Origin of the sequence: Mucilaginibacter straminoryzae (assembly GCF_022953055.1) — a bacterium.
GTDB classification, from domain to species: Bacteria; Bacteroidota; Bacteroidia; order Sphingobacteriales; family Sphingobacteriaceae; genus Mucilaginibacter; species Mucilaginibacter straminoryzae.
Genome location: NZ_JALJEJ010000005.1, coordinates 57,513 through 172,142, shown reverse-complemented (window position 1 = coordinate 172,142; position 114,630 = coordinate 57,513). Strand labels below are relative to the sequence as shown.

The window sequence follows — 114,630 nt, the reverse complement described above, 5'->3', positions numbered from 1 at the left end:
CTGAAAGAGGCGCACAAACGCGGTTTGAAGGTAATTACCGAGTTGGTGATCAACCACACTTCAGACCAGCACCCGTGGTTTCAGCGTGCGCGTAAGTCGCCTAAAGGTTCAGATAAACGCAATTACTATGTCTGGACAGATGATCCGAAGCAATTCAAAGACGCGCGCATTATCTTCCAGGATTTTGAAACTTCAAACTGGACGTGGGACGCCGTAGCGCAGCAATATTACTGGCACCGCTTTTTCCATCATCAGCCCGATCTGAATTATGATAGTCCGCTGGTACAGCAGGAGGTTTTCCGGATCATGGATTACTGGTGCAAAATGGGGGTAGATGGTTTCCGTCTGGATGCTGTACCTTACCTGTTTGAGCGGGAGGGAACCAACTGCGAAAACCTGCCCGAAACCCACGCCTTCCTGAAGAAACTGCGCGCTTATGTAGACGGGAAATATCCCGGCACACTATTGCTTGCCGAAGCAAATATGTGGCCCGAAGATTCTGCCGCTTACTTTGGCGATGGTGACGAGTGCCAGATGAATTACCACTTCCCGGTGATGCCGCGTATGTTTATGGCCTTACAGATGGAAGACCGGTATCCTATCACTGATATTTTTGCGCAAACGCCGGATATCCCTGAAACCTGCCAGTGGGCGATCTTCCTGCGTAATCATGACGAGCTGACGCTTGAGATGGTGACCGATGAAGAGCGCGATTACATGTACCGTGTATACGTGAAAGACCCAAAGGCCAGGATCAACCTGGGTATCCGCCACCGGTTGGCACCGCTGTTGGAGAATAACCGCAAAAAGATAGAATTGCTGAACGTACTGCTGTTCTCGCTTCCAGGTACACCGGTATTGTATTACGGCGATGAAATTGGTATGGGCGATAACTTTTACCTGGGCGACCGTGATGGCGTACGTACGCCGATGCAGTGGCATTCTGACCGTAACGCCGGGTTTTCTGAAGCAAACCCGCAACGTTTGTACCTGCCGCTAATCCTCGATCCGCAATATCATTACGAATCAGTGAATGTGGAGCTGCAATCGCGGAATACATCATCGTTGCTATGGTGGATGAAAAGGGTGATCAGCACACGCAAGAAATACAAAGCTTTCAGTCGCGGCGATCTGAAATTCATCCATACTGAAAACGCTAAAGTATTGGCATTCACCCGCACCTATGGCGACGAGGTAATGCTGGTCATCGCCAATCTTTCGCGCTTTACGCAGGCGGCAGAAATAGATATGCAGGATTATAAGGGCTACATCCCGGTTGAGGTAATGAGCCGGAATAAATTTCCGTCTATCCGCGAAGACGTACCTTATTTCTTCACCCTCGGTGCCTATGCTACACAGGCCTTCCTGCTGGAAAAAGTTCATCCCGAAATGGAGAACGACAACCGTTTACGTACCATCGTGATTGATAAGTGGCACGACCTGTTCGAGCGTAAAAACCAGGAACTGCTGGAAAACTATATCCTGCCAAACTACATGATGCGTTTGCGCTGGTTTGGCGGCAAAGCGCGCGGTCTGGAAAGCGTGCGGTTGGTAGACCACGCTACCGTTCCCATGCAGGAAGGGACAGGGCATTTTCTGTTGATCGAGGCCTCCTACCGCGAAGGACTGCCGGATCTGTATCAATTACCGGTAGCTTTTGGCAAAGGCCAGTTCCACTACAAGCTCCAGGATAATTGTCCTCAATCGGTAATTGCATTGATGAATTTAGGAGGCGAAGAAGGCGTATTGTACGATGCCATCTACGGGCTTGACCTGCAGCAGGCGATTATTACCAATATGGGCACGCACCACATTGTAGGTAATGGCAACAACAGCGAAATAGAGTTTCACGGTAACCGTAAGCTGAAACACCATATCGAAGAATATCCGCGTACACGGCCAAGGGTGTTATCTGCAGAGCAAAGCAATACGTCGATCACTTACGATAACAAGTATTACCTGAAGATATACCGTAAGGTAGACCGCGCCATTAACCCGGATCTGGAGATCACCGAATTCCTTACAAAGGTCGGCTTTAAACACGTGCCGGAATATGTGGGTTCTATCCAATGGCATTTCGGTAGCGATACCATGGTGCTGGGGATGATGCAGGAGATGGTGAAAAGTAACAGCGATGGCTGGGCCTATATGCTGGACAGGCTGGACGACTTTAACGAAAAACTGCTGACCCATACCGATACCTCGTCCATCTGCCTGGATAAGTTGGGTACGCTGATCGCTCCGGTATCTTTCGACCAAACGCCCGATGATTTGAAAGAACTACTGGAAGCATCCGTTGCAGAGCTGATCCGCTTGTTGGGCATCCGTACGGGAGAAATGCACCTGGCGCTGGCATCCGGGGTTGAACTGCCTGCTTTCCGCCCCGAGGAGTTTTCGCTGCATTACCAGCGTTCGTTATTCTCGTCACTTACCTCGCTGGTTAGGGTGGCATTTTCTAACCTCAGCAAGAACATTAAAAACCTACCGGAGAACGTTCGCAAAGAAGCAGAAGAAGTGCTGGCGATGCGCGATGAAGTGCTGAACGTGATGAAGAAGGTGTACAGCAAGAAGATCAACACAGTGAAGATCCGCATTCATGGCGATTACCACCTGGGGCAGGTGCTGTTTACCGGTAAAGACTTCCTGATCCTTGATTTCGAGGGCGAACCCGCACGCAGCTACAGCGAAAGAAGATTGAAGTTCTCTGCACTACGGGATGTGGCCGGTATGGTGCGTTCGTTTCACTACGCCGCCTATGGAAGCCTGTTCCTGGATAACCAGATCCGCGAGGAAGACATTACCCAACTGCTGCCATACGTAGAACAATGGTACCATTACATGAGCGGGTATTTCATGCGGGCTTATTTAAACACGGTAAGCGGTTCAAACATTGTTCCGCAAGAGCAGGAAGATCTGCAGATTTTAATGCAAACCTACCTGTTGCAAAAGGCAGTGTATGAACTGAACTACGAACTAAACAATCGCCCAACCTGGGTAATTGTACCGCTTCGGGGTATTAAAGCAATTATAAAAAGTAACCAGCCGACAACAGTTGAAGCATAAGTTATGGCAGAGCACCAGACAGATCATCCATCGACAGATACCACCGCACAACCACTGTTCTCGCTGTTCAGTGATTTTGATATCGGGCTTTTTAAGGCTGGAAAACACTATCACTTATATAACAAGCTGGGGTCGCACCAGGTAGAACACCTGGGGCAAAAGGGTACCTACTTTGCCGTGTGGGCACCTAATGCACGTTATGTTTCTGTTATCGGCAACTTTAACGGCTGGGATAAAGGCAAAACGCCGATGAACGTCCGCTGGGATTCGTCCGGCATTTGGGAAGTTTTTGTACCAGAAGTTGGCAGCGGCGAGTATTATAAATATTTTATAGAAGCGCATAACGGCTACCAGGTAGAAAAGGGCGACCCGTATGCTTTCCACTGGGAAACACCGCCTGCTACTTCTACCGTTACGTGGGACATTAGCGGCTATGAATGGGGCGACAAAGAATGGCTCGGCCAGCGCTCTGCTGCCACAGCTTTAGATAAGCCTTTATCTATCTATGAAGTACATTTGGGTTCGTGGCGGCGCAACCATGACGACGGCGGAAAGTTTCTGACCTATCGTGAAATGGCAGATCAGCTGCCGGAGTACTGTAAGTACATGGGCTTTACCCATGTGGAGTTTATGCCGGTGATGGAACACCCTTTCTACGGCTCCTGGGGTTACCAGCTCACAGGATATTACGCGCCCACCAGCAGATTTGGTACGCCACAGGATTTTATGTACCTCATCGATCAGCTGCACCAGGCAGGCATCGGCGTCATCTTAGATTGGGTGCCTTCCCATTTCCCGGAAGACCAACACGGCCTGGGCTACTTCGACGGCACGCATCTGTACGAATATGCCGACCCGCGCAAAGGCTACCACCCGGATTGGAAAAGTTTGATCTTTAATTATTGCCGCAATGAAGTTCGGGCTTTCCTGATCTCGAACGCCTTATTCTGGCTGGATAAATACCATATCGATGGCCTTCGCGTAGATGCGGTAGCCAGTATGCTTTACCTGGATTATTCACGTAAGGATGACGAGTGGATCCCCAATGAGCACGGCGGGCGTGAGAATTTGGAGGCCATCAGCTTTTTGAAGGAATTTAACGATGCGGTACACGATCATCATAGCGATGTAATTACCATTGCCGAAGAATCAACTGCATGGCCGGGCGTAACACATCCTATTACTACAGGCGGTTTAGGCTTCGACCTGAAGTGGATGATGGGATGGATGCATGATACCCTCGACTATTTCCACACACCGCCGGTGTACCGCAGCTATCACCAGGGGCAAATTACCTTTAGCCTGGTGTATGCCTTTACCGAAAAGTTTGTGCTGCCGCTCTCGCATGACGAGGTGGTTTATGGCAAAGGCGCTTTGCTCGATAAAATGCCAGGTGACCACTGGCAGCAGTTTGCCAATCTACGCTTACTTTACGGATACATGTTCGGCCATCCCGGTGCGAAGCTGATATTTATGGGCGGTGAATTCGGTCAGCGGCATGAGTGGCAACACGATTTTAGCCTGGACTGGCACGAGAACCACAACCCACTAAATAACGGTGTACAAAAATTACTGGCCGACCTTAACCGTTTGTACACCAGCGAACCGGCACTATATGATTATAACTATTCGTGGGAAGGTTTTGAATGGATAGATATAAGTGATGTAACAAACAGTGTGATCAGCTGGATACGTAAGGGCAAGCGGGAAGAAGATAAGCTGATCTTTGTCGCGAACATGACACCCGTTCCGCGCGCTAATTATCGTATCGGCGTGCCTAAACGTGGCTATTACACAGAAGTACTGAATACAGATAACCTGAAGTATGGCGGCAGCGATGTATTAAACGCAGGCGAGTTGGACGCTTACCCCGTACCTATCCATGGCAAAACACATTCGCTATCGCTTACCTTACCGCCGTTGGGCATAATCGTACTGCGATATAACAAACCCGGCGATTGGTGGTGGGATGATGTTAAAACTAATATAAAAAAGATTTAACGGTATAAATGGTGCATGGTGGCTGGCAAAAGCCAGTTCGCCACGTCTGCCGCATTTACCGGATTTACCACATCCGCCGCATTCGCCGGGCCGACCATAGGTTTTCTAACTTTTAAGTCAGGATTTGGTGCCGCGATAGCGCCAGTGATTTTGATGGATAGCATTACAACCTGTCCGGGTAATCAGAGATAATTCCGTCGACGCCCCAAGCTTTCAGTTTTTGAATTTCTTCAGGGTTATTCACCGTCCAGGGGATAATCTGTATACCTTTTTGGTGGCACAATTGCACATCTGCCTCTTTTACGCTTTTGTAGTTGGGACTCCAGATGGTAGGCTTAAAGGTAAGCGTCGCCAGGTTTTGTTTTACGCCGAGGTTACTGGTTAAAAGCGCCGTTTTCATGTCCGGGTATTGCTGATGGATGATTTCCAAAGTACGCGGATCGAACGACTGGATGATGGTGCGCGATGCGATATGTTTTTCCCTGATCACCTTCATCAGCAACCGGACAAATTCTTCTGGGGCAGGGTGTAAAATATTGTCACCTTCCGGCGAGGTTTTGGTTTCGATATTGTATCGCGGCTGGCGTAAATGATGTTGTTTGGCGTAGGTTTCTGCTGAATCGATCAGTTCTTCCAGCTTCGGCACGTAGGTATCTACTTTTTGCTGCTGCGGAAATGCCGGATAAGGCTTCCTGCCATAAATATATTCCCGGATAGCGTGGTAAGGCATCTGGTAAAGCATTAACTGCTTTTCTTCTGCCTTTGAAAGGGTATCGGCGTTGGGCTTCAAGGCAATGGAAGAAAGGATGTATTGATCATGCGAGACAATAGCGATCTTTTCTTTCGAGAAAGAAATATCCATCTCGAGCGTCGCGCCTAAGTCCAGCGCTTTCTTCATGGCGGGGATGCTGTTCTCGGGCATCAGGCCACGGCAACCACGATGGCCCTGCTTATCAAACTGAGCGTCCTGCGCCCGGAGCATCACAACTTGTACCATAGCGACCAGCAATAGAAATAGATTTTTCATAGATGGAAATAAAAAGGCAAAGTAAGGCGAAGCATTTAAACTGAATGTTAAATGCCCGTATTTTTCATAGAATTATCTCATCTCCGATTACCGCTTCAACGCTCTTTGGTATTCATTACCCAATTTTGTCATCTCGAACATCGTGAGAGATCTTCTCAACTCGGAAGATTTCTTTACAGCAGTCGCTTGGCTAAGTATAAAAGTGCTTCCCGAAACTAGTTCGGGACAGGTCGACAGCATGGTAAAGTATTTGCAAATCAGTTCTTGTCACCCTGAGCTTGTCGAAGGGTTATTTCGAGAACCACCTCCCTTACCCTCCCCAAGGGAAGGGAACCTCTAACTATCGCGCGCATTTGCAATGCGTGCGTAACTATTTGCGACGATTTAATCGTCAATTAATCCGCGAACGCGTTACAAACTCGCCCGATTAGGTTTGCAAGTATAAAATGCTTCCTGAAACTAGTTCGGGACAGATCGACAGCATGACAAAATGTTTTCAAATCAGTTCTTGTCACCCTGAGCCTGTCGAAGGGTTGTTTAGGGAGCCCCTCCCTTGCCTCCCCAAGGGAAGGGAACCTCTAACTATCGCGCGCATTTGCAATGCGTGCGTAACCATTTGCGACGATTAAATCGTCAATTAATCCGCGAACGCGTTACAAACGCGCTCGATTGGGATAGGGGGAAATCTTCTCAACTCGGACGATTTCTCCCCGTTCCTCATCCATGACAGTATTACGCCCTTAATACCTTTTAATACTTCTGGTACACGTTGTACAGAATGTTCAAATCCAATTGTGTCATCTGCGGACTGATATCAGTCTGCACGAAGTGGCGTTTAAAAGCGTCGATGACGTTAGGTACGTTCCGGGTATCATAACCAATCAGTCGAAGCGCGGTAAGGTAGTCGAAGTTTGCAGGGGCGGGCACCAGGATATCGTCGCTCCAGTAGCCGAATCCCTTCTCTGCTAACCGCTTCCACGGGAAATACTGGCCCGGATCGGGTTTACGACCAGGGGCAATATCAGCATGACCTAAAAAATTGCCTTGCGGTATGTTGTACTGCCTTTTCAACTGCGCCAGCAAGGTCAACAGACTCTTAATCTGTGGTTCTGTAAATGGTTCGTTACCGTTATTGTCAATCTCTATACCGATAGAACAGCTGTTCATATCCGTAACGCTTCCCCAGCGGCTTACCCCGGCATGCCAGGATCGCAGGTAGTCGTTCAGCATATGGATGATCGAGCCGTCTTTACCCACCACATAATGCGCACTTACCTGCGTGCGTACCAGACTAAACGTGCGTACCGTTTGTTGTAGCGAATCCTGCGCGGTATAATGCAGAATAACATAGTTTGGCTTGCGTAAATTAAAGTTAACCGTACCGATAAACTGCGAAGGGATGGGCGCACCTGCACTATCTGTCAGCATAGTGGGGTCCATCGTGCGGGCAATATCCAGCAGGCTGTCCGTTTGCGATTTGTATACTTTCTTACTGTCTGCAACCGGGGGAGTAACTATTGCTTTTTTGGTTTTACACGAGGGCATCACCATAGCCGCCAGTAGCAGTAGTAAAGAATATTTTTTCATTTAACATGTTAACAATTTGGTTTGATTAATACAGCTAAGCGGCACGCATGTTTTTGCCGTTTCAAACAATGGCGTTGCTGGCCTTAGTACTTCTGGTAAACGTTATACAAAATATTCAGGTCAAGCTGTGTCATTTGTGGCGTCACGTCCGACTGTACAAAATGACGTTTAAACGCCACGATAGCTGCTTTGGGGTTACTTACATCGTACCCGATGAGGCGAAGGGCCGTCAGATAGTCGAAATTATCGGGAGCCGGAACTAAAATATCGTCACTCCAATAGCTGAAGCCGTGCTGCGCCATTAGCTTCCACGGAAACAGCTTTCCGGGATCCGGCTTACGCTTGGGAGCCCAGTCGCCGTGGCCGATGAAGTTTGCCGTAGGGATACTGTATGTTGTCTTAAGGTAACCCAGCAGGGCAATCAGGTTTTTGATCTGCGCGTCTGTATAGGGTTCGAAGCCGTTATTGTCAATTTCGATACCGATTGAACAGCTGTTCATATCGGTAATGCTGCCCCACTTGCCAATACCTGCCTGGTTGGCCTTCAGGTAATCGTTCACCATGTGGTAGATCTTGCCATCTTTCGCCACTACGTAATGGGCACTCACTGCCGTCTTTTTGATGGTGAAAGTCTTTAACGTCTGCTGAACGGAATCCTGCGCGGTATAATGGATGATGACATAATTAGGCTTACGCATCCCAAAGTTGACGGTACCTACCCACTCGCCCGGAACAGGCGTACCTGTGCTATCGATCAGCGCCGGTGGTGCCGTCTGCCCGATGGTTTTTAAAAAATCCTTGGTTTGTTGGTTGTATACCTTGTCGGTAACGGCATAAGGCCCTTTGGGCGAACAGGCAGACAAAACAAGCGCAACGGCCAGCAGCAGGTATAAAGTTTTCATTGCAGGGTTAAGATTAACACTGCTAAGTTAAAAAATGCAGGTTAATGCGGTACTTTACAGTAATGTTGTTACAAACGCGCTACAACCCCAACTCCCTAAACGTATTGCCCTGCCGCAAGTCGCCGGTTTGGAAGCCTTTTTTAAACCAGTACATGCGCTGTTCAGAGGTGCCGTGCGTAAAGCTGTCGGGTTCCACGCTCTGGCCTGCCTGTTTCTGCAAATGATCATCGCCGATCTGCTTCGCAGCATTCAATGCCGATTCAATATCGCCGCTTTCCAGCACCAGCCCGTTCTGATGGTATTTGTTCTCGTAATAAGCCCACACACCCGCGTAAAAGTCGGCCTGTAGTTCCAGGGCTACGGAATAACGGTTACGCTCAGCGTCGCTGCCTGCCTGCTGCTCAGCCTTCTGTACTTTATCAGAGGTACCCAACAAGTTTTGCACATGGTGGCCTACTTCGTGCGCAATTACATAGGCCTGGGCAAACTCGCCCGGTGCGCCAAAACGGTCACTTAGTTCCTTAAAGAAGGCAAGATCTATGTACACTTTACGGTCTAGCGGGCAGTAGAACGGGCCGGTTGCCGAAGTGGCAAAACCGCAGCCTGCATCTACGCCATCGGTAAAAAAGTGCAGCGTCGGGCTCTCGTAACTACTGTTATTCGCCCTGAAAAGGCTGTCCCACACCAGCTCTGTCCCGCGGAAAACCATACTGGCCGTCTTTTCCTCGGCGGTACGGGCATGGGTTACTTTGGTATTCTGCTGATCGCTGGCGCCGCCGCCACCATTAATCAGTTGCGCCGGGTTGATGCCGGTAAACATATAAATAATAGCGCCGATCAGGCCTACAATGCCGCCACCTACGGCCAGCCCGCGGCCACCACTGCTGCTGCCTTCTTCTACGTTATCGCTTTCGCGTCCGCCGAACCATTTCATCGTATCATCAAAGTTTTAAGTTCCAAATTCTGTAACATGAAAAAGCAGGCGGTTGTTTTTGTAGTGTTAAGACGATGGTCCATAGACCATGGACAATAGCTAAACCCAAGTTGAAACAAGCTTTAACAACCTTGCAGAGAAATCTTTCTATGGACTATCGTCCATCGACTATTAACTTCCCGCTAAAATTCCTAAATTCACGCATACTACACTAACTCAACTGATATGAAGAAAATAGTTACCCTTGCTTTCCTGGGCCTGGCTGCTGCATCGCTGGCACAGCAGAAAACCATCAGCGGTTTCTCGTCGGCTTCAGCTGCGCGCGAATACGAGCACGAGCAGCAGTTCGACCAGTCTTTAAGCGCCAAACGCGTGGGCGAGAACATCAAACAACTTTCTGCCGTACCACATCATCTGGGCTCGCCCGGTGGCAAAGCCGTTGCCGAAGCCATCCTGGCAAAGTTCAAAAGCTACGGACTGGATGCCAGCATTGAAACCTACCAGGTGCTGTTCCCTACCCCTAAAACCCGCATGCTGGAAATGACTGGGCCTACCAAATATACCGCCGTATTAAAAGAAATGCCCGTGCCGGAAGATGCAACTTCAGACCAGCCGGGGCAACTGCCCACCTACAACGCCTGGAGCGCCGACGGCGATGTTACCGGCGAACTGGTTTTTGTAAACTATGGTTTACCGGATGATTACGACCAGTTGAAAAAGATGGGGGTTGACGTAAAAGGCAAAATTGTGATTGCCAAGTACGGCCGCTCGTGGCGGGGGATTAAGCCAAAGGTAGCGTATGAACACGGCGCTATTGGTTGCATTATTTACTCTGACCCGAAAGACGATGGCTACGTACAGGGCGATGTATACCCCAAAGGCGCTTACAAGAACGAATACGGTGTGCAGCGTGGTTCGGTAATGGATATGGTGATCTACCCCGGCGATCCGCTTACCCCAGGCGAAGGTGCCACTAAAAACGCCAAACGATTAGACCGCCTTTCGGCGCCAACCATATTAAAGATCCCCGTATTGCCTATCAGTTACCACGATGCCCAACCGCTGCTTGCCGCACTGGACGGCCAGGTTGCCCCGGCAGACTGGCGTGGTGGCCTGCCAATTACCTATCACATAGGGCCGGGTAAGTCTACCGTGCACCTGAAGCTGGAGTTTAACTGGGATATGGTGCCCTGCTATGATGTGATCGCGAAGATCAAAGGATCGAAATACCCAGACCAGTGGGTGATCCGTGGTAACCACCACGATGCCTGGGTGAACGGTGCGAGCGACCCGATCAGCGGGCAATCTGCCATGCTGGAAGAAGCCAAAGCTATGGGCGACCTGCTGAAAAACGGCTGGAAACCTAAACGTACCATTATGTATTGCGCCTGGGATGGCGAGGAGCCCAGCCTGATCGGCTCTACAGAATTTGCCGAAGCGCATGCCAAAGAACTGCAGCAAAAAGCGGTGGTTTATATCAATTCAGACGGAAATGGCCGGGGCTTTCTGGGTGCAGGTGGTTCTCATGCACTGGAAAACTTCGTGACCGAAATTGAAAAAGATGTCACTGATCCAGAAACGCAGGTAAGTTTGTTCGAGCGGAATAAATCGCGGCAGGCGGTAAACGCAGCATCGGCCAAGTCACGTAAAGAAGCCATTGATCAGCAGCATATCCGCCTCGGTGCGTTAGGTTCAGGGTCTGACTATACAGCTTTCCTGCAACACTTAGGCATCCCGACGTTAGACATGGAGTTTGGGGGAGAAGATGGCGGCGGCGATTACCACTCGATATTTGACTCTTATGACGATTATGTTCGGTTTAAAGATGGCACGTTTGTTTACGGCAGAACCCTTGCCTCGGTAATGGGCAAAGCCACCCTACGCATGGCCGACGCAGATGTTTTACCATTCGATTTCCGTTCTCTTTACAGCACTTTAGACCGTTACAGTAAAGAACTGACCGACCTGTCTAATCAGATGCGTGAGTCGACCGCGATAGAAAACCAGCTGATCAAGAGCAACAGGTTTGCCCAGGCTTATGATCCGCAGGATAAACTGCCGCAGCCCGAAGCAAAATCTGAAGTGCCGAACATTGATTTCGCCCCATTAAAAGCTGCGCTGGATTCGTTAAAGAAAAGCACCGATAAATTAAGCATTGCCTGGGAGCAGGCCGCGCAAAACGGTAAGGACCAGGATAAACTGAACAAAATGCTTTACCGCGCCGAGCAGCAGCTGTTATCTGAACAGGGCTTGCCGCGCCGCCCCTGGTTTAAGCACAGCATATACGCACCGGGTTTCTATACAGGCTATGGCGTAAAGACTTTGCCCGGCATCCGCGAAGCTATTGAAGAGCGTAATTGGAACGAAGCCCAGCAACAGATTACTTTAGCCTCGCAAAGCATTACTAAGTTGGCGGGTTACCTGAGCGCTTATTAGAGATTCGAGCCGAGAGCTATTTATAGAACGTCATTGCGATACGCCATCTGGCGGAGAAGCAATCCCAAGTGTACAAAGCCTATTGGTGATTGCTTCGTGCCTCGCAATGACGTTACTGTAAACTAGTTGCTCACTAAATGGCAGGGTGGAGAGAACAGCACAAGATCAAGGCTGCGTTAGGCTGAGCTCAGTGACCTGTCCCGAACTTATTTCGGGAAGAATCTTCTTCCCCTTGAAAAGCGAAGAAGATTCCTCGTTACTCTTTGAAGACAACTAACATTAAAAGTGTACTCTGACGCGCGTTTGTAACGCGTGTCGATAAAGCTGGAGCGATTTAATCGCAAAAAAGTATGAAGCGCCTGTTTGCAAAGCGATCAGTTAAGCTGAAACATGCCTTGTAGTTTACACGCGGCGCCATCCGCAGTGGTTAAAGTTGCGGTAACTTTCAGTAGGTTGTCTTCCGGAATATATTTAATCAACATACCCACTTCGGCGTTCTTTTCAGGGTCGATCATGTTTAGAAACTTAATTTGCCCTGCCTTGATCAATTGCAGTTGCCGGTCTAAAGCCTGCTCCAATACCTCTTTTATCATCTGCAACATACACGCGCCCGGTAGCACGGGCTGGGTCGGGTAATGGCCTTTGAAAATAGCATGCCCGGGATGAAGTACCAACATGGCTTCGATCTGCTGATCGGCATGCTTCAACGCGTTTACGGTATATAAGCTGTCTTTTAACATTGGCTAAGCAACATTAGCGACCAGTATTTATCCTGGTAATTATTAGCGATCAGAATCCGCTTTGGAGAAACGTTGGCCTGTATAGCTAACGCCGGGAATACCTGCCCCTGACTAACTATCTGCGCAGCCAGCCATAAAGCAAAAGAGCTGGCTACAGGGTATTCGCCGCAAAGGTGCTTGTAGTTAGCAACAGGCAGGTTTGCAAACAGGCCACTACTCAGCAAGTCGTAAGGCGCATCGGTTCTCGGGTCGCCATTCCTGCCGGTCAGAACAAGGTCTACCTCTTTTAAAGGGCAACCGGCTTCATCCAGAAATTTCAAAATGTCCTGCTTGATATCAATCGGCTTGTAGATGGTTCGGAACGCATCGAGCCGCGCCAGATCATTTGCCGCAGGTTCTTTTCCTAACACAAAAAAAGCAGCGCCTTCCCCGGCAATGGTGCCGCTTGTGTTGCTGTTATAAAGATCCGTATTTTTGAAATCGCCTTTTTTAAAGATGTTGAAGCGATTGAAAATTGCGTAATTAATATCCGTGATCTCGTCCACGCCACCCGTTAAAACCTCTTTTGCTTCGCCCTCGGCAAGCAGCATTGCGGCATCCATTAAAGCGCTTTCGAACGAAAAGCTTTTGTGAACAAACGTATTGTTATAAGCGTGGCATTTAATGGCGAGGGCAATCTGCGCAGCAACGGTATTGTGGGTCGACTGGATGAACGCCGTCGGCGAAAGCATCTCCTCTTCCATCTCGATCAGCCGGGTTAAAAAGTTACCGCTATCCTCTACACAACCGTAGGCGGTACCGGTAACGATAGCATCCGGCAAGGTGATATTGGCCTGTTGCAGGGCTTCTTTTGCGGCGGCAATACCCATGCGGATCACCCGGCTCATGCGCCTGCTTTGCTTGGGATCAATAAAGGGTTTGTAATCAGGTTCGATCACCGGCAGCCTTGGCTGATCATAGATCACCACATCCTTAAGATATGGCCCTTCGCCGAAAGTGTGCTGCGGAGAGATACAGGTTGCCGATCTAATAAATAGTTTCATCAGGATACTTTAGAAAAAATAAGTGACGAACAATTACCGCCAAAACCGAAAGAATTGGATAGCACATGGTTCAGGCCGGGCGTTTCTTTCAGGTGAGACTCCGGTACGAAGGGTAGTTCTTTCATGGGTGTCACAAACCTCAGATTAGGAAAAATAAGGCCATGCTGTAAAGCTAAAACAGCGAACACCGCTTCAATTCCGCCGCTGGCACCCAGTGTATGGCCGGTATATGATTTAGTAGAACTCATTGGCGGTACTTGCTCGCCAAAAACACGCGATATGGCCGTGCCTTCCGAAACATCGTTATTGGGCGTACCGGTGCCGTGCAGGTTGATATAACCGATATCTTCCGGCTGCAGATCAGCCATTTTTAATGCCCCTTTCATCGCCAGGAAGGGGCCTGTACCCTCTGGCGAAGATGCTGTCTGGTGATAGGCATCATTACTATTATTATATCCACTTAAAACAGCATAAGGCTCCTTTTTAAGCTGCTGTTTCACCTTTTCAGAAACCAGCACCACATACCCCGCGCCTTCGCCCAGGTTTAACCCTTTACGGTTTTCGTCAAATGGCTTGCAAAATTCACGGTCCAGGATCATTAGTGTATTGAAGCCATTTAAGGTAAACCTAGTCATTGAATCTACACCACCCGCGACTACAATATCCAGGAAACCGTTTTTTATCAGCCGGGCACCATAGAAAATAGCATTGGCCGATGAGGAACAAGCCGTACTGATGGTTGTCACATAATCACGAATGCCTAGATGCTCAGCCACCACTTCGGTCACATTGCCGCAGGCGTGATTAACCACATCAGATAACTCGCCTGATTGTTCATCCTTCAAAAAATCTTCAAAGAACTGCTCGGTTTTGTCCATCCCCCCTACAGTGTTGGCAGAGATGAATCCTACCCGAAAGCCATCCATAACCCCCATACCCGCATCATCAATCGCTTCTTTAGCGGCAACCGCACTTAGTAAAGCAGTGCGCGTGATATTTGCCGGCAAGCCCGTCTTTTCCGCAAGCTGCTCATTGGTAAGCTTTACCTCGGCTACAGGTATTTCGCCACGGTGTCTGGTAGCCAAGCGTTCAATATCGCCGATGCCTGCCTGCTCTTTTTTGAGCGAATCCAGGCATGACGGCACGTTATTCCCGATTGCCGAAATTACCCCTAAACCTGCTATGTAGACCTTTGAAGTCATAAATCTTTTTATTCGCCCCTTTTTGTCTTAAATAATTAAACGGACCGATATATCTTATTCAACGTTATTTCATTAAACGGCATTCCTGCTTCGTTTCGCTCCAGAAGATATAAAACAGCCTGGTATTCCTGCCCTATCAATTCTACCCAACCACAAATACAAGCGTTTAAGATGCTATTGTCGAACAAGTAACCGGCTTGCTGCAATAATAGCTCCACATCAAATTGCGGGGAGATATAAAAGGCATGCTCCCCCTTAAAATTATTCCGGATGCAGATCTCGCCGATCACGATGTTCGGAAGCGTGTAAACAAATAACTTGGGGCTGGCAATATCCTGCGCCGACTCCCAATATTTCAGATCGGCATCCAGGCTCGAACTGGCATTCATCAGCAACAAGCCCACTTCTTCTGGTTGGTACTCATCGTGTTGAAAATTGTCTTTCAGCAATACTTCGGCAGCTAAAAAGCCCAGCTTGCTCAGGTTATCCATTTTGTAAAATTTAGGATAATTTATGCCCAGTTGCTGGTACATGGCCAGCAAAGTTTCGTCAATACCAGCGGCCGGTAATGTAAAAAGGGCTTCCCCGTTTTTGCTTACCCTGCTCTGGCTGATACTACAGCTTGCCGTTATAGAAATTCTGCCTGCCAATTTGTTATTTACTTAAAATCATTGCCGCGTTGCAACCGCCGAAGCCGGAAGCTGTTTTAAGGCAATGGTTAATTTTTACTTCTTCCAACTTTGTGGTTACCTGCAAAGGTTTTGTACCGGCATTAGTGAAACCAAGCGTTGGTAAAACAAGGCTATCCTCCATACACTTTAAAGAGATAACTGCCTCTATTAAGCCTGCAGCGCCTAGCGTATGCCCGTAATAACCTTTAATACCGGTCACCCTGCTATGTTGCAACCCTGCTAAAGTTAAGGCATTTGCCTCCATTTCGTCGTTGTAAGGCGTCGCTGTTCCATGGACGGATACCATGTCAATCTCTGAAGCCTGCACGCCTGCTGTTTTAAGCGCGCTGGCAATGGCATCGGCCAGTTCCTGCCCGGTTCTCGACGGGCCTGAAATATGGTTGGCATCATTGGTAATTCCGCCTCCGCTTACCCTGATCCGTCCTTTATACTGCTCGCTTTCCGAAAGGATTACCGTAGCCGCGCCTTCGCCTAAATTTAATCCGTTTCTGTCTTTATCGAAGGGTTTACAAACTTCACTGCTCAAGGCCTGGAACGATTGAAAGCCCGATACCACAAATTTAGAAACCACATCTGCCCCGGCTACCACTACGTTTTCAAACCTGCCTGATTCGATCATTCTTGCCGCGGTCAAAATAGCCATCACGCCAGAAACACACGCATTGCAAATTACAATGGGCTGTGAGGTAAAACCGAATCTTTGGGCGATCAAAGCAGCAGAAGCGCCCAGGTCAACCCGCTTTTTTAGCGCTGAATCATACGGATGATTTTCAATCAGGCTGATGTTGCCCTTCGTAGAGGAGATCACCAGGCCCGTACGTGGATTTCGGGGATCGACGGCTGTGTTCTTTAGCGCGTCTTCAATCGAGGCGATCAATAATTGCTCAAATTTGGTGTATTCGCCCTGTGGAAAATCATCCGGTGCAAAAACAGCGGCAGCGACAGGCATATCCGACAGCCTCTTATCTGTATGAATTTTCACCGCACTTGTTCCGTGTTTTAAACGGTCAAAGTTCTGCGCAGTGGTTGCTCCCAATGGCGAATAAATGTTATCAGCAATAATATAAACCTGTTTAGCCATCGGCACTTTAATCGTTATCTGCAGGGATAAATATCTTCATTTCACAAGTGGCCAGCACCTGGTTATCCTGGTAAACCTTACCTGTAATTACGGTAACATCAAAAATTTGGTTTTCAATACGGATCTCGGTCGTTAAAACAGAGCCTTGCTGCGGCAGCGCAAAAACTTCAAAATCTTTAACAGCACCGATAAAGCCTGGCCGCACCGGCTGACCACTTGCCCGGGCAATATAACCCGCGTGAGCAGCTGATGTTTGTGCGATATTTTCTAAAAGTCCACCAGCAGAAAGGTACCCGCCTTCTAATAATACATGATCTTCCGGTATCGTGAAACTTGACCGGGCAGAGGTATCATCTGCAAAAACAAGCTCGTCAACCAACACAAAAGGTGCTTTTTGCGGGATAAGCGGAGTGGCATCAACCGGGAACATAGTTTTAAGTGTACAGCCCTCCGTTTATAGAAAGCACCTGCCCTGTAATATAACCCGAATCCGGCGAAGCTAAAAAAGCTACTGCATGGGCCACTTCTTCCGGTGTGCCGAAACGCCTTACCGGGATCATCGCCTTTAATTCTTTCTCGTCCAGGCCCTCAGTCATATCTGTTCTGATAAAACCTGGCGCTACAGCGTTAACCGTTATATTTTGCCTGCCAACTTCCTGCGCCAGCGCTTTGGTAGCTCCGATTACACCCGCTTTTGCAGCTGAGTAATTGGTTTGCCCCGCATGGCCTTTAATGCCAGAAAGTGAAACCACGTTGATAATCCGACCATGCTTACGGTATAACATGCTGTTTAGTACCAGGCGCGTGGTATAAAAAAAACTATCGAGGTTAGTCTGAAGTACGTTGCTCCATTGCTCGTCCGTCATCCAGGCGAATAAACTATCCTCGCGGATACCGGCATTATTCACCAGCACTTCAATATATTTTTCGGTGTTCGAATCAATCCATTTTCCTAATACGTCCTGCACCTGTTCTTTCGAAGAAACATCAAAAGGCAATAGTTCGCCCTCGCCGTTAATCTGCCGGATAAGTTCCAGCGTGCGGGTAGCTTCTTCTGCATTGCTCTTGTAGTTGACCAGCACATAATAGCCTTGCTCTGCCAGTTTAAGGCAGGTAGCGCGGCCAATGCCTCGTGATCCCCCGGTTACCAGTGCGCACTTCATATCAATTCTGTTGTATAGAAGTTAAAGCGTCGGTTTGTTCTAAATAAGCCCGCACCTGTTTTAAGTCTTTATATTTTGGCTGGTCTTCCACAAATTTTGGAAATATAGCCCGTACCTGCTGGTAAACATCTGCCGAGACTGACGATAGCTTTTCCTGGCAACCCAGGTAATCGATCGCTTGCAGGATGGTCATTAACTGAATAGTTAACACCTCGAAAGTATTGTCGATCACCTTTTTTGTCATCAAAGCCGCGTTGCAACCCATGCTCACAATATCCTGGTTGTCGTTATTATTCGGGATGCTATGTACATACATCGGAAAGGAGAGCGACTGGTTTTCGGCCACGGTAGATACTGCGGTGAATTGCACGCCCTGCATCCCAAAATTCAAGCCAAGCACACCCAGATTAACAAACGGAGGAAACTTTTGGTTAAGCTTGTTATTCAGCAGGTAATTCAGCTGGCGCTCAGATAGCATGGAAAGTTTGGTAATGGCAATCTTCAGCTTGTCCATTTCCAGCGAAACATAATCACCATGGAAGTTACCGCCGTGGAATACGTTCTGGTTATCATGATCAATCACCGGATTATCATTCACCGAATTTAACTCGTTTACCAGCACTTCTTCTGCCTGGCGGATGGTATCATAGATAGGGCCCAGCACCTGGGTAACACAACGCAGCGAGTAGTATTCCTGTACTTTGTCTTCAAACACTTCCTGGTCCAGGTTATCCGGGTTGTATAAATGTTCAGTCCGGTTCCTGATCAGCTTACTGTCTTTTAAAACTTCGCGCAGCTGCGCACCGATCTCGTTCTGCCCGCGGTGCAGTTTTACGATGTTCAACTCGTAAGAGAAATGATCGTCATAAGCTTCTACCACTTCGTTTACCATCGCCGAAAGCAATACCGACCATTGCAGCAGCTTTTCTGCCCGGATGATATTCGTCATACCGATACCTGTCATGGCGGATGTACCATTCAGCACGGCCAGACCTTCACGGGCATGTATGGTAAGCGGTTTAATACCAAGTGAAGCATATAGCTCTGCAGCCTCATGGATCTTGCCTTCGTGATGCACCTCGCCCTCGCCGATTAACGCCAGCCCTAAATGAGCCAGTTGAACCAGGTCGCCGCTTGCGCCTACACCGCCATGCTCATAAATGCAAGGTGTAATATTTTTATTGATCAGCGTAGCCAATAGTTCTACCAGCTCTGGATGCACGCCCGAACGCGCCTGCATAAAACTGTTGAGCCGGGCCACCATTAAAGCCCTTACCAGGTGAGGCGGTATCAGGTTACCGCTGCCTGATGAATGGCTGCGAATGAGGTTGTACTGTAACTGTAACAAATTTTCGTCGCTCACCTTGTATTGTGCCATTGGGCCAAAACCGGTATTAATGCCGTAAATGAGCTTATTTGCAGCAAATTGCTTTAAAAATTTATAATTAGCGCTAACCTGTCCTAAAGCGGCTTCGTTAAGCGATAGCTCTTCCTGAGCATATATAATACGAGCAAAGTCTTCTGTACGAAGCTGACTTTGACCAATGTTCACCATGGGCAAATGATTACAGATAATAAATGAGGGCTAAGTTAGGAAATTATTGGTGCGTACCCAATTAGTCCCGCTCCTAAACAAATTTTTGAATCGCTCTGCAAGTGATAATGTAAAACAGCTACCAATGAAATTAACCATTGAGCATATTTCAATTACCCATTGATTACATTATTATATCAATAATTTATAAATGGCTTAAATTTCGTAACTCATCATTTAATCGCTTATAATTGTGATAACCGATTAGGTTAACGCTCCATGCCCCCGATACTGTTCAGACAAAAACTGCTTTTAGGTTTTTTGCCCGTCATTGCTATGATGATGGGTATCGCATGGTTTTCGTATAAAACCGTCGAAGAATCGAGGCAGGCAAGCGACCTGGCAGAACAAAGTATACTCATCATCAGCAAGGCACATAGTATTTCTTCCAAAACTGTTAAATGGCAGCATCACGAACGGACAAACAGCCAATGGAGGGGGCCAAAAGCAGCTATAGATTCAGAGCTGCATGCGCTGCAACTATTGGTGAGTGACAAGCCTGCCCAGGTTTACCGGTTGAAAAAACTTGGATCGACCATCGCATTACTGGACTCTTTAAACAGCGACGCGCAAACCGCAGAGCCCTTCTCCCGCAAGCATCACCGGCTGGACTCTGCCAACACCGTCATTAGCGAAATGGTGAACACCTTTATCACCAATGAAGAGAAGCTGCTGACGGTTAGCCAGAAACGCAGTGACCGCCATATCACTAATGCCATCAGGCTAATCTTTATCTCGTCCTTTGTTACCATAGCCACCGTCATCAGCCTGATTGTATTCACTTTACGCACTTTCAGGGCAAAAAGAAAATTACGGGAGGAACTGCAACTTTCTGAGCGGAAGTTTTATCATGTTTTCAACGATTCGGGTATCGGAATGGCAATTGTTTCATTGGAAGGCAAATGGCTGCAGGTAAACAATCACATCAGTAAGATACTCGGTTACTCTGCCGATGAATTAATGGCCAAAACTTACCAGGAGATCACTTATCAGCCGGATATGCCCCTTGACGATATGATGGTTGCACGGGTACTGAAGGGTGAAATGAATACCTGTAAGTTTGAAAAGCGCTACTACCATAAAAACGGGCAGTTGGTTTGGGTCTTGCTCACCGTATCCCTTATCTATAATGAAGATGGCACGCCGGGCTTTTTTGTATCGCAACTGGAAGACATCAGCGAAATCAAAAAGATGATCAGCGAGCTGGAAATGAAGAACAAATCGCTGGTGAGGATTTCTGAAGACCTGAAAGGAAAAGTGAGCCAGTTGGAAGAGTTTAACCGCATTGTTGCCCATAACCTCCGCGGGCCGGCCAGCAGTATTGAAATGATGCTAAGCATGCTGACGGATGCAGAAACCTCCGAAGAAAAGGATGAACTGATGCACATGATCCTGGTTTCGAGCAAAACGCTGAATACGACGCTGAATGATCTGATGCAGATTCTGGAGATCAGGCTGAACCATGATATTCCTTATGATATCTGCGACTTACAGGAAATAACCGATAAAACCTCAAATCTGCTGCAAGGCGAGCTGCTAAAGGCCAAGGCATTAATCCAAACCAATTTTAAGGTTCCGACAGTAAGCTTTCCTAAAATATACTTAGAAAGTATTTTCTATAACCTCATCAGCAACAGCATTAAATACCGTAAGCAAAACCAGCCTGCTACTATTTTCATCTCTTCAGAACCACTTGCAGGGCAGGTGCGCTTAACTTTCCAGGACAATGGCATCGGAATAGACCTGAATATGCATGGCAAAAATATGTTCAAGCTTAACAAGGTATTCCATAAAGGATATAACAGCCGCGGCGTGGGGCTGTTCATCACCAAAAATCAATTGGAAACCCATGGAGGGTCTATCCGCGTTGAAAGCCAGCCTGGTGTAGGTACCACATTTATCATCTATTTAAATCAAACATAAAAATGAACAAGTTAATGGCCATCATAGACGATGACCCTGCCTTTCAATTTATCACTAAAAGGCAATTAATGCATTCCGGACATAAGGGCGCGTTACTACAGTTTTTCGACGGGCAAGAGGCGTTTGATTATTTTAAACAGAACGAATCAGAGGCAGATCATCTGCCAGACCTGGTGTTATTGGATATCAACATGCCCTATATGGATGGATGGCAGTTTTTAGACCATCTTGATTTGCTGAACCTGGCCAAAGAAAACCTGATCATCTATATGGTAACTTCTTCTAACGCCAAAAGTGATATACAAAAAGCGGCCACCTACCCCCGCCTGGCAGGGTACCATATAAAGCCCATTGCAAAAGAGCGAATGATAGAAATGTTGGCAGCGCTAAATTAATCCAGCTCACTTTAGCATGTAATCCGGAAAAAGTAAATACAGATTTTAGGGGAAGGATCTAAATTTAGCAGTTATACAAAATCTGTAAACACTAAATTTAGCCTAAGTGACTTTGGTCACCGTTAATCGCTTTTTGCATGATCATCTTTGTAGCCGTATCATCAAAACGTCCTGATTATGTTAATCGAACAAATCTACACCGGATGCCTGGCTCAGGGAGCTTATTACATCCAGTCAGAAAATGAAGCAGCTATTATTGACCCTTTACGCGAGGTAGCGCCTTATATTCAAAAGGCGCGGGAAGCCGGTGTACAGATCAAATATGTTTTTGAAACGCACTTCCATGCAGATTTTGTTTCCGGCCACCTGGACCTGGCCGAAAAAACCGGTGCTACCATTGTATACGGCCCGACAGCGAAGCCCCATTTCGATGCTTATGTTGCTAAAGACCGGGAAGAATTTAAACTGGGTAAGGTAACCATCCGTGTATTGCATACGCCGGGGCATACCATGGAGTCTGCCTGTTTTCTACTGCTGGATGAGAACGGCAAGCAAACCGGGCTTTTCTCTGGCGACACTTTATTTATCGGCGACGTGGGCCGGCCAGACCTGGCGCAAAAAGCGGCACATATGACACAGGAAGAACTTGCAGGCACCCTGTATGATTCTTTGCGTAACCAGGTTATGCCTTTGAATGATGATGTGATCATCTATCCCGCTCACGGAGCAGGCTCTGCCTGCGGCAAAAACATGAGCAAGGAAACTACCGACTCTCTGGGCAACCAAAAAAAATACAATTATGCGCTGCGTGCAAACATGACCAGGGACGAATTTATTACTGAAGTTACCCGTGGACTGATGCCGCCGCCAGCCTACTTCCCCATGAATGTAAAAATGAATAAGGAAGGCTATCAAAGCATTGATGCTGTGATTAGCCAGGGGACCAGGGCATTAGCTGTTGAAGCTTTTGAAACCGCAGCTAACGAAACCGGCGCTGTTTTGATAGATACCCGCTCGCCTGAAGTTTTTACAAAAGGATTTATTCCTAATTCCATCAATATCGGTATCGATGGCAGCTTTGCGCCCTGGGTTGGCGCACTGGTACCCGATATTACGCAACCTATCTTGATTATTGCTGATGAAGGCCGGCAGGAAGAAGTAGTTACACGCCTGGCGCGGGTAGGGTATGATTATACCATTGGCTATTTAAAAGGGGGATTTGAAGCCTGGAAAGCCGCCGGGAAAGAAACTGAAAATATTGCATCCGTGTCTGCCGAAGAGCTGTTGCAACTAAAGGAAAATCAAAAAGACGTCAACCTGCTGGACGCACGCAAGGCCAGTGAATATAGTGCTGAACATGTGATCGGCGCAGAAAATATCCCGTTGGATTATATCAACAGCCACATGAGCGAGGTAGATAAGAATAAAACCTATTATGTGCATTGTGCCAGCGGTTACCGCTCCATGATCTTTATCTCTATCCTTAAGGCACGCGGTTACGATCATCTGATAAATATCAACGGAGGGTTTAAAGCGTTGAAAGAAAACGGCAAATTCAATATCAGCCCGTATGTTTGCCCAAGTACCATGTTATAATTCATTTATTTAACCACATTTACTAACGGCAGCACCCGATCAGATGCTGCCGTTAAGCTAAAAATCTATGCTTGAGTTACTAAAACAACCCTGGCCCTGGTACTTATCGGGTACGGCCATTGCCTTCATTATGGTGCTACTGCTCTATTTTGGCAAGTCGTTCGGCTTTTCATCAAACCTGAGAACCATTTGCACCATAGCAGGTGCGGGCAAGAAGAATGCATTTTTCGACTTTGACTGGAAGGCGCAGCGCTGGAACCTGTTGTTCCTTATCGGTGCTATCATCGGTGGATTTCTTGCGGGCACTGTTTTTAAAAATGACGCGCCGCTTCAGCTATCCGCAGCAACCATAGCAGATCTGAAGCTGCTGCACATCCCTTTTGATGGGCAGCTTAACCCTTCGGCAATTTTCAACTGGCATTTCGCCCTTAGCTTAAAAGGCTTTGCTATCCTTTTGATCGGGGGCTTCCTGGTGGGTTTCGGATCGCGCTATGCGGGCGGCTGCACATCCGGCCATGCCATTAGCGGTTTATCTAACCTGCAGTTACCCTCATTATGGGCGGTCATTGGCTTTTTTTCGGGCGGCCTGATCATGACACACCTGTTATTACCCCTGATATTTTAACCCATGAAAGGACTAAGATTTGTTATTGCCGGTATCGTATTCGGCATCATTATGGTAAAATCCGAAGCCGCTTCGTGGTACCGTATCCAGGAAATGTTCTGTTTCCAATCGTTCCATATGTATGGCATCATCGGCACGGCGGTAACTTTGGGTATAATTTCAGTATACCTGATTAAAAAATTTCATCTGAAAGATTCGCAAGGCCACCCGATCAGTTTTCACAACAAAGACAAGCGTTGGCCCAAATACGTTATTGGCGGCACTATATTCGGTTTAGGCTGGGCTTTAACCGGCGCCTGCCCGGGCCCTATGTTTGTAAACCTGGGATATGGCTATTCCACTTTTGTGATCGTGATCCTCGGTTCATTACTGGGAACCTATGCCTACGGACTGATCCGCCACCGACTTCCGCATTGAAGCCGGGTTTAGAAAACTGCGCGTTTAAGCTTTCACCGCGGGCAGTACCTCCATGGCCCGCTGGCGTTGAAAATCGCTTGGGTTATACCCTGTTGCATGCTTAATGAACCGGCTGAAATGCGAACTGCTGTCGAAATTCAGCTTATCAGTTATTTCTTTGATACTCATATCTGAATGGGTCAGCAGGGCTTCTGCCTCTTTAAGCACCCGGTTATGAATATACTGTAGTGGGGTAAGGCCGGTTTCCTGTTTAATGACCTTGATGAGATATTTGCTCGAAACATACAGCTTATCCGCATATTCCTGCACGTTCCTGACGCTTAAAAAATGCTCATCCACCAATTGATAAAACCGCGAGGCCAGTGCCGATGCCCTGTTAAGCTGTTGTTGCTGGTTCTGCTGAAAGTATGAGCGCGTAGCCAGGTAAACCACTTCCATAAACATCAGCCTTAACAGCTGATCATGAAAAGGGGAGCGGTTCTTAAACTCTTCGTTGATGCGTTGTAACAGATGGGTTACCGCTTTTACATTAGCAGGTGTGATGGTGGTGATGGGCGGCTGCGCCGGAAAATCGTTCAGGAAGCCTTCCAGAAACTCGTCGTGGATATTGCTGTTTAGCAGGAAATCCTTTTTAAAAAAGATCACAAACACTTCTATCTGCTCGCCACCGCTACCGATCTGGTTCACGGCATCCGGCGCAGTCATGTGCAGGGTGTTCGCTTCGGCGGTGAAGGCGATATTGCCTACGGTACGGCGCACTGTACCACGCTGGCAAAATATCAGGGTAAAGCAGTCTGACTTCAGTTCTATAAAATCATTCAGGTAACCGGAAAAAAAGTGTACCTGGAAATATTCGGGAAGTGCTTCGTCTGAAAAATAATTCAGCCGGTCTGCAATTTGCAGCTTAAGGCTACGCGCTTCAGCGTCTTCTTGCAACAGTGGTATTAGTGTCATAGGTTAAACTGTGGCAAAGCAAGAGCTAATTCATGAGTTTATGGTGAACGTAACATCATTTTAATCTTTAAATAATGTCATATTAATTCTAATTTATATGAGCATTCTTTACGTGGGGCGCTATCAAATAGAAACCTGGTGGCCAAAAGATGATTACGATACTAGGGGGAATTAACAGGCTGGCTGGCAAAAACCAGTTCGCCACGTCTGCCGCATTCGCCGCATTTACCATATTCGCCACATTTACCGGTCAGCCATAGGTTTTCTAACTTTTAAGTCAGGATTTGGTGCCAGATTCTTGCCAGAAAGAAAGGGCATAAAAAGACTCTCATTGCTGAAGGTTTTCCTGTTCTTTATGGTTAAGCTTATGCTCCACCGTGTTTTACTTCATATACTTCAACATATAATAGCCTCATCACTTGCTTGATTTTTTGCCAGATTATTCTATTTTTACGTTACTAAAACCTCCACAATTGCAATCTCGTATTCCAAAAACAAATACGCCTTCCCATATTAAGGGCGACGAAAAAACCAGTAAATCCGGTATTGGCTTACCCGCAGTGCCCGTATTCCAGCATCAGGCAGTGATAGGTATGCGCGAAGCAGTAACGCAAAAGAAGTCATTATCGAGACCAATTGATAGCTACCCAGGCGGACAACATCCTATTCAACTTAAACTAAAAAGATGGAAACCCGAGTCCTTACCAACGGTATCTGACCATCTGCCGACGAGTGATATTGTACCGGAGCAAGACCCGGAAGCAATAGATATTGCAAAAAAACAAACGGCAGCGGATGAGGGTGCACAATTAGTTTCAGAAGCGGTGGACATAGCACATGAACAATTGGAAAATAATGATCTTTCAGGTGCCGGTAAGCCGTATCAAGACTTATATTTATTACGTTTAAAGGAGTACAAAGACGGTAAAAAGACCATGCACCCTTCTACAGCGGCAGGGTACGTTATTGAAAGTAAAGTCACCAATAGGTTAGCCGGGCAAAAGGGCTTCAATTTTCAAGATACCGGGTTATTGACCGGTACTCGCCCCGATATTGTTATTGACCTCGGTAATACACCAGATGGTACCAGACAAACTGCACTTGTAGATATTACTGCTCAAAATAGCCTGAGCCATATCTATCTGAAAAAAGGGAACTGGACTAACCATAAACACATCCTGTATGTAGCCGAAGCATGGTACCCAACGCCTTCATTTTCCGGAGCGGCAGCAAAACTAACCCCCCAACAGGAGCTCGAAGCAAGCTTGTTAGCCAACCAAAAGGCCAAGTTAGCGGAGCTGCAGAAAAAAGAACTTCTTGAATATAAAACTCAAGTCTTTTTAGATACGCAACAGGAAATATGTGAAATGTTGATCATGGCTAATGACAAAGCGAGAAAGCGAATATTGAGTAACGAGCGATCGTTGGCTGCCTTATTTCCGGTCGGACTATCTTTAGATGATAACGGTAAACCACGTACGTTAACCATGGAAGATCGTAATGAGCTGCTGGACATTCCAATAACCAGCGACAAAAATCCATTTCCGAAGTTTACCCAAACTGCTATAGATAACGCGAAATGGGTTATTCACCGGGCTAAAATTGCCGTAGGCCAGCAAGCGAGCAAGGATGATGATTCAGACGATGATGAAAAAGGTAAAAAACGAACAAGGAGAAAGTAATCTTATTTTTATTCTTTAACAGGAACAGAAGGCGTAGCCGTATGCCGGAATAATAAAAAAGGCCCTCATTGCTGAAGGCCTTCCTGTTCTTTATAGTGAAGCTTATGCGCCACCGTGTTTTACTTCGTGCACTTCTTCCTGGCGGAACAGTTTCGCGCTGAAGTAATCGTAATTCATGTGTGCAATGTTGGTCAGCGAAATCTCTTTCGGACATTCTGCCTCGCAAGCACCGGTGTTGGTACAGCTACCAAAGCCTTCTTCATCCATTTGCGCTACCATAGATTGTACGCGGCGGTAACGCTCTGGCTGGCCTTGCGGTAACAGCGCCAACTGGGTGATCTTGGCCGATACAAACAACATTGCCGAAGCGTTTTTACAAGCAGCAACGCAAGCGCCGCAACCGATACAGGTTGCAGAGTTGAAAGCCTCGTCTGCAATTATCTTCGGGATAGGAATTTCGTTTGCATCTGGCACACCACCTGTATTTACAGAGATGTAACCGCCAGCCTGCTGGATACGGTCAAAAGCAGAACGGTCTACCGCTAAGTCTTTCACTACCGGGAAAGCAGTTGCGCGCCATGGCTCGATGGTAATGGTTTCACCATCGTGGAAGCTGCGCATGTGCAGCTGGCAGGTAGTGATGGCACGTTTAGGGCCATGCGGACGGCCGTTGATATACAACGAACACATCCCACAGATACCTTCGCGGCAGTCGTGATCAAAATGGATCGGCTCCTGACCGTCGCGGATCAGGCTTTCGTTCACCACGTCGAGCATTTCCAGGAACGACATATCCGGTGAAATATTTACGGCCTTGTAAGTTTCAAACTTACCGGGAGTTTGTGCATTCTTTTGACGCCATACTTTAAGCGTCAGATTCATTGTTGCATTTTCCATCTTCTATCAGATTAGAATCAAGAACCGAGAATCAGGAGTCAAGATGTCTTGTTTCTTGGCTCTTGATTCTTGCCTCTCTTATTTATAACTTCTTTGTGTTAACTTCACGTTTTCGAACACCAGTTCTTCCTTGTTCAATACTTCAGGCTGGTCTTCTCCTTTGTATTCCCAGGCCGCAACGTAGGCGTACTCATCATCGTGACGAAGTGCTTCGCCTTCTTCTGTTTGTGACTCTACTCTGAAGTGGCCACCGCATGATTCGCGACGCTGTAACGCATCTTCCACCATCAGGGCGCCCAGTTCAATAAAGTCGGCAACGCGTCCGGCACGTTCCAGGGCAGAGTTAACCTCGTCATTTTTACCTACCACAATGGCATTCTTCCAGAAGTCTGCTTTAAGGTCGGCAATCAGTTGTTTCGCCTTGGTCAAGCCTTCCTCGCTACGTGCCATACCGCAATATTCCCACATAATGTGGCCAAGCTCGCGGTGATAGTCAACAACAGTTTTATTTCCTTTCAGCGAAAGCAATTTGTTCACGTGTGCAATGGTCTCAGCTTTGGTTTTCTCAAACGCCGGGTGGTTCGGGTCAACCGGTTTCGGACCGATGGTTGCCAGGTAATCACCCAAAGTGTAAGGGATTACAAAGTAACCGTCTGCCAGGCCCTGCATCAGTGCAGAAGCACCCAGGCGGTTAGCGCCGTGGTCAGAGAAGTTACACTCTCCTAACGCGTACAAACCAGGGATAGAGGTCATCAGGTTATAATCAACCCAAAGGCCGCCCATGGTATAGTGTACTGCAGGATAGATACGCATTGGCTCTTTATACGGATTTTCGTCCGTGATCTGCAGGTACATATCAAACAGGTTACCATATTTTGCGGCAACGGTTTCTTCACCCAGGCGCGCAATCGCATCAGCAAAGTCAAGGAACACAGCGATACCTGAACCACCAACACCACGACCTTCGTCCACCGCTTCTTTTGCATTACGTGAAGCCACGTCGCGCGGAACCAGGTTACCGAATGATGGATACTTTCTTTCCAGGAAGTAATCGCGATCCTCTTCTTTGATATCTTTTGCCTTGATCTGGCCTTTACGCAGTTTTTCTGCTGTTTCCTTGGTCTTCGGCGCCCAAACACGTCCGTCGTTACGCAGCGATTCAGACATCAGCGTTAGCTTAGACTGGTGTGTACCGGTAACCGGGATACAAGTTGGGTGAATTTGGGTATAACAAGGGTTAGCAAAGAATGCACCGCGTTTGTGTGCACGCCATGCAGCAGTTACGTTAGAACCAATTGCGTTGGTAGACAGGTAGAATACATTGCTGTAACCACCTGTACACAACAACACGGCGTGGCCGGCATGTGTAGCAATTTCACCGGTTTTTAAGTTACGGGTAACAATACCTTTGGCATGGCCATCCACCACTACTACATCCAGCATTTCGTGGCGGGTATACATTTTTACCTTGCCTTCGTGGATCTGGCGGTTCAAGGCAGAATAGGCGCCTAACAGCAATTGTTGCCCTGTCTGGCCGCGAGCGTAGAACGTACGCGATACCTGCGCACCACCAAATGAACGGTTATCTAACAAACCGCCGTATTCGCGGGCGAACGGCACGCCTTGCGCCACACATTGGTCGATAATATTTACAGAAACCTCCGCCAGGCGGTAAACGTTGGCTTCGCGGGCACGGTAATCGCCCCCTTTAATGGTGTCATAAAATAAACGGTAAACGCTGTCACCATCATTACGATAGTTTTTAGCAGCGTTTATACCACCCTGCGCAGCAATAGAGTGCGCACGGCGTGGACTATCCTGAAAGCAGAAAGCTGTAACGTTATAACCCAGTTCGGCAAGCGAAGCGGCTGCCGAAGCACCTGCCAGGCCGGTACCCACCACAATTACGTTGTATTTACGCTTGTTGGAAGGGTTAACCAGTTTTAAGTTAAACTTATGCTTGCTCCATTTTTCGGCTAAAGGGCCCTGAGGAACTTTTGCATCTAAACTCATTGTCTTTATTTTTTAAAGTGAGTGGTTAATTGCGATCATCGGTTTTCTAAAGCCCTGAACCTCAATTAACTCAATCAACACGATAACCTAATAACTATTTTTTCAAACTCATAATGAAATACACGATCGGCATGGCGGCAAAACCAAGCGGGATGATCACCGCGAACAACCAGGTGCCGATGAAATTGATGATCGGCTTGTACTTGCGGTGTACCCAGCCAAACGTGCGGAATGCGCTTTGGAAGCCATGCAGCAAGTGGTAAGATAACGCTACCATAGCAATTACATAGATTACCACATACCACCATTGGCTAAAGCTGTTGGCCACGCTGGTGTGCAGGTCTTTCACGCGTACAATCTCGGTGTCGCCGTTGTAAGACAGGGAATGCTCAAATTCCGGCTTCTCCGGGGTGAAATCGCTAACGGTTCTTTCGCCGGTTACCAGGTTGGTTCTGTACTCTTTAAAGCCTACGCTGTGGGTAAACTTGTACTTGTACCAGAAATCGCCCATGTGTATAACGATGAACAAAAACAGAATTGAACCAAGCAGGCCCATGTTCTGTGAAGACCATGAGGATGGCGACTGGGGCTTTGCAGCATAATTGACCGGACGGGCTTTGCGGTTGCCGGTAGTAAGGATAATGGCATAGATCGCGTGGATCAGGATACTCGCATATAAGATATAAGCAACCACTTCAATCGGCGGAAAATGCGTCAAAAAGTTAGCGTATACGTTAAAGCTGTAACCGTTATCATTACTGAACAACTGCAGGTTACCTGCTAAGTGCACAATTAAAAAGGTACACAGAAACAAGCCCGTTAAAGCCATGATCAGCTTTTTTCCCAGTGACGAGTTAAAGGTTTGTTTAAATTCACTCATTACAAACAGATTTATTTTGGCAAAATTATTTATTAAAAACTGAAAGATATATAAGCGGCAAGGCTATTATCGGGCAAATAGCTATTTAGAAACATTCTAAGAAACTTACAATTGAATGACCCTTAAATAAGTTTTAACACTGATGAATGTTTGACGGCAAAGCGTATATTGTGTTTACAAATTCTATCTTATGAGCGATCAAACCAAGTTAAAAGAAGTTTTTGCCGGAGAATACTGGCTGGCCGATGTAATCAAACAGCTACTGGAAGATAACCATATCCCTGCGTTTTTAAATAACCAGTACTTAGGTACTGTTGCCCCCTACCTGGCAGATGCAGGCGGTATGCCGCATGTAACGATAGTTGTGAACGAAACAGAAGCCGCTAAAGCGCTTCGGCTGATAGACGATTACCAGAACGGCAGCCCTGCTGATGAAATAGCAGACTGAATGCAACCTTTTAAAATTCCTGCCGTCTTGTTTATATAACAAGCTGATTAAATGAAACTGTCCGCCTTAACCTTTGTATTTCTGTTTGCCGCGATTATCGCCCATAGTCAATCGAACAGCGTTCAAAAAAAGTATAGTAAAGATCAACTGAAGGAAGATATCGGTTACCTGAAAAACCAGATCTACCAGGTGCACGCATATCCTTTTACAGAACTGGATAAAAGCAAATACGACGAGCTGTTTCAGTCCATGCAATCACAACTGAGGGATTCAATGTCTGCTGCTGGTTTTGCAAAAGTAGTTAAGCCCGCAATCGCCTATCTCTCAGATGAACATGCTAATATTGGTGTTAGTAAACTGGAATTGATGGACTGGAACAAACAGGCTGTTTATATCCCGTTTTCTTTGTATCAAAAGGGTACCCGATACCACATCGCTAAGCTGATTGCGCCACAATCCGGTTTAAAGGAGAATGAAGAAATTATTTCGATAAACGGTATCCCGGTTGAAAAACTGATAGAAAAGACCAGCCTTTGCACTACCGGATTTAAGGATCAACGTAAAGAAAAAGCATTAACGCTTTTAGGTTTGTATGCTGTGTGGGCCATGCCAGCCTCAGAACAATACGATATTCTCTTAACAAGCGGACAACACCTTACCGTTAGCGGTATTCCACGTGAGCAATGGGAAACTGAATTGAACAGGCTAAACGGGACGGGATCTGCTTGTAAAGATTTACTGACCTATCAGAAAGTCGGAAGCGTGGGATATTTAAAATCCTGTTCTTTTAGCGTGAGCGATGCCAAACTCGACTCTGTGGAAAAGCAGATCGATGCCATCTTTAAGCAAATCAAGCAAGACCGGGTAACATCACTCGTTATCGATGTCAGTCAGAACGGCGGGGGTAACTCCAGTGTAGGAAATATGATCATTGATCATTTTAATAAAAAGCCTTACAAAAGCTATCAATGCAACTGGAAACGCAGTGATGATTACCTGGCACTGCTAAAACAGTATCATCTTAATGACCAGTTCTATGCAAGCCAGCCCATAGGTAAGATCATTCATTTTGACAGCGAAACCGCTTCACCGCCGGCTAACGATTCTACCCGTTTTAACAGAAAGGTGTACGTAGTTGTTGGAGATGGTACTTTTTCAAGCGCAATCATGTTCGCCACTGTCATCAAGGACAATCAGCTGGCAAAACTGGTTGGCAAAGCGCCACGCAATGGCCACCCGAACCATTTTGGCGAGCTTTATCAAACCCGTCTGCCTTACTCTGGCCTTGTTCTTAGATTTGGTGTGAAGGAATGGATACGCCCGAACGGAAAGGATGTTGAGAATCGGCTAACGCCAGATATTGCGGTTAACCTTTCGCAAGATGCAACGCCGGAAAAAATGATCCATGCGCTGAACCTTCGGTAGCCGCTGCTGATGATACTAATGGAAGATACCGTCCGGCTATGTAAAAAGCGGGTTACTTCCTTTGCTTTAGTTGGAATACATTCCCTTCCGGGTCTTCGCCGTCGCAAAGCCAATAATCGTAATCATCGAAGGTTTTGATTTCCCGCATCGCTACCTGACGGCTGACCAGATACGCACGTACCGCGTTAATATCATCCGTTAATTCAAATACGATCTTGGTATTGTTATCAAACTTAAAGGGGCCTTTAGTTTTATCGAAGTATTGATCACCCATTCTGTGAAGGCCTATTTTAAAGCTCCCTAATTGCAGCAGCGCCCAAACCGATTCAAATTCTTCGACAACTTCACCTCCAAATAAATCCTGGTAGAAAGACTTTAATCTATCCACGTCCTGAACGTAGAAAATGATGGTATCTAACGAGAATTTGATATTCATAAATTAAGCTAAAGCTTTAAAATTCTGCTCACGCAGGAAATAAGTACGGTACGTCCGAGAAAGCAAACTATAGCCGCGATCTTTCATAAACAGATACAGATCAGATCCGCCAAAGGCGTCAAAGTCCAGTTCGCTTTCCAAAAGCAATACAGACGGACGGTATTTCGCCCAGTTATTAGAATTCAGCACCTGGAAATCCAGCCCTTCGGCATCGATGGTCATGAAATCAATAGCCTTACCCTCCGGCAGATGTTTATCCAGGATACTGGCCAGGGTTTGTGTACAGATATCTTCTACCCGTTGCACCTTGTATTCCGGCTTTTTCTCTCTTTCCATAGCCACCTCTTCGGAGAGTGTATTCAGTGCAGGTTCGTTAAAGATGTGGTACTTCAAAACCTGGTCCTCGTCTGAAATCGCTGCTTCTATGTTAATATCCTCCGGACGCAACTGGTTAAAAATAGCCATACTGCCCGGCATGGCATCCATATTAATGCCGCGCCAACCTGTTTTGTAAAATTTATAGGTGTTAGAAAACCGCTTTGGATGAAGCGCACCCACATCTACAAAAAAACCTGTTGGTTTATTATCAAAAATTCTCGCCAGCACCATATCCTCGCCCTCCTGCGAATATGAATCATTTAAGTACGGATCAGGTTCCTGGTATTTCAGTAGTTTTCTTAAGCCTCTTCTCAATCCCATTTTTCATAAGTTAGAATACGTGCCGCTTTATTCAGCATGTACTTACTATTCTAATGGGGTATTACTACTAAAATACCGGATTTGATACAACCGGTAAAATTTTTTATTTATCCGGCCCAGCCTTCGCGGTCTAAACTACGGAAGTGTATGGCTTCTGCCAAATGTTCTAATTGAATTTCTTCGCTTGCGGCCAGATCTGCAATGGTTCTGGCCACTTTCAATATCCTGTCATAAGCCCGGGCAGAAAGGCCCAGTTTCTCCATCGCCTTTTTTAACAGGTTCTGGCCGGCTGCGTTAATTTTACAAATATCCCGCACCATTTGCGACGACATTTGCGCATTCGCATGCAGGTCTGGCTTATCACCAAACCGGGCTATTTGGATGTCGCGGGCTTTAATCACCCGTTCGCGGATCAGTTCGCTTGCTTCGGCCTTCCTTTCAGACGATAGCTCGCTGAAGTTTACCGGCGTTACCTCTACGTGCAGGTCGATACGGTCCAGCAGGGGGCCAGATATTTTGCTCAGGTATTTCTGCACCACGCCCGGCGGGCAGATACATTCTTTTTCGGGGTGGTTATAATAGCCGCACGGGCAGGGGTTCATACTCGCTATCAGCATAAAGCTGCTGGGGTAATCAACCGTAAATTTTGCCCTGGATATGGTCACGCGCCGTTCTTCTAATGGCTGGCGCATTACTTCCAACACGCTCCGCTTAAATTCGGGCAACTCGTCCAGAAACAAAACGCCGTTATGCGCTAATGATATTTCACCCGGCTGTGGATTTCCTCCTCCGCCGACCAGGGCAACATCACTGATGGTGTGGTGCGGCGAACGGAAAGGGCGAACCGTAACCAGCGCATCCGCCGTGGAAAGCTTACCGGCCACCGAATGGATCTTGGTGGTTTCTAAAGATTCATACAAGCTCAGGGGCGGTAGTATGGATGGTAGCCTTTTGGCCAGCATGGTTTTACCCGCACCCGGTGGACCGATCAGTATCACGTTATGGCCACCCGCTGCGGCAATCTCCAATGCCCGTTTAATGTTTTCCTGCCCTTTTACCTCGCTGAAGTCGCTGTCGTAATTGCTCAGGCTGTTGTAAAATTCTTCGCGTGTGTTAACTACTACCGGTTCAAGTTTGGTGTCGCCATTAAAGAAACCCGCTACCTGTGCAATGCTTTCTATGCCGTAAACATCCAGTTCATTCACAATGGCTGCTTCCCGTGCATTTTGCTTCGGCAGGATAAATCCTTTAAAACCTTCTTTACGCGCTTGTATGGCAATCGGCAAAGCCCCTTTTATGGGTTGCAAGGTTCCGTCGAGGGAAAGCTCGCCCATGATCAGGTATTTGTCCAGCTCTTCGGCTTCAATCTGGCCCGATGCGGCAAGAATGGCGGTAGCGATAGTAAGATCGTATGCAGAACCTTCTTTGCGGATATCGGCAGGCGCCATGTTGACCACCACCTGCTGCCGTGGCATTTTATAGTTACAGCTCTTCAGCGCTGATTCGATGCGGAAATAGCTTTCTTTAACGGCATTATCGGGCAGGCCGACGATGAAATATTTGGTACCCGGCAGAATGTTTACCTCAACAGTAATGGTGGTTGCTTCGATCCCGTAAACTGCGCTGCCAAAAGTTTTAACTAACAAGGTGACAAGATTAATTGAAGGCTAAATATAGGCGAGTTTTATCTGATTTTAAACATCAGCACTAAAATTACCTTACAGTTTCACCAGCTTTTCGCCTACTAAAACAGGGATAGCTGTAGTCAGATCCTGCTGAAGGCAAAAAGCAATATCCTCTTCTATCTTCAATTTTTTCAGCCGTTCGCTGTGTGATGTTTTAGCCAGGTAAGCCGGGATATTACTTTTCCCAAGCTGGTACATATCCCCCGCAGCAATGGCGGCATCGTCCAGTTGGTAAGCATCGCCAGCAAGTTGATCCACCACTGCACCGGCAAAAACGGTGTCTTCGATATTGAAATTGTTTTTCCAGCCGGCACACACCAGCAGCACATTATCCTGTTGCTGCTTCAACCAGTTACTTAAAGATGTCAGGTTTAAAAACGACCCTATCACCACTTTTTTAGCCGCTCTGGACAGATGCAGCGCATGGGTGCCGTTTGTGGTGGTCAGTACCACGGTTTTGCCGGAAACTTTTTCTGCCGTGTAAGAGAATGGAGAATTGCCGAAATCAAAGCCCTCAACCACTTTACCATCGCGTTCGGCTGCTAACAGGTATTCCGTGCCTTTCTCGCGGTAAGCCGCACACTCTTCTACCAATGCCACCGGGATAATGGCTTCTGCACCATTTTCAATCCCATAACAGATGGAGGACGTAGCCCTGAAAATATCAATGATGACCACGATATAATCCTGAACGGTATATAAAGGAATCAGGGCCGGGGTAAGACAAACTTCTAATTTTAGTTTGGCGGGGGTGGATGAAGTATTCAAGATAGGTTAGACTATTATTTTTTAAACTTAATCGCCCCCGTAACACGGCTGGCGTTATCTTTTACAAAAGACTCCCAACTGGAGTGCGAAATTTTGCTGCCGCGGCCGGTAGTGATCTTCTGAAAACTATGGCAAACTGCAACGGCTAAACCATCTGTAGCGTCTAAAAATTCGGGTGTTTCTTTAAACTTTAACAGGTGTTGCAACATAGCGGCCACCTGTTCTTTAGTGGCGTTGCCATTGCCGGTTATGGCCTGTTTTATTTTCCGTGGCGAATATTCGTTCACGGGAATATTACGTGATAAGGCCGCGGCGATAGCGGTGCCCTGCGCACGCCCCAACTTCAGCATCACCTGGATGTTTTTTCCGTAAAAGGGCGCTTCAATAGCCAGGCAGTCCGGGTGATAGTTGTCAATCAGGGCAATAGATTTCTCAAAGATGCGCTGTAGCTTCAACATATGATCGTCACCTTCCGGAATTTTCACTACGCCTAAAGCAATCATTTCGGTTTTAGAGCCTACTTCTCTGATCACACCGTAACCCATCACCACCGTACCCGGATCTATACCTAAAATTATCCGCTCTTTGGTCTCTAAAGCCATGCGGCAAAGATAGGGTTTTAGTTGTGTGTTACGAGGAGCGAGGAGTTGATAGGGCTGGTAACCGCCAGGCGTCAGTTATCCCACCATCCTTATTTGTATTAAGCTAAAATCGTATCATATTCTTTTTTTTAGTGATGACCTATCGGCGACAGGCAGCAAATTACTTATGAAAATTTAAGCTTTTAAGGCAGAAAACATTGATAAAACCACGAAACAGGTACAATTATTGGTGATATTGATAATAATATCAAAGTATTCCTTAATTGTTTTAGAAACCTGTTTTACTAAACATATATTCATATTCCTATTCCTTATCATTGACACAGATTACCGCTTTTTTACTCTTTTTTTGTTTACGGACTGATAATCTGCTACTTGTATTATAAAACCTTTGATAACAAAGCATGTTATGATATATATATTAATAATTAATAATCAATTACTTACGAATTTTAACTTCTAATTAAATTAATTAAAACCGCCTATGAGAAAATATCGTAAGTAGGTCAAATATGAAAGCAAATCATATGAGCAGAGACGTAGCTAATAAAATAAAAAGTGTAGCAAGCAATATTCGCCGTGTCAGAGAAGGTAAAGGATACACCCAGGAATACCTGGCTATGAAATTAGGAATTTCACAAAATGCCTATAGTAAAATAGAGCTTGGTTATACCAAGATCACGCTGGAGCGTTTGTTCCAGGTGGCGCAACTGTTGGAAACCAACGTACTTACTTTAATGGATGAGCCGGTTTTGGACGGCCATAACGAGAATAACCGGTACCACCGGCCTGCTGCCCTATAAACGTTATATTTGCAGCAAATATAGCGCAAATGACACCAGAAGAACTGATCAGCCGGACAGCAAACTACGTTAAGGAAACGCTTTCGGGCGCAGAAGCAGGGCACGACTGGTGGCACATTTTAAGGGTTTGGAACAATGCCAAACAAATTGCAAAGACAGAGCAGTCAGACCTACTTATTGTAGAACTGGCTGCTCTTTTACATGATATAGCCGATAGCAAGTTCCATAACGGCGACGAAGAAGTAGGCCCACGGACGGCCGTCAGTTTTCTAAATTCCCTTTCTGCGGATGAAGCCGTTGTCCGTGAAGTAGAACTCATTATCCGGCACATGTCTTTCAAATCAAGTTTCGATAGCCCATCCTATCACTCTGCAGAGTTGGCCGTGGTACAGGATGCAGACCGCCTGGACGCCATTGGGGCTATAGGTATTGCACGTGCTTTTACTTATGGGGGCTTTAAGGGTCGTGAGTTGTACAATCCTGAAATTGCCCCCGACCTGAACATGACCAAAGAAACGTACAAGAAAAGTACGGCACCTACTATTAACCATTTCTACGAGAAACTGCTGCTTCTGAAAGACAAGATGAACACAGCCACCGGCAAAAAGATTGCCGAAGAACGCCACCGTTTTATGGAGCAATACCTGGAGCAGTTTTACCAGGAATGGAACGGCTTGGGCTAATCTTCCGGCCAGTTTAGACGAGTTGCACCGATGGCCTAAACCTCGTTCATCAAATATTCACTAACTTTCAAGTCCTTTGCATTTTTATTAATAGGGAGAAGTTACAACAGATGAATAAAACTTTACTAATCAGCCTTGTCACGCTTATTGGGTTTAAGAGCTATGCGCAGCAGGATACCGTAAAACAACAGCGGTTTAATTTTCATTTCCAGCAAACGGTTATCAGCCAGTATAAGCCTTCCTTCAATGCCAAATATTCTGGCGCTAACAGCTTATCTACCGGTAGCGAAACACAAAGCTCTTTAACTACCACCATGTTTATGGGGGCGCGTTTGTGGAAGGGCGCCGAATTTTACTTTAACCCCGAAATGTCCGGAGGGGCAGGCCTGAGCAAAACATTAGGTATTGCAGGTTTTCCAAACGGCGAGACCTTTCGGGTAGGTTCGGCTGAGCCTAAAATCTATATCGCACGTGCTTATTTGAATCAGAACTTCACGTGGGGGAACGACCGCGACACAATTAAGGACGACCTGAATACCTTGGCGGGTTTTAAAAGCAAACGCTACTTTTCAATTACTGCCGGCAAGTTCGGCATGTCCGACTATTTCGACGGCAACGCCTTCAGCCATGACCCGCGGACGCAGTTCATGAACTGGTCGCTGATGAGTAATGGCGCCTGGGATTATCCCGCCAATACCCGTGGTTACGTCCTCGGGTTATTTACCGAACTGGGTATGCCCGACTGGACCCTGCGTTTTGCTTATACCATGAGTACCACTACGGCCAATGGTTCTATCTGGGATGCCCGCATCGGCAAAAGCAATTCGCAAACGCTTGAATTTGAGAAACGCTACAAGCTGAATAACCTGCCGGGCGCTTTCCGGATACTGGGCTTTTCCAATAACGGCAAATTTGGCAATTACAACTTAGCGGTGGCACAAAACCCTGCCGCACCGGATGTGGACGCCACGCAGCAATACGGCCGCCACAAATGGGGCTTCGGTATTAATACCGAACAAAATATCACCAAAGATTTTGGCGTATTTGCCAAAGCAAGCTATAACGATGGCAAGACAGAAACCTGGTTCTTCACCGAAATAGACCGCTCTGTAAGTTTTGGCGGTGTGCTGAACGGCCGGTCGTGGAAACGCAAGTTTGATGAAGCGGGTCTTGCCTTTGTCGGCAACGGTATCTCTGGCCCGCACCGCAATTACCTGGCAAACGGGGGTTATGGCTTTATTATCGGCGATGGCAAGTTAAACTACGGCACCGAGATGATTGCGGAGTTGTATTACAAGATAGATGCTTTCCAGGAAAAATTCTTTATCACACCGGATTACCAGTTCATCCTGCACCCGGCTTACAACCGCGACCGCGGGCCGGTTAACGTATTTTCGTTAAGGGCCCATATCGAATTTTAACGCGTATTAGGCAGCAACATTTTTTCTGCAAATTGTTTTTCTGATGGATTTAGAGAAACCTCTATCTTTAAAGCCATACCGAATGATGAAAATAAAACTGCTGCTGACTGCTCTGTTTCTTGCCAACCTGGTATTGATGGTCGGCATGTCTTCATGCAAAAGAAAGTGTAAAGGTTCTGCCATGGGTTGCGAGGAAAGGTTGATAATTTCCTTTAAACCTGTTGAAAATATAGACTATACAGAAGTATACCGCCGCATGAAAAACGGCTTGTCTTTCAACAAATATGGTTACCAGTTAGAACCGCAGTGGAAACTGAAGTTTGTCTCTGCCGATTCTGCCCGGATCTACAGCCCTATTAAAAAGCAGTTTATCAACTTTCCGCTCACCCGCGGCTACGATTCTATTTTTAACACCGCCCGTACCTGGTACAAAGTGCGAAAGATGAGCCGCGACAGCCTGGTGTTGGAGATCCTGAAATTCCAGGGCGATTCTATTGATGTTAGCGGCAATCAGGTATTCATGACGTTTTATGCGAACGATTACATTAAAAAACTGCATACAGATTCGGCCACGCTGCGGAGGCCAAGCCGCAGGGACACACTTTTTGTAAAACAATTGGTTGCCAAAGCCAATACCAACCCCGATAGTGCCTTTGCAGCACGCCAACCGGTAGTGTTAACAACTAAAAGCCCTTTGGTAAAAATAGAGCAACGCCATACTGAACCTTCGCTGATGAATAACTTCGACAGCTCTGACGATTACCTCGACCCCGAGTTTTACATTACGATAAATAAGGCCTACAAAGATTTTAACTACTCTTTTACCGTTAAAGTAGATACGGCTGGCAAAATGACCTACGGCATACCACTAATCGCTTTTCAGGAAGAGGATTACAAGAAAAGTTACCTTCGCCTTTCTGAAGCGGTAATGAATACTTACCTGAAATACTATTTGCAGGTAACGCCCGGCAGTACCTTAGGCATGCCGCACACCAGCGTGATCTCTCTGCACGTGAAAGGTATAGCTGCAAAGAAGTAATTCAACATTGATTACTTCTTTCCCAGGATAGCCGCGGCAATCTTCAACCGGAGCTTACCAATGGGCATAACCGAAGAAGCAAAACTTAAAATTTTATTGCTCAATCCTGCCACTACGTGCAGTTTGCCTTTGATCATGGCTTGGTAGCCAATTTCGGCTACGCGGTGCGCCGGCATCATCTTCGCCCCGGTCATTTTTGAGGCGCCCATTTCAGCGGCGTCAAAAAAGTCTGTCGCGGTACCACCCGGCGAAAGCACGGTTGCCGTAACGCCTGTTCCGCGCAATTCATACCACAAAGCTTCGGTAAAATTCGCCACGTATGATTTACTTGCACCATACACTGCCAAATAGGGATCTGGCTGCATGGCAGCAGTAGAGGCGACATTTAATATCCCGCCTTTACGGGCCTGCAGCATATCCTGCACAAATAAATGCGTTAGCTCGGTTAAGGCCGTAATGTTCAGCTGTATCATTTGGCTGATGCGTTCCAGCTCTCGTTCTGCAAAGTTTCCGTAATCGCCGAAGCCCGCGTTATTGACCAGGTAACTAACCGCATGGCCGTCGCCTTTTACCTGCTGGTACAACTTTGCCGCCGCACCGGGCAAAGCCAGGTCGGCCGTGTAATAAAATGCTTGCACGCCGTGTTCCTGCCGGATGCTTTCTGCCAGTGCTTTTAACTTGGTTTCGCTCCGGGCTACTAAAATCACATCATGCTGATTTTTAGCCGCTACCATCGCCATTTCTTTGCCTATACCGCCAGAGGCGCCGGTGATCAATACAGTGGTTTTCATTTACGATAATGTTTGACGCTTAACAAGTTAAGCGATAAAGGGTGCATTTGCAAAATGGCTTTCACAAGCTAAAACGGTAAAAAAATAGATACGCAAGTATTTATTTACCGCAGTAGGCGTTAAAAACCTATATTTAGAACTCCAATTAACAGAATCTTTCTAAGAAAAATATGTGTGCTGTTCAAATCAAAAAACAGGCAAAAAAGTATGATGCCATCATTGTAGGTTCGGGTGCAGGTGGCGGTATGGCTGCCTATACGCTGGCAAACGCCGGTTTAAAAGTTTGCCTGATCGAAGCGGGTCCCAACTACGACCCTGCCGTTAACTCTTCACAACTGAAACCGGCATGGGAATCGCCTCGAAGGGGCGCCCGTACGCAATTCCGCCCTTTTGGCGACTTTGATGGTTGTTTCTGGGGCTGGAACATCGATGGCGAGCCTTATACCAACGCCGAGAACTCTAACTGGGAATGGTTCCGCGCGCGGATGGTGGGCGGCCGTACCAACCACTGGGGGCGTATCTCTTTACGTTTCGGACCGAAAGACTTTAAAAGAAAAGACATAGACGGCCTGGGCGATAACTGGCCCATTAGCTATGATGATGTGAAACCTTACTATGATAAGGTGGACAAGCTGATTGGTGTTTTCGGCACCAACGAAGGCTTATATAATGATCCGGACGGTATTTTCCTGCCGCCACCAAAACCACGTTTGCACGAATTATTTATTAAAAAGGCAGCAGGCAATATTGGTATTCCGGTAATCCCGTCAAGGCTTTCTATCCTCACCAAGCCTATTAATAAAGACCGTGGTTCTTGCTTCTATTGTTCGCAATGCGGACGCAGCTGTAAGGTTTATGCCGACTTTTCGTCATCGTCTTGCCTGGTAAAACCGGCCATTGCTACCGGCAATGTAGATCTGGTTGTGAACGCCATGGCACGTGAAGTATTGATGGACCGGGACGGTTTGGCTAAAGGTGTTTCTTACGTAAACAAAGAAGATTTGCAGGAATACCAGGTTTACGGCCGTACCGTAATTCTGGCTGCCAGTGCCTGTGAAAGCGCACGCTTACTGCTCAACTCCAAATCAGAGCGTTACCCTAACGGCTTGGCAAATTCCAGCGGCGTGGTAGGTAAATACCTGCACGATTCTACCGGGGCAGACATGGGCGGCATTATCCCGGCTTTGTTTGACCGTAAGCGTTATAACGAAGACGGCGTGGGTGGTATGCACGTGTATACGCCATGGTGGTTAGACAATAAAAAACTGGATTTCCCTCGTGGTTATCACATTGAATACGGTGGTGGCTTAGGCATGCCGCTGTATGGCTTTAGCTGGGGTATTGAGAAGCTGAACGGCATGTTCAAAGTGAAAGGACAGCAGAAAGAAGCAGGTGGTTATGGCGCTTCGCTGAAAGAAGATTACCGCTATTTCTATGGCGCCCACGTGGGCATGGCCGGTCGTGGCGAAAGTATTGCCCGCGAGGATAGCTATTGCGAGATTGACCCGAACGTGGTAGATAAATACGGTATCCCGGTATTGAAGTTCCATACCCAGTGGACCGACTATGAGATTAAACAGGCGAAGCACATGAAAGAAACTTTTGCCGAAATTCTGCATAGCATGGGTGCGCTGGTAACCTGGGGAGGGGATGACGGGCCGCATAACAACTACGGTCTGCATAACCCTGGTGTAATTATCCACGAGGCGGGCACTGTACGAATGGGCGATGATCCAAGAAAATCTGTATTGAACAAATACAGCCAGGCGCACGATGTGAAGAACCTGTTCTGCGTAGATGGTGGCCAGTTTGTATCTCAGGCGGATAAAAACATCACCTGGACCATCCTGGCGCTGGCTATGCGCGCATCAGACTACCTGATCAGTGAAATGAAGAAACAAAACATCGCTTAACGCTATCGAGAAAACATTATGGACAGAAGAGATTCCCTAAAAGCCTTACTGGTAACTACGGTATCGGGAGGCGTGTTATTGGAAGCCTGTAAAAATCCGCAGACAGAGAAAGAAGCGGCCGCCAAACCGGCAGCTAACGATGCGGATCGGATGGAGGAAGAGAAACTTCATGATAAAAAATTAAAAGACGAAACGTTCTTTAAAAGTGAAGAAATGGCGACGATAGGTATTCTGGCAGATATCATCATCCCTAAAGACAACGTAAGCGGAAGTGCAACTGATGCTAAGGTTCCGGATTTTATAGAGTTTATTGTTAAAGATATGCCCGAATACCAGACCCCGATGCGCGGTGGCCTGCGTTGGCTGGATTTACAGTGTTTGAACCGTTACGGCAACCCGTTTAAAGATTGCCCGCACAACCAGCAGATAGAAATGGTAGACCGCATTGCTTATCCTAACAAGGCTAAGCCGGATATGGCCCAGGGTGTTGCATTTTTTAACCTGATGCGCAACCTTACCGCTACCGGATTTTACACTACAGAGATCGGCTGGAAAGACGTTGGCTATGTCGGTAACACCCCTAACCAATGGAACGGTGTACCGGATGACGTGCTGAAACAGTACGATATGGCGTACACGGAAAAAGAATTGAAAGAATGCGTAAGCTTTAGTAAAGCTTAAACCGGTTAGGCGGCAAGCCTTTAACCCTAATATTTTTAACTACAAAGAGGCAGCCTGCTAAAGGCTGCTTTTTTATTTGCTCGTCACTCAATCCTTTAAAAGCCGTAGTAATGTACAGGTCGGTTAAATCTTTACCGCCGAAGGTGCAACAGGTTACATTTTCAACGGGTACGGGTATACTTAACAGCTTTTGCCCTGTATCAGGGTTCCAGCGGCTTACCTGCCAGCCGGAATAATGCGCTACCCACAACATACCTTCGGCATCAATGGTCATTCCGTCGGGCAAACCTTCGCTTTCCGGTATCGCAAATGCGGTTCTCCGGTTAGCGATACTCCCGCTTTCCAGGTCATAATCAAAAGCATCGATACAACGGGTTGGCGTATCAATCAGGTAATAGGTTTTGCTATCAGCGCTCCAGGCCATGCCGTTAGAAATGGTAAGATCGGTAACCTCGCCTTTAACATGATAATTGGCATCCAGTACATACAAACTTCCCGCATCCGGCACCTCCTGTTTAGACATGGTTCCGGCCCAGAAACGCCCTGCCGGGTCGCACTTGCCGTCGTTAAAACGGTTGTCGGGAATATGGCTCTCTGGATGAGTGATATGTTCCATCGTTTGCGCGTCTATATCAACAAAGGCAAAGCCATCCTCCAGTGCGGCAATTAAACAGCCATTCGCCTGTAATACAACGCAGCCTACCATTTTCCCCAACTTCATCGTACCAAAAGCTTCAGTATCCGGATGGTACTGATGGATTTCACCCTTCAGGATATCAAGCCATAGGATCCGGTTGTTGATCTCGTCCCACACGGGGCCTTCACCCAATAACGAACGGTGCGGGGTTACAATTTCAGGATTTAGATTCATATCAATTGGCATTTAAAATCAGCTCTAAGGCTTCGTGATAAAGCACTACCAGCATGGGCTCGGATTTGTTGTTGTTCCCTGAAATTTTTACAGTTTTTCTGCGATTCCAAGAACTGCTTTGCCCGCTTTTAAAAATTACACAATAATAATATTGCAAGCCTGCTGATAACCTTAACTAATGCTAATTTTTTCGTAATTTTGCCCCTTAAAATTTCGAGCGAAAATATTGATGTACAAGGAATATAAGCAACTTAATCTGCCACAGATTGGCCAGGAGATACTTGAGTTTTGGAAACAGAACAACATCTTTGAAAAAAGTATCAGCAGCCGCCCTTCTTCAAACCCTTACACATTTTATGAAGGCCCGCCATCGGCAAATGGTATGCCCGGCATCCACCACGCCATGGCCCGCTCTATTAAAGATATTTTTTGCCGTTATAAAACCCTGAAGGGTTACCAGGTAAAACGCAAAGGCGGCTGGGATACCCACGGCTTGCCGATCGAGCTTGCGGTTGAAAAATCTTTAGGCATTACCAAAGACGATATCGGCAAAAAGATCTCAATCGAAGATTACAACGCAGCCTGCCGCAAGGAGGTAATGAAATATACAGACGTTTGGAACGACCTGACCGAAAAGATGGGTTACTGGGTAGACCTGGAGCATCCTTACGTTACTTACCATAACGAATATATCGAGTCGCTTTGGTGGATCCTGAAACAACTGTACAACAAAAACCTGCTGTACAAGGGATATACTGTTCAGCCTTATTCGCCAAAATCCGGTACCGGACTAAGCTCGCACGAGCTGAACCAGCCGGGCACTTACAAAATGGTAAAGGATACTACCATCACCGCACAGTTTAAGGTAAAGCGCGATCAGGATTCGGAGTTTTTGTTCGACGGCGTGGATACCGATGTATTCATCCTGGCCTGGACGACCACCCCGTGGACCTTGCCATCTAACTGCGCGTTGGCTGTCGGTGAGAATATCACTTATGTAAAGATCAGCACCTTCAACCCGTACACTTACAAACCGGTTTGTGTTGTGTTGGCAAAAGACCTGGTAGGTAAATACTTTAAAGCCGAAGGCGAAAATGCCTCTTTTGACGACTACAAAGGCGGCGATAAGATTATCCCCTGGCAAGTAAAGGCAGAATTGAATGGTTCAGATCTGTTAGGCATTCACTATTATCAGCTTATGCCTTACGTAACCAATGAAGACCTGGAGAAGAACGCTTTCCGCGTGATCCCTGCCGACTTTGTTACTACTGACGATGGTACCGGCATTGTTCACACCGCTTCTATTTTTGGTGCGGACGACTTCAGGGCTTGTAAAGAAAATAACGTTCCTTCTGTACTGGTAAAAGACGAAAACGGCAAAGAAGTGCCGCTGGTTGATAAACAAGGCCGTTTTGTGGAAGAAGTGACCGATTTTGCAGGCCGTTACGTTAAGGAAGAATATTACAGCGAGCAAGAACGCACTGCGCCAGACTTTAAGGCAACAGACGTGCTGATCTCGATCAAACTTAAAGAAGAAAACAAGGCATTCAACGTTCAGCGTTACGAGCACAGCTACCCGCACTCGTGGCGTTCTGACGAGCCTATTTTATATTACCCGCTGGATAGTTGGTTCATCCGCACTACGGCCGTTAAGGACAAAATGGTGGAGCTGAACAAAACCATCAACTGGAAACCGGAATCAACCGGCACAGGCCGTTTTGGTAACTGGCTGGAAAACCTGGTAGACTGGAACCTTTCGCGTTCACGCTATTGGGGTACACCGCTGCCGATCTGGCGCGAAGAAGGCGGTGCTGAAGAAATTTGCATCGGCTCTATCGCAGAGCTGGAAGCAGAGATCAAAAAAGCTGTTGATGCCGGTTTAATGCCTGCCGATTTTGAAATTAAAGACCTGCACCGCCCGTATGTGGACGATGTGATCCTGGTTTCTTCTACCGGCAAACGCATGTTACGCGAACCCGACCTGATCGACGTTTGGTTTGATTCTGGTGCGATGCCTTATGCGCAATGGCACTTCCCGTTTGAAAACAAAGAAGCTTTTGAAAACGCCTACCCGGCAGATTTTATCGCCGAAGGTGTTGACCAAACCCGTGGCTGGTTCTTTACCCTGCACGCTTTAGCGGTAATGCTAAGTGAAGCCAGTGACGATATTAAAGCCGTAAACGAGAAAGTTGGCAACAAAGGCATTGCGTTTAAAAACGTAGTATCTAACGGTTTGGTGCTGGATAAAAACGGCAACAAAATGTCTAAACGCTTGGGTAACGGCGTTGATCCGTTCGATACCATTTCGCAATACGGCGCTGATGCCGCGCGTTGGTACATGATCAGCAATGCTTCGCCTTGGGACAACCTGAAATTTAATATTGAGGGTCTTGATGAGGTTCGCCGCAAATTCTTCGGCACCCTGTATAACACTTATTCGTTCTTTTCGCTCTACGCCAATATCGACAACTTCACTTACAGCGAAGCTGATATTGCGCTGGCAGACCGCCCGGAGATCGACCGCTGGATCATTTCCCTGCTGAACACCTTAAGCAAGGAAGTAGATGCGTTCTACGCCGATTTCGAACCGACCAAAGCTGCCCGGGCCATCCAGGATTTTGTAGATGAGCACCTCAGCAACTGGTTCGTGCGTTTAAGCCGTCGCCGCTTCTGGAAATCAGACAATTCTACCGATAAGCTTTCTGCTTACCAAACGCTGTATACCTGTTTGGTCACTATTTCCAAGCTGATGTCGCCTATCGCGCCATTCTTTGCAGAGCGTTTGTATAACGACTTAAACAGTGTAACCGGTAAAGAACAGTTTGAATCTGTCCACCTGGCCGATTTCCCTGCTTACCACGAAGAACTCGTCGACAAGCAACTGGAAGAGCGCATGCAGCTGGCCCAGGATATTTCTTCGCTGGTATTATCGCTGCGTAAAAAAGTGGGTATTAACGTACGCCAGCCGCTAAGCAAAATCTTGCTGCCGGTGCTTGATGCCAACTTTGTTCACCAGGTGGATGAGGTGAAAGAATTGATACTGGCCGAAACAAATATCAAAAATATCGAGTATATTACCGACACGGCCGGGTTTATCAAGAAGAAGATCAAACCGAACTTTAAAGCCCTCGGGCCGAAGGTTGGCAAGGATATGAAACTGGTGGCAGATGCCATTAATAACCTGAACCAGGAAGCAATTGCCAAACTGGAAAGCGAAGGCGAGTTGCCGGTATTGGATGGTAAATACATGATCGTAACGGCCGAGGTTGAGATACTGGCAGAAGACGTTCCGGGATGGCAGGTAGCCACCCTTGGCAAACTAACCGTGGCTTTAGATGTTACCATAACCGAAGAATTAAAACAGGAGGGCATTTCGCGCGAGCTGATCAACAGGATCCAGAACCTGCGCAAGAGTAAAGATTTTGAAGTAACCGATAAAATAGAAGTTCGCCTGAGTAATAATGACCTGATCAGCGGTGCTGTAAAAAGTAATTTATCTTATATCTGCGCCGAAATTTTAGCCGATAACATCCAGTTTGACTCAACCCTTACAGAAGGCGAACCTGCTGTAATAGATGAAAATGAAATATTGATCTCGATAACTAAGAAATAAAATGAAATCAGAACAACCAGAAAAAACCAGATATTCTGACGCTGAATTACAGGAATTCAAAGAAATTATCCTGGAAAAAGTAAGAGGTGCCCGTGAAGAACTGAATGCGCTGGCGTCATCATTAAGTAACCCGAACTTAAACGGCACAGACGATACTGCCGGTACTTATAAAACTTTGGAAGATGGTTCTGCCACTTTAGAAAAAGAGCAGATTAATCAATTGGCTGCACGTCAGAAAAAATTCATCGAACAGCTGGAAGCTGCTTTGGTACGTATAGAAAATAAAACTTATGGCGTTTGCCGCGAAACCGGTAAGCTGATCCAGAAAGAGCGCTTAAGAGCAGTTCCGCATACTACTTTAAGTATGGAAGCTAAACTGAAGCAATACTAAATGAAGGCAGCTTATACTAAACCTTTTTTTGCGGCGGCAGCCATTATTATTGTAGACCAGGTGGTAAAAACATGGGTGCATTCGCACATGTACCTGGGCGAGCGTATCCAATTTTTAGGCACACGCGGGATGCTGTTGTACACCGAAAATAACGGGATGGCCTTCGGCTGGGAACTGGGCGGCGAGTGGGGCAAACTGGCCCTCACCCTGTTCCGCATCGGTGCTGTTGCCGGTATAGGTTACGGCCTGCTGCACCTGATCAAGCATAAGTATCACCGGGGGCTGATCATGAATATGGCGCTGATCTTCGCAGGTGCGCTGGGAAACATCATCGACTCTACTTTCTACGGCATGATCTACGGCTATGCGCCGGTGTTTCAGGGCCGTGTGGTAGATATGTTTTACTTCCCGCTGATCCGCGGGGTATTCCCATCATGGATGCCGTTCTGGGCCGGGCAGGATTTTGAATTTTTCCGGCCAATATTTAACGTGGCAGATGCAGCCATATCCATCGGCGTGATCATGATCCTGGTTTACCAGAAACGCTACTTTAAACAACCGCACGAAGAAGTAAGCAGCCCGCATAGCGAAGTGGTTGAAGAATAAGCTGAATTCTTGAAGAACATATACGAAGCCATCCCCTAAAAAGGATGGCTTTTTTAATTGAGTGATTTTTCAATCAGGGTTGTCATTCAGAGCGAAGCGACGAATCTGTAAACTTGCTTTAAATAATTACAAGTAGAGATTGTTGCAACTTTAATAGTATAAAACTACTACTGTACAGATTCTTCGCTTCGCTCTGAACGACAAAATCATGGATGATACCTTAACCTTCTACACTTTTCACCTATATTTAAGCACCAACACCCTTTCGAATGAAAAAACTCCTACTGCTATTTTCACTGGCCTTTGGCTTAGCTACTGTAAAGGCCCAGAATGGCACACAGCCCGTAACCGTTACCGACCTTACCCGCATCCAGCAACTCGGCACTGCCACGCTTTCTCATGATGGCAAACAGGTGGTATTTACAATAAAGTACATCGTTCCGGACGAGAACAACAAAAAAGAATTCACCTATAAAACCCGTATCTGGCTGGTACCTGCAGATGGTAGTACCCCCGCAAGGCCCATCACTACAGATGCGGCTAACAGCAGCCAGGCGGTATGGTCGCCGGATGATAGCCAGCTGGTATTTGTACGAGTGGTGAAAACACAGTCGCAGTTGTTCTTGCTTTCTTTAAAAGGCGGCGAGCCTGTACAGGTAACCAATAACCCGCGCGGTGCAAGTTCGCCGGTATGGTCGCCGGATGGCAAAAAGATCCTGTATTCGGCTGGTGTAAGTTACAACGACATGCTGAAAGATTCGGTGCTAAACCCCGGCGCTAAAGTACCCGCATGGCCATTGGAAAAGCCGGGCTTTCAAACCAATTTACCGCAATCAAAAGCCAAAGCCGATCCGAACGGATCAATGGATCAGGTGCGGGCTTATCTTAACCAGGATGAAACAGAACCACGCGTAGTAAAAGTATTCAACAAACTAAATTTCGAAGGGGAGGCCACTACCGAACCGGAATATTATTTTAACCACTATTTTATTTGCGATGCACAAGCAGGGGCCAAATCTGTTCCGCTTACGTATGGCTTCCACAATTATAACGGCGCTACGTTTACACCAGACGGGAAGAACATCATCTTCAGCTCGGATGCCGATACCCTGGCCAACCCGGATAGGGAACGCGGCGGAAGTATCTACACCATCCCGGTAACAGGTGGCATACCTAAAACGCTGCTTAGCGAAGCCGGAATGGATCTGAGCAATGGCGAAGTTTCACCAGATGGGCGGTACCTGTTTTACCAGATCAGCAAACCCTTGACCATCGGCTTTGGAAAGTTAGTGATCTACGATTTTCAGAATCCTTCAAAGAAAGTTATCGTACCGATTGATCGCGTAGTTACCCAGGCGGTATGGTCTAAAGACAGCAAATACTTGTATTTCACGGCGCAGTCTAACGGTGGCATCCCGGTTTACAGGGTAAGTTTAGCCAATCTGAAACCAGAACAACTGGCTACTTATGACGAGGGCCTGAGCAGCCTGAGCGTTGGCAAGAACAGGATCACTTACATCAAAACAGAGGTTGCCGATCCTTTCGAATTATACACTGCCGACCTTAGCAATAAGCACGCGCTTCGGTTAACTTCATTTAATCACGACTGGATCAAAGACAAGAAATTAAGCTTCCCCGAAAAGAAATACTATACCAACAGCAAGGGCTTAAAGGTAGAGTATTGGGTGATGAAGCCGACAAACTTCGACCCGAACAAAAAATACCCGGTGATGCTGCAAATCCATGGTGGCCCAACCGCAATGTGGGGACCGGGCGAAGCCAGCATGTGGCACGAATACCAGTTTTTCTGCGCGCAGGGTTATGGTGTAGTATATTCTAATCCGCGGGGTTCCGGCGGCTATGGCTTAGATTTTATGAAGGCCAACTACCAGGATTGGGGCAGCGGACCAACTGAAGATGTTTTGGCAGCTTTAGACGGTGCCCTGGCAGAAGGTTGGGGCGATGCCAACCGTACCGTAGCAACAGGGGGTTCCTACGCGGGTTATTTAACGGCATGGCTCGCCGGGCACACCAAACGTTTTGCAGCAATCTCTTCACAGCGCGGTGTGTATGATCTCACTACCTTCTTTGGCGAAGGCAATGCCTGGCCGCTGGTACCTATGTATTTCGGCGGTTATCCATGGGAAGAAAACGTTAAACCCATACTGGCGCGCGAATCGCCGTTTACTTACGTCAACCAGATTACTACGCCCTACCTGATGTTGCATGGTGAAACAGACCTGCGTACCGGTATTGTGCAGGGCGAGATGATGTACAAGGCATTAAAAGTATTGAACAGACCAGTAGAATATGTGCAGCACCCCTATGCTACGCATGAACTGGTTCGATCCGGAAACGTGCACCAACGGATAGACCAGATGTTACGTATTTACGAATTCTTCGAAAGGTATATCAAGCACTAAAAAACAAAAGGCTGCCCCCTATATTAAAGGAGCAGCCTTTTTTGATAAGTTCAATTAGTTAGCAGCCGTCGGCTTAGGCAGCTCTTTACGGGGCAGCATTTCCGGGCGTTGCGAAGTATGGTAAACAAATGAGGCAACAATGGTTGCTGATTGCTTCAGGTCATCTTCTACCAGGCGGTCATACGTATCCTGGTTACTGTGGTGGGTACGGGTCCCGTAATCCATCGGGTCTTGTATAAACTGGAAGCCCGGGATACCAACAGCGTCAAAAGAAAGGTGGTCTGTACCGCCGGTATTGCTGATGGTAAGCGTTGTAGCGCCTAAGTCTTTAAACGGTTCTAACCAGGCTTTAAAGATCGGCTCTACACCTTTGTTGCCCTGCATATAAACCCCACGGATCTTACCGGTGCCATTATCCAGGTTATAATAGGCAGAAACTTTAGCCTGCTCTGGTTTTAGCTGCATGGTTTTCGGGTCGCCGAAATGGTTGGCTACATACCCGCGTGAACCAAACAAGCCTTGTTCTTCCGAAGTCCATAGCACTAAACGGATAGTACGTTTAGGTTTAAATCCAACTGTTTTCAGAATGCGCATAGCTTCCATCATCACGGCACTACCAGCCGCATTATCTGTTGCACCGGTTGCAGCATGCCACGAATCAAAGTGCGCGCCGATAATCACCACCTGGTCTTTCAGTTTTCTGTCCGTTCCGGGTATTTCTGCTACTACATCATAACCCTGCAGATCATTGTCATAGAACTTAGTCTGCACGTCAGCTTCCATCTGTACGTTGATACCACCGCGGAGCAGGCGTACAATACGTAAATAATCTTCACCGCTGGTTTCCAACTCTGGTGTAACAGGTTTGGCATCGGTGGCGTAAGAGGCGCCATTGGTGGTAAATACCGTACCATCTGTACCGCGGCCCTGGCTAAGTACCAACCCCACTTTTTCAGTTATGAAGAACTCACTTAAAGCCTGGCGAAGGGCTCTTAACCGCATAAAAGCAGCCATTTGCGGACTGTTACCGCGATTTCCCCTGCGTTCGGTAGCAGGCTGCTCTTCGGCCATTTTGGCCAGTTCCTCATCGGTATAGCGCTTTAGATCCGGCGTGGTGCTGCGGGTTAATGTATTTTTAGTATCTGTGATGACGATCTTGCCCGCCAGCTTGCCTTTATACTGGTCAAGGTCGGTGATGGTATCTGCCTTAATTAAAACCACGTCGCCTTTAATTGGCCCGGCGGTAGAAGGGGTCCATGCTTTAGGGATGGCAATGATGGCGTGGTAATAAGGAACAGTAATGGCGGCATAGTTCTTTTGCACCTGCCATCCCCGGCCGAATTTCCCCCATGGCTCCAACGCTACGTTACTGAACCCCTGGGTTTTTAGCTGCCCCATAGCCCATTCCTGTGCGTGGCGCAGCTCCGGTGAGCCGGACAAACGCGGACCGGATACGTCTGTGAGGTAAAATGCGGTTTTCATAACCTGCGAGTGGTTCAGGCCCTCCTCGCGGATCTTTTGCACCATTGCCTGGTCTACTGTTTCCTGTGCAAAAACAGCAGACAAAGTTGATGATGCCATCAAAGCTGTGAAAAGTAAAGTTTTTTTCATTTCGTTTGTTTAAAGTTGATAAACAAACTTATTGATTTGCCGGGCAAAACGGTAACGCCGGGCTTTAACAAATATGTTACAAGTAAATGGTTTTCTTTACTTTTGAATATGGGTGTAGAAAAGATGGATCGAACTGCTTTTAAGGCGCAGACTGCCGAACAGGCAGCAGATCACGCACATTATTATAAGAATTTAAGCGTAGAGAAGAGGTTAGAAATAGCCAATTATCTTAATAGTGTTGCCTTCAATTATCCGCAAAATTCGCCGCCAAGGTTAGATCGTACTAAATTTTCAGTTCGCAGCCGCAATCGGGACGACCTTCAAAACCTGATCTAATTCACCAGCAGCTTGTAGCCCCTGCCGTGCACGTTGATGATCTCCACCGACGAGTCTTCTTTCAGGTACTTCCTTATCTTACTTAAAAAAACATCCATACTACGGCCGTTGAAATAATTATCATCATGCCAGATGTTCAGCAGCGCTTCTTCGCGGGTAAGCACCTCGTTTTTGTGCAGGCATAGCAGGCGTAATAGTTCGGCTTCTTTGGTCGATAATTTTTGCTGATGATCGCCGGTACTGATCATTTGCTGTGTGTAATCAAACTGGTATTTGCCGATGTTGAATGTAGTCTGCCGGTTCTCTTCCCGTGGCTCGGTACCCGCCGCACGGCGCAATAAGGCATTAATCCGCAGCAATAGTTCTTCTATCCGGAATGGTTTGGTAATATAGTCGTCGCCGCCAAGGTTGAAGGCTTGCGTCTTATCTTCGATCATGCCCTTTGCGGTTGCAAAAATAATCGGCACCTGGCCGTTCATCTTCCTGATCTCTTTTCCCAACGTAAAGCCATCCTTTTTCGGCATCATCACGTCAAGGATAATCAGCTCGAAGTTATCCTTTGTAAAGGCGCGCAGCCCCTCGTCTCCGTCTTTACATAAAACCACGTCAAACTTGCCTTTCAGCTGCAGGTAGTCTTGCAATAACAGCCCCAGGTTCGGATCGTCTTCAACCAATAATATTTTTTTCATAAGCTAAAATCAGGCAAGCGGAAATTTAAGTTCAAACTCAGAGCCTTTATCTTTTTCAGAACGTACGGTAATAGTTCCGTCAAGACGCTTCACAATGTTGTTTACATAGCTAAGGCCCAAACCAAAGCCTTTTACATCGTGCAGGTTACCGGTAGGCACGCGGTAAAATTGCTCAAATATTTTGGTTTGCTGGTCGCGCGTCATGCCTATACCCTCATCTGCTACCAGGATAACCAGTTGGCCACTGCGGTTTAACGTACTAATGGTAATTTTAGGTTCATTACGGCTATATTTCAAGGCGTTATCTACCAGGTTGTACAACACGTTAGAAAAATGAAGTTCGTCTGCATTTACCATTACCTGTTCTGCATCTAAATGCAGCTCGGTATGGGCGTTGTACTTCTGCAGTTTCAGCTCCATACTATCCAGCACCATCGCAATGGTATCGTTCACATCTATCGGCTTAACATCCAGCTTAAAGTCGTCTTTTTCTATCCGGGCAATATTTAACACGCGTTCGATATGGTTCCCAAGGCGGGCGTTTTCCTCGTAAATAATATTAGCCAGCTTGGTAACACGATTGGTGTCATGCGCAATTTCCTCGTCGCGAAGGGCTTCACTGGCAATCATGATGGTAGATACCGGTGTTTTAAACTCGTGCGTCATGTTGTTGATGAAATCCGTTTTCATCTCTGAAATCTTCTTCTGTTTCAGGATAGACATAATGGTGTACCCGAAACAAAATACCAGGATAAACATCAGCCCGCCGCTGGTAGCCATGGTGGCGGTCATCCGGCTTAAAAGAAAAGAGTTTTTTTGAGGGAAAGCAATGCGGATCTTCCCAGGGTCATTCATTACCTCTTTCCCAAAAATTGCTGTCTCGTAGGTATTTGCAGGCAAGAACTGCGGTTTTTCGCCATAATTGAGCGCACGTGAAAAGATCAGCGAATCATTGTTGGCCGTGGTGATCTGGTAGCTGAAAGGCAGGTCGATCCCTTTGTTGCGCAGTTCGAAGCGCAGTACAGAATCTATCCAGGCCGAATCGATCCGCTTGGTGAGCGGCTTTCCCGAGCGCTGATATTCCTCGGCGATCTTCATGATCACGTCCTGCTTCTGATGGCCCTGTTTCAGGTTTTCTAAAGAATCTGTCTGCAAAATGCGCTTTACAGCCCGTATCTGCTTTTCCTTTTCACGGCGTGCCTGCTCGCGCTGCCAAAGCGGGTTGATCTGCGGGATGGTGATGGTTTGACGACCAAATTGCGGGTCGAAATATTCATACCGGATGGTATCAAATTTAGACAGCTTTTGCTTGCGCTTCGCCATCATGCGCTGCGAGGGAACGTTAACGATCTCGGGCGTCAGGCGCTGGTGTACAATGCCGAATTCGTCTGTAAACTCTTCCAGGCGGATGCGGTAGTTTACCGTACCTTCTTGGGCCAGGGCAAACAGCTCGTCGTCCATCTTGTTCCGCATAATAATGCGTCGAAGGCTGTCGCGCAGCATGGCTATTTTGCGCTGGTGTTCAGACTGCCGCTTTCTAATCCGCGAGCTATCGTCCGCGCTGGTTAGTCGCGAAGCGAAACTGTCGCTGCTGCCCAATGTGCTGCGGTGTATACTTTTAACAATTAGCCGGTAATTGCTTTTCTTGATATCGTTTTCGCTGTTGGTTCTAACTTTCTCATTCAAAAAGTTGATCGCATCCACACGGGCAACTTTATTTACCACGTTATTCAGCGCTTCGTTAACAGTACGGTCAAAAAGCTTTGACTGCATATTGTACGACTGGCTGAGGAAATATAACTGCATAGCCAGTACGCCCGTCAGTGCAAAACCCATCAACCCGATGATCAGCCCTATGCTCTTTTTCTTCATTGCAGTAACAAAAATATTTCAAATAACCCGGAAGCCCTATCCTTTAACAATTTTTAACATTTTTTAACGCAGATTGTAATACATTGTAGTTTAGTGTATTGCTACTTTTGAACTATAAACTTAAAACGTTATGAACAACAGGAAATTTACCGGTGCGGCAGGCTTTGAATTGCTGTTTGCATTGGGTGTTGCAGCCATATTTATCCTGCCGTCGATAGTGATGGCGCAGGGAACCCGCAACCTGGATATCAGGATCAGCAATGGTGATACCGTTATTAACGGCAAAAATATTAAAGAGCTGGACCCTCAGCAGCGCAGACAGGCACAGGAAGATATTAACCGCATTTCTGCTCCCCGAGGCATGCGCGTTCGACCAGGGTTACGCCCTTTTGAAAACCGGGAACCCCGCGACCTAAACAACCTGAACGATGAAGTACGTATTGAAAAACGCGGTGACGAATGGGTAATGGCTGAAGACCACGGCCCTGCGCCATTGAACGGGGAACTGCATGTGAGAAGAATCGGGCCGGGTAACAATCAAATTATTATCAGACGGAAAGGCGATGTGCTGGTTGACTCTGCCGTTGCAATGGATTCGGGAGTTAAAACCGATAGCGTAAGAGTTTATAGTTTCCAGGAAACAATTCAACCGCCAAGACCACACGGGGACGATTTCTTTAGTGTTCCCGAACACCGCGAAATGTTTTCAGACAGGCTTCGTGGCGGCAGAATGGGTGGTTTTGCCCGCCGCAACTCGCAGAATTTCACCTTTGAAAACACCGATGGCAGCGGCATCACCACACGCATTAGCTACCGTGTAAACGAAGTAGCCGGACAACGACTGAAGAGAGTAGCCGGTGTGGAAAAAGCCGAATTAAATATTACCGATCTGAAACTTGTGCCTGATTTCACCAGCGGAAAAACTACCCTGATGTTTGCACTGCCTGCAAAAGGAGCTGCCACTGTAGCAATGACAGACAGCGAGGGTAAACCCCTTTGGGAAGAAAAAGCTGCCGGCGCAAGCTTTAATAAAACCTTTGCATTACCGCTGAATGGCATTTACTACCTTAAAGTTAAACAGGGCGGTAAATTGGCTATAAAAGAAATCATTAAGGAAGACTGATCAGGATAGAAGCAAGAGACAAGAAGCAAGAAACAAGAGACAAGAAAATGCAACTATAAATCCTGATTTGAATAAAGGATTAAACAGTTAGTAAACAATAAAGGCATTTGAAGTATCAAATGCCTTTATTGTTTATCCGGGAAGCAATCTTGTTTCTTGCTTCTTGTCTCTTGCTTCTCTAATTAGAACGGCAGATCGTCATCGTCAGGTGCAGCGCTTAGGTCAACCGGTGGCGCGTACTCTGGTGTGCTTGCTGCACCGCCGTTCTGCACGTTGATTTTCCATAACTGCAACGAGTTGAAGTATGTTTTTTTACCTGTTTTATCTGTCCATGGGCGGCCTTTCAGGTTGAAAGAAACTTCTACGTTATCGCCCACTTTCACGTTATCTAACAGGTTGCAACGGTCCTGAATGGCTTCAAATTTGATATACTCAGGGTATTGCGGATTCTCGATATATTCCAATATAAGTTCTCTCTTCTTCAGGGTGTCGGTAACCTGTTGGGTAGCTGACACTTCGTGTACTTTGCCTTTAATATCCATGGATCAAGTGTTTAAAGTGTAAAGTTAATGTTTAACAAATTAAATCCATAGGATTTTAATTCATAAATTCGCCTCTCTGATGCAAGTTTTTCAAACAGAAAGTAAAATAATAATCACCTGCAATAAGCGCTTATCGCCTTATTTACAGCAGGAAGTGGAAGCGCTGGGCTTTGATATTACCCGTAGTTTTTCTACCGGGGTAGAGTTGGTTGGAACCGTGAACAATTGCATAACGCTGAACCTTAACCTGCGTTGTGCAAGCCAGGTGCTCTATCATTTGAAAAGCTTTAAAGCGGCAGACCCGCAGGAATTGTATGACCGCCTGGTAGAGATAGAATGGGAAGACCTGATTGATTTTTCGGGTTATTTTTCCATCACCTCTAACGTCAATAACGAACATATCCGCACACCGCTGTTTGCCAACGTAAAAGTTAAAGATGCGGTGGTAGACCGCATCAAGGCCAAAAAAGGCATCCGCCCAAATTCTGGCCCCGAGCTGAATAAAGTGGTGCTGCACCTGTACTGGCAGGATGACCGTGCCGAAATTTTTATTGATACCGCAGGCGAAACACTGGCCAAGCATAGCTACCGTAAAATCCCCGGTAAGGCGCCGATGTTAGAAGCCTTGGCAGCATCAACCATCATGTCGACAGGTTGGGATAAGAAAAGCACATTCATCAACCCCATGTGCGGTTCCGGTACCTTGGCTATCGAAGCTGCGCTGCTGGCAACCGATAAAAGCCCTGGCTTTTTCAGGATGAACTACGCCTTTATGCACCTGTTAGGGTACAACGAGCAGGTATTTTTTAACGAACGCCGCGCCCTGAAAGATAAGGCTGTTAAAAACATTGATTTTAAAATTATCGCCACGGACCTGTCAGAAGATGCCGTGGATATTGCACGTAAAAATGCAAGAACAGCTGGCGTAGAACATTTAATTGATTTTGCTGTTTGTGACTTTGCTGAAACTGCCGTACCAGATGCGCCGGGCGTTGTGATGTTCAACCCCGAATATGGCGAACGTTTGGGAACCCACTCTAAATTGGAAGCAACCTATGCCCGAATTGGCGATTTTCTGAAACAGAAATGCAAGGGCTATAAAGGTTATGTTTTTACGGGAAACCCTGACCTGGCAAAAAAAATCGGACTGGCGGCAAAACGGCGAATAGAATTTTATAACGGCAAGCTCGATTGCCGGTTACTGGAGTATGATATTTACGACGGTAGCAAACGCGAGCCAAAAACTACTTAAATGAAGAAGCTTTTATTAATTGCCGCTGTAATGCTGTTTACAGCGAACGTATTTGCGCAGAAACAAGCCATTTTCCCTTTCCAGGGCGGGCAGCAGCCGATGCTGGATTTTTTTAAAACCAATTTTCAGCCATCGGCAGATGTTAAAAACCAGTCTGCTTCCGGCTTGGTGATTTTGAAGTTTACAGTGGATCCGAAAGGCGCTGTTAAGAAAATTGTGGTGTACTATGCTGATGACGTCATCCTGGCGCAGAACGCCGCGACACTCTTGCAGCAAACCGACAAAAAATGGATTATTCCATCTGATGAAAAACTGCACGATTTTATCCTTACCGTGAATATCGGTTTCCAGCAACCGCTGAATGCCGCAAACAGCAAGAAGTTTATGGCTTTTTATACCAAACGTTCGCCGCTGGTAACCCATAACCAAATCCCGATGGAAAGCGCCACAATGCTGCCTACCGTTACTTTAACGTATGATCCTGCTGCCTAAGCAAGATCCATTAAGTTAACTTGTAATCGAACATCAGGAGGTAGATCCACGTAATGATAAAGATCACGGGAATGGCAATAGGCGAAATCCGCTGAAAGCGCCTGTCCCACTTTGTGCCGTTGATCATCGGGAACATGCCTTCGCCAGAACTGCCATCGGTTTGATTCTTATAGTTCCAGCGCAGCTTGCGGATGTAAAATAAACCCGCAAGTACGTCAACCAGGGTGAATATCGCTACCAGCAACGCAGCCACGGGAAATATTACTGCCAGCATTTTCTGCTTGTTCATCAACTCCGGCGAAGGTGCTTTCGCCGTTACCAGCATGGCATATACGTTAAAAAAGAAGGATTGGCCGATAGATAACCAGATCACACGCTGGTTAACGGCATTGTCATGATGTTCTATCTGTGCCCTGCTTACCCTGTAAATTTCTGACAATTGAGCTTCCTGTTCAGCCATTGATTTTGTTATTGTTCACTGTTATTAACCCGCTTCAGGAAGATAGGTTATAACTTATTTTTGTTTGAAATAAAAAAGTTACATGTGGGGTGGGAGTAAAAACAATTGGGTATCAAAAAATTATTTGCCTTTTTAATAGTAAGTTAACCGAGATTATATATATTGCAGAAGATTAAGCAACCCCCGGTTAATTTATACGCAGTTAAATTGCTGGCCACAGCCGTACATCTATTTTAAATTTTTATTAATGAACATTTTTGTAGCAAGTCTCCCTTTCAATTTAAGGGAAGAGCATTTAAGAGAATTATTTGAAGCTTACGGAGAAGTAAGCTCGGCTAAATTAATTATGGACCGCGAAACCGGCAAAAGCAAAGGCTTTGGATTTGTTGAAATGGACGACGAAGAAGGCCAGAAAGCAATTGAAGGCCTGAACGGTATGCAGGTTAGCGGCAGAGCAATTGCGGTAAGCCAGGCAGAAGATCGCAAACCTTCTGGTAACAGAACCGGTGGTGGTTTTGGCGGCGGCAACCGTGGTGGCGGCTTTAACCGTGGCGGTGGTGCTGGTGGCAGCAGAAACTCTGGCGGTTACGGCGGCGGCGGTGGCCAAAGAGGAAATCGTTACTAATACTATCAAAATATAACAGCAGCCCCATTTAAAGGCTGCTGTTTTTTTGTTAAAAAGTATTTATCAACCTAAGCCTTTTACATTGCTGCAATGGCCTGTTTTAAACTGGTTACATCTGCAGAGGTGCTTTTGCCGTTTGCAAAAATTGATTGCGAAGTGGCTGATGAACCGTAGAAGTTTGCGTTGGAGGTTTTATCTATACCGATATTCGATCCGCTGATGGTAATGCCTGCAAATAAGCCTTTGCTGCGCGAATACGAATACACTTCGGCATCCAGTTTATAATCTGTACTGGCTGATGAGCTTCTGCCTACAGGGCCCGCTGCTGCGGAAATATCACCGCCGATGGTGAAATCACCGTTTTCAACTTTGGTTAATACGCCGCGGTGTTTAAACACCAACACCAGGTCCACCGCCTGTACACCTATCTGAAAACCAAAGCTGCCGCCTGTTAAGGTCACAAATACAGGGTTGCTCCATTCGCCATTGGCCAATTTCACTAAGGCAACACCCCTGCCGCGTTTACCGCCGATAGCAAAGCCTGCGTTAATCAGTTTCGGGATCACCACAATACCTTCTGCCTGCTGCATCAGCTCTGAAGGGATAGTTTCTTTCATTTGTTTAAAATCTTGCAATACAACAGTCGCTTTTTGAATGCGCTCCTGCTCTTTGCCCGCATCTGTCGCTGAAGTAAGTACCACAAACAGGCTTAAAACTGCCGGTACCAACCATGCTTTTAAAGTTTTCATAAGTTGATTATTTATATTAAACGCATTTATACGTTTAGTAACAGGTACGTTTGGCGGCGGTTTTTATTATTTTCCTTTGCCATATTTTACGTAATAGCCTATTTAATATTTATAGCGGCATCAACACAGATCAGTAAGGGGATATTAAATCCACAAAAAAGGCGCCTTTGCGGCGCCTGTAACCAAATGCTCATCTTCTATTATTTTTCCCCGGCTTTGATGGCTTGCCCCGATTTGGTCTGATAGGCAAACTCTGTGATCTGCATTTCTTCGCTGCCTTGCTGATGGCTAATTTTCACCCAGCCATAATGGAAGTTCCCATTAATTTTCAAGCGGATACCCAGGTACTTATCGCTCTTATACTTCCACAGGCCGTTCACCGTTTTATCATCGTCGATAGCAAGCAAAACGGGCTTTACTCCAAACTCGTTCCAGTCGTTATTTAAGGTGGTGTTAGGGGCAATAGCATCGTCCTGATTAAAAGGGTACGCCCACAGGCCGTTTACTTTAAGCTCTGTTCCCTGCTGTAACAGCACTTTACTTTCGGTCCGGGTGTTAGGATTGGCGAAGAAATAAAGGTGGCTTTTATCGTCGTGCATTACCAGTACGGTAGTAAAGGTAAAGTCGCTCGTGCCGTCGTTATTGGCATCCAGGAAAACCGGCTTACTGTACCCCACCGTTAAATTTAGCGTCCGGCTGGTAATATCCGGGTTACCCGGTGTTTGCGGCACACCCGCTACAGGTTGCTGTCCGCCTGTAGGGTCAGACGGTATTTCTACTTCTATCTTTTTAACTTTTTCGTTCTGGACAGGCTGGCTATCTTTCTTACACCCGGCCAAAGCACCGGCCAGGATGAGTAATAACAGGTATAGGTTCTTTTTCATGCCACTATAGACGTGTCTAGCAATCAAATTGTTACAACCTGTATGTTTTTTCTGAAATGAAATATCGGCTATAATCCTGCCGGACGAAGCATTTCCACATGATCGATACCGTCCTCGTCATACACCTCGCCATCCTCAACAAAACCTAACGAACGATAGAAGGGCGTTGCGTAGCATTGCGCACCAATACGGATAGGGCGTTTGCCAAAATGGTCTTCGCAATACTCAATCGCAATCTGCATTACTTTCCGCCCGAGGCCGGTACCCCTAAAACGCGGCGATGTAATTACACGGCCGATAGACACTTCTTTAAAAGATAAACCCGCCGGAACAAGCCTTGCATAAGCGGCCAGCTTCCCATCGGCGAACAACAATACGTGCTGGCATTGCTGGTCTTTATTATCCATATCCAGGAAAACACAGTTCTGCTCCACTACAAAAATTTCGCTCCTTAACCGCAGCAGTTCGTAAAGCTCTGTCACACTCAACTGGTCGAACGACTTTACCTTGTAACTATGATCCATTTTACAAATATAACCCGTTAAGCGGGCGAGTTGCTTCCTTTTGAATTATTATTCAAAAATATTAAGCAGCGTCCATGCTTTCAATAACAAAACCGACGGCAAGCAACGTCATGCAGAAAATTTAATAACCCCTAACTAATTTCCATTTGTTTAAACAAAGTCAAAAGACCCGGTACGAATGGGTTGGCATTGACAACGTGCCTACCTTTGCAACATGAATGCTATCACTTACTCGGTATTAGACCTTGCTACCGTAGTTCAGCACCACACCATTGCAGATACTTTTCGCAATAGCGTGGAAAATGCACAACAGGCAGAACAACTGGGCTACAAACGCTATTGGTTTGCCGAACATCATAATATGATTAATGTTGCCAGCTCGGCAACCGTTTTACTGATTGGCCAAATAGCCGGCCAGACAAAAACCATACGCGTAGGCTCGGGCGGGATTATGCTGCCGAATCACTCTCCTTTAGTAGTGGCAGAGCAGTTTGGTACTTTAGAAACCTTATATCCGGGCCGCATCGATCTGGGTTTGGGCAGGGCGCCAGGAACCGACCAGACTACTGCATATGCCATCAGGGGCGAAAATATGAATGCCGCGTTTCACTTCCCGCAGGATGTAGCAGCATTGGAGCATTATTTTAAAGGGGACCATCCGAATGGCGTTAGCGCCATACCAGGCGAAGGACTGGATATTCCCATCTGGATACTGGGCTCAAGTCCGGATAGCGCGGTACTGGCATCAGCAAAGGGCTTACCTTACGCGTTTGCCAGCCATTTCGCGCCTACCCACTTTTTACAGGCTATCACTTTGTATCGCGAAAACTTTAAGCCTTCTGCCTACCTTGATAAACCCTACGTACTATCCTGCGTAAACGTGGTTGCGGCAGATACAGACGAAGAAGCGCGCCGGTTATACACCTCCCTACAGCAGATGTTCCGCGGAATTGTGACAGGGCAAAGGCAGTTATTACCGCCGCCTGTTGACAGCATGGAAAGCGTGTGGAGTTACCAGGAAAGCGCCGCAGCAATGCAAATGTTAAAGTATTCTTTTGTGGGCAGCCAGCAGACAGTTAAAAAGCAGCTACACGAGTTTATCGACAAAACAGGTGTAGATGAAATCATGATCACTTCACATATCTATGATCACCAGGCACGTTTAAAATCATACAGGCTGGTTGCAGAAGCGTTGAACGGATAACCATCGCGCAGTGCTTGTTTTCCGTTGCTTAGCGAACGATATTTGGAATCAGAGATAATCGGCTAATCTGACTTTTATCGAGAAATTAGCCGATGTCTTTACGTTATAGCCGATGGAACAAATTCGCCGTTATTTTGAAAACATGGTTTCGATGAGCGATTCCGACTGGCGGTTGTTCTCTTCCCGGCTTTTTCAGCAACAGTTTAAAAAGAAACAACTGGTATTGCGGGCCGGCCAAACAGAGCAATATCTTTCCTTTATCGAATCGGGCGTGGTGCGTTTTTACATCCCTTACGAAGACAAAGAGCTGACGTTTTCTTTCGCCTTTGAAAACAACTTTGTAAGCGGCTATGATTCTTTTCTAACCCGGTTGCAATCCAATTACCATATCGAAACCTTAACGGCTACTACGTTGTGGCGGCTTTCTTATGATGACTTGCAGCTCATCTATAAGGATACCGAAATAGGCCAGTGCATAGGTCGGCTGGCAGGGGAAGACCTTTTTCTGAAAAAGTCTGCCAGGGAGCTATCATTGCTAAGCGAAACCGCAGAGCAGCGCTATCTTAATTTGTTTACCCGCCAGCCAAAGCTGATCAAAGAAATACCGCTCAAATACCTGGCCTCATACATTGGCATTACTCCGCAAGCTTTAAGCAGGTTAAGAAAACGCGTTGCACATAAACGCTAACCTATCATTTGTTAACCCAGGTTCATTGCCCACATCCTGGCTTATGCTGATTTTTGTCGAAAAAAGACATGAAACCGTTAATTGTCCTCATCAGCGTATTTGTGTTAGCCCTCCTGGTATTGAGGATTGGCTTTGGCGATTGTAATCTTGCTTTAGCGGCGCGCATCGCTATGGCAGCGATGCTGGTATTTACCGCCATCGGGCATTTTTCTTTCGGGAAGGGAATGGCCATGATGTTGCCAGCTTCAGTTCCTTTCAGAACTACCATCGTCTACATTACCGGTGTGATTGAAATAGCTGCCGCTATCGGTTTAGTAATCCCCGGGTTCACCACACTTACCGGCTGGCTGCTCATTGTATTTTTTATCCTGATCTTACCCGCAAACATCTCCGCAGCGATAAGGGGTATTGATTATCAAAAAGGCACGAGTGATGGCCCGGGTTTGCGTTATTTGTGGTTCCGGGTTCCGTTGCAACTGCTGTTTATCATCTGGACGTATCTGAGCTGCCTTGCCTGATCAAGCCCCGATTAGCTGCGGTCGCAAAGAATTATTTTAGCTTCTCGTTATTCCGGTGCCGGTCTGCATCACGGATGCTTTTCTTCTCCAGGTTTTTCTCCAGCGCCTCTGTTAAATTAATGCCGGTTTGGTTAGCCAGGCAAATCAGCACAAACAGTACGTCGGCCATTTCATCGGCCAAGTTAACCTCCTGATCAGATTTTTTGAAAGACTGCTCGCCGTATTGCCGGGCCATAATCCGCGCTACTTCACCCACTTCCTCCATGAGGATGGCAGTATTGGTCAGCTCATTAAAATACCTGATACCCGTGGTATTGATCCAGCGGTCTACTACCTGCTGTGCTTCTTCTATTGTCATGCTATTTACTCTTTATTCTTTGTATCAATGATAATGGTTACGGGGCCGTCATTCACCAGGGCAATTTTCATATCCGCGCCAAAAATCCCCGTGGCGATCTTTTTACCCATCAACGCTTCCAGTGCCAGGATCATTTCTTCGTACAGGGGAATGGCATGTGGCGGCTTCGCCGCACGGATAAATGATGGGCGGTTCCCTTTTTTGGTCTGGGCAAACAACGTGAATTGCGAGATCAGCAAAATACTACCGTCTACATCGGCCAGGGCTTTGTTCATCAACCCGTTCTCATCGCTAAATACACGCATGTTTACGATCTTCTGTGCCAGCCACTCTACGTCCTCGCGGGTATCGGCTTCTTCAATACCCAGCAAAACCACAAAGCCGCGGTCAATTTGCCCTGTTACGTTTTCGTCTACGGTGCACGATGCACTGCTTACCCGTTGTAAAACTGCTCTCATGTGCGCTAAGGTAATGCACGGCGGGCTTAGGTAAAAAACATACCTGAAAATCCATTTACTTTTAGTTACTTTGGGATTGCATTTTTTATAAATACCTGTTATACAGGATTAACCGCAGAAGTGGTTTCCTGCAGGATCAAGCTTAATACGGGGTGACTAATACTTTACAATTCAGTGGTTTATGGGGGGTGATTTTAGGCGGGTCTGGCGGTTTTGGGTTCGCGGCAGCAGAAAAACTGGCGAAGCACGGCATGAACCTGGCCGTAGTATACCGCGAGTTTGCTGTTGCAGATAAAACTGTAAAGCAAAAATTCGAAGCCTTGGCTGCCGAAAACAATATCCGTATCCTGCCCTATAACCTAAATGCATTAACCGAAGAGGGGCGGCAAACCTTTCTGCACGATCTTTCCGGCGCTGCTGATGTAAAGGGCAATGTTAAACTATTGCTGCATGCCATTGCCCGCGGCAACCTGAAGCCTTTAACCGGCGAAGCCGGGGAAACACTCACTGCCGAAGATATACAGCTAACCACCTACGCCATGTCTAACTGTTTGTTAGACTGGGCAAACCTGTTGCTTACCGCAGGATTGTTTCATAGTGATGCCCGCATAATTGGTTTAACCAGCGAGGGTTCGCACAAATACTGGAACGGTTATGCCGCGGTATCATTAGCCAAAGCTTCGCTGGAAAGCCTGAACACTTACATGGCGGTAGAATACAGCAGACATGGCATTAAAACAAATTTGATACAGGCGGGTATTACAGATACTTTTTCTTTACGGAAAATACCGGGCCATGACGAACTGATTGATATGGCGGTAGCGCGGAACCCTTTCGGGCGCATTACCCAGCCGGCAGATGTGGCCAAAGTGATTTATCTTTTATGTACCGATGAAGCTGCGTGGATCAACGGCGCAGTGATACATGCCGATGGCGGCGAACATTGCCGCTAAAAGCAGAAAGATTTGCCTATGTATAAAAACATATTAAACCTTTTACCATATAAATCATCTTTTCGTTTTGTAGATCATATCTCGTCGCTGGATGCAGACGGGGTAGTTGGCGAGTATACACTCAGGCCTGATGCTTTTTTTTATGAAGACCATTTCGAGGGCAACCCGGTAACACCCGGTGTCATCGTGACGGAAATTATGGCGCAGATCGGGCTGGTGGTATTAGGCATCTTCCTGTTATTGCACGATAACGATATCAATTTCGGCGATGATGAGCTGATGTTCCCGCTGCTGACCTCGACCGACGTATCTTTTTATAAAATGGTACTGCCGGGGCAAAGAGTGGTGGTTAAATCGCAGAAACAGTATTTCCGGTTTGGGAAATTAAAGTGCTACGTAGAGATGCTGGATGAAAATAACGAATTAGTGGCAAAGGGAACTTTTGCCGGGATAATTAAAAACGCCGGTTTAAAGAAATGAGCAGAAGAGTAGTGATTACCGGTATGGGGGTGGTATCGCCTAACGGCATAGGTCTGCCTGCTTTTTTAAATGCCCTGCAAAACGGCACTTCGGGCATTAAGTTTATGCCCTTGTATGAAGAGCTGAAGTTTAGTTGCCATGTTGCAGGCATGCCCGATTTTGTTTGGGACGAACTGCGCGACTATATATCAGAGGTAAGTTTTTACGGGTTGAAAGCACGCGGCGTGGCTTACGGTATCCGGGCAGCTTTAGACGCCTGGGACGATGCCGGCCATCAACGCGAAACCGATGAACCACATTGGGATACCGGCTGCATATTTGGTAACAGCATTGCCGATACTGAAGCCATGAAAAACGTGATCGCCAAGGTAGATCATAAAGAAGCTAAAAAACTAGGCTCGCGGGTGGTAGAGCAAGCCATGAACAGCGGCGTAACTTCATACATTACCGGCCGTTTAGGCTTAGCCAATAAAAGCATTACCAATTCTGCGGCTTGTGCTACGGGTACCCAATCTATCCTGATGGGTTATGAATACATTAAACACGGCTACGCCACCCGGATGCTGGTGGGTAGTACCGAGCATGTGGATACCTATGTGTTCGGCGCATTTGATTCTATGCGGGTACTTTCCCGGAAATATAACGATCAGCCGGAAAAGGCTTCCCGACCCATGAGTGCAACTGCTGCGGGCTTTGTCCCCGGTTCTGGTGCAGCCGCTTTTGTACTGGAAGACCTGGAATATGCGCTTGCACGCGGCGCCAGAATCTATGCCGAAATACTTGGCGGGGCCACCAACTCTGGCGGGCAACGCGGCGGCGGCTCCATGACGGCGCCTAACCCAACCGGCGTTACCCGCTGTATTGTAGATGCTGTTAAAGCTGCCGGTATAGACCCGCTACAGGTAGACACCGTAAGCGGGCACCTCACAGCTACGTTGGCCGATAAACTGGAATTACAAAACTGGATGACCGGATTGAACCGCACGAAAGAAAACTTCCCGCTGACCAATTCGTTAAAGTCTATGATCGGCCATAGCCTTAGTGCGGCAGGGTCCATAGAGTCTGTGGCTTCGGTATTACAGATCGTACATGGGTTTGTACATCCTAATATTAACCTGGAAGACCCGAACCCGGAAATTATAGAGCTGGTAGGCGAAAAAAGTTTGCCGACCTCGATGGTAAAAAAAGAAATAAATATCGCTGCAAAAGCTAACTTTGGTTTTGGCGATGTAAATGCCTGCCTTATTTTTGCAAAATTTAAGAACTAATGACGCGACAAGAAATTTTAGACGAGCTTAAGAAAGTTTTAAACCCTTATACGACTGATAAAGAGGCACTGGCCGGCATTACCGAAGACACCGATCTGATTAAAGATCTGAAAATCAATTCGGCTAACCTGGTTGATATTATCATCGATGCCGAATCGAAATACGACATCGAAATCGATTATGATTCTGCCGACCGCATGACTAACGTAGGTAGCTGTATCGACGTGATCTCTGAAAAAATGGGCCAGGCATGATCAGTGTCGGCAATGATATTGTCGACCTTCATGCTATTGATCAAAGCCGGACAAGCGATCCCCGGTTTTACCCCAAAATTCTTTCTGCTACAGAGCAGCAGCTTTACCAGCGCTTCGCTGCCCGGTTACCGATGTGGCTATGGGTATGGCTGCTATGGTCTGCTAAAGAAGCTGTTTATAAATACCTGAAACGGCACGAGCCCACACTGGTGTTCTCGCCTGCAAAAATTGTTATTACCGAAATTACCGGCGAGTTCACCCCAACAACTTCCTTCGGCGAAATGGTAAGCCAAATTGGCGCTTCGCAGCTTTCAATAACTATACTCAGCACCTTCCAGAACAGGCAGTTTACCACCCGGTCTTGCATTAGCAATAATTGTATCGCTACCTTTCTTACCGATGATTTTGACCGCCTGCATTGGGGAATCGAGCAAATAGCGCATGATGATTATAAAAGCCAGTCGGCAGCGGTGAGGGCGTTTGCTACTAAAAACCTAAGCACATACTTTACAAGCAGGCCCATCACCATAAAAAAGAGCACAATCGGTTACCCGGAAGTCTATTTTGGCGATAGCCCGCTGCCCATACCGCTTTCTTTTGCGCACCACGGGAACTATGTTTCTTATGCTTTCCTTTTAGAGAGGTATTAGGGTCTGTTCGCATCCCGACATTACCACCCCATTAATTGCATTACTGAAACAAATGCGGGTTGTAAAGGCGCGCTGATGGTAATCTCTTGATTTTGGTGCGGGTGTTTAAATGCCAGCTCAGAGGCGTGCAGCATCATGGTATCCATCTGCCATTGTTCTTTAAACAGCTTATTCTGCTTATTGCAACCGTGCGTGGTATCGCCTATTATCGGGTGAAAAATATGTTTAAAATGTTTCCGTAACTGGTGCATGCGGCCGGTAGTGGGCATCGCTTCTACCAGCGAATAACGCGAGGTGGAATGCTTACCAAAGGGGACATCAAGCTCTGCCCGTTTTAAGGTTTTGTAAGCCGTAAGCGCATCCTGCGATACGCCGTCATCCCGCCTTAATGGATAGTCAATAATTTCACTATCGGGCGTATGCCCGCGCAAAATAGCCAGGTATTTTTTAGTTACCTGTTTATTCATAAACTGCTGCTGCATCAGCGCGTCGGTCTCCTTGTCTAAGGCAAACAGCAATACACCAGCCGTTTTTCTATCCAGGCGGTGTACCGGGTAAACCGGCTGGCCAATCTGATCGCGTAATAACTGCAAGGCAAAAACATCGGCGTCGTCGGCAATTCGGGTGCGGTGCACCAACAGGCCATGGGGTTTATTTACGGCGATCAGCTGCTCGTCCTGGTATAAAATACTTAGCATAATAAGGTGTAAAGATAGCTAATAAAGCTACTTTCCTTCTGCAAGCAGGTACACTGCACCGTAAGCAGGAACGGTTACTTTAATGCCGTTAGCAGTAATTGCTGAAAGCGGCGTGATTTGCTGAAAATCGTCCGGACCGCCGGATACGCGGGAGGGCCCTTTGCCGTTGATAAATACCTTTCGCGAAAACACTGTTTCTGTACCGCCGTTCAGCACATAGTAATAATACCGGTTACCCGCAGTGAAGTTTCTCAGTTTAATGCTGATGATCTTTGCCGCATCACCTTTGTTCACCAGCACTATCCCGGCCTCGCCCGAACTGAACGACGAACCATAAGCCAGCACATCGGTACTTGTATCCATGGTTGTACTCACCATACGGTCGCCAAAAAACTGCCTGAAATAATACTGATAATAAAAGGCTGGCCGCGGTTGCCATTTTACGGCACCGGGTTCATCACCAATGTTAAACATACCCATATCATCACCATTCAGCCAGTTGTTGGCCAGGTTAAACCGGCTGGCTTCGCCAAACTTGTTTTTGATGACTTCACCCAGCGTCATGGCCAGGTGCACACCCGCAATATTAGATACATTCTGATTACTACCCGTTGCCTGGATGTTCCATTCGGACAATGCTATGGGTTTCGGGTACGCGGCGGTAGAGTTAATGATATAATCCATCAGCTCTTTGGTGACGGTAACCGGCGTATTTAAAATGGCGGCAGCGGTAGAGTTCTCCTGATAGGGCGAATAATAATTGTGTACCACATAAAAATCAGCAGCGTTGCCAATTTCGCCCAGAACATCCCGGTTCCAGTTAGGTATTTCCACACCACCACCCGTACCATCAGTATTGTTCAATACCGCGGCAATCTTAATTTGCGTACCTACCTCAGTGGCCGCTTTCCGCATAGAATCAACAAAGATTTTGAAGTGTTTACCATATAAACCACCTGTAAGTAATTCCGGCTGCCCATCTTTATTCAACGTTTTATCTATGCGGTAACCGGCTTCCCAAATACCATAATTCTCATTGCCTATCTCCCAAAATTTGGTTTTCCCTTTATCGTACCGTACCCAGTCTGCGGCTAAATGGGCGGCCGTAGCTACCGGGTTCTGGCTGGTTCCGTAACGGGCATAGGCATAGTTAACGGTAATCATGCCGGTGGCGTTGCTTTGCTGCAAAACCTTGTAATAATTATCGATGCTGAGCGTCCATGGAGCAGTATTTTTACCATACCAATAATTCGGATCAATCTGATTACCCTGGGCATCCAAGAACTTTGCCGGGACATCGGCAGGTAATTGCCCATCCGGTGCGCTCCAGAAAAAGGCATCAGCCAGGCTGCCCCCGGGGGCGCGGAGGATCTTGGGATTAAGCTGGGCAATATTATTCATCAATACAGGTTCGGTAACTACCTGCGTCATGTAAGTGTTGATATTATTCCCGAAGACGTAGGGCGATACTTTGGTAATGACGTTTTGCACATCAATCGTAACTGTAGCATCGGCAGTGCCTGCCGGAATAGCAGCATCTGTATAACCCAGGATACTGATATGGCGGGGTTGCCAGTCGTTCAGGAAGAAGCCCTGGGTAATGGCGGCATCGGGGTCGGGTGTGCCCGGGTTGGTAACAACCGGGGGCGGATTACCACCATCTGAAGGCTGCAGCTTATCCTCCTTTTTGCAGGAGGCAAAAAGCAGCGTAGCGCCAATAAAAAAGAGCCAGGCTTTTTTGATATTCAAATGTGCGTTCATCCGTAAATGGTATACGCAAAGCCTGGCTCTTCGGTTTCAATGTGCTATCTTTCTAACGGCGGTATCCGCTTAGGGGTGTCGGTACCATCGATGATGGTTTTTGAGCTTAAAGCGATAGCCCTGATGGTAGCGGTAATATTATTCACATCCAGCGTGCTTAATTCGTCTTTCACGGTATGGTAGAACTTATCTACATCTATCTGGTCTGTCGAGATGGTATGTGCAGGAACACCAACCCGGGCGAGCGAAGCATTATCGCTCCGGTAGAACAAGTCTTGTTCGGGGTAAGGGTCTGGGTAGAATTTAAACTTGGTACCCTGAAGGTTCTTTTGCAGGATCTCACCAAAGTCAGACCGGTTGTAGCCGGTGATGAAGGCAGAGTTCTCGCCAAACTTTGAGGCCTTACCAATCATCTCGATGTTGAACATCGCCATTACTTTAGCCGGATCTACCTGGGTGGCAAAATACGCTGAGCCATATTCGCCGATTTCCTCAGCCGTAAAAGCTACGAAGATGATCGACCGGGCGTTGTTGTTCAGCTTTTTGTAATAACGGGCCAGGCTCATTACGGCGGTAGTGCCCGAAGCGTCATCGTCCGCGCCATTGGCTATGCTATCGCCTTCCATCGGTTTAATAATGCCCAAGTGATCGTAATGCCCGCTGAAAACCACATACTCGTCAGGTTTGCTTTTGCCTTTAATCATCCCGGCGATATTTGCCAACGGCAGTGATTCTGTTTTAGCTTCTACATTGGCCGTGAACAATTTCACATCGTCGAACGAACCCAACACCGCGACAATCTGCTGGTTAGATTGCTTTATGCCAGCCGTGCCTTCATCTGCCGCTTGTTTTAATCTTTTAAAATAACGCTCAAAGCTTTGGTCGAAAATCACCAGCGACTTTTTACCGCTTTGCCGCACCGCCCTGAATTCGGCTTGCGGTGTTTTTCCGGCTGCTATTTTTACCACCTGTACATCGGCATTATCTTTCCAGCTGAATGATTCGCCCGTTAGCGCCGCAACTTGTTCGGCCGGGACGGCCGTACCATTGATACTTACCTGCGCGCTGGTGGTTTTGGTACGATAAAGGCTAAAGCGCTGGCGGAAATCCTTATTCCCCGGCAATGGTTCCAGGCCAATACTTTTAAAATCATTCTCGATGAATTTTGCCGCTTTCTCTAACCCGGGTTGAAAATTGCCGCGGCCTTCAAATTCGTCGCTGGCCAGGGTACTGATGATTTTTTTAACATCCTGCTCTTTAATGAGCTTATCTACATCCTGACTGAATGCAGGTAATACGGCGGCAGATAACGCCAGTCCGAGTATCAGTTTCTTCATTTATTTAACTTTTGTTGATAACCAATTCGTTCTTAATGCCAGTTGCGAAGCCGACGGTGTTTTACCTGCCTTCTCATAGGTAATCACTTCGTAGGCAGGGTCTTCTTCCAATGTGATGGTGGTAGTGTGTATACCGGTACGGTTACTATAGGTAACCTTTACCTGGTCGCCGGGCTTTTTCTCGTCAACTACCTGGCTAAAATCTTTATACTCTGCTACAGGTTTGTCATCGGCAGCCGTGATGATATCGCCCGCATCTAAACCGGCCTTATAAGCAGGGGTGTTATTGGGTACGCTGGAAACAATTAAAAAGCCTTTGGTGCCATTGCCACGCGCAGCTCCTTCGCTTCCGCGGAACACCGGCGAACCAATCCGCCCGGCCCATGCTTTCCCGGGTCTTGCTTTTTGTAAAATCAGCCCGGCCCGATCCAGCAGTTCCTGGTAATTATTTTTATTCGTTCCGTTGATGTACTTTGTGAAAAAATCAGCAGCAAAAGCGGCGTTTCCTGTCAGCTTCGCCAACACATTCTGAAGATCCGTCAGGTTATACGATTTCTCCGGCTTGCCATGCGCCAACCATAGGGCGCGCATGTAATCATCGAGTGTTAGCTTAAATTCTGTCCGCAAGCGCAGATCAAGCGCCAGGGCAGTTGCCGCCCCGTAATAGTAATAGCTGGTGAAGATGTTATTCTTATTGGTAGGGTCTATCGCAACACCTGCATCGGCATACACTGCGTAACGGCTGCTCTGAACAGGAGAGTAATGAAGCGCTCCTGGCGTAATTAAAACCGAGTTCACCAATGCGCCGATAGTCCCAAGGTAATCTTCCTGACTATCAAACCCTGCGCGGGTAAGCACCAACTCGCCATAGTATTGGGTGAAACCTTCGGCCAGCCAAAGCTCGTTGCTCATATTGGCGTGTTCGAAATTAAAGGGCTCTAAGGTTTTTGGGCGAATACGCTCTACGTTCCAGCTATGGAAATATTCGTGCGAGAAAGTACCTAACAGCCTTTTTTCAAAACCTGCGATTTTAGGCGTGGTTTGCACAATACAGGTAGAGTTACGATGCTCCATGCCGTCGCCCGCATTAGTGGGGTAAACATCGTCGATAAAGGTGTAGTTACCGAAATCATAGTCGGGCAGTTCGCCAAAAACAGCCTTCTCTTCCAGCACCATCCGTTCTACCATTTTGGCAAAGTTATCTACAGTAGCCTGGTCATCGTCAGAATGGGCCGTTAGCTTGATCAGTGGCTTCTTGCCATTGGTATTAGTTACCTGCCAGCTGGCTTCCTTGTACGCTGAAAGCTCGGTAGGGCTGTCCATTACATATTGCAGATCCGGTGCAAAGTAGGTATCGTTCCCTTCGGGATTTAACTGCGTTGCCGCCTTCCAGCCATGTTTTTGCATGTCGGCAAAACGGATCCGGATAGGGCGTTTATCCATGCCGTAGGTCCACATCAGTGTAGCAGGCATGTTCAGGTGGGCATGGCTTTCGTCTATCCCGGCGTAGGTGCCATCCACCCAGTTGCCAAATAAAGTGTAAGTCACTTTTATATCGCCTTTGTGCTGTTGCACCACATAAACATCGCCCTCTAACTGGTTTAAAGCAAGCGGTTTGCCTTGCGCGTCGTAAGCTTTTACGTTATAGACGTTTTTACCGAACTCGTGCGTGGCATAACGCCCCGGCGAAGAACGGCTCATCCGGAACTTTACCGCCCCTGCGGGTACCTGCGAAAGCTGCATACTGATCTCTGCCTCGTGGTGGGCCGCATTAGGAAAAGCAATGGTATAAACAACAGGTGCCTGCGCTTTGGCGGTTACCATGAGGGCAAAAGCACACACCGTAAGTAAAAGTTTTTTCATCTGATTATGTTACGTGCCTAAGTTAAGCTTTAAAGCCAAAACATGGAACGCCGCTTACAGATTGTTACTCATAGCTATGCCTGCCCAGGTCATATTCTGATTGCCCGGTTATCAATTTTTTGCGCTGCTCTACATCGGTATCCAGGTGGTGGTCGTAAACCTTATCCGTTACTTCTATATCCCGCTCCTTCTCTTTTTCTGCCAGGTGCAGGTTTGCTTCAGCCAGTTTAGAAATGGCAACGTCGTACGGGCCGGTGGGCGACATCAGTTTTACAAAAACCGGCAAACATTCGAACAGGATAAATAAATAGCCGATGAACGATTGCGCCATATAAGTATCCAGGTCGCGGGTGCCGTTGGTATTGTAAGAAAGCTGGCCAAGCGCCCAGTTACGGTCGGCGAAGCCCGCAATATTGGTCAGGCTGTCGAGTTGCTTGTCGGTAAACAAACGCGTGCTGTTCAAGCCCTCATAGTTTTTACGGTCGCCCAGGTACTGGTCCATCCGGTTCAGTTCGTCCATCACTATTTTCAGCCGGTCTTGCTTCTCCTGCAATACGCCCGCTTTTTGTTTGGCATAAGTGCCATAGCCCACCACACCGGAAGTTTGGTTGGTCTTATCGCCAAACACTTCCTGGTTCAGTTCATAGCGCGAGCGGTTGATGTCTTTCGTTAATGAATCGCGCTCTTTTTTCAAGTCAACCATACGGTTCATTTCCATGCCGTATTTCTGGTTATAGGTTTTCTGCAGCGTATCAATCTTGCTGTGCTGCCCCTTCATATAAGCCAGCTTCAGTTTCTCGCGGATCTCCTTATCGAAGATCTTCAGCTCCAGCGGACGCGAGATCACAATACCGATCATGATCGCCAGCAGGATACGCGGCGATGCCTGCAAAATCTGCTGGCTGGTAGTGCCCTGCTTGTTAATGCTCGAAACAATGTAGCGGTCCATATTAAAAATGGCCGTCCCCCATATCAAGCCAAACAAGATGGCAAACACTACCGCAAGCGGGTTTCCGCTGAAAACAAAATACATGGCATAGCCGCCAGACAGGGCAGCAAAAAGCGCAGTAAAAAATATAGTTGCTCCGATACCCACATACTTATTATGCTCTATAGGGTATTTCTTTAACGTATCTATATGTGCGCCCGAACAGAACCAAAAAAAACGGGTAACTTTTCTCATTTTGGATTTTATAATCGTGTAGTAACACTTTATATTGAAACGCTCTTAGTTATTGATTGTTACAAACTTGCTGACGATAATAGCAGAATGCAGAAAAAATTTACCTTTGACTTATCATTAAATAAAATTCGATGAAAGAGATTACCGTACAGGAACTGCAAGAGATGAAAGAACGCGGCGAAGATTTTCAACTGATCGACGTTCGCGAGGATTTTGAATACCAGATGTCTAACCTTGAAGGTGAAAATATCCCGCTGGGTGGAATCCTGATCGAGGCAGATAAAATCAGCAAGGATAAACCCGTAGTGATTATGTGCCGTAGCGGTAAACGCAGCGCGGTTGCCTTACACCAGCTGGAAGCGCAGGGTTACACCAACTTAGCTAATTTACAGGGTGGTATTCTGGCCTGGCAACAGCAAATAGATCCGAGCATACAGGTCTATTAAGATGAAGGGTAAAATTTTCCTGAATACGCTTTATACCGTTGGCATCTTCCTATGCATCATTACCCTGGTATGGGGTTTTGATCATAAACGGTATGAAATTATTACCGGGGCGGTACTCATCGGTGCCGCATTAGTGGTGCTGAAGATCAGACTGATCAAGGAAGTACGCACCATTATCAATAAACGGAAACCATAACAACGCTTTAATTGCGCACAAGAAAGGCTGTAGTATAATTTACTATGGCCTTTCTTATTACAACGGGTTTTAGCGATTGTATTAAGTTTCTAAAAATATTTTGTACTTTTACTTAAAGTTATTTCCTCGCGGAAGTAATTCCCCCTAATTCCCAGATGATGTTTAAACGATTGATCAACACCGTACAAAGACTCGGCAAAGGCGAGGCAGTTGAAATTGGCCGCATACAAGAGCCCGACCTGGAAATGAGCTTTATTATTACCTGGCGGCACATTGCTGCAATAGCGATCTTTTTGCTGGTTATCCGCATTTTGGGGCAAATCTGGCTCCACTGACCTACAGCAGCATTTAAAATCTTTCTTACCGGCTGGCTGGCAAAAACCAGTTAGCCACGTCTGCCGCATTCGCCGAATTTACCACATTCGCCGCATTTACCACCCGGCCATCGGTTTTCTAACTTTTAAGTCAGGATTTTGGTGGCAAAATTTTGCACCAGTTTTGCCTGTTATAGCTCGGGCGGTAACAATCCCTTCAATGGCGATTTTGAACACATAGGTTTCTTTGTACCTTTACCGGCATACCAACTCGTTACCAAAATGAGTGAAAACCAGTTTAACCGCCCCATTCGTGTTTTAGTTGCCAAAGTAGGCCTGGATGGCCACGACCGTGGTGCGCGTATTATCGCGACATCCCTGCGCGATGCCGGCATGGAGGTGATCTATACAGGGCTTCGGCAAACGCCAGAAATGGTAGTAAATGCCGCCCTGCAGGAAGATGTGGATGCCATTGGCGTTTCTATTCTATCCGGTGCGCACATGACGGTATTTCCGAAGATCATGAACCTGCTGCGCGAAAAGCAGATGGATGACGTATTGGTCACCGGCGGGGGCATTATCCCAGACGGCGACGCAAAACAATTACAGGAACAGGGGGTGGGCGAACTTTTCCCCCCAGGAACGCCAACTGCTAAAATTGTTGATTATATTACAAACTGGGTACACCAGCACAGAAACTTTTAACCTATGAGCTACCAGAACATTTTAGTAGAAAATAAGGGGCGCATCCGGTATATCACCATTAACCGCGAAAGCAAGCTGAATGCCCTGAACAAAGAAACCATCGATGAGTTGAACAGCGCTTTTACCGATGCCTTCGAAGATAAAACCGTCAGCGGCGTTATTATCACCGGTGCAGGTACAAGGGCTTTCGTAGCTGGGGCGGATATCAGCGAGTTTCAGCACATGGGTAAAGAAGCGGGTATTGCTTTAGCCAAAAACGGCCACGAACGCCTTACGGGACTAATTGCCAACGGCACTAAACCGGTGATTGCCGCCATTAACGGCTTTGCATTAGGCGGCGGATTAGAATTGGCCCTGGCTTGCCACATGCGTGTTGCTTCGGCTACTGCCAAAATGGGTTTGCCAGAGGTTACCCTGGGATTGATCCCGGGTTATGGCGGCACACAACGCCTGACAGAACTGGTAGGAAAAGGCCGTGCGATGGAATTGATCCTGACGGCAGATATGGTTACCGCAGAGCAGGCTTTACAATATGGCCTCATTAACTATTCGGTACCGGCAGAGGAACTGATTGGCAAGGCAGAAGAAATTTTGAATAAAATTTTACAGCGTTCGCCCAAAGCCGTTACCGCAGCCATCAAAGCGGTTAATGCCGCAACCTATAATGATGGCTATCCTGCTGAAATTGAACTGTTTGGCCAATGTTTCGAAACCGGCGACTTCCGCGAGGGGGTCGCTGCTTTTTTAGAGAAACGCAAACCTTTATTTAACGGGGAATAAAAACGTGATAACATTTTGTTTTGGTATTTCGTATCCGTGTAAAAATTTAACAAATTTGTATTAAGCCTGACCTTTAACGATAATAGGGAGGAAGATTAACCAAGTTGCTGATATGAAGAAAATCCTCATCGTCGATGATGAAGTAAATACCGCATTATTGCTGTCTAAGTTTCTGACCAGAAATGGGTTCGAGGTGACTACCGCTTCTAACGGGAGCGCCGGTATGGACCATCTGAAGAACGGACAGTATGATCTGGTACTTTGCGATTTCCGGCTGGAGGATACAGACGGGCGCGAGATGTTGAAGAACATTAAGCTTCAATATCCCAGAACCGGTGTAATTATCATTACCGGTTATTCGGATATCAAGATGGCTGTAGAGCTGATTAAGATGGGGGCCTATGATTACATCACCAAGCCACTTTACCCTGATGAGATTCTGAATACCATCAACAAAGCGATAGAAACCCACCATGCACTGGTAGAAGAACCGCAGCAGGAGCCTGCTGCTGTAATGCCTGCCAAATCATCAAAGGATAAGGACGATAAAAAACAGGTACTTTCTAACGAGTTTGTGGTAGGCAAAAGCAAAGCTTCCAAAGAATTGCTGCGCCAGATAGAACTGGTAGCGCCTACCAATTACAGCGTAATTATTTTGGGCGAAAGCGGAACAGGTAAAGAGTCTGTTGCGAAAAGCATTCACCTGAACAGCCCGCGCCGCGATCAGCCTTTTATCGCGATGGACTGTGGTTCACTAACCAAAGAGCTGGCACAAAGCGAATTTTTCGGTCATGAAAAAGGTTCATTCACCGGGGCGCTTTATACCAAAATAGGCCACTTCGAGATGGCCAACGGCGGAACCTTGTTCCTTGACGAGGTGGGCAACCTTTCTTACGATATACAGGCTGCACTATTGCGCACCGTACAGGAGCGTAAAGTGAAACGCATTGGCAGCACCAAAGAAATTAACCTGGACGTCCGGATCATCGTAGCTACAAATGAAAACCTGATGGACGGTATTTCTAAAGGCCGTTTCCGCGAAGACCTTTATCACCGGTTCAACGAGTTTACCATTTACATGCCGCCGCTGCACGATCGTGGCACCGATATTATCGCACTGAGCGAGCATTTCCTGAAAATTGCCAACCGCGAACTGGGCCGTAATGTGCAAAGCTTATCGCCAGAAGTGGTAGAATGTTTTATGAACTACCGCTGGCCGGGTAACATCCGCGAACTGAAGAACGTGATCCGCCGGGCGACACTGCTTACCGAAGGCGAAGAGATACAAATGAAAGCCCTGCCGCTTGAAATATCTATCAGCAACGCCAGGAACGCTTTTTCAGAACCATCTTACACCCACGAAACTGCCGCCGCACCTACCAAAGAGCACCGTATCGACTTGAAAAATGCGGCGCTTGAAGCCGAATATGATACCATTTTACGGGTATTACGCGAGGTAAACTTCAATAAAACCAAGGCAGCCGAAATTTTAAAAATAGACCGCAAAACCTTGTACAACAAGATGAAAGCGATCAATTTAGGTAAGTAACATGGACCAGGAAGCAGCTTCAGCAGGTAACAGCGCCGAATTTCGCCGGCTAAGCCACGATATCCGTAACCAGCTTTCAAACATTACGCTGTCGCTGGAGCAGTTGAAGTACGAACTTCCCGGCCCCCATTCTGAAGCGGCCTTTTATATCGAGACGATTTCGCAAAGCTGCAGGCAGATCAATGAGCTGTTAAAACAGGCCGACAGCCGCAGTAACGAATCGGTATAAGAACGGCAAACTTTTACCGTCTTTTCGCTGTATAAACATTAAGCAAACAATCCATACTTTTACCGGGGTGAAGGATAGTGGCAGGGATGTTATATACAGCTACTTACTATTTTTATGTCTATCTTCAATTACCGCCAGCGGAATAATATTATCCTGATCAGCATCATCGTGCTGGGCTGTTTCCTGCTGTACGCCCTAAGCTCGCTTTTCAGTGCTATTCTTGGCGCTATTGTACTGTATACGATTTTCAGGCCGTGGTATATTTACCTTACCGAGAAACGCAGCTGGAACAAGTCGTTAGTGGCGCTGATGTTTATTTTCTTGTCGCTGGTGGTTATCGTTATCCCGTTCCTGTTCCTCAGCTTCATGATGATCAGCAAGATAGCCAGCCTGCAGCAGAATACCGCTTTTGTAGACCAGCTTATTTTAAAGGCTAACAAATTTGCAGGCTCTACCTTTAACCAGCCGCACCTGGCCGATGATTTCATGCAAAAGATCAGCACCTATGTAACGGACCTTTTCCCATCTATTTTAAGCGGCGCCGCCAATATCCTGCTTACGCTATTGGTGTTATACTTTCTGCTGTACTTTATGTTTGTACAGCTCCGCGAGTTTGAGGCTGGCTTACTCAGATATGCGCCCTTCCGCGAGCAGCACGCCTTGAAATTTGCCACGGCCTTAAAAAATGCTACTTACTCTAACGTATTGGGGCAGGGCATTATTTCCATTGTACAAGGCTTGCTTTTAGCAAACGGTTTCTGGATTGTAGGCATCCCGGACGCTATTTTCTGGGGAATTATCGGTACCTTCATTTCATTCCTGCCGGTTGTAGGGGCGCCAACGCTTTCCATCCCGGCCGGGCTATACCTGATGCTGCTGGGGCATACCTGGCGGGGCGTAGGGATAATGGCTTACGGCTTACTATTCATCGGCAATGTGGATAACGTGTTGCGTATGGTGATTAATAAACGTATAGCAAATACACACCCGATTATATCAATTATCGGAGTTTTTATAGGTTTGCCGTTGTTTGGTATATTGGGCCTGGTGTTCGGCCCGGTATTGTTATCCTACTTTCTGCTGCTGGTAGAAATTTATGAAACTAACCGCCTGGCTGCAGACCGTTTAGACAGAATCCGGACCGGCCCGGACAATTAATTAACCGATAAAACGTATATCACTAATAAGTTAAGCATAGAAGAATTTTAAACCAGATACAAACAAATATTCAACTTAAAAATTATAGTACTATGAACAATAACTCAAAAATAATTGTGGCAATGCTGGCCGGGCTGGCAGCCGGAGCGGCCTTAGGTATATTGTTTGCACCAGATAGCGGCACAGAAACCCGCGACAAATTATCCGACTCGCTGAAAGATCTGAGCGATTCTATCAAAGAAACCGCCGGTAAAGAACTAAACAGTTTACTTGGCTTGAAAGATAAACTGGTTGATAACATCAAAACCAAAATCAACGGCGGCGAAGTGGAAGAATACCAGGACGATCTGGAACACGCATAAAACAATTTAAATCGTCCCGGCTTTATATAAAGGCCGGGATAATTTTAAAAGCCAATGGAAGAACAACAAAAAGAGACACAGCAACAGGAGCAAACTCCAAAAGAGCCGCCTATTTTAGAGCAGATCAGGGAGTATGCAGAAACGCGCATAAAGCTTTCTAAATACAAGGTAATAGAAAAAAGTACAGGTGTTATTGCAAGCCTCGTTACAACTATTGCTACGGTAGTATGCTTATTGCTTACTTTCCTGTTCGCGTCTTTCACGCTGGCGTTGTTCCTGGCAGACGTATTTCACTCTTACTGGAAAGGCTTTGGTGCGGTTGCACTACTGTACCTGATCATTGCGGTGATCGTCATGTCTGCTAAAGATAGTTTCCGTAAGCCTCTGGTTAATGCACTGATTAAAAAGATTTTTAGCGAGAACAAGTGATGGATATGCCCGTAAATAATATCGGTGACCTGCAGAGCGAAATTATTCGTCTCGAAAAGTTAAAGCAAACGCAGGAAATTGAATTGAAAAAAAGATTCAGCAGCCCCGGTGCAGCCATGTCTGCTGCCATGAGTTTGTTCCCTAAATCGGCCGAAGGTGCTGCAAGTCCAAGTCGTTTATTCCATGCCGATTTTATCAACCTGCTTTCGCGACTGGTTATTCCGCTTACGCTTAATAAAACACTTTTCAAAGGTTCGGGCTTCCTGGTAAAAACGCTTGTAGGCCTGCTTTCGCAAAAGGCTTCCGATTATATCAACGAAGATACCGTAACCGGCACCTGGGATAAAGTCAAGGCTATTTTTGGAAAGATCAAATTAGGTAAAAAAGATAAAACCAAATCTACTTACGAAGGCGCGCAACGCCCGGAACCTTACATCACGCCCGAAGTATAATTACGGCAATTTAACGCGTTTTACAAATCCTGCTATTATCAGTACTTTTGCCACTTTATTTCAAGCAGTGGGAAAAGATAAACTTAAACGTTTTGCAGAGATCGAAACGTTTCCAAACGTCGTTCAGTTAGAAGCCGGTAAACCTTACCAGGGCAAATGGGCGAAAGAATTTTTTAAGAACGAAAATCCCGTAGTACTGGAACTGGCCTGCGGAAAAGGTGAGTACACCGTCAATCTTGCCCGCTTATTCCCGGAAAAGAATTTCATCGGTATCGATTATAAGGGTAACCGGATCTGGCGCGGTGCGAAAACAGCAGTAGAGGAAAATATCCCTAATGTGGCCTTCCTGCGCATCCAGATAGAAACCATCCTGGATTATTTTGGCGAAGGCGAGATCGATGAGATATGGATCACCTTCCCAGACCCGCAACCACAGATCAGCCGCGAAAAAAAGCGACTGACTTTCCCCCGTTTTTTAGACAAGTACAAGCATATCCTGAAACCGGGCGGCCTTGTCAACTTAAAAACAGATAACGACGACCTGCATGCTTATACAGCCGAAAAGATTGAAGAACTGAAGCTGAAACTGCATGTAAAAACAGAAGACCTGTACCACTCGCCCTTCGCGAACGAAGTGCTCTCTATCAAAACTTATTACGAACGTATTTATTTGAAAGACAACAAGAACATTAACTATCTTCAGTTCTCTTTTGAATAATCATGAAAGACGAAAGCTTTTTTGAACACGTATGGGAGGTTTGCCGCCAGATACCACCGGGCCGGGTAACTTCTTATGGCGCCATCGCCAAGGTGCTGGGCAAACCTAACTGGTCGCGGATGGTAGGTTACGCCATGGGTGCCTGCGGCAGGGCTACTGAGCCTGTTCCGTTCTATCGCGTGGTGAACAGCAGCGGCCAGCTAACGGGCCACGAAGGTGCGGCAGACCGTCGCCAAAAATTCCTAGAGGAAGAGGGGGTCGAAATCGTGAACCACAAGATCAAGAACTTCAAAAAGATCTTCTGGGACCCGGGCAAGGAGCTGGAATATTAAGAAGCACTTACACGTACTCCAGCAATTCCATCCGGTTGCCAAAAGGGTCAATAAAAGCAAAACGGTCGCGGCCCGGTAATTTTCTTTGCGGTATAATTTTCACTTGGTTTGCTTCCAGCTGCTTTCTTGCTGATGCCAGGTCACTTACCTCGAAAGCCGTGTGGCGTATGGTATCAAACTTTAGTTCCTCTACACCGATGTGCAGCTCGATATCCTGTAGCTGAAACCAGATGCCCTCATCGTTCAATTCAACCGGGCGGTATTTTTCCTGTAAACCAATTACTTCTGTATAAAACTGGCGGGCTTCTTCCAGCCGATCTACCGGGACGCAGATATGGATATGGTCGGTACGTTTAAAATTGATCATGGCAGATAAAGATACCCTTTAATGACGCTCCTGAAAAGATTTTTCCCGAACATTGCAATTCAAATAACTCAATAACATTATAACCCAATAACTATAGCTGATGGGAAAATTAGTTGACGACTTTAACGGCTATCGTACCAAAATGAACGATAGGATTATGGCGACCGCCAATACCAATATCAAACGTTTCTTTGCGCTGGATACCACCAGCTATGCCGAAGGTGCGCTGGACGTGAAAACCAAAGAAATGCTTGGCCTGGTGGCCTCTATGGTATTACGTTGCGACGATTGCATTAAATACCACCTGGGCAAATGCCACGAGGCTGGTGTGAATAACGACGAGATGAACGAAATTTTCATGATCGCCAACCTGGTGGGTGGCTCTATCGTTATTCCGCATTACCGCCGGGCAGTTGAATACTGGGATGAGTTGAATGAAGCTGTTTAACATAGGATTGATATAGCCGGGCAATATGCTCTTTTGCCATATCAAGCGTGGGACCTCTCCCTAACCCTCTCCAACGGAGAAGGAATAAAAGTCCTCCCTCCCGTGGAGGATTTAGGAGGGGCTACATTGCGGTAGTAACAAAGGAGCAGGACAATCCCGCTCCTTTTTGATTTGGTTTAGGTGTTATTTATTCGTCGATGCTAAGCCGCTTTTAGCCATCAGCTTAGCTGTTTCTGCCAGTTTAACCATTTCAGCGCGGTAACCTTCGCGGTCTTCACCCTTTGCCTTGCGCGCCAGCTCAATCGCCTGGTCATACGAGGCCTGCTGGCGATAGTCAGACTCGCGGAGCAGCATTCCAAACTCGGCAACCGCAGCCGCAAAGCGGAAATCGTCCGAAGTATTGGCCAGGGCTACCGGCGCATCTGCAACTGTCGTTTGCTTTAACTGGCTGCGGTCTGACGAAGGTTCCTTGTACCTGAATTTGATCGTCATCATTTCATTACCAGTGTAAGTGTTCTTATTTTTATCCGGCTTTTGATACTTTAACGGATCCACAGTCGGCGAGAAACTATCTTCCACCCCGGCAGGGATAATCTCATAAAAAGCCGTAACCGTGTGGCCTACGCCCATATCACCCGCATCTTTCAAATCGTTATTAAAATCCTCTTTATTCAGCAGGCGGTTTTCATAACCTATCAAGCGGTATGCCTGCACTTTAGCCGGGTTAAATTCTATTTGCAGTTTCACATCTTTAGCTACGGTAAACAGTGTTCCGCCAAATTCGCTCACCAGGGTTTTCCGGGCCTCGGTCAGGTTATCTATGTAGGCGTAATTTCCGTTGCCTTTATCGGCCAGGGTTTCCATTTTACTGTCTTTATAATTTCCCATGCCATAACCCAGCACAGAAAGGAACACACCGCTCTTGCGTTCGCGCTCGATCAGGTGTTCCATATCTTCGTCAGAAGAAGCGCCCACGTTAAAGTCGCCGTCCGTAGCCAGGATCACCCGGTTATTACCATTCTTGATAAAATTCTGCTGCGCTACCTGGTATGCCAGTTTAATACCCGCACCACCTGCTGTCGATCCACCGGCAACCAGCTTATCTATAGCTTCTTTAATCGTAGTCTTCTGGTCGCCCGGTGTCGAAGGCAGCACCAATCCTGCAGCACCGGCGTAAACCACCATTGCTACATGGTCTTGCGGACGAAGCTGATCGACCAGCATTTTTAACGAAGATTGCACCAGTGGCAGTTTGTTCGGCGACCACATCGAACCTGACACATCAATCAGGAAGACCAGGTTTGAAGCAGGTAATTTATCGGTATTCACCTGTTTAGCTTTCAAGCCAATCCTCAGCAAGCGGTGCTGCGGGTTCCAGGGCGCAGAAGACAGTTCGGTATGGATAGCAATAGGGCTGTTATCTTTAGGCGCAGGCAGGTTATAGCTGAAATAATTGATCATTTCCTCTACCCGTACAGCATCCGTCGGCGGCAGCTGACCGTTGTTGATAAACCTGCGGATATTGGTGTAAGAAGCGCCATCCACATCAATAGAAAAGGTTGAAAGGGGTTCTTCCGTTGGGTTTTTGAAACCATTTTCGGTGACGCCTTTGTATGATTCATCATTCACATCAGCCTGCGGAATGGGGGCCATGTAGCCGTTTGCCGAGCTTACCCCTCTTACCTGGATACGGGATGTAGCAGAGAGGGTTTGTACACCTGCCACTTTACCCGAGAGTGCCTGCGGCGCCGATGTTACAGAGGCAGCAGCGTAAGTAACGTCGCGTTTCCGTGATACCCCATAACCAACAACAACAACCTCACTTAAACTCTTTGTATCCGCCTGCAAATAGACCCGGTATTTAGAGCGGCTGCTTAACTGGATGTTTTGTGAAACATACCCGATAAAGGATACCTGTAAAATTCCGGTTTCGGGAACGTCCAATTTAAATTCCCCTTTGGCATCCGTCGCCATGCCTATGGTTGTTCCGGCAACCTTTACGGTGGCCCCGGCTATCGGCAGTTTATCTTTCGCATCATAAACGGCACCCGTAATAGCATGTGTACCGCTGGCAAAGCTGGACAGGCTAATCAGTACCAGCAATAGTAAGGTTAATCTTTTCATGGTTGGTTTTGTTTAACTACCTGTAGGATGCAGGCACAAACCAATTTCCATAAGCAGTTAAAAAAAATTATTTTAACCGGGTAAATGATCTGGTCTAAACCGAAGGATAAACACCATAACCCTACCGATGAGCAACTGCTGCAACAGTACCGCGAGACGGGCGAACTGGATATTCTTGGAAGGTTGTATGAACAGTATATGCCTTTGGTTTACGGCGTTTGCCTGAAGTACCTTCAGGATGAAGAGCAGAGCAAAGATGCCGTAATGCAGATCTTTGAAGAACTGATTGTTAAAGTAACCAGGCACGAGGTGAAGCAATTTCGAGGGTGGCTATATGTGCTGAGCCGGAATTATTGCCTGATGCAGCTGCGGGGTGAAAAGAAGTATGAAACGGTGGCGATAGATGACGTTATGGAATCGGCCTTTGTTTTGCATCCTGATACAGATGATAAGGAAGAATATCTGAACGCATTGCAGCGTTGTATGGAAAAGCTGAATGAGGCGCAACGGCAGAGCGTAGAACTATTTTACCTGCGCGAACAATGCTATAAAGAGATTGCAGAAAAAACCGGCTATACGCTGAACGAGGTGAAAAGCTTTATCCAGAACGGTAAGCGCAACCTGAAAATTTGCATGGAGAAACACGGTGGCAGATAAGAAGACAGACATATCGCAGATCAGGAAGTATCTCCGCGGAGAGCTTGATGCCCGTGCCATGCACCAACTGGAGCGACAGGCGCAGGACGATCCATTCCTGATGGATGCCCTGGATGGCTATTCTGCCAAAGCTGACCAGCAACCCAACCTTGATGAGCTACAGCAAAGATTACAAGCCCGGTTAAATGCCAAACAGGCGAAACGTCTGGCATTATGGCCAATGATCTCCGTAGCTGCTTCTGTACTGTTTTTTGTGGCGATAGGTGGCTGGTGGCTGGTGGTTTATCAACCAAGGCAACAACAGCGGGTTGTTACCGGTAACCAGCAGGTAAGGCAGGAACCGAAAACCCCTCCGTCGCCTCAACCGCAGAAAATGCCTGTACCACCAAGCATTATTGATAGCAATGCCATAGCGATTGCCAGGGTGCCGCGCAAACACGAAGTATTAAGACAAAGACGTACAGGCGCTGTTATTGAACCATCAGCGGCCGTCGTTGCTGCTGATGCAGCTGGAGCAGATACAATTGTCAACAAAGGACAGCTGGATGAAGTAAACGTCGTTGGATACGGCGTAGCAAGAAGACGTGAGGTCACCGCTTCTGTGTCAACTATAAATCCTAAACCCGTAGCAGAGGAATTAGCAGGCAGGGTAGCAGGGGTAAATATCCAGCAAAAATCACCTAAAATTATGCTGCGGGGATTGAACACGGTTGATTCGCTTCATAACCCGTTATATGTAGTGGATGGCAAAATTAGAAAAGACATTTACAAAATCAATCCTAACGATTTGGCTTCCGTTAAAGTGTTGAAAAACACGGAAGCTACTGCATTATACGGATCAAAAGCAGCCAACGGTGTGTTGGTGATAAACACCAAAAAGGCTTTAGGCCGTACAGGTAGCGATTATCAATTGAAAGAAGTGCCGATCTCCCAAGGATATGCCAGTACAGGGATGCCGCGTGTGATCAGCGGTCAGGTGGTGGACGAACAAGGCCATCCATTACCCGGCGCACAGGTGAAAGTGGTTGGCAAAAACATTGGGATTGCTACAGATGTCAACGGCCGTTTCCAACTTAACATTGCTGATGGTGATCAGCTTTCGGTAGCTTACATCGGTTACAACAGCAAACAATTGGTACCGGACAGTCGCGACAACCTGAAAGTATCATTAACGCCTTCTTCAGCAGGGCTTTCAGAAGTGGTAGTGGTAGGCTATGGTACTAAAAAAGAGGACGAACAGGCAGAAGAACAGGTAAGTGAAAATGCGCGGCCCTCTAACGGCTGGGCTGCCTATAACAAATACCTGAAAGAACAATCCAAAGTGGATTCAAAAGAACAGACCGGCAAAGTGCGGCTATCTTTCGTGGTGAACCCCGACGGTTCGCTTACCGATTTCCAGATACTCAAAAGCCTGAATAAACCCGGCGATGAAAATGCGATCAGGATCATCAAAGACGGACCGGGATGGAAAGGCGCAACCAATGGCAAATCTGAGAAGGTGAAGATCACCATCCGTTTCCATCAGTAGAAAATTGAACGTAATTTTCCATACTTTTAACGTCAAACCCCTATCTGTATGCGTAAAGTATATCTGTTACTGCTTGCGGCTGCCTTAACGGCAGGGTGTAAGCAAAATACCACCACCAGCAGTTCGACCAGCAGTAGTAATAATGCTGATATCAAAAAACTGTTCGACCAATACTACGAAGACCGCCTGAAGCTTTATCCCTTAGAAGCAACTTACGAAGGCGATAACCGCTTTAATGATCAGTTACCGAATGATCAGTCGGCAGCGTTCAGGAAAGAAGTACATGCCTTTTTAGAACGCAACCTGGATCAGCTGAAAACTTTTGACCGCGAGAAGCTGAGTGAGGAAGACAAACTATCCTACGATATTCTGTTCTACCAGTTGAACACCGCACTGGAAGGACAAAAGCAGGGCATGTATTCGGAATCTTACAGCTATCCGCACCCTATCTACCTGCCGTTTAACCAGATGGTGAGCTTGCCTTTAATTATGGGGCAATTGGGCTCTGGTACCGGCGCACAGCCTTTTAAAACAGTGAAGGACTATGATAACTGGCTGAAACGTGCCGAAGCCTTTAAAACATGGGCAGATACGGCTGTTGCCAACATGGATGCCGGTATCAAGAAGAATATTGTTTGGCCTAAAGCTATTGTGGTAAAGATCATCCCGCAGATGCAAAGCTTCGTGGTAACCAAGCCTGAAGAAAGTTTGTTTTACTCCCCTGTAAAGAGCTTCCCGAAAGATTTTTCTGATGCGGATAAAAAACGCCTGACCGCAGCCTATAAAAAGGTGATCACGACGGCGCTTGTTCCCACCTATAAAAAACTGCACGATTACCTGCAGGATACCTACCTGGCCCATACACGCAGCACGTCCGGCTTTTCGGCCATGCCTAACGGTTCGGCCATGTATGCTTTTGCCGTGATGCAAAACACTACCACCAACAAAACGCCGGACGAGATCTATCAACTGGGTTTAAGTGAGGTAGCACGCATTCGCAGTAAAATGGATAGCATTAAAAATAAGGTAGCTTTTAAAGGCGATCTGAAAGCCTTCTTTGAATACATGCGCACCGACCCGAAATTCAAGCCGTTTAAAACGCCTAAAGAGGTGTTGGATGCGTTTGAGAATATCCACAAGCGGATGGAGCCCAACCTTAAAAAGATGTTTACCCACGTGCCAAAAACACCGTTCGAGATCAGGCAGACGGAAGCCTTCCGCGCAGCTTCAGCCAGCGCAGAATACAACCAGGGCAGTGCGGATGGGAGTCGCCCCGGTATTTTTTACGTACCCATCCTGAATGCTAAAGAGTTTAACGTGACATCGGGTATGGAATCATTGTTCCTGCACGAAGCCATTCCAGGCCACCACTACCAGATCTCGCTGGCACAAGAAAACACATCGCTACCAAAATTCCGCCGCTTTGAAGTGGATAACGCCTACGTAGAAGGATGGGCATTGTATTGCGAGTCGTTAGGTAAAGAGCTGGGGCTATTTGCAGATCCGTACCAGCACATGGGCGCTTTGGGCGACGAAATGCACCGTGCCGTCCGTTTAGTGGTGGATGTTGCTATACATACCAAGGGCATGACGCGCGAGCAGGCCATTAAGTATATGATGGATAATGAAGCGATAGACGAACAAGGCGCAACGGCAGAGATTGAACGCTATATGGCTAACCCTGGCCAGGCATTGGGCTATAAGATTGGTGCCTTGAAGATCCGAGAACTGCGTAACAAGGCCGAGAAAGCGTTAGGCAGTAAGTTCAACATTGGTGAGTTCCATAACCAGATCTTAAAAGACGGTTCTATGCCACTAAGCGTACTGGAAACCAAGATCAACACCTGGATAGAAAGCCAGCAGAAATAAACCTAAAAAACACTTACGCAAGAAAGCCCCTTCCGGGGCTTTTTGCTTTTATACCGATTACAGAAACATTGTCATAGTTTTTACCCCTACCTCCTCCTTCCCTTGGGAAGGAATAGCACATGCCCTTTTCCTCCTTGCGCACGTTTTTAACGAGTCTTAACGTTTCTTAGCGATTGAATCGCTCTTTTTTAAAGGCACGCGTTGCAAACGCGCGCCAGCGGATGTTTCCAGGCGTGAAGGAATCGCACATGCCCGTTTCGTTAATTTTATTGGTTGATCTTCTGATCAATATAACCGAATACCTTTTTCAATACCGGCGTGGTGCGCGCTTTCAGATTCTGCCGGATGTTCAGCTCCTGCAGGGCGATTTCGTAGAACAACCCGCTGATGGCTTTCTGGGTAACATAATCGTCCAGTTCAGGGTTGATCTTATTAAATGTTAACGGGATTTTATTGTATTGGGTAGCCAGTTGCCCGTAAAGCCGTGTAGCCCCAACTTTACTCAGGCTATTGGTAATTACCGGCTTAAACTGCTCCGTCAATTCGTTAGTGGTGGTACGGCGAAAATATTGCGTAGCAGAACTATCGCCACCCAGTAAAATGTTAGCAGCATCCTGCACGGTCATCTGCTTAATGGAGTTGATAAAAATCGGTTTGGCTTTTTGGGCGGCGTCTTCCGCAGCGCGGTTAAGCGACAGGATGGTATTATCGCACAACTTACCTAAACCTAATTTCCGCAGGGTTTTTTCCGCCTTCTGTGCCTCTGGTGGCAGCAGGATTTTTACAGCAGCATTTTTAAAGAAACCGTCTACTGCGGATAGCTGGTCTGCGCTTTTTGTGGTGCCGTTTTCCAGCGCCTGTTTAAGCGCGGTAACCATTTCTGTATTGGTCGGCAATTTGATCTGCCTGGCCGGTGCGGTATCAAAACTACTCAACGGAATAATAACCGAGAGCAGTAAAACGGTAAATAATGTCTTTTTCATAGATGGTTAAAAGTAGCAAATAAGTAGTTGCTACCCCTAACGTTACTGTAAAAAGTGTATGATAGAGAATACCGCAGCTGCAATTACAGCAGAGATAGGAATGGTGATAATCCAGGCCCAGATCAGGTTAATCGTTACGCCCCAACGTACCGCAGAAGCACGCTTGGTTAAGCCAACACCGATGATTGAACCGGTAATAGTATGCGTAGTAGATACCGGGATACCAAATCGCTCTGTAATAAACAGGGTAATAGCGCCTGCAGTTTCGGCACTCACACCTTCCAGCGGGGTTACCTTGGTAATTTTAGTACCCATGGTTTTTACGATCTTCCAACCGCCAGACATGGTACCTAACGCGATAGCGCTATAACAAGCTAACGGAATCCATTCGGGCATTTTAGTACCGGGGTGAATCACGTTTTGCGAGATCAGCGATACATAAATGATACCCATTACCTTTTGCGCGTCGTTACCGCCGTGTGCAAAACTCAGCGCGCCAGAGGATACCAGCTGCAGGCGTTTGAACCATTTTTCAGCAGTAGCAGGCCTGGCATTTTTTGAAAGGTGGAGGATAATAATGTTTACCACCACACCGATAAACAAACCAATTACCGGGGCCAGGAAAATAAATGCAATAATTTGCAGGGTTGGGCCAAGGTTAACGGCATCAATCGGGTTGGCATGCATAAACAATGCGTTGGTCATACCGGCGCCGGCGAAACCGCCGATTAGCGTGTGTGATGAACTTGACGGAATACCAAACCACCAGGTGATCAGGTTCCAGGTGATGGCCGCTATAATACCTGCTAGGATCACATAAATGGTAATAAAGTGCTCCGGAACGGTTTTGGCAATGGTATTGGCAACTTTATGGTCTTTAATTAAAAAGTAGGCCAGAAAGTTAAATGCGGCAGCCCATAGTACCGCCTGGAAGGGCGTGAGCACTTTGGTAGATACAATGGTAGCAATGGAGTTTGCAGCATCATGGAAACCGTTAATAAAATCGAAGGCTAAAGCCAGAATTACTACGGCAACAAGTATGGAGGTAACCATGCGGGTTAAGGGTAAGCTTAGGCGTTTTTAACTAAAATAGATTCCATTACGTTAGCAGCGTCTTCGCACATATCGGTAGCAGTTTCCAGCGCAGCCAGTATCTCTTTATGCTTAATTACTTTAAGGGCATCTTTTTCGTAAAGGAAAAGGTCGGCCACGGCACGGTCAAACACGTAATCTGCCTGGTTTTCCACACTGTTGATGCGGATGCAAGAGTCGGCAATATTACGGATGTTCTTCAGGTCGCGCAATTCCTTTACGGCTTTCTCCAGATCAATACTGGCCTGCAGGATCAGGTCTGAAAGCTTGGAGATTGGTTCGCTCACCTCTTCGATGCGGTAAAGCAACATGCGGTTGGCAGAACCCTGGATATTATCGGCCACGTCGTCAATGGCAGAAGCCAGCGCGTGGATATCTTCACGATCAAACGGGGTGATGAAGTTCTTACCGAGTTCCAGGTAAACCTGGTGAGTAATTTCGTCACCTTTGTTTTCAAGTTTGTCTATTTGTTTAAACAGTTCTTCCCTGGTTGCCGTGTTATTAGAATTTACGGCATCCACCAACACTTTGGCCATCTCTTTAACATTGGCCGCGGCCTGCTCGAACAGCGGAAAAAAAACTTTTTTGTCCTTTGGAACGAAATACTGGAATATGCTGTTTAGTGACATACTTAAAATTTTGACAAAGTTAAAAACCAAATGTTAAGTTAATGTTAACTCCTTAGCGTCGGTATCGGCGGGAAAGGAAGCTGCTGTTTCACCTTTTCTAATGTAAACCCAAAAGTCGAGCCAATACCCTCCGTGCTTCTTACATTAATGGTTTGCTGGTGCGCTTCAACAATATGCTTTACGATAGCCAGGCCCAAACCAGAGCCGCCAATCTCTCTCGAGCGGCTGGTATCTGTACGGTAAAACCGCTCAAACAAGCGTGGCAGGTTCTTTTCCTCGATACCGAAACCATCATCTGTAACCTCTACCAATACCTGATCATGCAGTTCAAAAAGGCTAACCGCGGCTGTTCCGCCCTGGCGCCCATACTTAATGGCATTATCCAGCAGGTTCACCAGTACCTGGCTTATTTTTTCGCGGTCGGCGGTAACCATAATCGGTTCGTCGTACTTTTGTTTAAACAATAATTTAATATCGTGCTGCTTGGCTTTAAACTCTAAGGCCTCCAGCACCTCTTTAATTAAATCATTGATCTTGAACTTTGTATAATTTATCGGAATCTCGCCCGATTCCAGTTTAGAGATCTCGTCCAGGTCTTTAATTAAATAGGTTAGTCTCCCCACATTTCTCGAAGCCTTTTTCAAAAACTGCTCAGCCATGTCCAGGTCCTCAAATTCGTCATCCAAAATAGCATCAATATACCCCTGAATAGCAAAAAGCGGTGTTTTAAGTTCGTGCGAGATGTTGGAAAGAAATTCTCGTCTGAATTTTTCCTGGTTGCGCAGTACCTCAATCTCTGTTTTCTTCTCTTTCGCCCATTCCTTCACTTCCTGCTGCACGTCTTTAATCGGGTCGGCGCTGGTGATGTGTTCGCCCAAAGCATCGCGCAGGTCGCGGCCAAGCTTCAGGTTATGGATCAGCTTGTAAATGATCTTTATTTTCGAATAAACATACTTCTCTATCAGGTAGTAGAAAACTACAAAACTTACCATAAAGGCCACACCGAAGGTTACACCTGCGGCATGCCAGTTCTTCTGGAAATAATAATTCACGGCAGCCATGCTAACCGCTACTGCCAGGGCATTAATTAAAACAAGTACCCGAAGTTTCATAACGTAAAGTTACTTATAAATAATGATGCGCCATCTGAACGCCCATTTCCATTGCAAGCGGTAATTACTGATATCCGCCTTAGCCAGAAGCTGCACCAGTTCGCTGCGTTTAAAACTCTTCCTTACAGACAGCGGCCCGTCATGCTGCGCCATTTTATTGCTGGTGAACAATCGGGTGATGGCCAATACTGCGCCGTACAAAACCCAGTGACGGTGCAAATCGGTAATCACCACGCGCTGGCGGCAGGCAAAAAACATCCGCCTGATTAGTTCAACCCAAGCCTCGTCATCAAAATGGTGACTAAACAAACTGCACAACACCACATCAAATTGCTGTTCTTCAAAATCATGCTTCAACACATCAGCTTTGGTGTAGCTGATCTCCGGAAAGGGATTGGAACGCTTACGGGCAAATTTAACTGCGGCTGCCGAAGCATCAACCCCGTGCAATTTTAAGTTTATGTTATTTTTTCCTGCCCATTTTGCAATTGCAATCAGCGTGTCGCCGCCACCGCAACCCCAATCGCTAATATGGAACCCTTGCTGCGGGTCACATTCCTGAAGTGCCTTGATCACAGATTGATGCCCGCCGAACAGCGCGTTCATTTTCCCCAGGCCATGCAACACCCCGTCAACTTGCTCTCCCGGCAGGGAAAAATCGTCCATTATTTCTGCATCAAAAGCACGGTTCCTTAACAATTCCATACATAGTTAACCGAAGGGCTCACCATGTGTTTTACTCATCAGGTAACGTGTTAGGGGCGGAAGCATGCCGAGCGTGCGGAGTGTTAACGCGGTAGTCGTATTGTTGCCGAAAAGCCGTTGCAGTTGTCGACCAACCCACAACCTTTTGGCAAACTGCTTGTTCCAGGCAGCGGTGTATTCCTGCTCTAACAGCGCTCTTTGTGAAGCACTGAAATTAGCAGACTGGTAGTGCTTAATAATGGTTTCTGATAAGATCTTGGCAGAATGGATCGCCATGGTCATGCCGTTGCCGCAAAGCGGGGCGATCATCCCGGCTGTATCGCCGCTCATAAGGATGTGTTCCTCTACCGGCTGTTTTTTTTCGAAGGATATTTCATTGATCACCTCGGGGCGGTCGAGCAAAAACTCCGCCTGTTCGAAATGCCGCCGCAGGTAGGGGTTTTTCAGAATTACATTTTGTTCGAGGGCCGGTAGTGATCCTTGCTTCCGCAGGTCGTCCCGGTGGGCAAGGTAACACATGCAATAGCGGTCGCCGTCTACTTTGCTTACCCCGCAGTATCCGTTCTGATAGTTATTCAGCTGGATCACGTCGTTAGGGAAATCCATCCTGACGTGAAACTTCACCGCCAGGTAGGGGCTACGCTGATAAAAGAATTTCCGCTTTAGTTTCTGATCCAGGTTGGCACGTTTACCAAATGCACCTATTACCAGCTTTGAAGTCAACACCTGGCCAGGAATTTTCACCTCGAACACATCATTCACAAAAGCAATATCTTCTGCTTTGGTACCGGTAAGAAAATTTACGCCTTCGGCCTTCGCTTTTTGATAAAGGTAATGGTCCAACGTATAACGGCTAAGGCCAAAACCTCCCAGATCCAATTGTTGCGTAAGCTTTGTGCCAGACACCGCCGTTACTTCCAGGCGTTGTATTTGCGCCGGGCCAAACTGCGCTACATCAATCCCAAGCTTATCCAGCAAGGGAAGTACTTCATTGGAAATATATTCGCCGCAAACCCGGTGAAAAGGGTAGGTCTTACGTTCTATCAGGGTTACCTTCAGCCCCGCACGGTTCAATTGCAGTGCGTTGAACAATCCGGCCAGGCCGCCACCGATGATAATGACATCATCCATAGCTTAGCTGTATTGTAAAACCATGCCTTCAACGGTAAGCCCCGGCCCAAAAGCAAAGCTAACCACATGCCCGCCGGGTTGGCCGGGCTGGTCCATCAGCGCCTTTAACACAAAAAGAATCGTAGCAGAAGACATATTTCCGTACTTGCGCAAAACGCCATAGGCGGTGTCATTGCTTTCTTCTGGTAGTTCCAGCGCCTGTTCTACGGCCTCGAGTATCTTCTTGCCACCGGGATGGATAGCGTACGCGCAAACATCAGCAGCGGTTAAACCGGCATTTGTCAGCAGGTTTTGATACACCGGCTTTATGGAACTTTTGATTTGCTTTGAAACTTTAGAGGTCAGCCGCATCTCGAAACCGGTATTACCCACATACCAGCCCATTTCGCTGCGGGCTTCGGGTAAAAATTCAGAATAAAAGCTATTAAGCTTCAATACCGAAGTTTTAGCGTTGTCGCTATTTTCTATCAAAACAGCTGCGGCACCGTCAGAGAATAACGAGTTTGCTACCCAGTTATCAAGCGTATTATGTTTTTGAAAGTGGAGCGTGCAAAGCTCTACACTTACTACCAGTACCTTTGCTTCGGGTTGTGCCGTGCAAATATATCCGGCAGTTTTAAGCGCGTTGATGGCACCGTAGCAGCCCATAAAATTGATACAGGTACGCTCTGTATAGCGGTTAAGGCATAGTTGTTCTACCAGGTCAATGTCCAAACCAGGGGCATACATACCCGTACAGCTTACGGTGATCAGGTGGGTGATCTGCTTATACCTGTCCGCATCTTCACCCAGGCAATTCTTTACCGCTTTCTTAGCAATTTGTACCGCTTCGGCCTGGTAAAGCTGCATCCGCTTTTCGGTAGAAATAAAAGGCTCCAGCGTGCTGTTCTTCTCAAAGAAAGCAAAGTCAGCCGGATCATCAAAACCAAAATCGGGCACTACAGAATAGCGCTGCTCAATACCCGAATGTTCATAAATAGACCGTAAACGCGATGTATTGGTTGCATCGAGCCCGAAGGCCTTAGCCATAAACTTAAAAATCTGCTCCTGCGGTATACAATACCGGGGATTGGCCGTCCCGATAGCAGTGATGCAACTGGTCATTTATTACTTATTGGTTTGCACTTCTACGTTCACTGTAGCCTCATCAGACAGGATCAGGCTTTTACCGCCTACTCCAAAATCGCGTCTGTTGATTTTAAACGAACCTTTAAACAATGCCGAAGAACCATTTTCGGTATAAGTAAAAGGCACCTCTACAGCTTTTGTCTTATCTTTTATAGTTACGTTAAAAATGCCTGTATAGTTGTTGCCACCATTAGATTTAAATGAAACAGACTTCATCGTGATCTTCGGATACTTCTCAACGTCGAAATAGTCTGGCTTGCGCAGGTGGTTATCGCGCATGTTATTATCCGAATTAATGCTTGCAGCGTCGGCAGTGGCCTCAATACTGCTGGCTGCTAAATGCTGCGTATCAAAATTAATATTGGCTTGAACACTTTCGAATTTACCATCAGTGTTGATACCCATATTTTTGATGTGGTAAGTAACGGCCGATTTAACAACCGTATGTTTAGTTTGGGCAAAGGCGTTTACGCCGATAAATAGAGCGGCTAAAATCAATAGTTTTTTCATGTGTCTTGAACTTATTTCAAACATAATAATTTAATTGACTGAACTTATATTACTTTAGTTTAATGACCTTTAGACGATTATGGCCTACCCGTTCTGCTTTTGCACATTTACGGTTAGTGTTTTCTGTTTTTCTGCTACCTGTATACCTGTTTGCTTTTAGCCAGGTAACAGCACGGCCGCTAAACCATCCATGGCTGATCTTCTTCATCTGGCATTTCCTGGCTTTTCCGGCCAGTAATGGGTACAATAGTTATTTCGACCGCGACGAGGAGAGCATCGGCCTGATGGAGCATCCGCCCGAAGTAGATATCACCCTGTATTATCTCTCCATTTTTATAGAAGCTTTAGCATTTGTTTTAGGCTTCATCGTATCGTGGCAATTTGCCTGTGCGGTATTGCTATACGGCATCCTGTCGAAATTATACAGCCATCCTGTTACCAGACTAAAGAAATATCCTGTGATCAGCTTCCTGACGGTGTTCATCTTTCAGGGTTGCTTTATTTACTGGACCACGTACACCGCCTTAGCCGGACAAGACCTGTTTAACGGTTGGAACATGCATTTTATTATCGCGGGGATGATCTGCTCATGCCTCATTGGGGCATCATACCCACTGACGCAGGTTTATCAACATGCAGAAGATGGCCGCCGCGGCGACCGTACGCTGAGTATTGTACTGGGATATAAAGGCTCCTTTATTTTTTCGGGAGCCTTGTTTGCCTGTGGTATCGTTCTTACATTTCTGTATTGGCGAAATATCAGCTTGCTGCCATTCTACTTATTTGTTGGTTTCGCCTTACCGATCTTCTTGTTCTTTAACTACTGGTTTTACCAGGTAAACCAAAACACCGCTAATGCCAATTACAAAAATGCCATGCGCATGAATTTCCTTAGCGCGGGGTGTATGTTGGGTTATTTCGCTTTGCTCGCAGTGGCAGCCTATTTTAAGTTGAAGCTATTGTTTTGACTTCAGCTAAATCCTCTCAAATGGATAAGGAGTCATGCGCCTAAAATTACCGCCTCAATTATTCCTTTACATCTTGTTCTTCCTGCTCGGCTTCTTCTGCTACCTGTTCTGTCAGTTCCACTTTCTGGTGCTGGAACGGGATTTCAATATGATTGAACCCATGCTTCCGTAAAATATTGGCAAAGTGTTTCTGCGTTTCAAACTCGCCGTGGACCAGGAATAGCTTTTTTACCTGTGCAGGGTCCTGGCAGGAAAGAAATTTCAGCAAGTCTTCGTAATCGCCGTGCGCACTCATTGATTTGATGGATTTTACCTCGGCAACCACCTCGTATTCTTCGTTAAAAATATTGATGTAACGGTCGCCTGCCAATAATCTGCCGCCTAATGACGATGGTTCGCAATAACCCACCATCAAAATGGTGTTGCGCGCCTGGCCGATGTTATTCCGGATATGGTGCCTTACCCGGCCCGCCTCGGCCATGCCGGAGGAAGAGATAATTACCGCCGGCCGCGGATCATCATTTAGCGCGATGGACTCCTGGGTAGATTCGATAAACCTTAGCCCTTTAAAGCTGAACGGATCGGAATCTACCTTCAGCACTTCATTTACCGAACTGTTGTAAACTTCGGGGTGTTCTTTAATCACCTGCGTAGCCTGGCTGGCCAAAGGGCTATCTACATAATACGGTACATCCGGCAGGCAACCTTTCAGCTCAAGCGCATTTAAGGCATATAAAATCTCCTGCGTACGGCCTACACTAAAAGCAGGGATAATTACTTTGCCATGCCGCACCTTACAGGTGTGCTGGATGATATCGTGCAGGGCATTTTCAATGGGTTTTAATTCTTTGTGTAATGAATCGCCATAGGTAGATTCCATCAGGATATAATCTGCCTGATCAAACGGCTGCGGGCTGCGCAGGATCATGTCGCCATACCTGCCCACATCACCGCTGAAGGTTACGCGAGTATACTTTCCATCCTCAAGAATGGTAAGGTTTACCGCTGCGCTGCCTATTAGGTGCCCTGCATCCGTAAATTTAAGTTTTACACGCGGGGTGATTTCATATTCCTCATTGTACTCCACTACCTTAAACAAGCTTAAGGCAGCCATGGCATCGTCTTCGGTATAAAGGGGTTCTTCGTGCGGCTGGCCGTCTTTCTTTAGGCTGTTCATGTACTCCGCGTCAGACATTTGTATCCGGGCCGAATCTGCCATTAAGATCCGCGCCAGGTTCATGGTAGGCGGGGTACAAAATATCTGCCCTTCAAAACCCTCTTTCACCAGCCTTGGGATCAACCCGCAATGGTCGATATGTGCATGTGAAAGAATCAAATAATCAACTTTTTTGGGGTTGAAGCCGAAATGTCCGTTCAGGTCATCTGCATTATACAGGCCCTGAAACATGCCGCAATCTAAAAGTATGCTGGTGCCATCATTCAACTGAAGCAGGTGTTTACTGCCGGTAACATTACGCGCCGCACCGTGAAAAGTAATATGCATAGGTTTAATTTATGTAAGGATAACTTAAAAAAGCATTAAAATGTTCTTTTCAAAAAAACTTGCTAACTAATATATTAGTTGTAACTTTAATTATCATTAGCCCGCTTATCGTAGAAGGGCCTATTAGCGTAATTATGGAAATGAAAGAGCTGACCCGCGCAGAGGAACAACTGATGCAGGTGTTATGGCAGATTAAAAAAGGTTTTGTAAAGGATGTGATTGATCACTTACCTGAACCTAAACCAGCTTACAACACAGTTTCGACGTTTATCCGGATACTGGAAACCAAAGGCTTTGTGGCGCACGAGGCGCACGGTAAAAGCCACGAATATTACCCGCTAATCAGTAAAGAGCAGTACCAGAACTTTGCTACAGATAAATTGCTGAACGGCTATTTCGACAACTCGGTAAAAAGCATGTTCTCTTTCTTTGTAAAAAAAGAAAAGATAGATATGAAAGAAGCCGATGAGATTATGAAGCTGATTGAAAAACTAAAAGATAAATAATTGCAGCGATGACCTGGTGGCAATACCTTATACTGGCTAATATTTACCTGCTGCTATTTTGCGGGTTTTACAAGTTATTGCTCCGTAGGGAAACGTTCTTTTATCTTAACAGACTGTACCTGGTCAGTACAGCGATATTATCCTTTTTGCTGCCGCTGATACAGGCAGACTGGGCCCGGCAGCTGTTTATCACCCAGAAGATCAACCATACCATTTACCAGCTTGACCCGATGATGATCTACCAGCAGCAGCAGGATGACGACCGTTTTACGGTAGGCAGTATTTTAGGGATAGTATACCTGGTCGGAATGGTCTTGCTGGCGCTGCGCTTTATTATTCAATTGCTGATTTTAAGAAAACGGCTGCAAAGCGAACTACCAGATGATGCTTATTCTTTTTTCGGCACCATCAAGTTGAGTGATAAGATCATTGGCCGCAACATTATCCTGGAACATGAACTGGTACATGCGCGCCAGTGGCACTCTGCAGACATTATTTTGGTAGAGGCCATCATGATCGTCAACTGGTTTAACCCGGCCGTTTATTGGTACCGTAGCACCATTAAACATATCCACGAATTTATTGCTGACAGGAATGCCATTAATAACGGCACTCCGCGACACGAATATGCACTGCTGTTATTAAGCGAAACCTTTAAAACACCACCGCACCAGCTTTCTAATCCTTTCTTTAACCATAGTTTGTTGAAGCAGCGCATTCAAATGCTGCAAAGGAACAAGTCGCACAAGGTGGCTTTGCTGAAATATGGATTATCTGCGCCATTATTTGCCCTGATGCTGATCCTTTCATCCGCAGCAACCAACACCCAACAGGCTATTCAAACCATGAGCAGCAATGCCCGGCTGATCTTACAGATCCCGGCAAACCCTTCTATCATAAAGGCGTTGCAAAGCCCGCTCAAGTTGGATGCAGGTATTGCAAAAAATACAACTACCGCGCAACCTGCCGCACGCAGGCCTGCGCTTTCCCCGGCGCACTATACGGTTGCCATAACGCAAGCAGATACTTCGGCAGCTTTCAACCCGGTAACTCACCAGCCGGAATATCCGGGCGGAGTAAAAGCCTTTGCTGCATTTATTGGCCGTAATATAAAACAGACACTACAAGTATCTGACGGCAAACCCATAATTATGAAATTTATGGTCGAAAAAGATGGCACGCTCTCTGAAATCGAGGGGTTACGCGGCAGCCCCGAAGCCATACGCGAAGCCACCCGTGTACTTTCCCTAAGCCCTAAGTGGGAACCGGGCGAACAGGATGGCTATACTGCAAGAATGCAAATGGTGGTACCCATGCGTTTCAAGCTACCTTCGGAAAACATGCTCATGACCACCCACGCTACGGGGGATACAAGCGGACGTATTAAAGTTATTAGTATCTCTTCTAACGCTTCCGGCCAGGCAACATTTACACGTACAGATACCACTAAGTCGTCTGGAAACGTACTTATCTACCGGTTACCGGCGGGGCCACGGACACCGGGCAATGATTTATCGAAAAAGCAGCCGCTATATATTGTTGACGGCGTAGCTTCAGATATTTCAGCACTCAAACACTTTAAACCCGATCAGATAGAACGGATAAACATTCTGAAAGGCGAGCAGGCAGTTTCTGCCTATGGTGCAAATGCCCAGAACGGTGTGATTGAAATCACTACAAAACCAATGAGGTTCAATGCTGCAAACGCACAGTAAACACTCTGGTAAATATCATGCTGATTATTGGTCTGCAAAATCGGCTTGCTGTACCGGGTTATTAAGCACCTGTATCTGCTGGGCAAGTATTTCTGTTTTGTACCGCTTAACCTGTTGCTCGTCAACAATCTTGCGGGTTTGTATTTTACCCTGCACATAAACCAGCTGGCCCTTTTTTAAATCTTGTTTCTCTTCTGTAGCATCAGCAGGCAGCTTGATGTAATGCCATTCCTGGTGCTCGGTAGTCTCTCCGTTCTTCCTGATAAACTCAAGGGTAACCAACGGAAAGCATAACATTTGTGGTTCGTTTTGAAAAGAATGCAGGCGGGGCTCTTTACCAATATGGCCTACTAAAAAAACTTTATTAATTCCAGAATTTGAAAGCATATATAATGATAGATGTATCTTAAGCGTAGAGATGGTGTTGAGTGGTACTGATCAACTGGGCCATACGGGCGGTTAACTCATAAAGATCAAAGGGTTTGGCAACAAAGGCATCACACCCGTAATTACCTAAAGAATCAATGATACGTGGGTAAGCAGACATCAGGATGACGGGTAAAGCAGCGGTCTTCTCCTCGTTTTTAACCTGATGGCACAATTCGCCACCGTTTATTCCATTAAGGATATAATCGATAAGCAGAATATCGGGTTGATACTCATTAATTAAGGTAAAAATGCAGTCACAATCCGTAACAGTGCGCACATCATAGCCCTCATAATTAAGGGCATCCTGCATTGCCTCGAGTATCGCCTCGTCATTATCCAGCACAAGCACTTTCTTCATCGTTGATCGTTTTATAGTCCGAACAGACCCAGGCTGACGTTTATAATCGCTTTATAAGGCAATTACAAATTCAAAAGTTGCAGCGAAGTTTTTAGCATCCGGCCGAGGTTTATGCAACCGGAATATTTTAACAGGAAATCGTAATTTTAATGCCCTTCGGGCAGCTATTCCCCTTGTTTCACATACAACAGATGATAAAACGAAAATAGAAAGCTTAAATCTTACAAGGCAGGTACAAATACGCGGAAAAACAGTACGTTAAATACGTGTTTTATTAATAATTAAAAAATAAGCCCCGAAGGGCCTATTTTTTAAATTTACCGGAATGTTTTATATTAATTAATAATACTATTAACCAATGCGAACCTGACGAGGGCCGCGGTATTACGTGTGTTGGTTTTATCTAAAAGGCTTTGCCTATGCCCTTCTACCGTTCTTTTACTGGTGAACAACTTATCGGCAATTTCCTGGTTGGTGAAACCGTCTGCTATCAGGTTTAACACCTCCATTTCACGTTTAGAGAGATCCACATCAGACAGGTTTTCCAGACTCGGTTCCGGCGCATGCATCAGTTTATTCAACATCCGGAGGGACAGCTCTGAACACAAGTATTGATTGTTATCTGCGACCTGCTTTATAGCAAAGATCATTTCGAGCGAGCCTACATTTTTAAGTAAAAACCCTTTTGCTCCTGCTTTAAATGCCTGGATAATATATTTCTCATGATCCAGCATGGTCAGCACCACAATCTTTGCCGGGTGCCCCACTTCGTTTAAGCGGTTGATCAGTTCAAGGCCACCTACAACCGGCATGTTCATATCTGCCAGGATCACATCCGGGTTGTGCCCGCTATCCAGCATATCCAAAACATCCTGTCCATTTACGGCTTCGCCAATAATTGAAAACTGGGAATCTTTCTCTAACAAAGACTTGATGCCATTACGGACGATATTATGGTCTTCTGCCAGAATAATCTTGATCATAGTTACGTAGTTTAAATAATTTTTAACCGGGGATCAGATTGAATTGTTGACAGTAGGACTATATAAACGGATGAAAGATTAACATCCATGTAGTTTTTACGCATAAGAAGATCAGTTTGTTATTATTCACAAATAATAACTAGCGCATTTCTGTTTGCAATAAACACGGAAATTTATTTACCTGCGACTAAACAGGTATTACAGGAAAAAAAGTATCTATGAACTACGGCAGGTTAAAACAAGCAACTTTTAGGCGTTCTTCACTACAATGCTTTCCACCGCTTCTGCTACCCGTTCGCCTTTGTCGGTAACCTTTTCAAGTACACTGTAAATATCGCTGTATTTGATAATTTCAAGGGGGTCTTGTTCTTCTTCAACCAGGGTAGCCATTGCTTTGCGGTACACGGCATCTGCCTTATGTTCAAGGTGCTTTATTTTAATACAGCACTCGTTAATGGCTTCAAGATTGGTTAAGCTATGCAAATGCTTCACACATTCAGAGATGGTGCTGCACATATCCATGATGATACCGGAAAGCTCGCGGATGGGCTCCTTTATCTCAACCCGGTACATATTCAGCCTTCTGGCAGAAACATCAATATAATCAGCAACGCTATCCAGCGAGGTGATAAAACCGTACATATCATCACGGCCGAAGGGCGAAATCAGCGCTTTACCGGCGATAGCATAGATCTGATTTTTTATGCTGCTGCTTTTTTCCTTTAAACGGCTGATGTTATTGATGTTGATGGTTTCTGAAGCCACTGCGTCAGACTTTACTACCTGGTACAGCAATGATGCCATTTCATAAGTAGTATCTGCTCCCTGGTCAAAAAGCCGGTAAAAAACCGCATTGTTGCCAGGCATAATGCCGAAAAGCGAATTTTTCATGTTTGGTAGTGTAAAGATAAAGCTGCGAAAGTTAAGAAAGGTTTAAACAAATATTAAGCAATTGTTAGTAAAAGCAAAAGCCGCTCTTACGGGCGGCTTTGCTGGAGTATGTATCGGATAGTAATTTTTATTGGAAAATATTACCTGTAAGGCGGTAGCCTGCAGCAGTGTTGCTATACCAGTCTGTATAGGATATACCGCCAGATTTAGCCCAGTCAACAAAGTGAGGGTAGGTATCTGTGATGCTTTTAGTTTCTGCAGGATAGTTGAACTGCTCATTGAAACTGATTGCCCATGGCATATTATCGCTTGTTTGGTAATAGCGGTTGTTACTCACATTTGAGTTATCGTCGTCGGTGCCGAACAGTTGTTTGTTAGCCAGGCTGGTAGGCACTTTGCCGGGCAGGTGTATTTCATAACCCCTGCGCATATTGCTGATCAGGAACGGATTGAACTGAGCCACATCCAGCGAACTTTGTGCAGTAGCAAATTTCACTACCACGGTAGCTGTACTGCCGGTTACTTTAGCTTTACCAATAATGGTGTTGATAAAGAACGATCCGTCAGGGTTTTTCAGCAGGTTTTCATGATCGTCAAACGGAACGATAACCGCATTCATTTGGTTGGCTTCTACCCCGTTACCGGCCAGTGTGATATAGCTTTTGGTTAATTGCTGCCCTGTTACCGATGCAACTGCTGCTGCTGCAACCGGTAATTGTACACCGAAACCATTGTGGAAAGATGCACCCGAAGCGCCAACTTTAAAGTCGCCCTGCATTTCTACTACCTGGTTTTGTGCATTCTTTGTAAAAGTGTAGCGGTAATTCAGCAATAAGTCGTTCAGGTCATAATCGCCTTTCTTAGGCCAGTTATCTTCAAAGGCAAGGGTGGCATAAGTACTTGCAGACGGATAATAGCTGATATAAGCTTTTGTCGCGTCATTCGGAAAAGCATCCAGTTGATCCAGGACACCATCACCGTCGCTGTCGCCGCCGTTATCTACTACAGCCACATTGTTATTAGAAATAGCCGTGATAGGGTTTGATGTAGCATAGAATACCAGGTCGTTGAAATCATTATCAGAACCTGTCTGTCTGTTCTGATCTTCAAAACCCATCAGGTAAAGCTTATGCACATTGTCATACAACATAACGGTATGTTTGCGTAAAGCTGCGGTATTTTCGGGGTTAAACTCATCCTGGGTATAGAATTTGGTAGCGCCCGCGTTAACACCGCTTCCGGTCCATGCATTTTGGATCAGCACAAAACCGATAGAAGTACCGGCATCAAAAGTACCCAGTTTTACTTTATCACCAGATTTCAGTCCGCCACCAGAACCAGATGCAGAAGCGTTGGGGAATATGTAAGTAATTTTATCAATACCATTTGCCCAGGTACCGCCGCCAGCAGTGGTTGGAGGGGTGCCTGTTTTATAGGTATAGTAAGCCAGCGTGTTCTGGTAACCTGCGCCTTCAGATACAAAGGTGATCCAAACGTCTGCTTTAGCAGTAACGTTGATGGTACGAACAGCGGTATTGCTTAAATATTCAGGGTGCGCATTCGGTACCGGGTTACCTTCTGGCAATGAAGCATTCACATAAGATAGTAACGAAGCGTCAATTACATCTGGCGTTGTTTCCAGGTACGCCGGTCTGCCCAGGTTGGTGGGGCTTACGAATGCATTACTTGAGCTATAGCCCGAAGGATAAACAAACTCTGTTGTGTATACACCGTTGATAGAAACCTTGTTGGTATTAGCTGTCGGGTTGTTATTGATGGCATCGGCAATGATATCACCGCTATAGCCATCTTTACCGCCGATTGTCGCAGTTACTTTGTTGCCGTTGATTGCGGCGGTAGCATTTTGCATTAAACCGATATAGGCCGGGTTGATCACCACCTTATCATAATAAGCAGGAACAGTGAAAGTGCCGGTAAGATTACCGGATTTATCTGTTACACCTTTAAAAACTGAAGCATCCGGGTTGGTATTGCCGGGAAGGTAAACACTAACTACTACGCCTGAAAGCGCAGCATCATTATTGGCGCGCAGGGTAAGGTTAAGGGTTACGCTTTTAGTTGTAGCGAAGTTGAAGCCGTCTGGCGCAACTTTGTTTACACTGGTCTGCGGCGTAGTTCCGCTGCTGCTGTTGTTGTCTTTTTTACAGGCAACCAGGGCAGAAACCCCAGTGATAAGAAAAAAAGTAAAAAACCTGTTCATAAAATTAACTATCAATAAAATGAATACTTCTACGGGGTATAGGCAAATAAAGTTCCAGCAATGTGCCTAAAAGCAAAAAGGCCCTAAAACGGGCCTCAGTGTAGTTTTATTAACTAAAAAGACATTATTTATCCCGATAGTTGGGGTTTTCACGCCGCAAACTATGGGAATGTTTTCCCCAACGGAGGAACGTCAGGATTCGAACTGTGGAAGCTCCAGCGTAAAACTGGTTCCCTTTTCCGGTTCAGAAGTAATAGAGAGTTTTCCTTTAAGGCTGTCCATAAGATGCTTTACCAGTGCCAACCCAAAGCCATAACCCTGTTCGCCGCCGGTACCGGTAGTAGATTCGCCCTTGCCAGTCAATATCATCTGTATTTTATCTTCGGTCATACCCACGCCTGTATCACTCACTACTATCTGCAAGGTGTTGCCTTTAGTACCAACGTTCAACGAGAGCTTAACAGATACCAGTCCATCTGCCGGTGTGAACTTTATGGCATTAGAAACCAGGTTACCGACAATCTGAAGCAGTTTATTTTTAGAAAAAGGCACCTTTTCATTATCCGGGCTGGATACCACTTCGAACTTTACATGCTTGCTTTTGGCTTGCGGCCCGTAAAGCTTCAGCAACTTCTCCTTTAAAACCGCCAGGTTAAACTGGTTGCTGTTCAGTTTATCCGCCTTTTTCAGCAATTGGTCGTTACCTAATATCTCATCGGCCAATTCCAGGATAGATTTACCGCTTTTATAGATCAGCGTAACAAATTCCAGCACCTCTTCCATCTGGTTTTCATCACCCTGTTCTGCGATCACATTAGCCAGGCCGATAATACCGCCTAAAGGCCCGCGGATATCATGCGCCAGGCGGCGTTGCGTTTCTGACGCCGTTTTAACTTTATCCTGTAAGGACTCTACCAGGTGCAGGATTTTTAACCGGGTGACGATCTCGCCGGCAATGATCCTCAGCAGCTCTTCTTTCTCGGGCGAAAGCGCCTTATCCTCTTTAGGATCTAAAACACAAAGCGCACCGATATGGTAGCCATCTGCCCGAAGCGGAACACCATAATAGTAACGAACATTCGGATCACCTGTTACATATAATTTGTCTTTAAAGCGGTCGTCAAGCGAGAGGTTCTTCACCTCGAATTTTTCATCTGAAACTATAGTATACTGGCAAATGGAATCTTCGCGAGGTAGTTGTTCAATCTCGAGCCCATAGTTTGCAACAGACCATTGGGTAAAAGAATCAATTAGGTTGATGAGCGAAATATCAGTACCGGCCACCTTTGCGGCAAGGCGGGTAAGGTCTTTCAGACTATCATTTAAATTACTGTAATCCAGATCGAGGTTAGAAAGCGCACTGATACGATCAAACTCGTCAGCTGGGATTGGCGGAACATTATTCATAAAGGGGCAAATATTAGCTTGGCTTATTATTGGTTTTACGCGGCAGATTTAAGGATTTTTTTCCTTTTCCACGCTATATTTAATGTCAAAGTTAAGTTAGGCAGCTTAATACTTCATGTAATTGAGTAACGGTTTTAAAACGTTCGTTCTCAATGGTGTGCTCAATCTGTTCGTGTATCCAGGTGATATGGTAAGGTACATGGATGGCATGCCCGCCGATATTCAGCACCGGGATCACGTCAGATTTTAAAGAATTACCGATCATTACCAGCTCTTCCGGCCGGATATCCAGGTGCTTTACCAGTTTCAGATAGTTGGCATCGTCCTTTTCAGACATAATCTCGATATGGTGGAAATAATTGGTCAGCTCTGATTTGCGCAGCTTCCGCTCCTGGTCGAGCAGATCACCCTTGGTAGCTACCACGAGCCGGTATTTTCCGTACAACTGCTGAAGTACCGCTTCTACTTCGGGCAGCAATTGAATAGGTTCATTTAGTAAATTTTTGCCCAGCTGCAATATCTTTTCAATCACCTCTGTACCGCAGGTACCGTCTGATACTTTCAGCGCGGTTTCAATCATAGAAAGTACAAAGCCCTTCACGCCGTAACCATACAGCGTCAGGTTTTCTATCTCGGTTTTCAGGAGTTCTTTTTCGAGGCTATGAAGCGACAGATATTCCTGAAGCAGTTCGCAAAAAGCTTTTTCTGTATCCCGGAAATACGACTCGTTTACCCAAAGGGTATCATCTGCGTCAAAAGCCACTACTTTTATCTGGTGCATAAGGTGCTAAGCTTATTTGATCTACCTGCAAAGTAAGTGCTTTATAATCAAATAATCATAGCAACATTGACGGATCAGCCGATAGTTTCCCAATTGCCGCTGTTATCCAGGCTACGGTAAATGGCATCAATCACCCGCATATCCTTCAAACCCTCCTCACCCGGAACACGGGTTGGTTTATTGTTCATCACACATTGCGCAAAATCATCCATCTGCGCCTGCTGCTGATTAATCTGAGGAAACAGTAAAGGGCCGTCGCTGCGCTTTCCGGCAATGCCGCCGTAACCATAAGCCGGTTCTAGTTCAAAACTGCCACGTTCTGCTTTGGCCCTTAAATACCCCCAGTTGTTGTTATAGCTTGATTTACCCGTGGTAACTAACCCGCCCGGGAATTGCAGTTCCCAAAATACGGTTTCGTCTACTTCCTTAAATAGCTCCGGGTTAGTTTTCTCCTGCCTTGCCCTTACTTTTAGTGGCTCCATCCCAGTAGTATACCTGGCACCCTGGATCGCATAAATACCCATATCCATCAATCCACCACCACCGGCAAGTGCTTTTTTCAAACGCCAGGCGTTGGGGTCACCGCCGTATTTGAAACCGTTGCCATTATCCATAGACGTAATTTTCCCCAGCACCTTCTGCTGACCAAGCCGCATCACTTCCATATTATGTGGTTCGAAATGGAGCCGGTAACCGATAGAAAGCATCCGGTTTGCTTTTTTACACGCGGCAATCATTTCCTCGCAGTCACGCGCATTGAGCGCCATTGGCTTCTCGCAGATCACGTGTTTACCTGCCTGTGCAGCACGAATAGTAAATTCCTTGTGCAGCGCAACAGGCAGCACCACGTACACAATATCTATATCCGGGTTATTTTTTATTTCGTCGAAATTCTGGTAGTTATAGATGTTTTTCTGCGAAATGTTGTATTTCTTGCTCCACTCCACCGCCTTTGAAGGCGTACCTGTAACAATACCGGCCAGGTAGCAATATTGTGCTTGCTGTAAGGCTGGCGCCAACTGCCCGCCTGCGTATCCGCCTAAACCAACCAATGCTATTCCTAATTTTTTTTGTGGCTGTGCTGAACATGCCGCCAACGCAGACAGGGTTGATCCTAAACTAAGTGCACCGACACCCAAGGCACCCGTACGGATAAAAGCCCTGCGTGAAAATTTCTTGGATGAATTCATAACGTACTGATTTTATCGGTTTACAGATGCTGCTTAGGGTACAGCTGTTATCTTATAAAGATAAAAAACCGGTTATGGTTTAGCTATTCTTAAATTATCAATAACCGGGCTTAAATTGGCGATGAACATTAGGCGTAAACTCGTTATGTTTGAAAGTTCAACGCATGTATACCAGGGAAGAGGCATCAAATATCAAACAGGCATTCTGGACCGCCTTCGGGCAGTACCTGTCGCCTGTAACATCTGCAGAGGGGTTGAAAGTGAACTGGGTGAATTATAAAACCGGACTGAAAAATGTTTACTTCCGCATGCAGGCCGATAAAAGGACGGCAAGTATCGGCATCGAGCTTACCCACCCTGATGCCGGTATTCAGGAATTATTCTTCGAACAGTTTAAAGAACTCCGCAATGTTTTGCATAGCTATTTGGGCGAAGAATGGGACTGGCAGTTGCACACCCGCGACGAATATGGCAAAACCATCAGCCGCATCGGTACCGTTATGGAAGGCGTAAGCGTATTTAAACGCGAAGATTGGCCGCAGATTATCTCTTTCTTTAAACCAAGGATCATCGCGCTGGATGAATTCTGGAGCGATGCCAAATACAGCTTTGAAGCTTTAAAATAGCCTTTTGAGGCCAATTTACTCTCAGATTCGTTAGCTATTTGCCTCGTGGCAACAGAAATAAATTGAGATAGATTTAATATTTTCATTTAAATAATTTAACTTACAACACAAGTTATTTACCTAAATTTCCGTTTCCTAATTAATGAAGATGGCAAAAAGAACGAGTTTCAACTGGTCTGACGAGTGTGAACCGCATAAACTGCGAACAAAAAAAATTATTACCGAACATCCGGAGATCCGGAACCTGATCGGACGGAACCCTTATACCTTCCTGGTGATCCTGCTCTGCGTTAGCATTCAGTTTGCGCTGGCGTTTGTGCTTAAAGACCAGGCCTGGGGATGGAGTATTGCAGCGGCTTACCTGATCGGTGCGTTTGCCTGTCATACCCTGCATGTGTGCATCCACGAATGTTCGCATAACCTGATCTTTAAAAATCGCACGCTAAATACCATCAGCAGTATTATTGCTAACCTGCCTATGGTAGTGCCTACAGCGGTTTCTTTCACCAAATACCATATCAAGCACCACGCTTACCAGGGTGTGGAAGAATTGGATGCCGATATGCCTTACCGCTGGGAAGCCAAACTGATCAACAACTCTACTTTAGGTAAAGCAGTGTGGTTGTTATTTTACCCGATATTCCAGGCCATTCGCCCGGCAAGGTTAAAAGAAATTCAGCTTTGGGATGCCTGGACCATTGTTAACCTGGTGGTGCAGATCGGTGTTTCTGTGGCGGTTTTCTATTTCTTGGGCATTAAGGCTTTGGTATTTCTTACGCTGAGCTTATTCTTCTCGGTAGGCTTACACCCGCTGGGCGCACGCTGGGTGCAGGAACACTTCCTTACCCACGGTGATCACCAGGAAACCAAAAGCTATTACGGTCGCTTAAATGTACCTAACCTGAACGTAGGTTTCCATAACGAACACCATGATTTCCCTTCGGTGCCATGGAATAAATTGCCGGAAATTAAAAAGCTGGCGGGTAAACATTATGACGACCTGGGCTACCATACCTCATATACCAAACTGCTGTTAGAATTCCTGTTCAGCCGCGAACTTTCTATTTATTCGCGTACTGCACGTTCTAACAGGGGCAAAAAAGCTTCGGAGATGAAACCGGTGGCCATACCGGTAACCAATAACGAAATTGCACAAAGAGTAAGCGCTTAGAAACATAAATAAATATGAATTTTTCTACCTAATAATGCGGTTTACCTGCATAGGTAGGAAAATTTCATCTTCATTTTCTTCAAGCTTATCACCAACACGACTGTCAATTGTTATCAAGAAAGAGGCATCTGCAAATGTGACTTGTTGCCTCTTTCCTAATTATCTTACTGCAAGTCTGTCAATTGCTCGTTGTGGTATTTTTCCCTTTAACTGATCAAATATTTCATATCCAAAATCGAAAGTAACAACATACCGATCATTCTCATGTATAATTCCGGTAGACAGAGAAAACATATTAGGATCAAGTTGACCGATAGAATTTATCGGAACATCTGGAAAAATTAAATTCTCAAATTTATCAAAACCGAGTCGCTTTAAATGAAGTCCTAGATCTTTGGCAAGTTTTAAGTTATGGGAATTAAGAACGTTGTTAGGGGCTAAATATTTTTTCAGTACATCCCAATACGCAGGAATAGCTTTCATTGGAAAATGTAGTATCGGCTCTATTTTGCCTATGTCATACAAGGCAAACTCTTTACCGTTACATAGAGCAAAAAAATTGGTTCTAACCTCGTGATGAATTGCATAAGAATAGGCTTGTTCAACGTTTTTGGATTTAACTATTTCCTCTGTTGGAGCTTTTGCATCCAAGATCCATGCCGCCTTGCCGCTTACTTCAAATAAATAATCTGGTATTATATAAATCTCTTTACGTTGTGATCCTATTGAAACGTAAGGGTGTAAAAGCGATTTACTCCTAATAATTTGGTTAGGCTTACTTGCGCTATAACCCAATGCTTTAATTATTGGAACAATAATCTCCTCGCGAACAGAATCCTCCTTAAATCCTGTCTGTTCTAATAAATTAAAGTCAAAGCCTTCGAGTACATTAAATAACTTCTGTTGTTTCATTACTCTTTCCCTTTTACGCAGATCACAAACTCGCCCTT

Annotated in this window: 116 protein-coding genes (2 of these 116 running past the window's edge); 56 read left to right on the top strand and 60 right to left on the bottom strand. The window is 46.4% G+C overall.

The window, feature by feature from the left end:
- Together treS and glgB are read left to right on the top strand one after the other, a co-directional pair.
- Window positions 1–3,063, top strand: the 3' portion of a protein-coding gene (gene treS / locus MUY27_RS12715) for a maltose alpha-D-glucosyltransferase (protein ID WP_245130410.1). 279 nt of this gene lie to the left of the window's left edge; 3,063 of the gene's 3,342 nt are visible here — the last part of the coding sequence; its start codon lies beyond the left edge, outside the window; its stop codon occupies window positions 3,061–3,063.
- Between the two features lie 3 nt (window positions 3,064–3,066).
- Window positions 3,067–5,064 carry a 1,4-alpha-glucan branching protein GlgB gene (gene glgB, locus MUY27_RS12710; RefSeq protein ID WP_245130409.1) on the top strand — a complete coding sequence of 666 codons (1,998 nt, stop codon included), beginning with the start codon at window positions 3,067–3,069 and terminating at the stop codon, window positions 5,062–5,064.
- Here glgB and MUY27_RS12705 read toward each other — a convergent pair.
- The 5 genes from MUY27_RS12705 to ypfJ form a co-directional block, all read right to left on the bottom strand.
- Complete coding sequence (locus MUY27_RS12705) at window positions 5,061–5,228, bottom strand: hypothetical protein (RefSeq protein ID WP_245130408.1); 168 nt, start codon at window positions 5,226–5,228, stop codon at window positions 5,061–5,063. The two genes, glgB and MUY27_RS12705, sit on opposite strands and share 4 nt — an antisense overlap.
- Entirely contained in the window at window positions 5,228–6,091 is an 864-nt protein-coding gene (locus MUY27_RS12700) for a glycerophosphodiester phosphodiesterase family protein (protein WP_245130407.1), read from the bottom strand. The genes MUY27_RS12705 and MUY27_RS12700 overlap by 1 nt, the downstream gene beginning before the upstream one ends.
- 750 nt (window positions 6,092–6,841) lie before the next feature.
- Window positions 6,842–7,678 carry an N-acetylmuramoyl-L-alanine amidase gene (locus MUY27_RS12695; RefSeq protein ID WP_245130406.1) on the bottom strand — a complete coding sequence of 279 codons (837 nt, stop codon included), beginning with the start codon at window positions 7,676–7,678 and terminating at the stop codon, window positions 6,842–6,844.
- A gap of 83 nt (window positions 7,679–7,761) precedes the next feature.
- On the bottom strand, window positions 7,762–8,580 hold the full coding sequence (locus MUY27_RS12690; protein WP_245130405.1) for an N-acetylmuramoyl-L-alanine amidase: 819 nt from the start codon (window positions 8,578–8,580) through the stop codon (window positions 7,762–7,764).
- Window positions 8,581–8,659: 79 nt separating this feature from the next.
- On the bottom strand, window positions 8,660–9,514 hold the full coding sequence (ypfJ, locus tag MUY27_RS12685; protein WP_245130404.1) for a KPN_02809 family neutral zinc metallopeptidase: 855 nt from the start codon (window positions 9,512–9,514) through the stop codon (window positions 8,660–8,662).
- 225 nt (window positions 9,515–9,739) lie between these two features.
- On the opposite strand from ypfJ, the gene MUY27_RS12680 reads away from it, so the two are divergent.
- Window positions 9,740–11,950, top strand: coding sequence for a transferrin receptor-like dimerization domain-containing protein (locus MUY27_RS12680; RefSeq protein ID WP_245130403.1), 2,211 nt, complete (start codon window positions 9,740–9,742; stop codon window positions 11,948–11,950).
- Between the two features lie 374 nt (window positions 11,951–12,324).
- Here MUY27_RS12680 and MUY27_RS12675 read toward each other — a convergent pair whose 3' ends face one another.
- The 8 genes from MUY27_RS12675 to flxA are packed head-to-tail and all read right to left on the bottom strand — an operon-like array spanning window position 12,325 to window position 19,426.
- Complete coding sequence (locus MUY27_RS12675; RefSeq protein WP_245130402.1) at window positions 12,325–12,690, bottom strand: ApeI family dehydratase; 366 nt, start codon at window positions 12,688–12,690, stop codon at window positions 12,325–12,327.
- A complete protein-coding gene (locus MUY27_RS12670) occupies window positions 12,684–13,733 on the bottom strand; it encodes a beta-ketoacyl synthase N-terminal-like domain-containing protein (RefSeq protein ID WP_245130401.1) in 1,050 nt (349 codons plus the stop codon). Before MUY27_RS12670 ends, MUY27_RS12675 begins: the two co-directional genes overlap by 7 nt.
- Window positions 13,733–14,935: a beta-ketoacyl-[acyl-carrier-protein] synthase family protein gene (locus tag MUY27_RS12665; RefSeq protein ID WP_245130400.1), complete on the bottom strand. Its 1,203-nt coding sequence runs from the start codon at window positions 14,933–14,935 to the stop codon at window positions 13,733–13,735. The genes MUY27_RS12670 and MUY27_RS12665 overlap by 1 nt, the downstream gene beginning before the upstream one ends.
- Before the next feature lie 35 nt (window positions 14,936–14,970).
- The gene (locus tag MUY27_RS12660) at window positions 14,971–15,585 is read right to left on the bottom strand and encodes a hypothetical protein (RefSeq protein ID WP_245130399.1); all 615 of its coding nucleotides are present in this window, start codon (window positions 15,583–15,585) and stop codon (window positions 14,971–14,973) included.
- 4 nt (window positions 15,586–15,589) lie between these two features.
- Entirely contained in the window at window positions 15,590–16,708 is a 1,119-nt protein-coding gene (locus MUY27_RS12655; RefSeq protein WP_245130398.1) for a beta-ketoacyl-[acyl-carrier-protein] synthase family protein, read from the bottom strand.
- Window positions 16,709–16,715: 7 nt separating this feature from the next.
- A complete protein-coding gene (locus MUY27_RS12650) occupies window positions 16,716–17,138 on the bottom strand; it encodes a hotdog family protein (protein WP_245130397.1) in 423 nt (140 codons plus the stop codon).
- Between the two features lie 4 nt (window positions 17,139–17,142).
- Complete coding sequence (flxB, locus tag MUY27_RS12645; RefSeq protein WP_245130396.1) at window positions 17,143–17,871, bottom strand: flexirubin biosynthesis SDR family reductase FlxB; 729 nt, start codon at window positions 17,869–17,871, stop codon at window positions 17,143–17,145.
- A gap of 1 nt (window position 17,872) precedes the next feature.
- Window positions 17,873–19,426, bottom strand: coding sequence for a flexirubin biosynthesis tyrosine ammonia-lyase FlxA (gene flxA / locus MUY27_RS12640; protein ID WP_245130395.1), 1,554 nt, complete (start codon window positions 19,424–19,426; stop codon window positions 17,873–17,875).
- Window positions 19,427–19,684: 258 nt separating this feature from the next.
- On the opposite strand from flxA, the gene MUY27_RS12635 reads away from it, so the two are divergent.
- The 5 genes from MUY27_RS12635 (at window position 19,685) to MUY27_RS12615 (ending at window position 24,421) form a co-directional block, all read left to right on the top strand.
- Complete coding sequence (locus MUY27_RS12635) at window positions 19,685–21,388, top strand: sensor histidine kinase (protein WP_245130394.1); 1,704 nt, start codon at window positions 19,685–19,687, stop codon at window positions 21,386–21,388.
- Between the two features lie 2 nt (window positions 21,389–21,390).
- Window positions 21,391–21,783, top strand: a complete 393-nt coding sequence (locus MUY27_RS12630) for a response regulator (RefSeq protein WP_245130393.1) — start codon at window positions 21,391–21,393, stop codon at window positions 21,781–21,783.
- 177 nt (window positions 21,784–21,960) lie between these two features.
- Window positions 21,961–23,379, top strand: a complete 1,419-nt coding sequence (locus tag MUY27_RS12625) for an MBL fold metallo-hydrolase (RefSeq protein ID WP_245130392.1) — start codon at window positions 21,961–21,963, stop codon at window positions 23,377–23,379.
- Window positions 23,380–23,446: 67 nt separating this feature from the next.
- Entirely contained in the window at window positions 23,447–24,004 is a 558-nt protein-coding gene (locus MUY27_RS12620) for a YeeE/YedE family protein (protein WP_245130391.1), read from the top strand.
- Window positions 24,005–24,007: 3 nt separating this feature from the next.
- Complete coding sequence (locus tag MUY27_RS12615) at window positions 24,008–24,421, top strand: DUF6691 family protein (protein ID WP_245130390.1); 414 nt, start codon at window positions 24,008–24,010, stop codon at window positions 24,419–24,421.
- Window positions 24,422–24,445: 24 nt separating this feature from the next.
- Here MUY27_RS12615 and MUY27_RS12610 read toward each other — a convergent pair whose 3' ends face one another.
- Window positions 24,446–25,375, bottom strand: a complete 930-nt coding sequence (locus tag MUY27_RS12610; protein ID WP_245130389.1) for a helix-turn-helix domain-containing protein — start codon at window positions 25,373–25,375, stop codon at window positions 24,446–24,448.
- 419 nt (window positions 25,376–25,794) lie between these two features.
- On the opposite strand from MUY27_RS12610, the gene MUY27_RS12605 reads away from it, so the two are divergent.
- The gene (locus MUY27_RS12605; protein WP_245130388.1) at window positions 25,795–27,057 is read left to right on the top strand and encodes a hypothetical protein; all 1,263 of its coding nucleotides are present in this window, start codon (window positions 25,795–25,797) and stop codon (window positions 27,055–27,057) included.
- A 102-nt stretch (window positions 27,058–27,159) separates the two neighbouring features.
- On the opposite strand, the gene MUY27_RS12600 is transcribed toward MUY27_RS12605, so the two are convergent.
- The 3 genes from MUY27_RS12600 to MUY27_RS12590 all read right to left on the bottom strand — a co-directional run bounded on the left by MUY27_RS12600 (window position 27,160) and on the right by MUY27_RS12590 (window position 30,847).
- A complete protein-coding gene (locus MUY27_RS12600; RefSeq protein WP_245130387.1) occupies window positions 27,160–27,954 on the bottom strand; it encodes a succinate dehydrogenase/fumarate reductase iron-sulfur subunit in 795 nt (264 codons plus the stop codon).
- A gap of 78 nt (window positions 27,955–28,032) precedes the next feature.
- Window positions 28,033–29,967 carry a fumarate reductase/succinate dehydrogenase flavoprotein subunit gene (locus MUY27_RS12595; protein WP_245130386.1) on the bottom strand — a complete coding sequence of 645 codons (1,935 nt, stop codon included), beginning with the start codon at window positions 29,965–29,967 and terminating at the stop codon, window positions 28,033–28,035.
- Between the two features lie 94 nt (window positions 29,968–30,061).
- Window positions 30,062–30,847, bottom strand: coding sequence for a succinate dehydrogenase cytochrome b subunit (locus MUY27_RS12590; protein WP_245130385.1), 786 nt, complete (start codon window positions 30,845–30,847; stop codon window positions 30,062–30,064).
- Between the two features lie 190 nt (window positions 30,848–31,037).
- On the opposite strand from MUY27_RS12590, the gene MUY27_RS12585 reads away from it, so the two are divergent.
- Window positions 31,038–31,295: a putative signal transducing protein gene (locus tag MUY27_RS12585; protein ID WP_245130384.1), complete on the top strand. Its 258-nt coding sequence runs from the start codon at window positions 31,038–31,040 to the stop codon at window positions 31,293–31,295.
- 51 nt (window positions 31,296–31,346) lie between these two features.
- Entirely contained in the window at window positions 31,347–32,720 is a 1,374-nt protein-coding gene (locus MUY27_RS12580) for a S41 family peptidase (RefSeq protein WP_245130383.1), read from the top strand.
- Window positions 32,721–32,772: 52 nt separating this feature from the next.
- On the opposite strand, the gene MUY27_RS12575 is transcribed toward MUY27_RS12580, so the two are convergent.
- From MUY27_RS12575 to ruvC, 5 genes are all read right to left on the bottom strand, one after another.
- A complete protein-coding gene (locus tag MUY27_RS12575) occupies window positions 32,773–33,156 on the bottom strand; it encodes a VOC family protein (protein ID WP_245130382.1) in 384 nt (127 codons plus the stop codon).
- 3 nt (window positions 33,157–33,159) lie between these two features.
- Entirely contained in the window at window positions 33,160–33,855 is a 696-nt protein-coding gene (locus tag MUY27_RS12570) for an FkbM family methyltransferase (protein ID WP_245130381.1), read from the bottom strand.
- Between the two features lie 107 nt (window positions 33,856–33,962).
- Window positions 33,963–35,501: a YifB family Mg chelatase-like AAA ATPase gene (locus tag MUY27_RS12565; protein ID WP_245130380.1), complete on the bottom strand. Its 1,539-nt coding sequence runs from the start codon at window positions 35,499–35,501 to the stop codon at window positions 33,963–33,965.
- A gap of 72 nt (window positions 35,502–35,573) precedes the next feature.
- Entirely contained in the window at window positions 35,574–36,308 is a 735-nt protein-coding gene (locus tag MUY27_RS12560; protein WP_245130379.1) for a 2-phosphosulfolactate phosphatase, read from the bottom strand.
- 14 nt (window positions 36,309–36,322) lie between these two features.
- Window positions 36,323–36,910: a crossover junction endodeoxyribonuclease RuvC gene (ruvC, locus tag MUY27_RS12555; RefSeq protein WP_245130378.1), complete on the bottom strand. Its 588-nt coding sequence runs from the start codon at window positions 36,908–36,910 to the stop codon at window positions 36,323–36,325.
- Between the two features lie 512 nt (window positions 36,911–37,422).
- Here ruvC and MUY27_RS12550 point away from each other — a divergent pair.
- The 4 genes from MUY27_RS12550 (at window position 37,423) to MUY27_RS12535 (ending at window position 40,856) form a co-directional block, all read left to right on the top strand.
- Window positions 37,423–37,713, top strand: a complete 291-nt coding sequence (locus tag MUY27_RS12550; RefSeq protein ID WP_245130377.1) for a helix-turn-helix domain-containing protein — start codon at window positions 37,423–37,425, stop codon at window positions 37,711–37,713.
- A gap of 29 nt (window positions 37,714–37,742) precedes the next feature.
- Window positions 37,743–38,396: an HD domain-containing protein gene (locus tag MUY27_RS12545; protein WP_245130376.1), complete on the top strand. Its 654-nt coding sequence runs from the start codon at window positions 37,743–37,745 to the stop codon at window positions 38,394–38,396.
- A gap of 110 nt (window positions 38,397–38,506) precedes the next feature.
- Window positions 38,507–39,817 carry a carbohydrate porin gene (locus MUY27_RS12540; protein WP_245130375.1) on the top strand — a complete coding sequence of 437 codons (1,311 nt, stop codon included), beginning with the start codon at window positions 38,507–38,509 and terminating at the stop codon, window positions 39,815–39,817.
- A gap of 82 nt (window positions 39,818–39,899) precedes the next feature.
- A complete protein-coding gene (locus tag MUY27_RS12535; protein WP_245130374.1) occupies window positions 39,900–40,856 on the top strand; it encodes a hypothetical protein in 957 nt (318 codons plus the stop codon).
- Between the two features lie 11 nt (window positions 40,857–40,867).
- On the opposite strand, the gene MUY27_RS12530 is transcribed toward MUY27_RS12535, so the two are convergent.
- On the bottom strand, window positions 40,868–41,647 hold the full coding sequence (locus MUY27_RS12530) for an SDR family NAD(P)-dependent oxidoreductase (RefSeq protein ID WP_245130373.1): 780 nt from the start codon (window positions 41,645–41,647) through the stop codon (window positions 40,868–40,870).
- 170 nt (window positions 41,648–41,817) lie between these two features.
- Here MUY27_RS12530 and MUY27_RS12525 point away from each other — a divergent pair, with 170 nt between their 5' ends.
- Window positions 41,818–43,560, top strand: coding sequence for a GMC family oxidoreductase (locus MUY27_RS12525; protein WP_245130372.1), 1,743 nt, complete (start codon window positions 41,818–41,820; stop codon window positions 43,558–43,560).
- A gap of 18 nt (window positions 43,561–43,578) precedes the next feature.
- Entirely contained in the window at window positions 43,579–44,241 is a 663-nt protein-coding gene (locus MUY27_RS12520; RefSeq protein ID WP_245130371.1) for a gluconate 2-dehydrogenase subunit 3 family protein, read from the top strand.
- On the opposite strand, the gene MUY27_RS12515 is transcribed toward MUY27_RS12520, so the two are convergent.
- The gene (locus tag MUY27_RS12515; protein ID WP_245130370.1) at window positions 44,228–45,112 is read right to left on the bottom strand and encodes an SMP-30/gluconolactonase/LRE family protein; all 885 of its coding nucleotides are present in this window, start codon (window positions 45,110–45,112) and stop codon (window positions 44,228–44,230) included. The genes MUY27_RS12520 and MUY27_RS12515 overlap by 14 nt on opposite strands.
- A gap of 229 nt (window positions 45,113–45,341) precedes the next feature.
- On the opposite strand from MUY27_RS12515, the gene ileS reads away from it, so the two are divergent.
- The 4 genes from ileS (at window position 45,342) to MUY27_RS12495 (ending at window position 52,145) form a co-directional block, all read left to right on the top strand.
- On the top strand, window positions 45,342–48,725 hold the full coding sequence (gene ileS, locus MUY27_RS12510) for an isoleucine--tRNA ligase (protein WP_245130369.1): 3,384 nt from the start codon (window positions 45,342–45,344) through the stop codon (window positions 48,723–48,725).
- Between the two features lies 1 nt (window position 48,726).
- A complete protein-coding gene (locus tag MUY27_RS12505; RefSeq protein WP_245130368.1) occupies window positions 48,727–49,116 on the top strand; it encodes a TraR/DksA family transcriptional regulator in 390 nt (129 codons plus the stop codon).
- Complete coding sequence (locus tag MUY27_RS12500; RefSeq protein ID WP_245130367.1) at window positions 49,117–49,722, top strand: lipoprotein signal peptidase; 606 nt, start codon at window positions 49,117–49,119, stop codon at window positions 49,720–49,722.
- 269 nt (window positions 49,723–49,991) lie between these two features.
- Window positions 49,992–52,145, top strand: a complete 2,154-nt coding sequence (locus MUY27_RS12495; RefSeq protein ID WP_245130366.1) for a S9 family peptidase — start codon at window positions 49,992–49,994, stop codon at window positions 52,143–52,145.
- Window positions 52,146–52,199: 54 nt separating this feature from the next.
- Here MUY27_RS12495 and MUY27_RS12490 read toward each other — a convergent pair whose 3' ends face one another.
- Complete coding sequence (locus MUY27_RS12490; protein WP_245130365.1) at window positions 52,200–53,756, bottom strand: M28 family metallopeptidase; 1,557 nt, start codon at window positions 53,754–53,756, stop codon at window positions 52,200–52,202.
- 15 nt (window positions 53,757–53,771) lie between these two features.
- On the opposite strand from MUY27_RS12490, the gene MUY27_RS12485 reads away from it, so the two are divergent.
- A complete protein-coding gene (locus tag MUY27_RS12485) occupies window positions 53,772–54,092 on the top strand; it encodes a hypothetical protein (protein ID WP_245130364.1) in 321 nt (106 codons plus the stop codon).
- Here the strand turns inward: MUY27_RS12485 and MUY27_RS12480 are convergent.
- Together MUY27_RS12480 and MUY27_RS12475 are read right to left on the bottom strand one after the other, a co-directional pair.
- Window positions 54,089–54,781, bottom strand: a complete 693-nt coding sequence (locus tag MUY27_RS12480; protein WP_245130363.1) for a response regulator transcription factor — start codon at window positions 54,779–54,781, stop codon at window positions 54,089–54,091. The genes MUY27_RS12485 and MUY27_RS12480 overlap by 4 nt on opposite strands.
- 9 nt (window positions 54,782–54,790) lie before the next feature.
- Window positions 54,791–56,653, bottom strand: a complete 1,863-nt coding sequence (locus MUY27_RS12475; protein WP_245130362.1) for a sensor histidine kinase — start codon at window positions 56,651–56,653, stop codon at window positions 54,791–54,793.
- A gap of 130 nt (window positions 56,654–56,783) precedes the next feature.
- On the opposite strand from MUY27_RS12475, the gene MUY27_RS12470 reads away from it, so the two are divergent.
- Window positions 56,784–57,776, top strand: coding sequence for a T9SS type A sorting domain-containing protein (locus MUY27_RS12470; RefSeq protein ID WP_245130361.1), 993 nt, complete (start codon window positions 56,784–56,786; stop codon window positions 57,774–57,776).
- A 182-nt stretch (window positions 57,777–57,958) separates the two neighbouring features.
- Here MUY27_RS12470 and MUY27_RS12465 read toward each other — a convergent pair whose 3' ends face one another.
- Entirely contained in the window at window positions 57,959–58,318 is a 360-nt protein-coding gene (locus MUY27_RS12465; RefSeq protein ID WP_245130360.1) for a DUF3127 domain-containing protein, read from the bottom strand.
- 79 nt (window positions 58,319–58,397) lie between these two features.
- Here MUY27_RS12465 and MUY27_RS12460 point away from each other — a divergent pair, with 79 nt between their 5' ends.
- Together MUY27_RS12460 and MUY27_RS12455 are read left to right on the top strand one after the other, a co-directional pair.
- Window positions 58,398–59,570, top strand: a complete 1,173-nt coding sequence (locus MUY27_RS12460; protein ID WP_245130359.1) for a THUMP domain-containing class I SAM-dependent RNA methyltransferase — start codon at window positions 58,398–58,400, stop codon at window positions 59,568–59,570.
- On the top strand, window positions 59,571–60,062 hold the full coding sequence (locus tag MUY27_RS12455) for a hypothetical protein (RefSeq protein ID WP_245130358.1): 492 nt from the start codon (window positions 59,571–59,573) through the stop codon (window positions 60,060–60,062).
- Between the two features lie 10 nt (window positions 60,063–60,072).
- On the opposite strand, the gene MUY27_RS12450 is transcribed toward MUY27_RS12455, so the two are convergent.
- A complete protein-coding gene (locus MUY27_RS12450; RefSeq protein WP_245130357.1) occupies window positions 60,073–60,522 on the bottom strand; it encodes a hypothetical protein in 450 nt (149 codons plus the stop codon).
- 247 nt (window positions 60,523–60,769) lie between these two features.
- Between MUY27_RS12450 and MUY27_RS12445 the strand changes: the two genes are divergently transcribed.
- Complete coding sequence (locus MUY27_RS12445; RefSeq protein ID WP_245130356.1) at window positions 60,770–61,147, top strand: RNA recognition motif domain-containing protein; 378 nt, start codon at window positions 60,770–60,772, stop codon at window positions 61,145–61,147.
- A 77-nt stretch (window positions 61,148–61,224) separates the two neighbouring features.
- Here the strand turns inward: MUY27_RS12445 and MUY27_RS12440 are convergent, their stop codons facing one another.
- From MUY27_RS12440 to MUY27_RS12430, 3 genes are all read right to left on the bottom strand, one after another.
- Window positions 61,225–61,896 (bottom strand): lipid-binding SYLF domain-containing protein, encoded by a 672-nt coding sequence (locus MUY27_RS12440; RefSeq protein WP_245130355.1) that lies wholly within the window; start codon window positions 61,894–61,896, stop codon window positions 61,225–61,227.
- 200 nt (window positions 61,897–62,096) lie between these two features.
- Complete coding sequence (locus tag MUY27_RS12435; protein WP_245130354.1) at window positions 62,097–62,780, bottom strand: hypothetical protein; 684 nt, start codon at window positions 62,778–62,780, stop codon at window positions 62,097–62,099.
- Window positions 62,781–62,848: 68 nt separating this feature from the next.
- Window positions 62,849–63,304, bottom strand: a complete 456-nt coding sequence (locus MUY27_RS12430; protein WP_245130353.1) for a GNAT family N-acetyltransferase — start codon at window positions 63,302–63,304, stop codon at window positions 62,849–62,851.
- A gap of 214 nt (window positions 63,305–63,518) precedes the next feature.
- Here MUY27_RS12430 and MUY27_RS12425 point away from each other — a divergent pair, with 214 nt between their 5' ends.
- The 3 genes from MUY27_RS12425 to MUY27_RS12415 all read left to right on the top strand — a co-directional run bounded on the left by MUY27_RS12425 (window position 63,519) and on the right by MUY27_RS12415 (window position 65,714).
- Complete coding sequence (locus MUY27_RS12425) at window positions 63,519–64,508, top strand: LLM class flavin-dependent oxidoreductase (RefSeq protein ID WP_245130352.1); 990 nt, start codon at window positions 63,519–63,521, stop codon at window positions 64,506–64,508.
- 112 nt (window positions 64,509–64,620) lie between these two features.
- Window positions 64,621–65,196: a Crp/Fnr family transcriptional regulator gene (locus MUY27_RS12420; protein ID WP_245130351.1), complete on the top strand. Its 576-nt coding sequence runs from the start codon at window positions 64,621–64,623 to the stop codon at window positions 65,194–65,196.
- Window positions 65,197–65,264: 68 nt separating this feature from the next.
- Window positions 65,265–65,714 (top strand): DoxX family protein, encoded by a 450-nt coding sequence (locus MUY27_RS12415; protein WP_245130350.1) that lies wholly within the window; start codon window positions 65,265–65,267, stop codon window positions 65,712–65,714.
- A 31-nt stretch (window positions 65,715–65,745) separates the two neighbouring features.
- Here MUY27_RS12415 and MUY27_RS12410 read toward each other — a convergent pair whose 3' ends face one another.
- Window positions 65,746–66,072, bottom strand: a complete 327-nt coding sequence (locus MUY27_RS12410; protein ID WP_245130349.1) for a nucleotide pyrophosphohydrolase — start codon at window positions 66,070–66,072, stop codon at window positions 65,746–65,748.
- Window positions 66,073–66,077: 5 nt separating this feature from the next.
- Entirely contained in the window at window positions 66,078–66,530 is a 453-nt protein-coding gene (gene dtd / locus MUY27_RS12405; protein WP_245130348.1) for a D-aminoacyl-tRNA deacylase, read from the bottom strand.
- Window positions 66,531–66,682: 152 nt separating this feature from the next.
- Between dtd and MUY27_RS12400 the strand changes: the two genes are divergently transcribed.
- From MUY27_RS12400 to MUY27_RS12380, 5 genes are read left to right on the top strand one after another with little or no spacing between them, the layout of a single operon-like run.
- Window positions 66,683–67,483, top strand: coding sequence for an SDR family oxidoreductase (locus tag MUY27_RS12400; RefSeq protein ID WP_245130347.1), 801 nt, complete (start codon window positions 66,683–66,685; stop codon window positions 67,481–67,483).
- 18 nt (window positions 67,484–67,501) lie between these two features.
- Window positions 67,502–67,963 carry a 3-hydroxyacyl-ACP dehydratase FabZ family protein gene (locus MUY27_RS12395; protein WP_245130346.1) on the top strand — a complete coding sequence of 154 codons (462 nt, stop codon included), beginning with the start codon at window positions 67,502–67,504 and terminating at the stop codon, window positions 67,961–67,963.
- Complete coding sequence (locus MUY27_RS12390) at window positions 67,960–69,231, top strand: beta-ketoacyl-[acyl-carrier-protein] synthase family protein (RefSeq protein ID WP_245130345.1); 1,272 nt, start codon at window positions 67,960–67,962, stop codon at window positions 69,229–69,231. Before MUY27_RS12395 ends, MUY27_RS12390 begins: the two co-directional genes overlap by 4 nt.
- Entirely contained in the window at window positions 69,231–69,485 is a 255-nt protein-coding gene (locus MUY27_RS12385) for an acyl carrier protein (RefSeq protein ID WP_245130344.1), read from the top strand. The genes MUY27_RS12390 and MUY27_RS12385 overlap by 1 nt, the downstream gene beginning before the upstream one ends.
- Window positions 69,482–70,135 carry a 4'-phosphopantetheinyl transferase family protein gene (locus MUY27_RS12380; protein WP_245130343.1) on the top strand — a complete coding sequence of 218 codons (654 nt, stop codon included), beginning with the start codon at window positions 69,482–69,484 and terminating at the stop codon, window positions 70,133–70,135. Before MUY27_RS12385 ends, MUY27_RS12380 begins: the two co-directional genes overlap by 4 nt.
- A gap of 20 nt (window positions 70,136–70,155) precedes the next feature.
- Here the strand turns inward: MUY27_RS12380 and MUY27_RS12375 are convergent, their stop codons facing one another.
- From MUY27_RS12375 to MUY27_RS12355, 5 genes are all read right to left on the bottom strand, one after another.
- Complete coding sequence (locus tag MUY27_RS12375) at window positions 70,156–70,833, bottom strand: pseudouridine synthase (RefSeq protein ID WP_245130342.1); 678 nt, start codon at window positions 70,831–70,833, stop codon at window positions 70,156–70,158.
- Window positions 70,834–70,860: 27 nt separating this feature from the next.
- Window positions 70,861–72,594, bottom strand: a complete 1,734-nt coding sequence (locus MUY27_RS12370) for an alpha-L-arabinofuranosidase (protein WP_245130341.1) — start codon at window positions 72,592–72,594, stop codon at window positions 70,861–70,863.
- Window positions 72,595–72,638: 44 nt separating this feature from the next.
- Window positions 72,639–73,931 carry a M28 family metallopeptidase gene (locus MUY27_RS12365; protein ID WP_245130340.1) on the bottom strand — a complete coding sequence of 431 codons (1,293 nt, stop codon included), beginning with the start codon at window positions 73,929–73,931 and terminating at the stop codon, window positions 72,639–72,641.
- Window positions 73,932–75,794, bottom strand: a complete 1,863-nt coding sequence (locus tag MUY27_RS12360; protein ID WP_245130339.1) for a M61 family metallopeptidase — start codon at window positions 75,792–75,794, stop codon at window positions 73,932–73,934.
- A 64-nt stretch (window positions 75,795–75,858) separates the two neighbouring features.
- Window positions 75,859–76,977, bottom strand: a complete 1,119-nt coding sequence (locus MUY27_RS12355) for a DUF4407 domain-containing protein (RefSeq protein WP_245130338.1) — start codon at window positions 76,975–76,977, stop codon at window positions 75,859–75,861.
- A gap of 131 nt (window positions 76,978–77,108) precedes the next feature.
- On the opposite strand from MUY27_RS12355, the gene MUY27_RS12350 reads away from it, so the two are divergent.
- The 13 genes from MUY27_RS12350 to MUY27_RS12290 all read left to right on the top strand — a co-directional run bounded on the left by MUY27_RS12350 (window position 77,109) and on the right by MUY27_RS12290 (window position 84,647).
- On the top strand, window positions 77,109–77,423 hold the full coding sequence (locus tag MUY27_RS12350) for a rhodanese-like domain-containing protein (RefSeq protein ID WP_245130337.1): 315 nt from the start codon (window positions 77,109–77,111) through the stop codon (window positions 77,421–77,423).
- A 1-nt stretch (window position 77,424) separates the two neighbouring features.
- Window positions 77,425–77,619: a DUF6358 family protein gene (locus MUY27_RS12345; RefSeq protein WP_245130336.1), complete on the top strand. Its 195-nt coding sequence runs from the start codon at window positions 77,425–77,427 to the stop codon at window positions 77,617–77,619.
- A gap of 155 nt (window positions 77,620–77,774) precedes the next feature.
- Window positions 77,775–77,954 carry a hypothetical protein gene (locus MUY27_RS12340; protein ID WP_245130335.1) on the top strand — a complete coding sequence of 60 codons (180 nt, stop codon included), beginning with the start codon at window positions 77,775–77,777 and terminating at the stop codon, window positions 77,952–77,954.
- Window positions 77,955–78,095: 141 nt separating this feature from the next.
- Entirely contained in the window at window positions 78,096–78,638 is a 543-nt protein-coding gene (locus tag MUY27_RS12335; protein WP_245130334.1) for a cobalamin-dependent protein, read from the top strand.
- Window positions 78,639–78,641: 3 nt separating this feature from the next.
- Window positions 78,642–79,418 carry an enoyl-CoA hydratase/isomerase family protein gene (locus MUY27_RS12330; protein WP_245130333.1) on the top strand — a complete coding sequence of 259 codons (777 nt, stop codon included), beginning with the start codon at window positions 78,642–78,644 and terminating at the stop codon, window positions 79,416–79,418.
- A 112-nt stretch (window positions 79,419–79,530) separates the two neighbouring features.
- Complete coding sequence (locus MUY27_RS12325; protein WP_245130332.1) at window positions 79,531–80,967, top strand: sigma-54-dependent transcriptional regulator; 1,437 nt, start codon at window positions 79,531–79,533, stop codon at window positions 80,965–80,967.
- A 1-nt stretch (window position 80,968) separates the two neighbouring features.
- Window positions 80,969–81,196: a histidine kinase dimerization/phospho-acceptor domain-containing protein gene (locus tag MUY27_RS12320; protein WP_245130331.1), complete on the top strand. Its 228-nt coding sequence runs from the start codon at window positions 80,969–80,971 to the stop codon at window positions 81,194–81,196.
- A 114-nt stretch (window positions 81,197–81,310) separates the two neighbouring features.
- A complete protein-coding gene (locus MUY27_RS12315) occupies window positions 81,311–82,354 on the top strand; it encodes an AI-2E family transporter (protein WP_245130330.1) in 1,044 nt (347 codons plus the stop codon).
- A gap of 92 nt (window positions 82,355–82,446) precedes the next feature.
- Window positions 82,447–82,716 carry a YtxH domain-containing protein gene (locus MUY27_RS12310; RefSeq protein ID WP_245130329.1) on the top strand — a complete coding sequence of 90 codons (270 nt, stop codon included), beginning with the start codon at window positions 82,447–82,449 and terminating at the stop codon, window positions 82,714–82,716.
- Between the two features lie 54 nt (window positions 82,717–82,770).
- Window positions 82,771–83,145, top strand: coding sequence for a phage holin family protein (locus tag MUY27_RS12305; RefSeq protein ID WP_245130328.1), 375 nt, complete (start codon window positions 82,771–82,773; stop codon window positions 83,143–83,145).
- Window positions 83,145–83,597 (top strand): hypothetical protein, encoded by a 453-nt coding sequence (locus MUY27_RS12300; RefSeq protein WP_245130327.1) that lies wholly within the window; start codon window positions 83,145–83,147, stop codon window positions 83,595–83,597. Before MUY27_RS12305 ends, MUY27_RS12300 begins: the two co-directional genes overlap by 1 nt.
- 67 nt (window positions 83,598–83,664) lie before the next feature.
- Window positions 83,665–84,315 (top strand): tRNA (guanosine(46)-N7)-methyltransferase TrmB, encoded by a 651-nt coding sequence (gene trmB, locus MUY27_RS12295; protein WP_245130326.1) that lies wholly within the window; start codon window positions 83,665–83,667, stop codon window positions 84,313–84,315.
- 2 nt (window positions 84,316–84,317) lie between these two features.
- Window positions 84,318–84,647 (top strand): MGMT family protein, encoded by a 330-nt coding sequence (locus MUY27_RS12290; RefSeq protein WP_245130325.1) that lies wholly within the window; start codon window positions 84,318–84,320, stop codon window positions 84,645–84,647.
- A gap of 7 nt (window positions 84,648–84,654) precedes the next feature.
- Here MUY27_RS12290 and MUY27_RS12285 read toward each other — a convergent pair whose 3' ends face one another.
- Entirely contained in the window at window positions 84,655–85,014 is a 360-nt protein-coding gene (locus MUY27_RS12285; protein ID WP_245130324.1) for a VOC family protein, read from the bottom strand.
- A 100-nt stretch (window positions 85,015–85,114) separates the two neighbouring features.
- Between MUY27_RS12285 and MUY27_RS12280 the strand changes: the two genes are divergently transcribed.
- Window positions 85,115–85,462 (top strand): carboxymuconolactone decarboxylase family protein, encoded by a 348-nt coding sequence (locus MUY27_RS12280; protein ID WP_245130323.1) that lies wholly within the window; start codon window positions 85,115–85,117, stop codon window positions 85,460–85,462.
- Window positions 85,463–85,645: 183 nt separating this feature from the next.
- Here the strand turns inward: MUY27_RS12280 and MUY27_RS12275 are convergent, their stop codons facing one another.
- On the bottom strand, window positions 85,646–87,586 hold the full coding sequence (locus MUY27_RS12275; RefSeq protein ID WP_245130322.1) for a vWA domain-containing protein: 1,941 nt from the start codon (window positions 87,584–87,586) through the stop codon (window positions 85,646–85,648).
- A gap of 84 nt (window positions 87,587–87,670) precedes the next feature.
- Between MUY27_RS12275 and MUY27_RS12270 the strand changes: the two genes are divergently transcribed.
- Genes MUY27_RS12270 through MUY27_RS12260 form a run of 3 tightly spaced genes read left to right on the top strand, consistent with a single transcriptional unit; the run spans window position 87,671 to window position 91,640 of the window.
- Entirely contained in the window at window positions 87,671–88,243 is a 573-nt protein-coding gene (locus MUY27_RS12270) for an RNA polymerase sigma factor (RefSeq protein ID WP_245130321.1), read from the top strand.
- Window positions 88,233–89,771 (top strand): TonB family protein, encoded by a 1,539-nt coding sequence (locus MUY27_RS12265; protein WP_245130320.1) that lies wholly within the window; start codon window positions 88,233–88,235, stop codon window positions 89,769–89,771. The genes MUY27_RS12270 and MUY27_RS12265 overlap by 11 nt, the downstream gene beginning before the upstream one ends.
- Before the next feature lie 48 nt (window positions 89,772–89,819).
- A complete protein-coding gene (locus MUY27_RS12260) occupies window positions 89,820–91,640 on the top strand; it encodes a DUF885 domain-containing protein (RefSeq protein WP_245130319.1) in 1,821 nt (606 codons plus the stop codon).
- Between the two features lie 266 nt (window positions 91,641–91,906).
- On the opposite strand, the gene MUY27_RS12255 is transcribed toward MUY27_RS12260, so the two are convergent.
- From MUY27_RS12255 to MUY27_RS12220, 8 genes are read right to left on the bottom strand one after another with little or no spacing between them, the layout of a single operon-like run.
- Complete coding sequence (locus tag MUY27_RS12255) at window positions 91,907–92,623, bottom strand: DUF4197 domain-containing protein (RefSeq protein WP_245130318.1); 717 nt, start codon at window positions 92,621–92,623, stop codon at window positions 91,907–91,909.
- Between the two features lie 42 nt (window positions 92,624–92,665).
- Entirely contained in the window at window positions 92,666–93,676 is a 1,011-nt protein-coding gene (locus MUY27_RS12250; protein ID WP_245130317.1) for an inorganic phosphate transporter, read from the bottom strand.
- A gap of 17 nt (window positions 93,677–93,693) precedes the next feature.
- Complete coding sequence (locus MUY27_RS12245) at window positions 93,694–94,344, bottom strand: DUF47 domain-containing protein (protein WP_245130316.1); 651 nt, start codon at window positions 94,342–94,344, stop codon at window positions 93,694–93,696.
- A gap of 44 nt (window positions 94,345–94,388) precedes the next feature.
- Window positions 94,389–95,456: a sensor histidine kinase gene (locus MUY27_RS12240; RefSeq protein ID WP_245130315.1), complete on the bottom strand. Its 1,068-nt coding sequence runs from the start codon at window positions 95,454–95,456 to the stop codon at window positions 94,389–94,391.
- A gap of 9 nt (window positions 95,457–95,465) precedes the next feature.
- Window positions 95,466–96,161, bottom strand: a complete 696-nt coding sequence (locus MUY27_RS12235) for a methyltransferase domain-containing protein (protein WP_245130314.1) — start codon at window positions 96,159–96,161, stop codon at window positions 95,466–95,468.
- Window positions 96,162–96,167: 6 nt separating this feature from the next.
- On the bottom strand, window positions 96,168–97,292 hold the full coding sequence (locus MUY27_RS12230; RefSeq protein ID WP_245130313.1) for an NAD(P)/FAD-dependent oxidoreductase: 1,125 nt from the start codon (window positions 97,290–97,292) through the stop codon (window positions 96,168–96,170).
- 3 nt (window positions 97,293–97,295) lie between these two features.
- On the bottom strand, window positions 97,296–98,396 hold the full coding sequence (locus MUY27_RS12225) for a type III polyketide synthase (protein ID WP_245130312.1): 1,101 nt from the start codon (window positions 98,394–98,396) through the stop codon (window positions 97,296–97,298).
- 3 nt (window positions 98,397–98,399) lie between these two features.
- Complete coding sequence (locus tag MUY27_RS12220) at window positions 98,400–98,930, bottom strand: YceI family protein (protein WP_245130311.1); 531 nt, start codon at window positions 98,928–98,930, stop codon at window positions 98,400–98,402.
- A 62-nt stretch (window positions 98,931–98,992) separates the two neighbouring features.
- Between MUY27_RS12220 and MUY27_RS12215 the strand changes: the two genes are divergently transcribed.
- Window positions 98,993–99,898: a UbiA family prenyltransferase gene (locus MUY27_RS12215; RefSeq protein ID WP_245130310.1), complete on the top strand. Its 906-nt coding sequence runs from the start codon at window positions 98,993–98,995 to the stop codon at window positions 99,896–99,898.
- Between the two features lie 58 nt (window positions 99,899–99,956).
- On the opposite strand, the gene MUY27_RS12210 is transcribed toward MUY27_RS12215, so the two are convergent.
- Complete coding sequence (locus tag MUY27_RS12210; protein ID WP_245130309.1) at window positions 99,957–101,402, bottom strand: MBL fold metallo-hydrolase RNA specificity domain-containing protein; 1,446 nt, start codon at window positions 101,400–101,402, stop codon at window positions 99,957–99,959.
- A gap of 134 nt (window positions 101,403–101,536) precedes the next feature.
- Between MUY27_RS12210 and MUY27_RS12205 the strand changes: the two genes are divergently transcribed.
- Together MUY27_RS12205 and MUY27_RS12200 are read left to right on the top strand one after the other, a co-directional pair.
- Complete coding sequence (locus tag MUY27_RS12205) at window positions 101,537–101,908, top strand: BlaI/MecI/CopY family transcriptional regulator (protein WP_245130308.1); 372 nt, start codon at window positions 101,537–101,539, stop codon at window positions 101,906–101,908.
- An 8-nt stretch (window positions 101,909–101,916) separates the two neighbouring features.
- Entirely contained in the window at window positions 101,917–103,623 is a 1,707-nt protein-coding gene (locus MUY27_RS12200) for a M56 family metallopeptidase (RefSeq protein ID WP_245130307.1), read from the top strand.
- Between the two features lie 24 nt (window positions 103,624–103,647).
- On the opposite strand, the gene MUY27_RS12195 is transcribed toward MUY27_RS12200, so the two are convergent.
- The 8 genes from MUY27_RS12195 to MUY27_RS12160 form a co-directional block, all read right to left on the bottom strand.
- Complete coding sequence (locus MUY27_RS12195; RefSeq protein ID WP_245130306.1) at window positions 103,648–104,010, bottom strand: single-stranded DNA-binding protein; 363 nt, start codon at window positions 104,008–104,010, stop codon at window positions 103,648–103,650.
- A gap of 19 nt (window positions 104,011–104,029) precedes the next feature.
- Window positions 104,030–104,410 (bottom strand): response regulator transcription factor, encoded by a 381-nt coding sequence (locus MUY27_RS12190; protein WP_245130305.1) that lies wholly within the window; start codon window positions 104,408–104,410, stop codon window positions 104,030–104,032.
- 335 nt (window positions 104,411–104,745) lie between these two features.
- Window positions 104,746–105,393 carry a response regulator gene (locus tag MUY27_RS12185; RefSeq protein ID WP_245130304.1) on the bottom strand — a complete coding sequence of 216 codons (648 nt, stop codon included), beginning with the start codon at window positions 105,391–105,393 and terminating at the stop codon, window positions 104,746–104,748.
- Window positions 105,394–105,642: 249 nt separating this feature from the next.
- A complete protein-coding gene (locus tag MUY27_RS12180) occupies window positions 105,643–106,284 on the bottom strand; it encodes a DUF47 domain-containing protein (protein WP_245130303.1) in 642 nt (213 codons plus the stop codon).
- A gap of 127 nt (window positions 106,285–106,411) precedes the next feature.
- A complete protein-coding gene (locus MUY27_RS12175; RefSeq protein ID WP_245130302.1) occupies window positions 106,412–108,505 on the bottom strand; it encodes an LruC domain-containing protein in 2,094 nt (697 codons plus the stop codon).
- A 192-nt stretch (window positions 108,506–108,697) separates the two neighbouring features.
- Window positions 108,698–109,912 (bottom strand): GAF domain-containing sensor histidine kinase, encoded by a 1,215-nt coding sequence (locus tag MUY27_RS12170; RefSeq protein WP_245130301.1) that lies wholly within the window; start codon window positions 109,910–109,912, stop codon window positions 108,698–108,700.
- A 91-nt stretch (window positions 109,913–110,003) separates the two neighbouring features.
- Complete coding sequence (locus tag MUY27_RS12165; protein WP_245130300.1) at window positions 110,004–110,693, bottom strand: HAD family hydrolase; 690 nt, start codon at window positions 110,691–110,693, stop codon at window positions 110,004–110,006.
- Between the two features lie 74 nt (window positions 110,694–110,767).
- Window positions 110,768–111,883, bottom strand: a complete 1,116-nt coding sequence (locus MUY27_RS12160; protein WP_245130299.1) for a Gfo/Idh/MocA family protein — start codon at window positions 111,881–111,883, stop codon at window positions 110,768–110,770.
- A gap of 149 nt (window positions 111,884–112,032) precedes the next feature.
- Between MUY27_RS12160 and MUY27_RS12155 the strand changes: the two genes are divergently transcribed.
- Window positions 112,033–112,509: a DUF4268 domain-containing protein gene (locus tag MUY27_RS12155; protein ID WP_338042673.1), complete on the top strand. Its 477-nt coding sequence runs from the start codon at window positions 112,033–112,035 to the stop codon at window positions 112,507–112,509.
- A gap of 148 nt (window positions 112,510–112,657) precedes the next feature.
- Entirely contained in the window at window positions 112,658–113,680 is a 1,023-nt protein-coding gene (locus MUY27_RS12150) for a fatty acid desaturase (protein ID WP_245130298.1), read from the top strand.
- A 159-nt stretch (window positions 113,681–113,839) separates the two neighbouring features.
- Here MUY27_RS12150 and MUY27_RS12145 read toward each other — a convergent pair whose 3' ends face one another.
- Together MUY27_RS12145 and rsmI are read right to left on the bottom strand one after the other, a co-directional pair.
- Window positions 113,840–114,592, bottom strand: coding sequence for a type I restriction enzyme HsdR N-terminal domain-containing protein (locus MUY27_RS12145; protein ID WP_245130297.1), 753 nt, complete (start codon window positions 114,590–114,592; stop codon window positions 113,840–113,842).
- A protein-coding gene (gene rsmI, locus MUY27_RS12140) for a 16S rRNA (cytidine(1402)-2'-O)-methyltransferase (RefSeq protein ID WP_245130296.1) crosses the window boundary here: on the bottom strand, window positions 114,592–114,630 show its 3' portion. 645 nt of this gene lie beyond the right edge of the window; 39 of the gene's 684 nt are visible here — the last part of the coding sequence; the start codon falls outside the window, past its right edge; it ends in the stop codon at window positions 114,592–114,594. Before rsmI ends, MUY27_RS12145 begins: the two co-directional genes overlap by 1 nt.

What these genes read in the sequence shown, in the direction of transcription:
- MUY27_RS12630 (WP_245130393.1), top strand. Translation starts at nt 21,391, where the DNA reads ATGAACAAGTTAATGGCCATCATAGACGATGACCCTGCCTTTCAATTT.
- MUY27_RS12235 (WP_245130314.1), bottom strand. Translation starts at nt 96,161, where the DNA reads ATGGAATTGTTAAGGAACCGTGCTTTTGATGCAGAAATAATGGACGAT.
- MUY27_RS12590 (WP_245130385.1), bottom strand. Translation starts at nt 30,847, where the DNA reads ATGAGTGAATTTAAACAAACCTTTAACTCGTCACTGGGAAAAAAGCTG.
- MUY27_RS12425 (WP_245130352.1), top strand. Translation starts at nt 63,519, where the DNA reads ATGAATGCTATCACTTACTCGGTATTAGACCTTGCTACCGTAGTTCAG.
- MUY27_RS12675 (WP_245130402.1), bottom strand. Translation starts at nt 12,690, where the DNA reads ATGTTAAAAGACAGCTTATATACCGTAAACGCGTTGAAGCATGCCGAT.
- MUY27_RS12215 (WP_245130310.1), top strand. Translation starts at nt 98,993, where the DNA reads ATGACCTTTAGACGATTATGGCCTACCCGTTCTGCTTTTGCACATTTA.
- MUY27_RS12230 (WP_245130313.1), bottom strand. Translation starts at nt 97,292, where the DNA reads ATGGATGATGTCATTATCATCGGTGGCGGCCTGGCCGGATTGTTCAAC.
- MUY27_RS12435 (WP_245130354.1), bottom strand. Translation starts at nt 62,780, where the DNA reads ATGAAAAAGAACCTATACCTGTTATTACTCATCCTGGCCGGTGCTTTG.
- MUY27_RS12165 (WP_245130300.1), bottom strand. Translation starts at nt 110,693, where the DNA reads ATGCACCAGATAAAAGTAGTGGCTTTTGACGCAGATGATACCCTTTGG.
- MUY27_RS12475 (WP_245130362.1), bottom strand. Translation starts at nt 56,653, where the DNA reads ATGAAGAAAAAGAGCATAGGGCTGATCATCGGGTTGATGGGTTTTGCA.
- MUY27_RS12525 (WP_245130372.1), top strand. Translation starts at nt 41,818, where the DNA reads ATGTGTGCTGTTCAAATCAAAAAACAGGCAAAAAAGTATGATGCCATC.
- MUY27_RS12440 (WP_245130355.1), bottom strand. Translation starts at nt 61,896, where the DNA reads ATGAAAACTTTAAAAGCATGGTTGGTACCGGCAGTTTTAAGCCTGTTT.
- flxA (WP_245130395.1), bottom strand. Translation starts at nt 19,426, where the DNA reads ATGGTGAACATTGGTCAAAGTCAGCTTCGTACAGAAGACTTTGCTCGT.
- MUY27_RS12625 (WP_245130392.1), top strand. Translation starts at nt 21,961, where the DNA reads ATGTTAATCGAACAAATCTACACCGGATGCCTGGCTCAGGGAGCTTAT.
- MUY27_RS12515 (WP_245130370.1), bottom strand. Translation starts at nt 45,112, where the DNA reads ATGAATCTAAATCCTGAAATTGTAACCCCGCACCGTTCGTTATTGGGT.
- MUY27_RS12665 (WP_245130400.1), bottom strand. Translation starts at nt 14,935, where the DNA reads ATGACTTCAAAGGTCTACATAGCAGGTTTAGGGGTAATTTCGGCAATC.
- MUY27_RS12290 (WP_245130325.1), top strand. Translation starts at nt 84,318, where the DNA reads ATGAAAGACGAAAGCTTTTTTGAACACGTATGGGAGGTTTGCCGCCAG.
- MUY27_RS12580 (WP_245130383.1), top strand. Translation starts at nt 31,347, where the DNA reads ATGAAACTGTCCGCCTTAACCTTTGTATTTCTGTTTGCCGCGATTATC.
- MUY27_RS12680 (WP_245130403.1), top strand. Translation starts at nt 9,740, where the DNA reads ATGAAGAAAATAGTTACCCTTGCTTTCCTGGGCCTGGCTGCTGCATCG.
- ypfJ (WP_245130404.1), bottom strand. Translation starts at nt 9,514, where the DNA reads ATGAAATGGTTCGGCGGACGCGAAAGCGATAACGTAGAAGAAGGCAGC.
- glgB (WP_245130409.1), top strand. Translation starts at nt 3,067, where the DNA reads ATGGCAGAGCACCAGACAGATCATCCATCGACAGATACCACCGCACAA.
- MUY27_RS12615 (WP_245130390.1), top strand. Translation starts at nt 24,008, where the DNA reads ATGAAAGGACTAAGATTTGTTATTGCCGGTATCGTATTCGGCATCATT.
- MUY27_RS12250 (WP_245130317.1), bottom strand. Translation starts at nt 93,676, where the DNA reads ATGGTTACCTCCATACTTGTTGCCGTAGTAATTCTGGCTTTAGCCTTC.
- MUY27_RS12315 (WP_245130330.1), top strand. Translation starts at nt 81,311, where the DNA reads ATGTCTATCTTCAATTACCGCCAGCGGAATAATATTATCCTGATCAGC.
- MUY27_RS12410 (WP_245130349.1), bottom strand. Translation starts at nt 66,072, where the DNA reads ATGACAATAGAAGAAGCACAGCAGGTAGTAGACCGCTGGATCAATACC.
- MUY27_RS12355 (WP_245130338.1), bottom strand. Translation starts at nt 76,977, where the DNA reads ATGAGAAAAGTTACCCGTTTTTTTTGGTTCTGTTCGGGCGCACATATA.
- MUY27_RS12695 (WP_245130406.1), bottom strand. Translation starts at nt 7,678, where the DNA reads ATGAAAAAATATTCTTTACTACTGCTACTGGCGGCTATGGTGATGCCC.
- MUY27_RS12500 (WP_245130367.1), top strand. Translation starts at nt 49,117, where the DNA reads ATGAAGGCAGCTTATACTAAACCTTTTTTTGCGGCGGCAGCCATTATT.
- MUY27_RS12670 (WP_245130401.1), bottom strand. Translation starts at nt 13,733, where the DNA reads ATGAAACTATTTATTAGATCGGCAACCTGTATCTCTCCGCAGCACACT.
- MUY27_RS12200 (WP_245130307.1), top strand. Translation starts at nt 101,917, where the DNA reads ATGACCTGGTGGCAATACCTTATACTGGCTAATATTTACCTGCTGCTA.
- MUY27_RS12445 (WP_245130356.1), top strand. Translation starts at nt 60,770, where the DNA reads ATGAACATTTTTGTAGCAAGTCTCCCTTTCAATTTAAGGGAAGAGCAT.
- MUY27_RS12310 (WP_245130329.1), top strand. Translation starts at nt 82,447, where the DNA reads ATGAACAATAACTCAAAAATAATTGTGGCAATGCTGGCCGGGCTGGCA.
- MUY27_RS12210 (WP_245130309.1), bottom strand. Translation starts at nt 101,402, where the DNA reads ATGCATATTACTTTTCACGGTGCGGCGCGTAATGTTACCGGCAGTAAA.
- MUY27_RS12205 (WP_245130308.1), top strand. Translation starts at nt 101,537, where the DNA reads ATGGAAATGAAAGAGCTGACCCGCGCAGAGGAACAACTGATGCAGGTG.
- MUY27_RS12275 (WP_245130322.1), bottom strand. Translation starts at nt 87,586, where the DNA reads ATGAAAAGATTAACCTTACTATTGCTGGTACTGATTAGCCTGTCCAGC.
- MUY27_RS12465 (WP_245130360.1), bottom strand. Translation starts at nt 58,318, where the DNA reads ATGGATATTAAAGGCAAAGTACACGAAGTGTCAGCTACCCAACAGGTT.
- MUY27_RS12390 (WP_245130345.1), top strand. Translation starts at nt 67,960, where the DNA reads ATGAGCAGAAGAGTAGTGATTACCGGTATGGGGGTGGTATCGCCTAAC.
- MUY27_RS12360 (WP_245130339.1), bottom strand. Translation starts at nt 75,794, where the DNA reads ATGAAAAAACTTTTACTTACGGTGTGTGCTTTTGCCCTCATGGTAACC.
- MUY27_RS12195 (WP_245130306.1), bottom strand. Translation starts at nt 104,010, where the DNA reads ATGCTTTCAAATTCTGGAATTAATAAAGTTTTTTTAGTAGGCCATATT.
- MUY27_RS12470 (WP_245130361.1), top strand. Translation starts at nt 56,784, where the DNA reads ATGAACAACAGGAAATTTACCGGTGCGGCAGGCTTTGAATTGCTGTTT.
- MUY27_RS12530 (WP_245130373.1), bottom strand. Translation starts at nt 41,647, where the DNA reads ATGAAAACCACTGTATTGATCACCGGCGCCTCTGGCGGTATAGGCAAA.
- MUY27_RS12260 (WP_245130319.1), top strand. Translation starts at nt 89,820, where the DNA reads ATGCGTAAAGTATATCTGTTACTGCTTGCGGCTGCCTTAACGGCAGGG.
- MUY27_RS12650 (WP_245130397.1), bottom strand. Translation starts at nt 17,138, where the DNA reads ATGTTCCCGGTTGATGCCACTCCGCTTATCCCGCAAAAAGCACCTTTT.
- MUY27_RS12225 (WP_245130312.1), bottom strand. Translation starts at nt 98,396, where the DNA reads ATGACCAGTTGCATCACTGCTATCGGGACGGCCAATCCCCGGTATTGT.
- MUY27_RS12325 (WP_245130332.1), top strand. Translation starts at nt 79,531, where the DNA reads ATGAAGAAAATCCTCATCGTCGATGATGAAGTAAATACCGCATTATTG.
- flxB (WP_245130396.1), bottom strand. Translation starts at nt 17,871, where the DNA reads ATGAAGTGCGCACTGGTAACCGGGGGATCACGAGGCATTGGCCGCGCT.
- MUY27_RS12455 (WP_245130358.1), top strand. Translation starts at nt 59,571, where the DNA reads ATGAAGAAGCTTTTATTAATTGCCGCTGTAATGCTGTTTACAGCGAAC.
- MUY27_RS12585 (WP_245130384.1), top strand. Translation starts at nt 31,038, where the DNA reads ATGAGCGATCAAACCAAGTTAAAAGAAGTTTTTGCCGGAGAATACTGG.
- MUY27_RS12380 (WP_245130343.1), top strand. Translation starts at nt 69,482, where the DNA reads ATGATCAGTGTCGGCAATGATATTGTCGACCTTCATGCTATTGATCAA.
- ileS (WP_245130369.1), top strand. Translation starts at nt 45,342, where the DNA reads ATGTACAAGGAATATAAGCAACTTAATCTGCCACAGATTGGCCAGGAG.
- MUY27_RS12190 (WP_245130305.1), bottom strand. Translation starts at nt 104,410, where the DNA reads ATGAAGAAAGTGCTTGTGCTGGATAATGACGAGGCGATACTCGAGGCA.
- MUY27_RS12480 (WP_245130363.1), bottom strand. Translation starts at nt 54,781, where the DNA reads ATGAAAAAAATATTATTGGTTGAAGACGATCCGAACCTGGGGCTGTTA.
- MUY27_RS12255 (WP_245130318.1), bottom strand. Translation starts at nt 92,623, where the DNA reads ATGAAAAAGACATTATTTACCGTTTTACTGCTCTCGGTTATTATTCCG.
- MUY27_RS12320 (WP_245130331.1), top strand. Translation starts at nt 80,969, where the DNA reads ATGGACCAGGAAGCAGCTTCAGCAGGTAACAGCGCCGAATTTCGCCGG.
- MUY27_RS12460 (WP_245130359.1), top strand. Translation starts at nt 58,398, where the DNA reads ATGCAAGTTTTTCAAACAGAAAGTAAAATAATAATCACCTGCAATAAG.
- MUY27_RS12490 (WP_245130365.1), bottom strand. Translation starts at nt 53,756, where the DNA reads ATGAAAAAAACTTTACTTTTCACAGCTTTGATGGCATCATCAACTTTG.
- MUY27_RS12370 (WP_245130341.1), bottom strand. Translation starts at nt 72,594, where the DNA reads ATGAACGCACATTTGAATATCAAAAAAGCCTGGCTCTTTTTTATTGGC.
- MUY27_RS12545 (WP_245130376.1), top strand. Translation starts at nt 37,743, where the DNA reads ATGACACCAGAAGAACTGATCAGCCGGACAGCAAACTACGTTAAGGAA.
- MUY27_RS12385 (WP_245130344.1), top strand. Translation starts at nt 69,231, where the DNA reads ATGACGCGACAAGAAATTTTAGACGAGCTTAAGAAAGTTTTAAACCCT.
- MUY27_RS12340 (WP_245130335.1), top strand. Translation starts at nt 77,775, where the DNA reads ATGATGTTTAAACGATTGATCAACACCGTACAAAGACTCGGCAAAGGC.
- dtd (WP_245130348.1), bottom strand. Translation starts at nt 66,530, where the DNA reads ATGAGAGCAGTTTTACAACGGGTAAGCAGTGCATCGTGCACCGTAGAC.
- MUY27_RS12495 (WP_245130366.1), top strand. Translation starts at nt 49,992, where the DNA reads ATGAAAAAACTCCTACTGCTATTTTCACTGGCCTTTGGCTTAGCTACT.
- MUY27_RS12180 (WP_245130303.1), bottom strand. Translation starts at nt 106,284, where the DNA reads ATGAAAAATTCGCTTTTCGGCATTATGCCTGGCAACAATGCGGTTTTT.
- MUY27_RS12420 (WP_245130351.1), top strand. Translation starts at nt 64,621, where the DNA reads ATGGAACAAATTCGCCGTTATTTTGAAAACATGGTTTCGATGAGCGAT.
- MUY27_RS12145 (WP_245130297.1), bottom strand. Translation starts at nt 114,592, where the DNA reads ATGAAACAACAGAAGTTATTTAATGTACTCGAAGGCTTTGACTTTAAT.
- MUY27_RS12185 (WP_245130304.1), bottom strand. Translation starts at nt 105,393, where the DNA reads ATGATCAAGATTATTCTGGCAGAAGACCATAATATCGTCCGTAATGGC.
- MUY27_RS12635 (WP_245130394.1), top strand. Translation starts at nt 19,685, where the DNA reads ATGCCCCCGATACTGTTCAGACAAAAACTGCTTTTAGGTTTTTTGCCC.
- MUY27_RS12395 (WP_245130346.1), top strand. Translation starts at nt 67,502, where the DNA reads ATGTATAAAAACATATTAAACCTTTTACCATATAAATCATCTTTTCGT.
- MUY27_RS12505 (WP_245130368.1), top strand. Translation starts at nt 48,727, where the DNA reads ATGAAATCAGAACAACCAGAAAAAACCAGATATTCTGACGCTGAATTA.
- MUY27_RS12350 (WP_245130337.1), top strand. Translation starts at nt 77,109, where the DNA reads ATGAAAGAGATTACCGTACAGGAACTGCAAGAGATGAAAGAACGCGGC.
- MUY27_RS12240 (WP_245130315.1), bottom strand. Translation starts at nt 95,456, where the DNA reads ATGAAACTTCGGGTACTTGTTTTAATTAATGCCCTGGCAGTAGCGGTT.
- MUY27_RS12550 (WP_245130377.1), top strand. Translation starts at nt 37,423, where the DNA reads ATGAAAGCAAATCATATGAGCAGAGACGTAGCTAATAAAATAAAAAGT.
- MUY27_RS12430 (WP_245130353.1), bottom strand. Translation starts at nt 63,304, where the DNA reads ATGGATCATAGTTACAAGGTAAAGTCGTTCGACCAGTTGAGTGTGACA.
- MUY27_RS12300 (WP_245130327.1), top strand. Translation starts at nt 83,145, where the DNA reads ATGGATATGCCCGTAAATAATATCGGTGACCTGCAGAGCGAAATTATT.
- MUY27_RS12705 (WP_245130408.1), bottom strand. Translation starts at nt 5,228, where the DNA reads ATGCTATCCATCAAAATCACTGGCGCTATCGCGGCACCAAATCCTGAC.
- MUY27_RS12595 (WP_245130386.1), bottom strand. Translation starts at nt 29,967, where the DNA reads ATGAGTTTAGATGCAAAAGTTCCTCAGGGCCCTTTAGCCGAAAAATGG.
- MUY27_RS12305 (WP_245130328.1), top strand. Translation starts at nt 82,771, where the DNA reads ATGGAAGAACAACAAAAAGAGACACAGCAACAGGAGCAAACTCCAAAA.
- MUY27_RS12450 (WP_245130357.1), bottom strand. Translation starts at nt 60,522, where the DNA reads ATGGCTGAACAGGAAGCTCAATTGTCAGAAATTTACAGGGTAAGCAGG.
- MUY27_RS12345 (WP_245130336.1), top strand. Translation starts at nt 77,425, where the DNA reads ATGAAGGGTAAAATTTTCCTGAATACGCTTTATACCGTTGGCATCTTC.
- MUY27_RS12690 (WP_245130405.1), bottom strand. Translation starts at nt 8,580, where the DNA reads ATGAAAACTTTATACCTGCTGCTGGCCGTTGCGCTTGTTTTGTCTGCC.
- MUY27_RS12535 (WP_245130374.1), top strand. Translation starts at nt 39,900, where the DNA reads ATGATGAAAATAAAACTGCTGCTGACTGCTCTGTTTCTTGCCAACCTG.
- MUY27_RS12610 (WP_245130389.1), bottom strand. Translation starts at nt 25,375, where the DNA reads ATGACACTAATACCACTGTTGCAAGAAGACGCTGAAGCGCGTAGCCTT.
- ruvC (WP_245130378.1), bottom strand. Translation starts at nt 36,910, where the DNA reads ATGGCTTTAGAGACCAAAGAGCGGATAATTTTAGGTATAGATCCGGGT.
- MUY27_RS12520 (WP_245130371.1), top strand. Translation starts at nt 43,579, where the DNA reads ATGGACAGAAGAGATTCCCTAAAAGCCTTACTGGTAACTACGGTATCG.
- MUY27_RS12570 (WP_245130381.1), bottom strand. Translation starts at nt 33,855, where the DNA reads ATGGGATTGAGAAGAGGCTTAAGAAAACTACTGAAATACCAGGAACCT.
- MUY27_RS12375 (WP_245130342.1), bottom strand. Translation starts at nt 70,833, where the DNA reads ATGCTAAGTATTTTATACCAGGACGAGCAGCTGATCGCCGTAAATAAA.
- MUY27_RS12245 (WP_245130316.1), bottom strand. Translation starts at nt 94,344, where the DNA reads ATGTCACTAAACAGCATATTCCAGTATTTCGTTCCAAAGGACAAAAAA.
- MUY27_RS12170 (WP_245130301.1), bottom strand. Translation starts at nt 109,912, where the DNA reads ATGAATAATGTTCCGCCAATCCCAGCTGACGAGTTTGATCGTATCAGT.
- MUY27_RS12150 (WP_245130298.1), top strand. Translation starts at nt 112,658, where the DNA reads ATGGCAAAAAGAACGAGTTTCAACTGGTCTGACGAGTGTGAACCGCAT.
- MUY27_RS12280 (WP_245130323.1), top strand. Translation starts at nt 85,115, where the DNA reads ATGGGAAAATTAGTTGACGACTTTAACGGCTATCGTACCAAAATGAAC.
- MUY27_RS12700 (WP_245130407.1), bottom strand. Translation starts at nt 6,091, where the DNA reads ATGAAAAATCTATTTCTATTGCTGGTCGCTATGGTACAAGTTGTGATG.
- MUY27_RS12175 (WP_245130302.1), bottom strand. Translation starts at nt 108,505, where the DNA reads ATGAACAGGTTTTTTACTTTTTTTCTTATCACTGGGGTTTCTGCCCTG.
- MUY27_RS12365 (WP_245130340.1), bottom strand. Translation starts at nt 73,931, where the DNA reads ATGAAGAAACTGATACTCGGACTGGCGTTATCTGCCGCCGTATTACCT.
- MUY27_RS12270 (WP_245130321.1), top strand. Translation starts at nt 87,671, where the DNA reads ATGATCTGGTCTAAACCGAAGGATAAACACCATAACCCTACCGATGAG.
- MUY27_RS12220 (WP_245130311.1), bottom strand. Translation starts at nt 98,930, where the DNA reads ATGAAAAAACTATTGATTTTAGCCGCTCTATTTATCGGCGTAAACGCC.
- MUY27_RS12655 (WP_245130398.1), bottom strand. Translation starts at nt 16,708, where the DNA reads ATGGCTAAACAGGTTTATATTATTGCTGATAACATTTATTCGCCATTG.
- MUY27_RS12160 (WP_245130299.1), bottom strand. Translation starts at nt 111,883, where the DNA reads ATGAATTCATCCAAGAAATTTTCACGCAGGGCTTTTATCCGTACGGGT.
- MUY27_RS12575 (WP_245130382.1), bottom strand. Translation starts at nt 33,156, where the DNA reads ATGAATATCAAATTCTCGTTAGATACCATCATTTTCTACGTTCAGGAC.
- MUY27_RS12620 (WP_245130391.1), top strand. Translation starts at nt 23,447, where the DNA reads ATGCTTGAGTTACTAAAACAACCCTGGCCCTGGTACTTATCGGGTACG.
- MUY27_RS12600 (WP_245130387.1), bottom strand. Translation starts at nt 27,954, where the DNA reads ATGGAAAATGCAACAATGAATCTGACGCTTAAAGTATGGCGTCAAAAG.
- MUY27_RS12330 (WP_245130333.1), top strand. Translation starts at nt 78,642, where the DNA reads ATGAGCTACCAGAACATTTTAGTAGAAAATAAGGGGCGCATCCGGTAT.
- MUY27_RS12415 (WP_245130350.1), top strand. Translation starts at nt 65,265, where the DNA reads ATGAAACCGTTAATTGTCCTCATCAGCGTATTTGTGTTAGCCCTCCTG.
- MUY27_RS12285 (WP_245130324.1), bottom strand. Translation starts at nt 85,014, where the DNA reads ATGATCAATTTTAAACGTACCGACCATATCCATATCTGCGTCCCGGTA.
- MUY27_RS12540 (WP_245130375.1), top strand. Translation starts at nt 38,507, where the DNA reads ATGAATAAAACTTTACTAATCAGCCTTGTCACGCTTATTGGGTTTAAG.